The organism is Maribellus mangrovi, from assembly GCF_037646455.1.
Taxonomy (GTDB): domain Bacteria; phylum Bacteroidota; class Bacteroidia; order Bacteroidales; family Prolixibacteraceae; genus Draconibacterium; species Draconibacterium mangrovi_A.
In genome coordinates this window covers 143,063-253,596 of record NZ_JBBIXN010000002.1, presented here as the reverse complement: position 1 = coordinate 253,596, position 110,534 = coordinate 143,063, and the positions used below count along the sequence as shown (strand labels likewise).

Sequence of the window (110,534 nt, the reverse complement as noted above, 5' to 3'; positions counted from 1 at the left end):
TTTGCTCTTCGTACTTCATCTTCACAAAGCCTAAGTTCGGACGGGTGATCTCCTCATATCTTCGGAGCTTCCCGCTCTCACCAGGGCTTTGTTTTGATTCAGCACTTGATCAAAAAAGGCCAAAAGTTTTGCTTATTCTTAATGAGTTAATCATAGTTCATCAATTGCTTGGTGTGTTGGCCCCCTTTAGGGGATAGAGGGGGCTGAAGGCTCTCGGCTCTTAGCTCCATGCCCTTTGCTCATAGCTCAAAGCTAAAACTCCAAATCAACGGTATCAGCCAGATACTAAGCAGAAAGGTGAGTAGCTGCAGCGGAAAACCTATGCGAAAAAAGTCACCTTTCGAATAGTGTCCGATACCTTTAATGATCAGGTTGGCACGGTATCCGCGGGCTGTCATGAAACTGGCGGCTCCCGCAATGGCAATTCCCACAAAAAAGGGTCTGGGATCGACCTGCAACATCTGGCTGGCCACAATGGCAACCGGAAACACCAGTGCCACAGCGGCGTTGTTGGTAATTATTTCGGATAACAATACGGTAAAAACATAAAGTAATGCCAGGACGCCCAGCGGACCCAGATCGTGCACGGTCTGGATAAATTCGCGGGCCAATGCATCGGCAATACCGGTATTTTTTATGGCGTTGCTGACGGCAAAAGCCGAAGCGATCATGATCAGGAGGTCCCAACTGATGTTTTTGGTGTAGTTCTGCCAGGGCAGCACGCCCAGCCAGATCATCAGCATGGCGGCAATGGCTACCATCACAAAAATATTCAAGCGGATACCAAAACCATACGAGACCATCTCGTTGATCAGTATACCGGCCACCATTCCCGTGAGGATAAAAAAAGCAATCCATTTTTTTCGACTGGTCTTTTCAACGGGCATGTCCTGCACATGATTCACAAGGTAGAACATATGACGGTCGCCCCAGTTTTTTTCAAACTGATCGGTGGACAACAACACCAGGTTGTCGCCTACCTTGAGTTCAAGGGAATTGAGGTTGGCTGTAATGCGTTCACCATTGCGGTGGATGGCCATTACCACGGCATTAAAGTGCTCGTAAAAATGATAATCCTTAAGCGTCATTCCCAGTCCCGCGAAGCGCGGAGAAAGTACCACTTCGTATTTTTTGAGTTCACCCGGCGGTACATCCCGCAGGGCTTCAATGCCTTTTAGCGTAACTTCTTTGTGCCCCAAAATATAATTCAGGCGGTCGGACCTTCCGGTCAGGAGCAGTTCATCATCCTGCTGGATCTTTATGCTGCCGGTACCCGGATGGATGACCTTGCCTTGGCGTTCGATTGCAATAACCATGAGGCCTGCCAATCCTTCAACGGTGTTGTTATTCACTTCCACACCGATCAGGGCACTTCCGGGCTTTAGCAAAACATTATAATGATAATCTTTTACCTCGGTTTTCTTCCTGCGCAACAGGATGCGTTCACCGGGGAGTAGCCAGTTACCGAGGAAAGCCATGTAAACAAAGCCAAAGCCGCCAACAATAAGTCCCAGTTTGGCAAGTTCAAAGAGATGAAGCCCTCTGTAACCGTTTTCGAGCATAAGCCCGTGCACCACCAGATTAGAAGAGGTGCCGATAAGCGTACACATCCCTCCAAAGATAGCAGCATAGGAAAGGGGGATCAGAAATTTTTTGTATGACAGGTTCATCATACTGGCCCATTTTATTAGGATCGGTGCTACGTTCACCACGATGGGCAGGTTGTTTAGAAAGGCCGATAAGAGCGATACCGGCACCATAATACGCGGCAAAAGAAAGGGCATTTTGTTCTTTTTGCGTGGCAAATAAGCTTTGGCCAGCCGGGTGATCAACCCCGATTGTTTGATCCCCTCGTTAACCAGGAACAGCACCCCGATGGTGATTACCCCGGTGTTGGAGAAGCCTTTGATCATTTCCTCAGCCGAAATAATCCCGGTGGCTAAAAAGATCACCGCAGCGCTAAAAAGTATTAGTCCGGGCCGAAGCAGTTCAAAAATAAATGCAACCAGGATATAAATAATCACTGCAATGGCTATGATAATGTCGATGGACATGTTTTAGTTTAAAGTTCAGAGTTAAAAATTGAAATTAGTAATTTAACGTGACTTATTGAATATTAAAAAGCTTATATCTGCCTTACTTTTTATTGATTTTGTTTCCAGAGAAATAAACTTGTGGATGCAACTCTTAGCCTGAAACAGATTCCTCACTGCGTTCGGAATGACAAAGGTAAATATGGCTCTGCGGCGTTACTTAATTTTTAGTTTTAGGCAATTTGTATTTACGCCGCGGAAAATACACCATCACATGTCATTCCGAAGGACGTAGGACTGAGGAATCTTTTTTTTATAGGATTACCTGATGTCCATTAAACCAAATTTTCTAACCATATTCGAGGCTTGATGCTTACAGCACAAGGCTCACTTCACCACAAAATACGGATTCAACAGGTTTTCCTTATTGTACCGGAGTTCCCGGCTGAAATCAGTCAGCCAGAGTTTTTTGCCGGCTGCATTGGCAATGGCATGACCGGCTGCTGTATCCCATTCCATGGTAGGACCAAAGCGTGGATACTCATCGGCACTGCCTTCAGCAACCATACATATTTTTAAAGAACTTCCCCGGGATACGATCTCAATTTGTGAGTGATCCGGCCGGAGTTTATCGATATATTCTTGGGTTTCGACACTCATGTGCGAACGGCTGCCTACAATTTTAAAAGTCGTTTCATCGCTTCCGGAAACAGGAAGTTTTATGCCGGATGTTGTCAAGGTCTCTAAAGTACAATCTTCATCTGCTTTTTCGAGTTTCCGGGCACCGGTTTTTGGGGCCCCATAGTAAAGAATACCCGTAACAGGAACATAAATGATTCCCAGCACCGGAACCTGATCTTCCACCAAGGCGATATTGACTGTAAACTCACCGTTCTTTTTAATAAATTCCTTGGTGCCGTCCAGCGGATCGATGAGCCAGAATCGTTTCCAGTCTTTTCTTTCCTCATAAGAAATGGCTTTTCCTTCTTCACTTAGAATCGGGATGCCGGTGTCTGCTAAAAGATCTGCAATGACCCTGTGACTGGTCTTGTCGGCGATCGTCAGCGGTGAATTGTCGGCTTTGCGCTCGATAGAGAAATCAGAATCCGGATCATTATAAATATTTAAAATTTCTTTCCCGGCTTTAATAGCTGCGTTAATGGCAGTGTTTATTGTATTTGTGCTGATCGTGTTCATTCAAAATTTTTATACCTGAAAACTGATGTTTGTGGTTGGCGGTGCAAAAGGTCTTTGTTTTGATAGTGCTACTCAATGCGATGTGAAATACCAATTATTGGATCGTCATTCCGAAGGAGGTATGCTGCTACGTTTTTTAAGCCTTTTGTATATCCTTTTGTGACAGCGATTTGACATCATTATTTTTCACATGCGGTGTTACAGCTATGTCAATAATGAACAAACAGCTTATCAAGGTAATTTATTTTAATAGTGTTGATTTCCCAGCACCGACATGAATCTTGAAATAAGCTGAAATCTTTAACTTACACAGATCCGGACTCCTGCATCAGGCTTTCCAGATGAGCAGTGATTCATTATTCTCAAGATATGCGTCTTTTTCATCCGGATTAAGAACAAGGTAGCGTAATCTTCTTTCGATGTGCTTTTCAGCTTTTTGCACCAGTTCGGATAAATACGTCCGGTTAATGTTTTGCCCAATCAGTAGTAGGTCTACTACCTTCGACTCTTTACCGATGGCAAGATCACCGATCAGGTAGGCTTCATCCAAATCGCCGACATTGGAAACCACCTGTTCAACGATCCGGTCTATACCAATGGTTTTCTTTACAATGTTATGAATGTCGGCATACAACGGATGCTCGGTATTCGCCTGAAAAAACTTTTTATTGCCTTCCGTTTGAGCATTGAGCAGACCGGCCGATTCCAGCCGGTTCAATTCCATTCTGATGGCATTGGTCGATTCTCCGAATTCCGTCTCCAGGTTGCGCAGGTAGCTCCGGGTATCCTTGTTCAAAAAGAATTTCAACAAAAGTTTCAACCTCGTCTTGCTGGTAATAAGCGATTGAAGCATGGATTATTTTCTCTGGGATGAAATGAATATCATTTGGAGTTCGTATGATAAAAGAAATCTGGGTTTTTCACAGCTCCGCCTCCTCACTTACAGGAAGCTGTACGAGTTGAAGTAAATGTTGAGTAACAAATATACTCATTCTTGCAAAATGTGATTTCAATTTAGCTAATTGCTTACAAAAAGAAAACATTTTAATACTCGTTAAAAAAATGGAATCGTTGTATGCTTTCGGTTCTTATATAAAAAGATTTGTTAACAGCGAATTTATCTCGAAAATGGAAGATTAGGAGCTAAATTGCTTTTGGAGGATCTGCCTCTTTTCCTTTTTCCTGATGATTGGTAAAATAAACCTATTTTAAGTTCTGAATATAATCCACCAAATCCCAGACGTTGTTCATTCGTATCGAAATTAAAAACGGCATCCAGGTAATCATAATTTGTATAATTACAGGTGAAGGTAATGTTCATGAAAAAATTGGGCGAGATGTAACTTTTAACACCTGCTGTGGCGAAGAATATGGTCGAAGACATACTAAGATCGGGATAGTTTTCAGTACCCTTTCCGGATGTGGACTGACCGTTTTGGAACAATTCTACTCCGTAAGAAATGTAACCCGCGCCTAAACGAACAAAAGGCTCGGGTTTCATTGTCTCGCTAATGTTGCTGAATGAGCGAAAATAGTATCCGACAAAAAACTTGTTCTGGATAAGACGGTTGTTGTATTCTAAGGGGCTTTCCAGGTCACGGATAAAGAATTGATTTCCCTGTAATTTGTATTTGTTATTCGAACCGGACGGATCTTTAAGTGTACCCCCCAGATGACTTATTCCAAATGAAGTACCCACTTCAAAATGATTATAGAGCAGTTTTGCAATTTCAAGGTCGCCGGCAAAACCTGATTTCTGGTCAAATTCGGTATAATGTTGTTTGAAATCAGAACTGACTTCGGTGATCATTTTTGAGGTACCGGCATTTCCTCCAATAATTATTCCAGATACCGGATTTTGTGCTAAAACAGAAGTTGATAAAAGCACAACTGCAACAGATAGCAGTAGATTTAGAATAGGTATCGGCGCGTTTATTTTCATGGTGTACAAGACCACATTTCTGCAGATTATCGCCTGCTGTTTGATCTTTTTTTTTGACAAATTGTTAAAAAATGATAGTACTACAAATCGGATTTTGCTTACTGTTTAATCCACGAATTCTCACAACCGGATTTTAACACGGTTCAGGTTAATAAATTTTGTTCGGGGCTGGCACTTAGAATTTCAGCCGGAACCTCCACCATTATGGATTTATCGATTTGTTCAATCCGAAGCAGGAACTTGTTTTTCCCACGTATTTCGCTCAATTCACCTTTTAGTCCCATAAGTGCGCCCTCAAGGATTTCAACTTTTTTGCCGATCTCGAAGCTTTCGTGTGTAATTTCCACGTTAAACTCATTTTGCTGGAGCAGCTTTTTTAAGGCTTGAATCTGGTCTTCACGAATAAGGGCTGCTTTGCCTTCAAAGGTAATGTAACAGACTACATGATCGGTCTGCAGTACATTGTCGTATTCTTTTCGATCAACGTACACAAAACAATATCCCGGAAGCAGGGGGGCATCTATCCATTTTTTACGGTCTTTCCACTGGCGCTGTTTTTTTTGTAATGGTAAAAAACATTCTATGCCTTTTCTTTCCAGTTCGGATTGAACCTTTTTTTCGGCTCTTGACCGGGTATAAACGGCATACCATTGTTTTGATCCTTGTCTGAAATTCATGCAGTATTTAGTCTGTTATAACGCTGCAAGTAAATAAAATCCTTACAGAATGCAAACAGGATAATGGATGATTTTTGTCGGGTGTTTTTGCGAAAAAGTTTAAAGGAATGATTGTTATAGATACTACGTATCCGTTTAAAACAAAACAATCATGATTACCGGGAATCATCAGCAGGAATGAAAATGAATTTAATTGCAACTTCTTTACCCACTCTCCTGTCTCTCCCTTAAGGAATGGAGAGACGATTAGTCTCCATTCACAGCAAAGATTGAGCTGATTAATTGATCTGACGGAGCAAAGATTCTAGTCGCCAATCGTCCTTCCTTGCTTGCAGGGAAGGATCAGAGGATGGGTACAAAAGAACCAAGATAGGATAGACTTCCAGAAAACAAAAAGGGCTGTCCGTACTGAACAGCCCAATTAATATTGCATTGGATGGTTGTCGATTTAAACGTCCAGGTCCTTTTTGGCCAGGTAGAAATCGACCATTTCGTAATCGCTTTTTTCGCGTTCTTCCATATCGGCCACGGTCTTAGGCGGAGGAACAATAACTTTTTGTCCGGGTGTCCAGTCCAGTGGTACAGCTACGCTGTATTTATCGGTTACCTGCAATCCTTTTAATACTCGGAGAATCTCATCCATGTTACGCCCTACATTCAGCGGGTAGTACATGATCAGACGGATCTTTCCTGTAGGATCGATAAAGAATACCGCACGCACAGCAGCAGTTTCACTTTCGTTAGGCTGCAACATACCGTACAGTTGTGATACTTTCATATCGATATCGGCAATGATCGGGAAATCGAACAATACGCCGGTGTTCTTTTTAACATTATTTACCCAGGCAACATGAGCATGGATGCTGTCGATACTTAAACCGATCAGCTTGGTGTTCAGTGCACGGAACTCATCGCCACGCACCGCAAAACCACTCATTTCGGTGGTGCAAACCGGTGTAAAATCAGCAGGGTGTGAAAATAAAATAGTCCAGCTGTCTTTGATGTATTCTGAAAATTGCAGCGGACCGTGAGTTGTGTTTGCTTTAAAGTCGGGTGCCATATCGCCTATGCGTGGCATTTGTGTAACTTTCTGTTGTTCTTCCATGATTTTTAATTTTTATTTAGAATCAATCAAATTTACGAAATTAAGAACGTCCGACCTGCATGAATAGACGTTTTTTTGATTGTTATTTTTGATAGTTATTTGGAAATATCTATCAGGAATTTTTTTGGGTTAATTTGGAGATATTCAAGTTTAGGTTTTTGCATGAAACCTGCCTCGCAACTGATGTTTTGACTAAATACTCTTTATGTTTGACTTTTAGAGCTGCTTTCTGATTTGTAGCATTTGCATTTTAAATACTTTATGAAGTTGTCTATCATTATTGAACAAATGATTATTAAATGCTATTCCGTTGAATGCAAAGCATCCTCCAAAAAAGGGACAATGAATTTGGAAGCAGCTGTTGCCCCAGAATCGTTAAAATGAGTGGCATCTTTCCAGTTGGCGCTATCGTTAATAAGTTCTTCAGGAAGTATGATCACGGGGGCTATAAGTTCGTAGTAGGTTTCCAGCAGGGGCTCTTTCAAGTTTGAGCCTGATTCGGGTAAGTAAACAAAAAGCAAGGTGCACTGATTTTTATTTGCTAGTTGAGCAATTCTCTTAAGGTAATGTTTTGAATAATTCAGCTCTATATCTCGAACAAGCTGTAACTTTTGCTTGTTTAAGCGGCGGTGCCATCTTGCTGAATTTTCTTTTATAACTGCTTCATCTACAACATTCGAGGAAGGGCGATGGCCGAAATCCGGGTATTGATTATCAGCGATGACTCGATTTCCACCGGTAATCTTATTGCGCAACGCTTCAAATCTTACCGCGATTCCCTTCCAGATAGATGTGAAATAACGCTGGTTAAAAAATATCAGAGCACCAAAAAGGTCTTTGCTTTCTGCGAGATACGGAAAAACAGGATGACTTTTTTTAGGTTCGTCTTCTGCCACTTCAACAACCAAAATTTTCGGATGTTTCTGATCTAAAAGGTCTTTCAGCATCACATACTGGATATCTCGTCCACGACGGCAGTAACCGTAATTCACTACCTCGATGTTTTGGTCGGTTATAGAATTGAGTTCTTCTGAAATAAACTGATCCATAAAAGCACTACCGGTTTGTGAAGCCCCCGAAAAAACTATGTCGACAGGCCGTTCGTCTTCAAAAATGCGATGGTACATCCAGCTGGCTTTGTTGTCGCATTCGCCTTTTACAAAATGATAAGCGAAATCTTTATCAAGCGGAAATGAAAACAAAACAACAATACCTGTGATGAAGGGCAGGGAAAAGAGGACGCTATTTTTAATTAATTTCTTCACCTTTTAAAATTGAAAGTAGATAAATTGTGGCGCCGAGTTCAATACTCCGAAGACCAGGATCACAATAATAATAATATAAAAAACGCTCCATTGAACAGGACGCGACAGGCCCGAAAGTAATTCATCGAATGACTTTTCTTTCATAAGGTATTCAACGAGAAGAAACACAGGAAAGATAAAAAATAAAATCCTGCCCACATTTGTAAAATTTCCACTGTTGAATAAAAGCGAAACGAAATCGCCCAATTCAGGGTTTCGGAAAATATCTGTAAATAGTATCGAAATGTGCTGCCAAGATTCGGCCCTGAAAAATATCCAGCTAACATTGACCAATATAAAGGTGATCGCCCAGCCACTTAACTGTTTCAGCTTTTTTGAATTTTTATTTCGGGAAGTAATAAAATGTTCTGCGATTAAAAGTATTCCGTGGAATGCGCCCCAAATCAGAAAAGTAACATTTGCACCGTGCCACAATCCTGAAACCACAAATGTGATAAAGATGTTTCGTATCCAAAAAAATGAACTCCCCCGATTGCCGCCCAAAGGAATGTACACGTAATCGCGAAACCAGGTTGAAAGCGAAATGTGCCAGCGGTGCCAGAATTCGCGAAACGAAGCTGCCAGGTAGGGGGTTTTAAAGTTGGTCATTAGTTCAATACCAAATAAACGTGCCGTGCCAATGGCAATGTCGGAATAGCCCGAAAAATCGCAGTAGATCTGATAGCCAAAGAGAAAGGTTGCAAAAACGATCGCCCAGCCGCCAAACTGATCCGGTTGTGCGTAAACTGGATCCACAATATTTGCCAGTTGGTCGGCGATCACCATTTTCTTGAAAAAGCCCCAGAGCATCAGTTTTAAACCTGAAGTAGCCTGGTCGTATTTGAACAATGGACGTTTTTCGAACTGAGGAATCAAACGCGCAGCACGTTCAATAGGACCGGCAACCAGCTGCGGGAAGAAAGCAACAAATGTAAAAAAGGTGAGTATCGACCGGGTTGGTTTTATTTTGTTCCGATAAATGTCGATGGTGTAGCTGAGAGTTTGAAAAGTGTAAAAACTAATGCCGACTGGAAGTATAATATTTAAGGTGCTCCAGCTTTTATTGATATCGATTCTGGTTAACGTATGAAAAGAATCGATAAAGAAATTGAAGTATTTAAAAAAGAACAGGATGCCGATATTGACCACTAAGCTGGCCGAGAGTAATAATTTTCGGGTCGTTTTTTTAGTATTGCGAAAAAGATATTGTCCTATAATAAAATCGGTGAGCGAACTGATGACGATCAAAATTAAAAAACGCCAGTCCCACCAACCGTAAAAAATATAACTAGCAACCAATAATATAAGCTTGCCGGCCTTAGCATTTAAAGTTGTTGCTTTCCAGTATGTTGCAAATGTGATGAGCAGAAAAACAAAGAAGACAGAGGTATTGAAAAGCATTATTTGTGTATCTTTGGCCTGAAATTAAAACTTATTCAAACAGTAGTTTTTTATCGGGCCATAAATAGCTAACAATTTAATGTTAATTGTTTTTGCAAAAATTGCAGGAACTATTTGATTCTTTTCCAAAAAAGTATTTTCTTTGCACTCCGTTTTGAATGACGTGTTAGGTTGAACATCAAGAAATTATAATAAAAATGTCACGAGTTTGTCAAATAACAGGGAAGAGAGCAATGGTGGGAAACAGTGTTTCACACTCTAAAAGAAGAACGAAAAGACGTTTCAATGTGAATCTCTTCAAAAAGAAATTTTACCTGCCTGGCGAAGATCGTTGGGTACAGTTAACGGTTTCTGCTGCGGGAATGCGCACAATAAACAAAAAAGGTTTAAAGACTGCATTGGCCGAAGCACAGGAAAAAGGTTTTGTAGATAAAATTTAAAGATCTGAGAGATGGCTAAAAAAGGAAACAGAGTACAGGTAATACTTGAATGCACAGAGCATAAGGATAGTGGCATGCCGGGAACTTCACGGTACATTACCACTAAGAACAGAAAGAATTCTCCGGATCGTATGGAGTTGAAAAAATACAACCCGATCCTGAAGAAAATGACAGTTCATAAAGAAATTAAATAAGTGTAGACATGGCAAAGAAGGCAGTAGCAACATTACAGAAAGGTGCCGGTAAAGGTTATTCCAAGGTTATTAAAATGGTAAAATCGGAAAAAACCGGAGCGTACGCTTTTAAAGAAGAAGTTGTACCGAACGACGACGTTAAAACTTATTTCAAGAAATAAGAACATATAATGTATAACAGGGGAAGCTTTCATTTTAATGAAAGCTTTTTTTGTGCATGTAAACGTATCGTTTCTGCAAGCAGGATGGGCCTTGAACGGTCGATGTTATCAATCTAAATAAAAGTATTATTTTAGCCCGTAAATCAAATAACTATGGCCTTATTCGGTAATTGGAACAAGAAGAAAAAGGAAAGCCTTGATGAAGGCCTTTCGAAGACCAAGGAAAGCGTATTCAAAAAACTGAGTCGCGCGGTAGTTGGGAAATCGAAAGTGGATGATGAAGTTCTGGATAACCTTGAAGAGGTGCTGATTACTTCAGATGTTGGGGTGGATACTACCTTAAAGATCATTGAACGGATTGAGGAACGTGTGTCGCGTGATAAATACATGGGAGTTAACGAACTCAATGATATCTTAAAGGAAGAAATTGCAGTATTGCTAGAGGAAAACAATTCGGGCGATGAATCGGATTTCGACCTTCCAGCAACCGAAGGTCCTTATGTTATTATGGTGGTTGGCGTAAATGGTGTTGGAAAAACCACCACCATTGGGAAACTCGCGTACAATTTTAAACAGGCCGGTAAATCTGTTGTTTTGGGTGCCGCCGATACTTTTCGGGCTGCAGCCATCGAGCAGCTTGAAATTTGGGCACAACGTGTTGATGTTCCTATTGTTAAACAAAAAATGGGATCCGATCCGGCATCGGTAGCCTACGATACCCTGGCATCGGCCATTGCCAGTAAAGCTGATGTAGTGATCATCGATACGGCTGGGCGTTTGCACAATAAAGTGGGTTTGATGAACGAGCTGTCGAAAATTAAAAAGGTAATGCAAAAACTGGTGCCTGATGCACCCCAGGAAGTTTTGCTGATTTTGGATGGCTCGACCGGACAAAATGCCTTTGAGCAGGCCAAGCAATTTACCAAGGCCACCGAAGTTACCGCTATGGCCCTTACTAAACTTGACGGAACAGCTAAAGGCGGAGTGGTGATTGGTATTTCCGATCAATTTAAAATTCCGGTGAAATACATCGGTATCGGCGAAAAACTCGAACACCTGCAGATCTTTCGCCGTCGCGAATTTGTTGATTCATTATTTTCATAGAAATGGCTGAAATCAACCGTGCTGAAATACGGAAAAAGATCGAGGCTGAAATTGACAAGACTCAAAAGTTGGTTGAGGAATATACCGAACTTACCAGGCCCATTGAACCCGAAAATGCCATTGGACGAATTTCCCGGATGGATGCTATTCAAAATAAGAGTGTGACCGAGTCCGCTCTTCGAAAAACAAAAGAAAAACTCGAAAAGCTGAAGTTTGCTCTGACAAAGGTTGACGAAGATGACTTCGGGCTTTGTGCAAACTGTAAAAAGCCCATTCCGTTGGGGCGTATTTTGATCATGCCACAATCGAGAACCTGCGTGGCCTGTTCCCGTTGATTCATTTTATTTTTCTAAAGTCCCCGGATTTCTGATTTCATAAATTACTTCTTATCTTTCAGTAATACTCATTCTGTAACCAGCAAGATTTATGACTTCTGAAATCGTAATTCGTGATGTGGAACAAAAGATGACCGAAACATTTGGCGAGCAGGTAAAGGTCTTATCGTCAAATACACTTGGCGGAGGATGTATCAATCATGCATCGAAACTGGACACAAATGTTGGCACTTACTTCTTAAAGTGGAATGCTAATTGTCCCGCTGACATGTTCCAGCGCGAAGCAGAAGGGCTCATCGAGCTCGAAAAGGCCGCATCCGGTGCTTTGAAGATTCCAAAAGTAATTTGTTACCGCGAAGTGGGAGAGCATCCCGGTTTTTTGGTGATGGACTATTTTGCCCCGGGATCGACCGGTGATGCGGATGAAAAACTCGGCAGGGGGCTGGCCATGATCCATCGGTATAAAAACGATACATTTGGTTTTGAGCGCAACAATTATTGTGGCGATACTCCCCAAAGCAATCAGCAGGAAGAGGATTGGATCACTTTTTTTCGCGAACAGCGGCTCAATTACATCCTTAGCCTGATCAGGCAACAGCGTTCGTTATCGGTCGAAGAACGAAAAGTATACGAAAAACTTTCCAGACGCTTATCGGAGTTGATTCCGGCAGGAGAGCACCCTTCACTGATACACGGTGATTTATGGTCGGGCAACTATATGCTGACATCTGACGGACCGGCCCTGATCGATCCGGCCGCCTATTACGCGAACCGGGAAATGGAATTTGGCATCGTAACCATGTTTGGAGGTTTCTCATCCCGTTTCTTTGCCGCCTACAACGAAGTATATCCGCTGGATAAGGATTGGCAAAACCGAAATAAACTTTACCAGTTGTACCACATTTTAAATCATTATTACCTTTTTGGGGGCGGCTATGGTGCACAGGCATTGCGGGTGGCCAAAGCTTATTTATAAAAACAAAATTAAATCTCATTTGCACGTTTAAGATGCTTTTTCGTAACTTGAAGAAACATTGAACCTGGGGGACAGTATATGTTTAAAAAAGAGATCTACGAAATTCCTTATCGTACAGAGCTTTGTTATCAGAAAAATAAAGGATTGATTTTGCCTGAAGATCTTCCGTACATCGGTATGGGGGCATCCTACATTGCCACAAAAGCCTTTCGTTATCTTGGCATAAATATTTTCCCCGAGAAAGCTGCTGAATACTACGCCTACCAGATTAGGAACAGAAAACTGAACAACGGAGTACTCATTTCACAGTCAGGCCAAAGTTCCGAAACGAATTGGTGTGCCGATCATTTTACCTCGTTTATCGGCATTGTTAACGACGAAGATAGTCCGCTGGTTAAGCACGAAAACTGCAGCAAAAAAGTTTTTTTGTATTCAGGCGAAGAAAAGCACATTCCCTCAAAGACTTATTTGAATACTTTGATGGTTTTGTACCTCGGGTTTGGTTTCGATCCAAGAGAAGCACTGCAGTTCTTCAAGCACAACCTGAACCATTACGAGCAGGTGGGCAACGATATGGGTGAACTGATCCGGAAAACCAGGAAAGGATGGCGAAAAAGAGCCATATATGTGCTTGGTAACGGTCCGAATATTGCCACAGCAGATCTGGCGGCGCTGGTGCTGAGCGAAGTGCTGAAAACTCCTGTTATATCCATGTCGGCATCGCAATACGATCATGGTTTTAAGGAGACTTCGAAAAATGTGCTGGTGATCGCTATCAACCACAAAGGTCCGGAATACAAACGGACGAAGCATCTGCTAAAATTGATTAAAAAAGCAGGAGCAGAAGTTTTTGAATTGAAAGATTCGATCAATAATGCGATATACAGTCCGCTGATCTATCCCATGTATTTCTTTTTTGCCGCTGAATACCTCAACAGCAGTTTAAAAGTCAAATCAATTTTTCAGGTTGGTAACAAAGTTACCCGCGTAGAAACGAAATCTGAAAAAGATAACCAATAACATGTTTTGACTACGGCTGAATAATTACCTTTAAACACAAAAATCAGAATCAGCTACATGACCACACAAAAGGCTAAAGATATCAAGCCCTTTATTGTTATGGAAGTGCTTGAAAAAGCAGCAGAAATGGAACGACAGGGCATAAAAGTGATTCACCTCGAAGTTGGTGAACCCGATTTTAGCGTGCCCAAAGGAGTGGCAAGCGCTATCCAAAAAGCATTTGACGAAGGCCGGACACATTACACCCACAGTCTTGGCGATCCGGAATTGCGCGAAGAAATTTCCCGTAAGTATAAAAAGGAATACGGTGTTGACGTTTCTCCTGATCAGATCATCATCACCTCTGGAAGTTCTCCGGCAATACTTTTAACTTTAAGTGTGTTGTGCGAGCCCAACGACGAAGTCATTATTTCCGATCCGGGTTATGCCTGCTATCCAAATTTTCTGAGGTTTCTGGATACAACCGCCATTCGGGTTCCGGTGTACGAAGAAGATGGATTTCAGTACCGGCCCGAAATCATTCGAAAGCACATCACTGAACGCACTAAAGCAATATTTATCAACAGTCCGATGAATCCAACGGGTAACTTGCTGTCGCTTCATTCGATGCAAGAGCTGGCACAGTTTAATATTCCCATTCTTTCCGATGAAATTTATCACGGGCTGGTTTATAAAAACCGGGCCCACTCGATTTTGGAGGTGACAGACAATGCCTTTGTATTAAGCGGTTTTTCAAAGCTTTATGCCATGACCGGTTTGCGGCTTGGCTATGTTATCGCACCTCCGGAATATGTGCGTTGTATGCAGAAGATTCAACAAAATCTGTTTATTTGCGCCAGTTCAACGGCTCAGCGTGCGGGCATCGAAGCACTGCGTTCTGCCCACGACGACGTTGAAACCATGCGCCAAACTTACAACAAACGACGTGCTTACATTATTGAACGCTTAAAAGGAATGGGATTTTCCATCCAGGTGGAACCTACCGGTGCATTTTATGTGTTTGTAAATGTGAAACACTTAACCAACGACAGCTATAAACTGGCATTCGATATACTGGAGAAAGCCCATGTCGGTGTTACTCCCGGAATTGATTTTGGCGAAAACGGCGAAGGATTTATCCGTTTTTCTTATGCCAATTCCATCGAAAACATTGCCTTGGGAATGGATCGTTTACAAAAGTATTTAAACGAGAATTTTAACTAAAAGCTGTTCCAAATTCATTGGTATAAACAATATCGCTAAGTGATTTACGCTCTTTTACAGGAACACTTTCGTTGGGATAACCTAGTGGAAGTAAAACCACCGGTTCGATGTTTCTCGGGAGTTTGAGTATCTGGCTGCATTCATTCGAATCGAAATTGCAAACCCAACACGTTCCTAGTCCCAATTCGGTCGCCATCAGCGTCATGTGATCTACGGCGATAGCAACATCTATATCTGCTGAATCTTTTCCGTCTGTTCTGCGATTCCACGACTGTGAATGATCTGAACACGCAACAATGATTAGTGGAGCTTCCTGTATCCATTGTCCCTTGTAACACCGGTAAATTTTGTTCAGCATTTCTACATCACTGATCACGATAAAAATCCAGGGCTGGTAATTTACGGCTGAGGGAGCCATTCTTCCGGCGTTCAATACCTGCAATAGTTTTTGATGTTCCACCTTTTTTGGCTGATAACTTCGTACCGAAAAGCGTTGATTTATAATTTTTTTAAGCTCCATTGCAATTTTTTTTGAAATAAATGCAGTTATGAAAAATAAGAAAAATCTTATAAAAACAAAGACACCGGTTTCAGGGAACTTACAAATTGTAATTGGGAGGATTAAAAAAATTCCCGTTTGTAACAAGCAATATGCTGCAACAAATTGAAACTGTGTTATAAAACAGAAATAAAAGTGTAACGAGTATGTAATTCAAGCGTCATTTTGGTACACATAAAGCGAAAACAGAAACATTGTTAAACATTAAACTTTAAGTCATGAAAAAATTAAATTTATTAGCAGTACTTGTAATTGTATTCTTTTTAGCCACTTCAGTTTCTAATGCCACAGGTGTACGCTCGGCCTTAAACGAGTACGAAATTGCGCCCGTTGAGGACCTTCACATGGGAAAACAGGTTAAAGCCATCTGGACCATTAGTTACAGTAAAGAAGAAGTTCCGGTTACCGTAGTTAAACGCAACACTATTGAAGGAACTGAATATGTGGTTCAGTCGGACTATTTTGTAGTGAGTTACTATTCAAATGCAGCAGGATTTGGCGTAAAAGAAACACGCAGATCCTGGAGCGAAGTTCCTAAAAAAGTGAACAAAGCCGTTTTAAATCAGGAAGAAATGCAGAATCAACGCATTATTTCACCAAACAAGATGGAAGATGAAAAGGCACTTGGCCTGATCGCCAGTTACCTGCCTGACCTGATCAACGATGGATACACTCACATCCTGAATTAGTAGAAACAAGAAAACAGCATAAAAAAAACCGCGGGCAACCGCGGTTTTTTTTATGCTGTTAATAGTTGCTTTTGTAAGCCATTAGTTTTTTGGTTTATTGAAAAGCCTGTTAGCAGTCGATATTTCAATAAATGATGCTCCGGCATCCTCGCCAAATCTTCCTCCAACATAAATAACCAGATCGTCCAGCTCAACAATTCCCTTTTCAACAAGTTCAATAATTGCCGCCTTTTGAATCTTCATCTTGTTCTTTTTAATTTCAAGATACGAAGGATGAATTCCAAACGAAAGGGCCATTTCACGCATCACGCGCCTGGAGTGACACATCACATAAACAGGGAAAAAGGATCGGTGGGCTGCCAGGTAGCGTCCGGTCTTTCCCGTAGTCGTTGATGTAACAATGGCATCGGGTTTAAGCTCTCGTGCCGCCCTAATAGCCGATTGTGCCAAATAAGCAGGGATATCGGCTTTAAGCGGAACCATCAATTCACGACGATCGCGGTCCGGTTCTACTTTTTCGGCAATGTTGTTCATTACTTTCACGGCTTCAACAGGATATTTCCCGTAAGCGGTTTCACCACTCAGCATAATGGCGTCGGTACCCATGTAAATGGCACTGGCAACGTCGCTCACTTCGGCCCTGGTTGGGCGCGGATGCTCGATCATGGAGTGCAACATTTGTGTCGCAATAATCACGGGCTTTTGGTGAATCATGGCTTTTCGCACCAGATTTCGTTGCACCGACGGAATATTTTCTTCGGGAAGTTCGATACCAAGGTCGCCTCTGGCTACCATAATTCCATAGGCATAGTCAAGAATCTCCTCAATGTTTTTAACGCCTTCCAGGTTCTCGATCTTTGCAATAATTTTTATTTTACTACCTGATTCATTCAGTATTTTCTGAACTTCAAGTACGTCTTCCTTATTCCGTACAAAAGAGTGGGCGATAAAGTCGATTTCGTTTTCTATGGCAAATTGAATAAACTCTTTGTCGCGATCGGAGAGGGAAGGAAGCTTTATTTCAACACCCGGAACATTTATGCTTTTACGTTTTTTTACAACACCCGAGTTTTCAACTTTACACAACAAATATTTTATGTGCTTTTCAACCACCTCCAAACCAATATCACCGTCGTCGATAAGAACTTTGTTCCCAACTTTTAAATCGTTCACAAATCCTTTATAATTCACGCAAATGTTTTTCACATTATCCAGAATACCGGTAGAATAAGAAAGGGTAACCTGTTCACCTTCTTCTAACGTGGTGTCGGAAAGTGTTTGGCAGGTTCTAACTTCCGGTCCTTTGGTATCAACAAGAATGGCGATCTTCTCCGACACTTCCCGGATGTTTTCTATCATCATTTTTCCGGTTTCAGGCGAGATGTGTGCCGTATTCAACCGGGCCACATTCATACCGGCTGAATAAAGTGCGCGCATAAAGTCCACATCACAACGCTGATCGGAAATTGTTGCTACTATTTTTGTTTGTCTCATGTTTCAAAATTTTAAGGCTGCAAAAATATAATAAATGCTGTTCTGAAGGTTAATTTAATCGGTATATGAAGTTAAGTTTAATGTCGTCAAATTGTTCATTAATTTACAAAACTTTTCACTGCCAGACTATACGACTGGAGTCCAAATCCCATGATGCACCCTTTGCAAACCGGCCCGATTAATGATTTATGCCTAAAGTCTTCGCGAGTCAGCGTATTCGAAATATGGACTTCTACCACCGTTGTATTTATTCCTGCAATGGCATCGCGTATAGCAACCGAGGTATGTGTGTAGGCACCTGCATTAATGATGATGCCATCAGCACTAAATCCGTATTCGTGCAGTTTGTCAACGATCTCGCCTTCAACATTCGACTGATAATATGTAAACTCCACAGCAGGGAATTCCGCTTTTAAACGCTCAAAATATTCCTCAAAACTTTGAGATCCGTAAACCGATTTCTCGCGAACGCCTAAAAGATTTAAATTGGGACCGTTGATTATCAATATATTCATTTATTTCGATTTTAATATTTTTTATAGTAACTTTATAGAAAGCAGATCGTAATCTCTTTCGTGTAGCAGTGTTTAATAGCACTGAAATTATGACAAAAAGATAAATAAAACAGACAATAAAAATAACTTTAATTTGGTAGATTATGAAATGGGAGGAGAGTAAAAAAGGCTACGAGAATTATCTAAAATTAGAGAAATCGTTATCGCAAAATTCCATATCAGCTTATATTAACGATGTCAACAAGCTGGCTAATTTTTTAGATCGAAAGCATAAAGGGGTTGCACCCGATAAGGTAAAACTGGATCACTTAAAAGCCTTTGTAGAGTTTTTAAATGAAAGAGGCGTTAGTCCGAGGACACAGGCACGCACCATATCAGGAATAAAATCCTTTTATAAGTACTTGTTAATTGAAGGAGATATTGAAAATGATCCGACTTCCTTGTTGGAATCTCCTAAAATTGGACGGAAGCTTCCTGATATTTTAACGATGGAGGAAATTGATTCGCTGATAAACGCTATTGACTTAAACAAAGCTGAAGGTCAACGAAACAAGGCAATGCTCGAAACTTTATACAGTTGCGGGCTCAGAGTTTCGGAGCTTGTCAACTTGAAAATAACAAACCTGTTTTTTGAGCAAGGGTTTATAAAGGTTGAAGGGAAAGGCGAGAAAGAAAGGTTGGTGCCAGCCAGTAAAAGCGCCATCGAAGAAATAAACAAATACCTGAATACGTATCGAAAAAAACTGCGTGTAAGCAAGGATAGTGAGAATATTCTGTTTTTGAACCGCAGAGGTCGTAAACTTAGTCGTGTAATGATTTTTACGATTATTAAAAATTTGTCTGAAAAAGTGGGTATGGACAAAAAAATCAGTCCTCATACATTCCGACATTCGTTTGCAACACATTTAATCAATGGTGGGGCCGATCTTCGGGCTGTTCAGGAAATGCTTGGGCACGAATCGATTCTTACAACAGAAATTTATACGCACCTCGACAGGGATTATCTGAAAGATACTATTCAACAGTATCATCCAAGATCATAAATTATTTATAATATACAATAAGAAAAGATGCAGGAATGGTCACCTTGCATTTTTTTTGTGTGCAAAATAACACCTATGAGTCTTAATATCTGTTATTTAGCAATGTTAAATAAGTGTTTAATTGCGGCTTGAAATGGAATACAGGTAGAGTGGAATAGGTGCCTATTGGAAAATAAAGTTATTTTTGTTAGCCGATTTTATAAAACCAATTTTTTATTAATAAGTTAATTGCTAGGTAGTTATGAAAAGTCTAGATTTAAGCAAGTACGGTATCGTCGATGTACAAGAGATCGTATACAATCCATCTTATGAACAGTTATTCGAAGAAGAAATGAAACCTGAACTGGAAGGTTTCGAAAAAGGTCAGTTAACAGAATTGGATGCTGTTAACGTAATGACCGGTATTTTCACAGGTCGTTCCCCAAAGGATAAATTCATCGTTAAAGATGATACGACAAAAGATACTATTTGGTGGACAACTCCGGAATCTCCAAATGACAATAAACCAACAACTCCAGAGGTTTGGGCAGAGCTAAAAGCAAATACTGTCAAACAACTTTCGGGTAAAAAATTGTTTGTTGTTGATACTTTCTGTGGTGCGAACGAAGACACACGTTTGAAAGTTCGGTTTATCATGGAAGTAGCTTGGCAGGCACACTTTGTAAAAAACATGTTTATCCGTCCTTCTGAAGAAGAGTTGGAAAATTATGGTGAGCCGGATTTTGTTGTAATGAACGGTTCAAAAACAACCAACGAAAAATGGGAAGAGCACGGATTGAACTCTGAAGTATATACTGTTTTCAACCTGACCGAGAAGATGCAGGTAATTGGTGGAAGTTGGTATGGTGGTGAAATGAAAAAAGGTATGTTCGCTATGATGAACTACTATTTGCCACTCAGAGGAATGGCTTCTATGCACTGCTCTGCAAATGTTGGAAAAGAAGGTGATGTGGCTATTTTCTTTGGTCTTTCAGGGACAGGAAAAACCACTTTGTCTACTGACCCGAACCGTCAGTTGATTGGAGACGATGAGCATGGTTGGGATGATGAAGGAGTTTTCAACTTCGAAGGTGGTTGCTATGCAAAAACCATCAACCTGGATAAAGAAGCAGAACCCGAAATTTACGGAGCTATCAAACGTAATGCCTTGTTGGAAAACGTAACTGTTGACGCCGACGGAAAAATCGATTTCAACGATGGTTCAACAACTCAAAATACACGTGTTTCTTACCCGATTTATCACATTGACAACATTGTAAAACCGGTTTCAAAAGCTGGTCATGCTAAAAAAGTAATTTTCCTGACTGCTGATGCATTTGGAGTACTTCCTCCGGTTGCTAAACTGACTCCGGAACAAACAAAATATCACTTCTTATCTGGATTTACTGCAAAATTAGCAGGTACTGAGCGAGGGGTTACAGCACCACAACCTACTTTTTCTGCCTGTTTTGGTGCAGCTTTCCTTTCACTTCACCCTACAAAATACGGTGAAGAATTGGTTAAAAAAATGGAAGAGCATGGTGCAGAAGCATACCTGGTAAACACGGGGTGGAACGGAACCGGAAAACGTATCTCGATTAAAGATACCCGTGGTATTATTACTGCTATCCTTGATGGTTCTATTGAAGTTGCACCCATGAAAAACCTTCCGGTTTTCAACCTCGAAATTCCTACTGAATTGAAAGGTGTAGCTACAGAAATTCTTGATCCGCGCGATACTTATGCTGATGCGGCAGAGTGGGATAAGAAAGCTCAGGATCTTGGTGGTCGCTTCATCAAAAACTTTGAAAAATATACCGATAACGAAGAAGGAAAAGCATTGGTTGCTGCCGGTCCACAGATTGACTAAACTTAGTTCAATTTATATATTCAAAAACCTTCTGTCTGAAAACGACAGAAGGTTTTTTATGCAGTAATCTTTCAAAGCAATTTTGCTAGGAATGCAGGACAGTGCTTGTTTTCTTCAATTCGTACATCATTTTCTCGGTAGTTCCGGCAATGTTGTACAAAAGCCTCAATTGTTGTTTTTTTAATCCTGAATCGGTGGTAACAATTTGGGTTTTTAATTCGAGTAGCAGAGGGGACAGATCATTTAAAGCTTGTTGTGAACTGTTGGTGAATTGCTTCCCTGCTTCGTTAATAGCACGACTGATCTGTTTGATTATTTCATTAAAGTTCTCGAGGATAGGTATGTTGGTTTCCCGGTGAGCCCCAAAAGCCGAAATATGCGAAAGTAAGGCATGGTTCAGGTAAGTGAGCCTGAAAGCATGCTCCATGAGTTTCTGCTTGCTTTTCGGTTCCTGTCGCATACTGTTCCAGGCAACAGCAAGTTCGTTATCTGCCAAATGCGCTTCACGCCGTGCAATGCGGTAGTCCAGGTCGTCGGTGCTGCTATCCCTGTATTCACTGGCTATAGCTTCAAGGTACCCCCTGTTTTTTTCCAAGGCTTTTGTAATCAACTCCGGCATGCGCTTGTATTGCCAGCCGGGCCATAAAAAGCGAATAACAATAAACGATAGTGTTGCTCCCAACGCTGTATCAACCAGGCGCGGAACCATAATGTTCCAGCCGGTATCGTTCGAAATGATGCTGAAAGCGCTAAGTACAAAGGTTGTAATAAAAATAACAGCTATCGAATAGCGTTTTCTTAGCCAGTAGAAAAAGGCAAATGCGGATCCCATCATTAAAATTAACTGTGCCGCGGTATTTGTAAAAATGTTGAGTAAAAGCGCCCCCAGAACAACACCTGAAATAGTTCCCATTACACGCTGAAACAAACGTCGACGTGTGTCGCTGTACGTGATCTGGCTTACAAACAAACTGGTTAACATTACCCAGGCACCTTTATCGAGTTCGAGTATATTCATTAGGACGAAGCCGATCAGAAAAGTCAGACTTAATCTGATGGCGTAACGCATCCGTGGATGTTTAAAGGAGAGCAGCGTTCGGAAGCGTTCAAGCGGATTGCGTTCATCCTTTCGTAAACGCGGAATGGCGGTTCCTTCCTCCAGGTCATCAAGATATTTTAATGAAATATGCGATCGATGAAGGTTGTGATGTAATAATACAAATGGTTGAGCTGTGTTTTCATCCAAATTTTTTAGTTTATCTTCGACGGCTGCTGAAATCCAGGCCAAAGCCGGTGGATGGTGGTAACTGGATCCTGTTAGCATGTTTTCAGCTACTTGCTTTGTGGCGTACGATAATTGCCGGAGCATTTCACCAAAACCTTCCATTACTTCCAGGTTTTCATTATCGTTGCTTAGCTTGTCGTGACGTTCGTGACTTGATGCCGCACGTTCGTGAAGACTTTGAAGCAACATAAAACGCTGTAAATAGGGGCGTAGAGGTTCGGGATTGTTCATTTCCCGGTCGTAGTTATTGAGTACTTCTTTAATCTTTTCAAGTGAGTTGACTTCCTTGATGTTTAACTGTGCCAGGTCTTTGTTAATCGTTGCCTGATCCTCCTTTCGGCTCGGAAACAGCATGGCTTTTTTCTCCAGATAATTTGAGAGCTGAATAAATCCATCGGCCATTTGTTCATCGAGTAAACGCCATGGATTCAAGTACATCAGAATCAGGGTTAATACACCATGAAATAATGCTCCTGCCGGAAGCAGAACAGCCTGCCAGTACCAGGCGGGACTGATTTCGATACCAAGTATGGCATAAATACCCACCAGTACCGAACCAAATGTTATGGCACGGTAGCGTTCTCCAATTCCGCCTATCAGAATAAATAAAATGGTAGACAGAATAAAGCCGGTACCGAGTAACCAGGGAAAATGGTATAACAATCCCACTGATAAACTGGAAACGAAGAAACTAAGTACAGTAATGGAAAGCGCTTTAATCCTTCCTTTTGGATGATCGTCAGTTTCGGAAAGCGATCCTGCCAGTGCTCCCAGGGCGAGAGTTACACCATAAAAGGCTTGTCCTGCAACAATAAACGGAAGCGCCAGGATTCCCATTGAGATGGTCGATCGCAATGCCCACAAACGATCAGGATGCCTCCAAAAAATAGTTCTGAAATGCCTGAAATTTTCCTGGAAATATGTGTTACCGTGTTTTATCATTGCGATTTTTACATCGTATTAATACAAAGCTAAGGAATGCAGCTGACATAGATTTCATTATTTTAAGCTGAAGCTAAAAATGATGGTGAAGAATTGTTTGATTGTCGTTTTAAAAAGTCAATCCACTATTTCGGTCAAAGCCGAATCAATGTTGGGATAGTCAAACTTAAAACCTGCCTTTAAAAGTTTATCGGCAGAAACTTCGGGCGATTGGATCAGCATTTCAGCGGCTTGCCCAAACATGAGTTTCAGTGCAAAGCCCGGAATAAACAAAAACGCCGGGCGTTTCAATTTTTTAGCCAAAGTTTTTGTAAATGCTTTGTTGGTTGGCGTTTCAGGTGCTACCAGGTTATAAGTTCCATTAGGTAATTCATTTTCTATTGCCCAAACAAATGCTCTTGTCAAGTCTTTTGAATGAATAAAAGGGAAAGCTTGCTTCCCGTTTCCAATGGTTGCGCCAAGGCCCAGTTTAAAAGGCAAAAGCAGCCTTTTTATCATTTGCGATTTTTTTCCGATAACCGGACCAATCCTGAAAATGGTCTGCTGTACATCAAGGGGTAATTCTCCTGTTGGAGCTTCCCAATCCCGAACCACTTTGCCCACAAAACCGGTATCGAAATTCATGCTGGACTCATCGTGCGAAAAGCCGGCTTTGTATATTCCAATGGCAGAGGCAGAAATGAATTTCCGTGGGCGTTCATTAAGAGGAAGATCTTCCACTACCTTCACCAGGTTTTTTGTCGTTTGCACGCGGCTATCATAAATGATCTTGCGGTTTTCGCTGGTCCATCGCTGTAAAATAGGTGCTCCTGCCAGGTTAATGATCGCATAAGCCGAACGCAGTTGTTTCCTCAGTTCATCGGCAATGTTGAGTCTGTTGCGGGGAATCCCTTCAACCCTAAATCCGTTTTTTTCAAGCCGCTTTGTTATCAGGCTTCCAATGTATCCGCTTTGGCCGCTAATCACAATTTTTTTTACTGAATTTTGGGCTTTCATAAATCTTGTGGTTTCTTTTTGTTAAACTAACAATTGCTGTCCCAATTTAGTTCTGAAAATTCATTAACTGAAGTATCGAATTGTTACTTTTGTGTTTCGTAAAATGAAGAGAAACTTACATATCTGGAAACGTTTTCATAGATGGCGCCTGAAGAACCTGAGCGAGAGAGGATTTCTTACTATTTTAAGTATTGTAGTCGGCATACTTTCGGGGATAGCGGCCGTCATTATTAAAAATACAGTTAGATTAACGCAGAAGGCCGTTCATTCAGTTGTGACTACCGACGTCGAGAACTACATCTATTTTGCCCTGCCCATTATTGGTATTCTCATTGCTATTTTGTTTATCAAGTATGTAGTGCGTTCCGAAGTAAGACACGGAATCCCAACCGTTTTGCACAGCATTTCAAAAACCCGCGGACGGATTAAATCACACAACCTGTATTCATCGGTGGTTTCAAGTTCACTCACCGTAGGATTTGGTGGTTCGGTAGGGCTGGAAGGGCCAACAGTTGCCACGGGAACGGCATGGGGCTCTTGGCTGGCAACAACTTTCCGACTCAATTACAAAAATACCATACTTATGCTGGCCTGTGCCTGCGCAGGAGCTATGGCGGCAATTTTTAAGGCACCCATCGCAGCTATTGTGTTTGCAGTCGAGGTAATTATGATCGACCTGACAGTTTTTTCTCTGGTTCCTTTACTGCTGGCTTCGGCCACCGGTGTTGTAACCTCATATTTCTTCCTTGGTCAGGATGTATTGTATCCTTTTAAAGTCGTTCAGGCATTTAATTTAAACGATCTTCCATATTACATTTTATTGGGTATTGTTGCCGGTTTTGTTTCAGTATATTTTACCAAAATGTATCTTTTTATTGCCGGCATATTCGAAAAGCTTAAAAATAACCGCACACGCCTTGTAGCTGGAGGAGCAAGCCTGGGTGTGCTGATCTTCCTGTTCCCATCGCTTTATGGCGAGGGCTACGAAGCGATAAATGACTGCCTGGCAGGCAATCTTGAATATTTGTTCGATAACAGTATGTTTTACGGTTTCAGGGAAGAACTTTGGATGGCCATCATTCTTTTGGCTGTGGTCATTCTGCTTAAAATTGTGGCTACATCCCTGACTTTTGGAGCCGGTGGTGTTGGCGGAATTTTTGCTCCCACACTGTTTATGGGTGTGAACACCGGCATGTTGTTCGCTTTGATTATCAGGAAAACCGGAATTCATAATATTAACTCCAGTAACTTTGCTTTAATCGGTATGGCCGGATTGATCGCAGGGGTGTTGCATGCTCCGCTGACCGGTATCTTTTTGATTGCGGATATTTCGGGCGGTTACCAGTTGTTTGTGCCACTGATGATTACTGCGACATTTTCGTACCTGATTGTTAGGGCATTTACACCAAACTCGGTGTATCACATTCAGTTAGCGCAACGTAAAGAATTGCTGACACACGATAAAGATGCCAATGTGTTGCAAATGATGGAAGTTCGTGAGCTGATTGAAACTGACTTTCAAATACTAAAACCGGATGCCACTTTACGCGACCTGACCACTGCCATAACTCATGCTCACCGCGACCTTTTTCCAGTGGTGGATGACGAAGGAATAATGGTAGGTATGGTGAAGATGGATGATGTTCGCGATATGATTTTTAAGCACGATATGTACGATACAGTAAAAATCAGTGATCTGATGTATATGCCTGAATATTCTATCGATCCGAATGACAATATGGAATTGGTCACTCAAAAATTTGAAGTGTCGGGCCGATACAATCTGGCTGTTATTGAAGATGGAAAATACATAGGTTTTATTTCAAGAGCACGAGTTTTTACGCATTACAGAAAACAGATAATTAACGTTTCGCATGTCTAGAAAATATAAGTTCAAACGACTACTAACCAAACTGGTTGCCTGGAGGATTGCCAGAGTAAGCGAGAAGAACTTCCTTTATATATTAAGTTTGGTGGTGGGCTTGTTAAGTGGTACGGCAGCTTTGATTTTAAAACGAAGTATTCACTTTGTTGCCGAAGAACTAACATCGTACATTGCTTTGGAGGGATTTCATTACCTCTACCTGTTCTTTCCACTGTTTGGAATTTTTCTCACCGTATTATTTATTCGCTTTTTTATTAAAGACGACATCAGTCATGGTGTTTCAAAAATCCTGTATTCGATATCGCGTAAAAGCAGTAAGCTGAAACCGCATAAAATGTATTCATCGATGGTAGCCAGTTCGCTGACCATTGGATTTGGCGGATCAGTAGGGTCGGAGGCACCGATTGTACTGACTGGTGCTTCAATCGGTTCGAACCTTGCCCGCATGTTTAAACTTCGGTACAAGTACATTACGCTAATGGTAGGGTGTGGAGCTGCCGGAGCCATCGCTGGGATCTTTAATGCCCCAATGGCCGGAATCGTTTTTACGCTCGAGGTTCTTATGCTCGATCTGAATATGGCCTTTCTTATCCCGCTATTGATTTCTTCGGTGTCGGCAGCTGTTTTGTCGTACTTCTTTATGGGCGACGCCGTATTGTTAAAATTTACTCAGAATGCGCCTTTCGAAGTCAGTACCATCTGGATCTTTATTCTGATCGGTGTTTTTACCGGCTTTCTTGGCCTTTACTTTACGAGGGCCACTTTGTATTTCGAAAGTCGGTTTAAAGGCATTCAAAACTGGATTCTTCGATTATTAGCTGGTGGATTTATTCTTGGCATGCTGGTTTTCCTGTTTCCTCCGCTTTGGGGCGAAGGTTATACAAGTATCAGTACAATATTTGCCAACAATGGCCCTAATCTGCTGAATGCTTCGTTATTTGAACCCTGGAAAGATAATCCTTATGTTCTGTTGCTGGTACTGGCAGGCATCCTCATTTTTAAAGTGCTGGCTATGTCAGCTACAACAGGTGGTGGTGGAAATGGGGGGATTTTTGCACCTACTTTGTTTGCGGGAGCTGTGGCCGGTTATTTTGTGGTGAAATTGCTCAATGTAGTATTTGACCTGGGAGTAACAGAGAATAATTTTGCGCTGGCGGGAATGGCCGGAATGATGGCAGCGGTGATGCATGCACCGCTAACAGGGATTTTCCTAACAGCTGAAATAACAGGAGGTTATGGCATGTTTATACCTTTGCTGATTACTGCAACCGTTGCTTACGTAACCATTATGGCTTTTGAGCCCCACTCGATATATACTAAACGTTTGGCCCGGGCCGGAGAGTTGATTACTCACAATAAAGACAAAGCGGTCTTGAGATCGATGGAAGTGAAAAAGCTCATTGAAAACGATTTTGAAGTACTTGCACCCGAGGCCACATTGAGGGATCTTGTAAAAGCCATTTCAAAATCGAACCGGAACCTGTTTCCGGTAGTCGATAAGGACGGTTATTTAAAAGGAATGATTAAGTTGTCGAAGATCAAAAACCTGATTTTTGAACCGGATTTATACGACCAGGTTAAAATCAAGGATCTGATGTTTATGCCCGAATACTACATTTCATCGCAGGATAGTATGGAAACTGTGGCCGAGAAATTTGAGACCTCGAACCGTTATAATCTGGCCGTTATTGACAATGGAAAATATCTTGGATTCATTTCCCGAGCTATGGTATTTTCAAACTACAGAAAGACACTTGAATATTTCTCTCACGATTAGACTTCCGACGCTTTCAAATTGAAGTTAATTCGGATTGTCATTTCTTGTGGTATTCTTTTTGCTTAATTTGCGATTTTAAACCAACAATTTGTTTATATGGTATCAAGAAGATCATTTCTGGCGAAAAGCACGATGGCACTGGCCGGAATCGGAATGGTAAAGCATGGATTTGCCGCTACATCGTTTGCCGAAGAAGGAAAGTTTCCTGTAGTAATTTCAACCTGGAACCATGGTTTGCCTGCTAACGAGGCAGCCTGGAAAATACTGGCCGAAGGCGGACACTCGCTTGATGCGGTTGAGGCCGGTGTTCGTGTTCCTGAAGGCGATCCGGATGTTATTACTGTTGGAAAAGGCGGAATACCTGATGCCAGTGGTAAAGTCACGCTCGATGCCTGTATTATGGATGAAAAAGGCAGAGCAGGAAGTGTTACTTATCTTCAGCATATCGTACACCCCGTATCAGTGGCACGTTTGGTGATGGAAAAAACTCCCCATGTGATGCTGAGTGGAAAAGGTGCCCTGGAGTTTGCCCTTGATAATGGATTCAAAAAAGAAAAATTACTTACAAAGGCTCGAAAAGAATCGTGGAAGAAGTGGAAAAAAGAGAACGCCAAATTCAGCAATAAGATCAACATTGAGAATGTAACGGAAGACAACCACGATACGATCGGTATGCTGGCGCTGGATAAAGATGGCCGTATTTCGGGAGCTTGTACCACAAGCGGAATGGGCTACAAAATGCCGGGAAGGGTAGGTGACTCACCAATCATTGGCGCCGGTCTGTTTGTTGACGGTGAAGTGGGTGGAGCCACAGCAACCGGTTCGGGCGAACTGGTCATGAAAACCGTTGGATCCTTTTTGGTGGTTGAATTAATGCGTCAGGGCATGTCGCCATCAAAAGCATGCGAGGAAGCCGTAAAACGAATTGCCAAAAAAATCCCGGATTACGAGAAACACCAGATTGGTTACATTGCTTTAAATACAAAAGGCGAATACGGATCATTCTGTATTCAACCGGGTTTTAACTATGCACTTAAAACCGAGGACAAAACCGAACTAATCGATGCTGAAGCATGGCTGAAGAAATTGTAAAAAGGAGTTTAAAATCCATAAAAAAAGGTGCTTCAAAATTTTGAAGCACCTTTTTTAACCGTTCGTTTTTTTCTTTACCACCTGTCTTCGCGGTTTCTGTCGTAACCACCGCCACCGCCTCTGCGGTCGCCGCCACGGTTGTAACCACCACCGCCTCTGCGGTCGCCACCACGATTGTAGCCACCACCGCGGTTATAACCACCACCACCGCCTCTGAAATCTCGGCGTGGGCGCTCCTGTGGAGGATTTGCTTCCTTAACAACAATGTTGTTACCTTCTACTTCCGTGTCATTCAATCCGGCAATGGCAGCATTTGCTTCTTCGTCGTTAGGCATTTCAACAAAACCATAACCTTTCGAATTGCCGGTTTCCCGGTCCATAATTACTTTAGCTGATGTTACTTCTCCGAATACAGAGAAAAGTTCTTGTAGGTTATCGCCTGTTATGGTAGGCTTTAACTTTGCAACAAATAAATTCATAAATTAAATAGAAAATTAAATTAAAATGTAAATGTTTTGGCGTTTTACACGCCGATAAAATAAATGGTTGAAGAACGTTTAGAAAATTATACGGCATCACAACCGCTTGAAAGTGAAGTACGTTTAAAATTCTATTTACAAATAAACGCCATATTTATCAGAAATGCACAACGAAAGCACAGGTTTTTTTGAAAATAAAAAGGCCTTTCCGAAAAAAGGCCTCTGTAAGGTGAGATTTAAGTATTTGTATCTCCATTTATGGAGATGATTAATTCATGTTTTCCAAATGTACAATTTTTTACCCATTAGTCATCGTTGGGCGAAGCAATAATTCTTTTGTTCTTAAGAATGTTGATTACTGCATCTACAATCTGATCGTCTTCGAGCGAAGCATAATTAAAGATGACATCGAAATCGTTGTTTTCAGCCTTTCTGCCAATGATCTTTTCGATAAAGGAATCCCTTTTTTCATCGGCCTGTTTAATGTAAGCCTGCGCTTCGGCCCGACTAAAGTCTTTTAATTGCATTACCCGGTGTATACGCCAGTCGGTAGGTGCTTCAAGTCGAATGTTAAGTTTATTGGGAACATCTTTTAAAATAACACCTGCCGATCTTCCTACAATAATTGTTCGTCCCTGGTCGGCCAGCCGGCAAATAATACCTTTCAAAGTATTTATTAGGTTCTTGTCCGAAATATCGTATATAGTTTCATCGGAAAATGCCCTGGACACTTCCTTTAAAAAGCGAATAGCTTCCTCAGCATCATCATATTCACCGGCTTTTACTTCACCGATCATTTCATCAACCACTTCAGAAAATACGGTTTTGTCCACCCATTTCCATTCGGCATCGGTTTTGGTTTCCGACATGTAACTGTAGCCCGTTAAAATCTTCGAAAGCTTAATGGCAATCCGTTGCGCCGAACATCCTGCCTGTCGTGAAATCGTCAGGAAAGGCCCGGGAAATTCACCAGTTTCAAGGTTAACGCACTTGAGCTCTTTGAGATAACTGTTAATAAATGTCTGCATAGTTTAACTTGACGTTCCGGTTTATCTTACTCGAAGTTACAATCATTTCTTTGCTTTTGGTAATGAATGTGTTATACAATAGCGAAATGTAGAGATGTTTTTCAGCAAGTTTTAGCGACTTGCACTAAATTCATTACATTTAAAATTCAAAAAAATAAATGATATGAATTCTCCGATAAAAACTGCACTGGCATCCTTTGGTATGTCGGGTAAAGTGTTTCACGGGCCGCTATTGAAAGTAAATCCGGGGTTCGAGGTAGTAGCTGTTCTCGAACGTTCAAAAGAACTTTCAAAAGGGTTGTTTCCGGCAGTGAAAATTGTAAGGTCATATGATGCGATCCTAAATGACAACGAAATAGAATTGATTGTTGTAAATACGCCCGACAAACTGCATTACGAAATGGCTAAAGCGGCTATGTTAAAGGGGAAGCATGTTGTTGTAGAAAAGCCGGTTACTTTGAATAGTGACGAAGCTGCCGACCTTATTGAACTGGCACAGGAAAAAGGTGTGGTTTTCTCGGTATTTCAGAATAGGCGATGGGATGCCGATTTCAGAACCGTTAGAAAGGTGTTGGAGGAGGCTAAGTTTGGTCGCTTGATTGAATTTGAATCGCATTTCGATCGCTATCGCACCTACATAGCTCCCGATACCTGGAAGGAGGAAGGCGATGAGTATTCCGGCGTTCTCTACAACCTTGGTTCGCACATGGTGGATCAGGCCTTTGTTTTATTTGGCCAGCCTAACGCAGTTACTGCCCATTTAAAGATCGTGAGAGCACTAGGCGTAGTAACGGATTACTACGACATTCGGCTTGAATACAAAGCTTTTGCAGCTTTGTTAAAATGTTCCTACCTGGTTAAAGATCCGGGGCCGCGTTACACGATTCATGGTGAACACGGCACTTTTCACAAATATGGAATTGATGCACAGGAAGAATTGATGAAGGCGGGTAATTTACCCCTTGGTGACGACTGGGGCAGGGAAGAGCCGGAAGATTGGGGAACGCTGGTTTATGAAGAGGTCGGAGAAGAAGTGGAAGAATTGATCGAATCGATCCCCGGCGATTACAACCAGTTTTACAAAAACATATACGAGGCCATCAGAAATGGGGCTGAATTATTGGTTAAACCTGAAGAAGCACTCGCGGTGCTTAAAATTCTGGAGGCTTGTTTAAAAAGTAATCGTGAGAAAAAAACAGTGTTTTTGTAATGCGAAAATGTGCTTTTACGACCTGTTGATTTCAGCCAACGTTTTTTCCATTCTCGACAGGTAGTTATCGATTTGATCCTTGGTTTCAAATCCGACGATCATCATGTTAACACTACCCAGTCCCAGCACAAATTTCAGTGAATTGTTAATTTTCTCGCTGTCGTCGCGAAACTTTCCGTCGCCAACCAGTTTCATGCCTATAACACCTTTGCCCGAGTTATGCAACTGGTGAATAACCTCAACTACTTCTTCCGGATCAGGTTTATCCATGGCAATTCCGTAAGGATTTATCCGAACATGAATAACATCAACCCAGGGACTTTGTAAGGCATCTTTCATCGCATCCAAGGAATGAACTGAAACACCATGGGCACGAATAATACCTTTTGCTTTTAGCGTTTCCATGATCTCCATTTGAGGAGCCAGCATTTCTGTCCAGTTTTCTTCAACCATGCAATGAATTTGCACCAGATCGATGTAATCGGTCTTTAATTCTTTTCTGAACCTGTCAATAACCACATCGGCATCCGGACGTTCTTTTTCCGGGATTCCACCTCCACGAAACCAGATTTTTGAGGTCAGTGTCAGATCTTCGCGGTTCATTTTTTTTAAGGCTTCAGCCATTAGTGGATGTGTTCCATAAGTATCTGCCAGATCGAAATTACGAATACCCTTGTCGTAAGCGAATTCTATGGTTTCAATACTTTTCAGCTTATCCTGCCGGGTGAGGTAACTGGTTCGATTGGTAGCGTGCACACCGGTTCCCATTCCTATCAGGGTGGTTTCGATCCCTGAATTTCCGAGTTTTACGCGCTGCACAGGGCTCATCCCCAAAGATTGAGAATTGCCTGCATGTAGCGGATTAGAAAACATAAGATGAGCGGTTCCCAGTCCGAGGGCACCTATAAATTTGCGCCGATTCATATTTGATTTAGCCATAGTATTCAAATTAAGACTTTATAATATAACACTTTAGCTGCATTTTGGTTGATAATGGCGTTTAAGCCAATCAGCCAGACCGTCTAATCCTGGGAAAAGAACACGCTCAGTAATGTTTGCCTGATCGAGTTTGTCCCTGATTTCCCATTTCAGTTTCGCCGGAATGATTATTCGGCGGTAAAAATCCGGATGTTTGATTAACCAGTCATCCAAAATGGATGTGGCACTGGTCATTACCGAAAATAAGGCAAACTGGTTAACAATGCGGTCGTCGAGCGAAGGCGGTTCAAAGAACAGTGCATGTCCCGATCCGATCGTTCGATCGAGTTGATGTATGGTCGAAAATTTCGATTCCAGGATTTCAACAGTAAATGCATTGCATTTTTCTTCGTCTATCAGCACCTTTAAGGGCTCCGGTATCTGGTCATTCACTTTTACAAAATCTACCTGCCAAATTACTCCGTCGATGTCGTATTTTTCGGTATTGGCCGTGGCAAAATGCATGGCAGTAAAAGGCGAATAAGTCCAGTCGAGCAAACGAGTTGGCAGGCCATGGTGTTGGGCCAGCACCAGCGAGCGAAGCTGGGTTTCAGTTTGTCCTCGCTCTGTTGTTCGTGCGTATTTACGGAAGTTTCTGAGCAGGTGATATTCCAGTTCGGGGTGATTTCCGCAATTGCGCAAAAAACTGTTCTCAAGTTGGTAACGGCAATCCGATAATCCACGAAAAGCATAATCGCTTCTGAACCTTCCCAGACCGGGTTTCCACGAATCGTAATACACTTCTTCTACCAGTTGGTTCCAGCTTTCAATCCGAATATCGTTCGTTGTGATTTTACAGTTCATGCCCGGTCGATTTTCTGATTTTTGTTTAGTGTAAGTTAAAAGAAAAAGGGAAATCATGAACCATGATTTCCCTTAAAACAACATTATTTTTATCCGTCTATGTTAACTTCTTTATTATTGCAGCACCTCTTCGGAGCCGGTGTCGCCGCACTTAACCGAATCAGGTTTGGCGGTGAGCTCTTTAGCACCCTCAAAATCAATTGATTTTTCTGTTTTTACGGGTGCTGTTTCCTGCATAGTAACTCGTTCAACTCTGGGCTTTATTTTGATGACATCTATGGTATGACTGAGTTTAAGACCAAGGATGTAAAAAATGGAGGATAAAAGAATAATTACTTTCATGGTTTTTTGTTTTCAGTGCAAAATTTCGATATGAAATTATGTAAACGACCTGAATTTGTAAAACATTATCTGTGAAAGGCTCAATAATTTCGGCGAACGACTAGTATCGGTCTGCAAAGAAGGCTTGAGGTAAAGGCAGTTTTTGGGTGGTGATTACTGATAAAATTATTTCAAGGTAAGTTTGGCCAGGTAATCAAAGTGATCGCCTTTGCTTAGCAATTGAAAATGATAACCCGCTTCTGATGCGATTTTCCGGAGTTTGTCAGCATCTACAAATAACCAGTTAAAAGATGCTTTGTGGTTTTTATAACTCAGTTCATATTGCATTTCGCCATAATAATTGCTGTTGTTCAGGTCGACCCAAAAAGAGCCATCTTCCTCCTGAAACAAATATTTAATGTCGGAAGAATCAATCAGTATTTGAGCGTTCGTATTCAAAAGCGTTCTTAAATGATCCAGCAATTGCTTTAAACCCGCAACGGTTCCACCTATTCCGGCACCATTCATCAACAACAGAAGCGTATCGTATTGTGTGTCCGAGTAACTGTAAATGTCGGATTGTACCACATTATGAATACCTCTTCTTTCCATTATTTTTACTGCACGTGCAGAACTGTCCAGTGCAGTAACTTGTAATCCTCTTTCCTGCAATAGAAGCGAATGACAACCGGCCGCGGCTCCAACATCCAGGACTTTCCCTTTGCAATGGTTTAGTGCCGTTTTTTCGATTTCAGGCATTTCTTTTTCAGTTCGAAATAAATAGGAAACCGTGATACTTTCATCTTCGGTATAATTTGTATTAACCAGAATATCCGGTGCTTTGCCGTGTTCAAAATAATCGGAGATGGCCGCTCCAAACGGATCGTTCATACTATTCAGTTAAAATCTGTAATCATTCTCACCGCGAAGATACTAATCGTAGAAAATATTCCTATTTTCGTGTTTTCCAGTTTAAACCAAAAATTATGAGATCGACTATCATCATTTCTTTTTTTGCTATTCTTTTTTTAGGGGCTTGTCAGCAACCCAAACAACAATTTTCGGATTGGCGTGGCCCGAACCGCGACGGTATTTACAACGAGACCGATTTGTTGAAAGAATGGCCTGAATCCGGTCCCGAAATGTTGTGGTCGTTTGAAGGACTCGGATACGGGCACAGTTCGGTTGCAGCAGTCAATAATAAAATTTTTGTAACCGGAGTAAAAGATACTCTTGAGTCGATGGGAACTTTGTTTGCTTTCGACGCAAATGGTGAGCTGCTTTATGAAAGGGATTATGGCAAGGATTTTAGTTTGCTCTACCACGGGACACGCTCTACACCGGTTGTGTCGGATGATATTATTTACATTGAAAGTGGAATGGGAGCTGTTTATGCGTTGGATGCCAACTCGGGTGAGGAGATCTGGTCGAAAGATTTTCAGGTGGATTTTGATGAAGATTCGGTGATCCAGTTTGGCCATTCAGAATCGGTGCTTCTTGACGGAGATCGCTTGATCTGTGTCGCCGGTGGAAAAGAATTTAATGTAGTGGCCCTAAACCGTTTTACCGGCGAGTTGCTGTGGAGTTGCGAAGGAGAAGGAGAGATTGCTACCTACAATTCGCCCATTTTAGTTGATCACAATGGACAAAAACTGGTCATTGCCATGACTTCAAACTCCATAATGGGTATAGACGCTGATACGGGTGAAAAATACTGGCGTGTGGAGCAAACCCAGGGGAATAAAATTCATGCCAACACACCGGTTTATGTTGATGGCAAAATACTGATGGTCAGTGCCGGCCGTGAAAAGACTTCAGGAATGGTTCAGTTGCAGTTATCCGACGACGGTAAAAGTGTGGAGGAAATGTGGAGAAATAACCGCTACATGAATTTGATGGGAGGAGTGGTAAAAGTCGACAGCTGTTTTTATGGCTCGTCGTACCTGAAAAACGACTGGCGCGTTATGAGTTGGAAAACCGGCGAAACATTAACCCAGAATAAAGATTTTGGCGGCGGTGCGGTAATTTATGCCGACAATATGTTTTATTGTTATGCTGAACGCGATGGTGAAATAGCTCTGGCAAAAGCCACACCCGAGAGTTTTGAAATAGTTAGCAAATTTGAAGTGCCGCTTGGAACCAAAGAACACTGGGCACATCCTGTAATAAACAACGGTATTTTATATGTTCGTCATGGCGATGCGCTAATGGCGTACGACGTCAGTGCTAAACCGTGATTTCGCCTTGCATATAAGTCACAGCTTTTCCGCCAATTTCTACGCGGTCGTCGAGGTATTTACAGTATAAAATTCCTCCGCGTTTCGACACTTGTTTAGCTTTCATGTTGGTCTTTTTCAGTTGCCTGGCCCAATAGGGAATAAGCATGGTGTGTGCCGATCCGGTGACCGGATCTTCATTAATTCCAACCGATGGCGCAAAAAATCGCGAAACAAAATCGTATTCATCAGACTTGGCGGTACAAATTAATCCGCGTTTGGTCGCACCTGCAATGCTCATAAAGTCAGGATTCAGTTTCAGTATATCTTTTTCGCTGTTAAACACCAGTAACAGATCTTCCCGCCCCACGTAACACTTTACCGGATGAACATTGAAAGCGGTTTTTAAAACAGGTGGGATGTATTTAGCTTCCACTTTCGAAGATGGAAAATTCATCACCATGTGGTCTTCTTCTTTACTTACTTTCAGAATTCCGCTTCGGGATTCAAACTGTATTTCATCCTTTTCGTAATTCATATGCTGAAACAGCACATGTGATGCAGCCAAAGTTGCATGTCCGCACAAATCCACTTCAGCAAGTGGTGTAAACCATCGAATTTTATAGCCGTTTTCAGCAGGAATAAAGAAAGCTGTTTCAGAAAGGTTGTTTTCCAGGGCAATGTTTTGCATCACTTCGTCAGGCAGCCAATCCTCTAAAGGTACAACAGCAGCCGGATTTCCTTCAAAAACTTGTTCTGCAAATGCATCAATCTGGTAAATGGTAAGTTTCATCCTCAAATATTGTATGTGTGGTAATCGATTTTAGAACTTCAAAGTTAATACTTTATCAACAGGGTGTTCGGGTAATAAGTTTTGAAAATGAAGAATTAAACTAATCTTCTCATGCAGCAGTTTAAAAGACCGATCGAATTTAGAATTTTACGGTAAGTTTCAAATTGATTTTTCTGCCGGTGAGGTAATTGGGAACAGCAAACTGATCGCCGTAAATGCTCGATACCCAAAAATAAGAAATGGTGTTGTTGATGTCGAGAAGATTAAATACTTCGAGGCTTACCATTAAATCAGTGATATCTTTTAACAGCCAGGCATTGCTGGTGTTTGCCGGACTGATAAACACTTTTGAAAAGCCAAGATCGATCCTTCGGTAGGCCGGCATCCTGTAAACGTCCTGGTAACGCTCGCCGTTAGGCGGTCCGGTGGGTAAACGTGAACCATAAAAGGCTGAAAGTTGCATCCGGTAAGTTGGATTTCCAGGAAAATAGTCCTGGAAGAACAAGCTGAAGTTTACGGTCTGATCCGTTGGACGTGGAATAAAACCGTGTCCGTCGCCCTTAACGTTTTCCTCTGTTTGCAGGAAAGACAAACTGGCCCATGACTGTAAGCCACTCACAAATTCACCGTTTACTTTCATATCGATCCCTGTGGCATAACCGGTAGCTTCCTGTTCACCCAGGTAACGAATTCGAACATTATCGATCTGATAAGGAATTAGTCGATTCATGTGTTTGTAATAAGCTTCTGATGTAAAGCGGAAGGGACGTCCCCAGGCCGTAAACAGCAGGTCTGTTCCTCCAACCACCTGCACCGATCGTTGTGCTTTTGCATCGTAGTTAATACTGCCGTCGCTGTTTTTAATTTCTTTGAAAAAAGGCGATTGATGGTACATTCCGGCCGATAAACGAAACGACATTTTCTTTTCCCACTCCGGGAAGTAGGTTAGTGTGGCACGCGGACTGATCAGCAGTTCTTTGTTAAAATCCCAGTAATTAAAGCGCAGCCCTCCGTTCAGGTATAAATCGCCTACACTTAATGGAAAACTCCATGTATCCTGGATATAACCTGTAATTCTGTTTGAGCTGATACTGTTGTTAGCATTAAGTGTATAGTACAAAAGAACTTCACTATCAGAATAGGGAATGGAATAACCCGCTGAATCACGGTAGATCCATTCATTGAGCTGGTCTTCAATTTCTTCGTGCTGAAACTTGATCCCCCAGTTTAACAGATGTTTATCTGAATTATAAGCTCCTTTATGGTAGAAGCTGAATACGTTTGCTTTCAGGTAGTTTCGTGCATGATTCAGGAAACTACCAACCCCGAGGTTCAACGTGCTGTCGCCAAATTCATCCGATCCCAGATTACGTTCCAGCTGATTCAGGTAATATTCACCCAGAATATCGTAGGTTTCCTGTTCTTTGGTATGGTAGGCCGAACCTATAAATTTCAGGTTCAAATTTCGGTTGGGGTGGTAATTAAGTGTAAATGCCCCAAGGTAGGTTTCGAAATTATCCACTTCCTGTCCGCTAAAATAAATTTTTGTATTCAGCGGATTTTGCCAGGTACCAAAACTGGTTTGACGGGTTTCGGGAATAAATTTGTACTTGTTTTGAGCAATGTTTCCTAAAAATGAAAGATCGAATTTTTCAGAAAGTTGATATGAAATATACGTTTGAACATCGAGGAAACGCGGATCATATTCACCGGTTTCATCAAGGCTACCAAGGATGTATTTGCTGGTTTTGTAACGAACACCGGTAATGTGCGAGAGTTTTCCTTTTAGGGCCACATCTTCGAAATGCGCTGAAGCACCCAGAAGGCTCATTGTTGCAGAGCCCTTAAAATCGCTGGGTTTTCTGTATTTTATATCGAGTACCGACGACATTTTATCGCCATACTTGGCGTTAAAACCACCGGCCGAAAAATCGATGGTGGAAACCATGTCGCTGTTAACAAAGCTCAATCCTTCCTGCTGCCCCGAGCGAATCAAAAAAGGTCGGTAGACTTCTACATCATTTACGTACACCAGGTTTTCATCGAAATTACCACCACGAACGGTGTATTGCGAACTCAGTTCGTTATTGGATGAAACTCCCGGCAGTGTTTTCAGCATCGTTTCAAGAGCTCCTGAAGCATTGGGTATGGCCGTCACAATTTTCGGATCGAGGCTGGTAAGGTTACCACCGCTGCGCCTTTGCTCCCGAACCACGATCTCTGCCAGTTCCAGATTTTGCTCCGGCATTTCAATATTCTTTATAATGGTTTCTTCGGGTTTTGCAAACACCGAATCCTGGAAGGTTTTATAACCCAAGGAAGAATATACAACCGTGAGTTGCTTTTTTGCCGGAATACGAAGCGAAAATTCTCCTCTTGCATTGGTGGTCGTTCCAAGAGTCGGGAATTCTTTCAGTACAACATTTACCATGTCGAGCGGTACTCCCTTTGTGTCTTTCAGAACACCTTTTAAAGTTGCATTGCTGCTTTGTCCAAAACTAAGTGTGGCTGTTAGCAGGAGAATAATAAGAGTGTAAAATTGCTTCATTGGCGCAAAACTAATCAACTGGTTTTATTATCAACTTCTTATTGATAAATAAATTGTGCTTTTGAAACAAATTTATCCACAATACTTATTTCGTAATTCCCGGCCAGTCATCGGTCCGGAACGGATTGGCAGGAAGCTCCTCCAAGTTATACAAGTTCAGATCATCGGGATTATCTGCCCAGCCAAAGCGCACTGCCACGGGATCTTTTACGGCATATGACTGAACTACCACTGTTGTCGGATTGATTATTTCGGCTTTAGCCCAATGAAACTCACGGTCTTCTCCGGCAATGGCAAATGCTTTCACATAACCATACTTGTCTTTTACTGCCAGTCCGTCACCGGTGTTAGAGAACGTAATAAAAGCCTTTCCGTCTTTAAATTCCACCGACTTATAAGTGGGGCCGGTGTACACAATGTCTTTATCGTATGCCACTTTTAAAGCATTTAATGCCAGCCGTTTCCCCACATCCTGTTTGTTTCGCGGATGAATATCGTTGGCTTCGCCAATGTCAATAGCAGATGCCATTCCCGTATTGGGCAAGTCGAGTGTCATGGTTTGTGCTTCGCGGAGCTCTGCCCAGGCACTTTCTGCAGGTTTTTGCGTTGGCTTCATGTAATTGGCCAGTTGTACAAACAAAAACGGAAAATCGCCCTGTTTCCAGTGCGCGCGCCAATCCCTGATCATGTTCGGGAAAATACGCTGGTACTGTTTGGCTCTACCGGCGTTCGACTCGCCCTGGTACCAGATGGCTCCCTTAATTCCATAAGGAACAATAGGATTGATCATTCCATTAAATAGTAGGGTAGGGTATGAATTCGGTCCCAAATCGATAGCTTGTACCACTGCTTTGGAGACTTTGAATTTCCAATCGCCAGAAATATCAATTCTTTCATTTCCAATGGCGACGTATTGATCTTCCGGAGCTCCCCAAATTCCGCCACCGCCGCCAGTATCGTTGACCCGAACAACGATCATGTTTTTGCCCGGTTTTAAATACTTTTTATCGATGGTGTATACCCGTTCTTCATCATAAGCATTGGTTTTTCCTACCTCAATGCCGTTTACAAAAGTGATGTCAGCGTCGTCGATTTTACCCAGATGAAGATTTACATTGGTTTGTGTCTGGTCATCTGTAAGATCCAGTTCTTTGCGGTACCAGGCAATCCCGTCAATATCGAAGTAGCCTTGTTCTTCCCACAATCCCGGAGTTTTTATGCTGCTCCAGTCTTTGTCGTTCATATCCGGATCTGACCAAACGGCTTTTCCATCCTGCATGCCTTTGTCTTCTGTCGGAATTTCGCCACCCAGCATTTTTCTTACCTGGGCTTCCTTCTCCTTTTTGTAGGTTTCCACATCCATTTGCTGAAGTTCGATCATCGGATCGCTGAAATCCGGATCATCTTCAATGGTTTCGGCGCTGGTCCAGGTTTCGGCTACTGTTCCTCCCCATGATGTATGAATCAAACCGATTGGTACATCCAACTCTTCGAGCAAAGAGCGACCGAAAAAATAACCAACAGCTGAAAATACAGGTGCCGTTTCCGGTGAACATTCCACCCATTCACCTTCTTCAAGATCGTCTTGCGGAAATTGAGATACTCGTTTCGAAACCGTAAATAATCGCATATTTGGATAGTTAGCAGCAGCCACTTCATTTTCACCATTTTTGGCATTTATCAGCGGCCATTCCATATTCGATTGCCCTGAACACACCCACACTTCGCCAATCATTACGTTATCGTATGATAACGTATTCTTGCCTTTTACTCTAAGCGTAAATGGCCCGCCATATTTTTGTGCCGGCAGTTTTACCATCCATTTTCCACCTTCATCGGCAATCGCTTTTGCCGAGGCTGTCATTATGGTTAGTTTTTCCCCCTCATTTGTGTTCTCATTCAAGTGAACGACAGTTTTCGTCAGCATTACTGAGATTTCTTCGCCGGCATCAGCCCAGCCCCAAACCGGAATTTCCATTCCTTGTTGAAGGACCATGTTTGAACTAAAAATCTTAGGCATCTTTACTTCAGCCTGAACAGTTATTGATAATATGAAAAGGAGGAGGATTAGCAGGTTTCTATTTGTATTCATTACAATAAGTTTGACGTTTCCACAAAGCTAATGATTTGGACGAATAAAATTGAATTTTTAGTGTGATTTGCAAGGAAAATTCTATCGGATTTTTATTATCGCTGCGTGCGAACTGTTGTATTTGTCGAAGATCTGCAATTGATAAGTTCCTGCAGGCAGGTCGGAAAAGTTGATGTTGAATGGTAACTTTTGGATTTTAAACTGCAACACTAAATTGCCCGATTGATCGAAGAGGTGGCACTGCCAGTGAGCTGCCGAAGTATGTATTGTTTCAAGAAAAGAAACAGTGCAGGTATTTTTTACGGGATTCGGATAAACCAGAAGGTTGTTAAGAATTCTGGCTGCTTTTGGTTCCAGTTGTTCTGTTTTGTTATTCTCATCGCGCCAGTTACGCACATTGTCTTTGTTGTTGTCGGGCAGAGCAACATTACTCAATACTGTGCAGACTTGATCCGAACAACAATTTATCGTGTCGAATGCATCATCCAGTCCATCCATATCTTCGTCATGGTGCAATAAACAGATATCGGCAACCAAGTCATTATTTAAATCGCTTGCTTCTATATGGTCGCTAAGCCCGTCATTATCTGAATCTTCATCAATAAAATCGGGTAACCCATCCAGGTCGGTATCAACCGGCTCATAATAATTGCCACCATAAATAGCATCAAAAGCATCATCCCAACCGTCATGATTTTCGTCGTTTAAACCGGGCTGTATATATTGTCCTTCAATCTGCCATTCAATAAGATCTGTAATTCCGTCGTTATCCGAGTCAATGTCAAAACAATCCGCAATGCCGTCGTTATCAGAATCCATTTCTGAATTAGTTCCTTCGTGAATATCCAGAATTCCGTCATTATCATTATCGATATCTTCTGAATCGATTACATTGTCGCAGTCGCTGTCGGGTTCTACAGTTATAAAAACGTTGGCTTCCGTGTGCAGGTTTCGCTTGTAAGCATTGCAGATGCAGTAGCTAATTTTTATTGTGCCGGAGAATCCTTCTTCAGCGGAGTAAACGAAATTTCCTTTCGGATCGCAGGTAAATCTTCCTGTATCGGAAGCCACAAAATAAGCAAGCTGTGCAACAACTGCGGAATCAATCAAATCGTTGTCAAAAAGATTTCCACTTAGAAAGTCGTTGTTGCAGTTAACCATTAATGTGTAATGATCTTCAATCGCTACAGGCGTGTTATTTTTACCGGATGAGTTAGAAGGAGTGTTTGAGTTTAAAAATATCAGTGGTGCGTATAAAAGAACATATACATTCACCAATGCATACAATGCCCCCCTCATTTGTTGATCTTTTGTTTTTTGCTGCTACAAAACTATAATTCATTCACGTAGTGCAGCTAAATATTTTTTAAACTTATCAACACTATGTGGGTGATTACTAACAAGAAAACGGCTATAAATAGCCTACAACTTCCCTGATATTTTGAAATATTCTGAGATCGATTCAATATATCGTTCGTATGCGTCGATACCTTTAGTTGTAATTTTTAAAGTAGTGAGCGGATAATTTTTTCTAAACGATTTTTTTACCTCAATGTAACCCGCATCTTTCAGCTTTGAAATCTGAAAGCTGAGATTCCCTTTTGTGGTTTCGATATTCTCCAGCAAGTAGGAAAACTCCGCCGATTTTAAAGGCAGCAGAATGGTCATGATCGAAAGCCTGACCTGCGAATGAAGAATCGGATCAAGATCTTTAAACATCTGCAGGCTTTTTATTTTGCATGTACATTAAAATACCCGGAATGACAAAACAGATAAAATCGGCGATGGCACGGAGAAGGTACTGATCTGACAATTCCAGCCCTGAACCAATCCAGGCGGCGACCCAGTAAATGACACCAAAGGCCGATAACAGATAATACCTGTAAATTCCACCGGTCACAAATAGTGCAAAACCGATTAAAACCATTTGCAGAGGATGCAACAAAGCAAAATTAACATCGTGTAAAAATCCTTTTGTTATTATTACATTCAGATTGTGGGCGAGTATAATTCCGATCCATACAAAACGCGTGGAAATAGCAGTATAAGTTCGAATTGTTTTCTTGCGAAAGAAGATAAAATAGATGGTAATACCAATTACAACAATTCCACCAAGTATATGAATCGTGTCAATAATGTTACGTTCCCACCATACTACTAAATAAGTCGATTTGTAATAGTTCAGAAGGAAACCTATAGTAAACATACCGCCCCATAGCATTAAAAGGATTCCGTCATCAAATAGCGATCGTTTTGAGGTGGCTACCGCTGTCTTGAGCGTTTTGAGCAATTCGCTGTCACTCATTTCAGGATGGGATGCAGTTGAATTCATATTGGTTATTTTTTTGTTTATAAAATTAAACAAGTTTGTAATACAAACCAAATTTTAGCTTGTTTATTTTGTTGGAAATTAAACAGATGGTGTTTTGTAATTAAACAATAGATGACAGTCAGAAAGAAACAGAAATAGTGCGTTCTATCAAGCCTCCAAGAAACGCATAATATTAAAAAATTGTTTTTGCCAGTCCCCCCAGAAGTTAGAATTAGGATTTAGTTTCCAGATAGAGTATGTTTTGAAATTATATAGGGAAATCCATATTTTTATGATTGGTTTTGTCTATTTATTTGGAGAGAATTCAATTGCTCACTAAATTCTTGTATGTTGTCGCCGAGAAAGATAACTAAAGAAATTTCTTAGTATACAGAAAATAGTAATGCATTTAAGCGCTGAACTATCATTGTAATAATTAAAAATAAAAACCATTGCTACTAAATTTACATCAAATAAAACAAAGAGAATTAGTAATGCTTCGTTGATTAAAATGTGGCTGACCATATATTTCTTTTTGGCTATTTTTCGACACCTTTTTAAACTTTATAAAACTAATACAGGGAATGAAAGAACGTTTATTTTTTACGCTTATAGGACTCATCTCGTTGATGCCTGTCTTTGCTCAACAGGATATTACGGACACATTTCTCACCAATGCAGGGTTTAACTCGAACTTTAACTATCCCATAGGTTATACAGGATCTGTGACATCAACGAATCCCGGAACGATGAGGAGTGTAACCGGATGGACCTCCGGGCCGGTTATCGACTGGAGTGTTACGGGTACTTATGAATACGGGTGGACAGGCCGGTTTAATGATGCTGCTGTGCCAACTTCGGGCTACGACGAAGCTACCGGGCCGGGAGAGGGCGCTTTAGGGCTTTCCGTAGGCTGGGGAAATAGCTTATATTATACCCAGAACGTAACTTTGCCCGCAGGTATTTACGCTATAGAGTTTGCAATGTGCTTACGAGGCGGAAACAGCATTCAAAATAATTTAACGGGCTGGGTGCCGAATAGTGGAACTGCCGTTCTTTCTCCAATACGGACTGTTGATACAGACGATTGGGTAATTGGCACTGTGGAATTTACGCTTTCTGAAGAAACTGTGGGGAAAATCCGGATAGGAATGCAAGCTAACGGGGGTGCCACATCTACAGCAATGGCAAGGATGTTTATCGACGATGTTAAGCTTATTTATTATGACGATTTGGATGTTCTTCTAATAGAACTTAAAGAACAAAAAGCCTTGGCTCAAACAAATGTTTCAATTGATGGTCCGGGGGTTTACAATACGGATGAATTAAACACAGCCATAGCCAATGCGGATGCCATAGATCTTGAAAATACAACTGAAAGCGAACTGGTTTTAGCTATTGATATGTTGAAAGCAGCCAATGAAAATGCTGCAGCTGTTATGCAAGTATATGCTCCGCTAAAAGAAGCGCTCAATAACGCCACATTATACGCCGAAACAACTTATTATCCGGGAAGAAGTGATTTAGAGGAGGCAATTGCTGCAGCGCGGGTGGTGTACGATAGCGCTGATGACCAAAGCAGTAATATATCCTCAACGATAGAGGCGCTCAGCCAGGCAGTTAGCATTTATCAAAGTACTGGCAGTGTTGAAATCACTGAAGATTATCTTACAAATCCTGGTTTTAACCAGAATTGCAACTACAAGACCGGTGGTACGCAAACGGTGGGTACAACCAATCCGGGAACGCTGGGTAACGTAACCGGATGGACATACGACAGTGCCCCTGCCTGGAGTGTTGCCGGAACCTTTGAATACGGTTGGGCTGGTGACTTTAACGGCGTTTCTGCTCCTGCTGCCGGCTCAGACGGAGCTACAGGTTCAGGCCAGGGAGCCATGGGGATTTCTGTCGGTTGGGGCGGGAGTATAGTCTATACCCAGGCCGTAACTTTGGAAGCGGGTAAATACTCCATCGAATTTGCCGTAAATTTCCAGGGAGCTGATAACATCAACAATAACCTAATTGGCTGGGTTCCCAGCGAAGGAGCGGCTGTATTATCGGATATGACAACCGCCTCAACAGGAGAATGGACAATAGGCGAAGTTACGTTTACTGCTACCGAACAAACAACCGGAGACATACAGGTTGGAATGCAGGCTTATGGTTCAACTTCGTCGTCAAATTCCCGGTTATTTATCGACTACGTTAAACTGTTAAAATACAGTAACGACAAAACAAATTTGGAGGCACTGGTAGATTCTGCTGCAATGATGCTGGCCAGTCAGGAAAATGTTCCTGAGGGCTCCACCGCCTATACCGATTTAGAAACAGAGCATGCCTCTGCTCAAATAGTTTTGGATAATAGCCGTGCAAGCGATGAAGAAATTCTTAGTGCCGAAAATGCGATGAAGATGGCTATCGTAAATGTTCATGCAGCCATTTTGGCCTATAACGTTGCCGGTGCAACTGTCGATAACCCGATAGATCTTAGTTATAAAATTTTTAATCCTGATTTCGAATTGAACGGCGGCTCTACCGATGGATGGATCACAACACTGGGAATATTCAACGGACCAAATGCCTCCTTCGATGGTGCTCCTGTTCCAAACCACGTGTTGGATGGAGTTGGTTTTGCAACAACTGTCGGTTATCAAACCGTAAGCGGTTTGCCGGCAGGTGTTTACCGCGTAAAAGCCATTGCGAGGGGAAGGGTAGAAACCAATGCTCATATGTTTCTTGGCGCAGAAGCGGGCAAAACTTTTGGTTCGCCGGAGGCACACCGGGTAAGTACGCAAATTGATCGTATTGGGGACATCGGCGGAGAACTCAATTATGGTTTTAATCAGTACGAAACCCCGCTTCTGGTCCTTGAAGAAGGTGAGATTGCAGTGACTCTGGGTATATATTTTGACAACGACTGCGGATGGTCAAGTGCTGATAATTTTGAGCTTTATTATTATGGAACCACTGAGAAGGTAGTCAATTCGCTTAAAAATAATCTTATAGCCTTAAAGGACTCTACTAACATACCAACAGGGTATGATTTAACGGAAGCAAATGCTCTTGTAAATACTGTTCTTACCGATGAGAATGCAATTACCCTGATTGCTGGCCTTGAGGAAACTATTGCCTCTTTAGAAAAGGATATTGCAGCGAACATTGATGCTTCATTGTCGGATTTGAAAGTCAACGGGAAAAGCATCAAAAATTTCTCTCCATCGGTGTATGAATACCTTTACAACATTCATACGACTTCGCCTGACATGCCGACAACTCCTGCCGTAACGGCTATTAAGAACAGTTCGTATGCAGAAGAACCGGAAATTAGCGATGCTGAAGAAATACCTGGAACAACAAGCATAACCGTAACAGCAGGTAATGGTCAAACGCAAACCTACACCATTAATTTCGATGCTGTTTTACTCACCGAGCTTGAAAATAATACGGTTACACTTGAGACTTTGGAAAATGTATTTTATGAGCTAAGTGGAGTTGGCCAGCTTACCATTACCGGTTCCGATGATCCTCTGAATGGCAGTCTTCTCGACCTGAAATCCATCGACACGTGGATTTACTTTCCGAATATAAAGCCTTCGCAGGTGGTTAGTAATCAATTATCCAGCATTAAAGTCAATGGCGAGGATGCTGTTGAAAGCGTTAATATCAGGGTAACTCAATACCTGAATGGTGCGATGGTCATTCCTCATTCAAGTACTTACCAACCCCTAACCGTATATTCCGGGAAAAACCTTGGCGGCGAATCCAGGAGCCTTGGTATTAATAACTACTACAAAACCAGCCAGTTAGGGGATATGAACGATGATATTGAATCGTTTAAACTAAAAAAAGGGTACATGGCAACTTTTGCAAGTAATCAAAATGGGACAGGGACCAGCCGTGTATATATTGCCGACAAAAACGACATTACTGTAAAAACAATGCCGTCAGGCCTTTCAAACAGCGTTTCGTTCATCATAGTAAGAAAATGGCGATGGACAACTAAAAAGGCATGGAGAGGAAGCGCTGCCGGTGCAGACAGGTTTGGGGCAACATCACATTATGATTACAATAATGCCGCACGTTCAACCCTCGATGTTGAATACATTCCGATGCGTCATAATCCGGGTTGGAATGCTTACAGCAACTTTTTAAATCAGTTTGAGAGTACCCATGCTTTAGGCTACAACGAGCCCGATAACTCTGTTGACGATGGTTACAGCACTGTGGCAGATGCGATAGCCAACTGGCCCCGGATGATGGAGTCGGGTTTACGCCTGGGAACTCCGGCCACAACCGACGGCGGTTTGTGGTGGTTGTACGATTTCCTCGATCAGTGTAAAGCCCGAAACTACCGGGTAGACTTCATCGCATGGCACTATTACAGAAGGGGGAATTCAACAACGAATTATTATAATGCGCTTCGCGACATTCATAATAGAACCGGGATGCCAATTTGGATTACAGAGTTTAATAATGGTTGTAACTGGACTTATGATAATAGTAACCCGGTGCCGAGTATTGAAAGGAATGGAGAAGTGATAGAGTCATTTATCCACATGCTTGATACGGCGCATTTTGTGGAAAGATATTTTGTTTGGGATGGTTGTAACGAGAATCTCAGGATGACAAATTCCGCCACAGGAGAATTATACCCTGCCGGTATTGCATACCGCGACCAGGTATCTACGATGGCATATACCGAGGACTTTTACAATAGTAATTCGCTCGGCGGAACCATCATACAGGAAAATTCTGAGGGCTTCTGTAATATTGACGGAACAATTGACAACAACCACGACGGCTATACCGGTTCAGGTTTTGCCAATGCGGATAATGCCGAGGGTTCAGGCATTGAATGGAAAGTTGTTTTCCCTGCTGACGGGGCCAAAACATTTACCTTCCGTTATGCGATGCATAACGACAGGGCTGTCAACTTATACATTAATGATGAATTGGTCGCCGATAGTATTATATTCCCTGCAACTCCTTCATTGTCTCAATGGGTAAAACTACCTGTTATGGCTTATGCCAACGCAGGTATTGCTGCTGTGCGCCTGGAAGGCGCTACCGGAGAGGGATTACCCAATATAGACTACATGCAGGTAACAGAAGTAAGCGCAACCGATTGCGATGCTTCTATACATACCGTTACGCTAACGGTTAAAGATGGAGAGGAATTAATAGAAGGCGCAACAGTTAGTATCAATTCGAATGAATTTGTTACAGATGCTAACGGTACGGTAACTATTGAGTATGTGAACAACGGCGATTATGGTTTTACAGTGACTGCAGATGGCTTTAAGGACTATAATGGAAACATAACAGTAAATGAGGCAGATGTAACCAAGGATGTTGCCATGACTAATACCGTTGGAATAAACGATAACTTTGTCACTGAGCTTAAGATATATCCTAACCCGGCATCTAAGTTTGTGACTGTTGACGCCAACAGCGAAATATCGGATATAAAAGTGTATGATAATTACGGAAGATTAGTATTGATGCACAGTAACGGGAAAAGAAATAATCAGGAACAGATTGATATTAGCCGCCTTGTACCAGGGATGTACCACCTTCAGTGTATTGTGGATAATACGCTGCATACCGAGAAATTGATTATTAAATAGTCGTAATCTGGCCATTAAAAAGAGACATCTTTGAAGATTTATAAATTATAATGAGATGAAGACCAAATTCTTACTAATCGTATTATTGTTCTGCAATGCTTTATTTGTAACGGCGCAGACCAATCTCCTGGCAGGCTGGGATGGTAACGGGGATACCAATCAAAGCACTTCTTATCCGGATCAATACGGATGGGCGGTTTCTTCCGGTGAGTTTAATTATGCCAATTCAGGGAGCGGGGTGAGGTACATGGATATCACATCCGGCCATACCTTAAACGGTTCAACTTACACCGGACGCCTTATGATGATTCGCTGGGATGGTTCCGGCGCAACAACTTCAGGTTCTGTTTTTAGTTTTCCGGTAGAACTGGAACAGAATAAACGCTATAATTTCTCCTGGATTTATGAATGGTGGAACAATGGCGCTTCGCCTGTTTTAACTGTTGGAATCAGTACAGACCGTTTGGCAGAGAATAATATCGTAACGCAGGACTTTGCATGTGGCACCAGACAACAACTTTTAGAAGGTGAAATGGAATTTGCTGCTACAGAAACAGGCTCATTTTATCTTACCATAAAAGGGGGAAGCGGAACCCTTTGTGCCCTGGGAGAACTATCGTTAACAGAAATACCACCGGCACTGAGAAGTAGCGTATCTTCCATTGAGTTTAATCATTTTTTAAATGAAACGGAAATTTATGTTTACCCTAATGGCTCTTCCGACCCGATCTCCATTACTGCCCCGGCTGATGTGAATGTTTCCCCGGCAGAACTTCCGGCAGAAGGCGGCACTCTTATGGTTTCGGCAATAAACAATACTGATTTTTCAGGGAACATTGTTATTGTGCAGGGGAGCGAGCAACTCACCATTCCGGTTACTGGAACTTTTGCAGAAAACCAACAGCCAATTGAAATAAATGAGGTAACAGAAGAAGGAGCCTGGTGCTGGTTTGCCGACCCACGTGCACTGCATTACGAAAATGAAAGTGGTACAATCAATAACACTTATATTGGCTACATTGATGTGCATGGGGCTATTAAGGCAACACAAATTGACCACATCAATAATGTGACAAATGAGGTGTTGGTTCGTTCTTATTTTCAGCCGGATGACCACAATAATCCAACTTTTTTGGTGCTTCCTGATGAGCGAATCATGATATTTTATTCGCGCCATACCGATGAAGCGTGTTTTTATTACCGGATTTCACAAAAGCCGGGCGATATTACCACTTTGGGAAAAGAAGTTCGTTTGGTAACCTCGCATAATACGACTTATCCTTCGCCTTTTATTTTGTCGGACGACCCAGATCATATTTATTTGTGTTGGAGAGGTATTAACTGGCATCCGACTATCGGGCGTTTGACGAAGCCTGACGAAAATGACGATTGTAGTTTTGATTGGGGACCAAAACAAATTGTACAGTCCACAGCCGCGCGCCCTTATGCCAAGTATGTTTCCAACGGAAAAGACAAAATCTACATGACTTACACCACTGGTCATCCGGACAATGAAGCAACCAACTATGTTTATTTCAATTATATTGATGTTAATGATATGACTTTGCGCGATATAAAAGGGAAACAATTATCATCCATCGCAAACGAGGTACACAATATCGCGGCTACCTCTACATATTACAATAATAATCCTGATGCAGTGGTAGATAACTCTTCTTATCGAAATTGGGTGTGGGAAGTATCAATGGACGAAAATGGAAACCCTGTAATTGCGATGGTGCGCATCAATGGCAGTAAAACATCACACGATTACTATTACGCTAAATGGACAGGAAGCGAGTGGCGTAAAACATTCCTTGAAAACGGGGGAGGGCATTTTCACCAAACAGCCGGACTGGAACTTTGTTACAGCGGTGGTATGGCAATCGACGACACCGATCCCAATGTGATATATTGCTCTGTTCCTGTTGCGGGAAGCAACGGCGATGTTTATGAATTAAAAAAATACAGCATTGCTCAGGATGGGACACTGGCTTCCACTGTGCAGCTTACAGGAGCTTCAGAAAAAAATAATGTACGTCCATATTCCATTCCGAATGGTGGCGATAAATTGGTTTGGATGTATGGCGACTATTACGACTGGATAGTAAGCGCAACCCATCCGGAAGGCTTTGCTACGGGAGTTCGTGCTAATTTTGAATTGCCGGAAAGCGCTGTTGATTTGAATAACGGACTCGTAAAATATGAGGCCTTTGATACTACTGATGGCTTTACCGGGGAAGCCAACGTTTACGACAGTATGTTATTTATTTCAGGAAACCAAAATGCCACGATTGCTGTGCCCGAAGAAAACAGTTTTACCATTTCCATTTCTCTTTTTGTAGACAATAACAGTTATTACGGTGAACTGCTGAAATTTGGTAATTTTATTTACGGATTAAGTGAGAATGACAACACCTTTCCTTATGTGAAAACCGGGGATGTAATTTTTAACAGCAGCAATTTACTTGGCAATTCGGATGTCTGGAAAACAGAAGGCAGGGGAACCGGAGGCAACTGGCCGTCGCCAACAAAATACCGCTTTTTCAACATGGCGATGAGCTATGAAAACGGTGTATTAAAAACCTACATTAACGGTTTGCTCGACCAGTATATCGAAGTGGGCGATTTAACTTTGTCGGATATTACAATTGGCGGGTTCAAAGGTGCCGCTGAAGAATTACGTGTCTATAGCCGTGTTTTGTCGCAGGATGAGATAAAAAGTATTTCGGCGGTTACAGCAGAATCCACAGCCGGTAAAACAACAGCCACGGAATTTGGCTTGTTATCCCTGCCCAAAGATGTGCATAGCGACATTGTTTTACCCGATTTGGGCACTAGCCTTACCTGGAGTTCTTCCAATACAGGAATCATTTCCAATACAGGATTGGTAACCTTGCCCGCTACAGAAACGACAGTTACGCTTACCGCCACCTTAAATGAAGATGGCATTGATCCCCGCGTGTTCAATGTAACGGTTTATCCCCGCGATATTGATAATAACAAATTGTTGTACTACTCGTTTGAAGCTAAGGATGTATATACCGACGACGGGATAACATATGTTACCGATAAATCGGGAAACGGAAACGATGCTGCGGTTTACGGCAATGCATCGGTTAATGGCGTACTGGATTTATCATCCAACACCAACACCGGGTTTTCTGCCAATGGTTATGCCATAGCCCCGGGCGGTTTGTTAAGCGACTTAAGGAGTTACAGCTTCGTAATGAAGGTGAACCCGGTCAGGCTTACCAATCAACCCCGTATTTATGATTTTGGGACAGCCGCATCAAACAGTGTGTTTGGGCGATTAAATACATTCTCAGCTGGATTGAAATACAATGGTGCTACAACTATATTAATCAACTCTTCGACACCTCTTGCTCCCGGTGAAGAAACATTTTTGGCTTTCACTTTTGATGCCAAATCTAAAACAACGAAAATATACCTCAACGGAGAAGAGACTGCAAGCGCCACAAGTATAATGCACGAACCATATGAAATTGCTTTATTAGGTTCAGATAACCGCAATTATATAGGGCGTACTCAGTGGTGGGATTCGGGTGTAGCAAATGATAATGCCGATTTTTGTGGTACTATTGATGATTTTTACCTGTTTGATATTGCATTAACTTCGGAAGAACTGCATGCCCTTGGGAAAATATCTTCAGTATTAACAGTGTCTCAAAAAAAACTTGTTTCAATATATCCAAACCCGGTATCGAAAGGGCAAAATATAACCATAAGTTATGCTCCGGAAAAATATAAAAATGGTCTTACAGTTCAGGTGATAAATTTAGATGGGAAGGTACTGCAATCCATACAGGCAGAGAATTTTCCTTTTGAATTAAAGAATGAATTTACAAGCGGACTTTATTTTGTGAAAATAATCAATAATATAAATCAAATCCTGCATGGGAGGTTTATCGTACAATAACTTAACTTGTTCGTAAAATGGTAAAATATATTTTAAATATTCAACTGCTTTTTATTCTGGGGGCGTTGCTACTATTAAAGCCGGCTAAAGCCGAAGAATTGCAAAATCCTGTAAAAGCTGAAATTATTTCTAAAATCAGGAAGGCAAATGATTACTGGCAAAATGCAAACACACCGCAGGTGAGGTCTTTTTGGGATAACGCTGCTTATCATACCGGGAATATGGAGGCTTATTTCATAACAGGTAAGGAGAAATACCTTGATTATTCGATCCTTTGGGCAGAACATAATAACTGGCAGGGGGCCACATCAAACGACACCGCCAATTGGAAATACAATTACGGCGAAAGTTCGCAGTACGTTTTGTTCGGCGACTGGCAAATTTGTTTCCAAACCTACATCGACATCTACAATATCAAGCACGAAGAACAAATGGTGGAACGCGCCAAAGGCGTAATGGAATACCAAATGAGTACGCCAAACTCTGATTATTGGTGGTGGGCCGATGGTTTGTATATGGTAATGCCAGTGATGACCAAACTATACAAATTAACCGGCAACGAATTATACCTGGATAAACTGTACGAGTACTTTAAGTTTGCCAAAGGTGTGATGTGGGACGAAGAAGAAGGACTCTTTTACAGAGATGGTAGCTATGTTTATCCGGGGCACACCACCCTGGCGGGAGGTAAGGATTTTTGGGCCCGTGGTGATGGATGGGTTTTTGCCGGGCTTGCAAAAGTGTTGCAGGATTTGCCGGAAGACAGTGAATACCGCAATGAATTTCTCAGTATTTATGAATCGATGGCAGAAGCTTTGGCAGCCTGTCAGTTTGAGGAGGGATACTGGACGAGAAGTTTGTTGGATGAAGCGCAATGCCCCGGTTACGAAACCAGTGGTACGGCCTTTTTTACTTATGGATTCTTCTGGGGGATCAACAATGGCATTTTAGATTCTGCAAGCTACATCCCGGTAGCATTAAAGGGCTACGAGTACCTGACTAACATTGCATTACAACCCGACGGAAGGGTAGGCTATGTACAACCCATTGGTTCTGCAGCAATTCCGGGGCAGATATTATACCCTACATCAACGTCAAATTTTGGTGTCGGGGCATTTCTTCTGGCGCTTAGTGAAGCCTCAAGATGGGCAAAGGGCGAAATGCCACTTATTCCGGAATCCATAACCTTAGTGGATGAAAATAACCTGCGGGTTACATTTACAGAAGAACTGGATGAAACAACGGCAACCGTCCCTGCAAATTATTTTATTGAAAGTATAACTATTCAAAGCGTAACTTTGGAAGAGGACAAAAAAAGCGTGCAGATAAACTGCTCCGAATTACCGTTTGGGGCGCATATTTTGCGTTTGTATAATATCGAAAGCATTTCGGGCAGCAAAATTGCCGAGAGCGATTCGCTTTCGTTTACCCGTGTAAGTAAATTGGAAGTTACGGCCAGTGCTTACCAGGAAGGTAATCCGCCTGAAAATACGCTTGATTACAATTTTGGCACCCGCTGGTCGGCAGAAAGTAGCAGAATATGGGGATCACCCACCCAATATGAAGAGCAATGGATACAGTTTGACCTGCATGATATTGAAACAGTTGAATCAGTGGATATTGCTTTTTACTCGGGTGATCAGCGTACAAATACCTTTAAAATTTCCTTATCGGAAGATGGGGAAACATTTACTGAAGTTTTTGACGGTGTTTCAAGTGGTTCAACTTCCAGACTTGAAAATTTCGATTTTGATGATACCATTGCCAGATATGTTAAACTTTCTTGTTATGGCAATTCTCAAAGTGGATGGAACAGCATCACTGAAGTTAGGATAAATACAAAATCAACGGCTACTTCTGTACCTTCTATTAATAAAGCGAAGTCCTTTGATAATTTATTATTATGGCCCAATCCGTATTCAGGGGAAGAACTGTCTGTTCTTAGCAAGCTGACGGGGGCCGACGCTTCAATAGCAATTGCTGATATAAGCGGTAAAATACGATATACTCAATCCGTTAAATTACCCGGGGAAAAAAGTATCGCCTTCAAAATTCAACCTTTGGATTTATCGCCCGGTATTTATACAGTTGTCGTTTACAATAATTCGGGTTTAAAAAGCAGTACCTTACTGGTAAATAATTGAAATAATAAGCTGACTGTTTTTACTGATTTGTCCTCTAAAAAAAATAATGAAAGTATTCAACTATGAACAAACCGTTATTCAAGTTGCTATTGGGTGTTTTTATGCTAACCAATCTTAATGTATTAAACGCACAGCGCAACGTTATCGACTTTAATGTATCCTGGAAATTTGGGAATACCTCTCTTCATAACGCCATCTCGGCTGGTTTTGACGATTCCGGATGGGAGACACTTAACCTGCCCCACACTTGGAATGGCCTGGACGGGCAGGATGGAGGGAACAACCTTTTCAGGGGGGCACGTTGGTACAGGAAATCTTTTGTTGCCGAAACATCCTGGCAAGGTAAAAAAGTATTTCTGAGGTTTGGCGCTGCCAATATGAAAACAGACGTGTATATCAACGGGCAGACCGTGGGAACACATATTGGTGCTTATGCCGCTTTTATATTTGATATTTCAGAATTCCTGGAATTTGGTGAAGACAATATTATTGCTGTGAGGGTTGATAATTCGTCGGGTATAGATGCAGCCCCGCTTTCCGGCGACTTTTCTTTTTTTGGCGGAATAACCCGCAATGTGGAATTAATTGTTACCGATCCCCTTTTTATTTCCCCTCTTGACTATGCTTCGCCCGGTGTTTACCTCACCCCGCACAATATTTCCGAAGCTCAGGCAGACCTGAACATTAAGGTCTTGGTAGGTAATCATTACGAAGAAAGCAAAGATGTTGAGGTGGAGGCTTTCATCAAAGATAAGATGGGAAATACCATTAAAACCGTGAAAACGAATGTAACCGTTGATCCAAATACAGTCATCAATACTTCTATGGATACAGATATTCAGTCGCCAACTCTGTGGAATGGAGTACATAATCCATATTTATACAGTGTTGTGGTAACCCTGCGAACAAACGACAATGTTACAGACAAGGTCGAACAGCCACTTGGTTTCCGTACTTTTGCTGTTGATCTTAATTCCGGTTTTATATTAAACGGTAGTAATTACAACCTTCACGGGGTATGCTTGCACGAAGACCGTCCGGACATTGGCCGTGCGATCAGCAATGAACAGCGCAAAGAAGATTTAGGCATTCTTCAGGATTTAGGATGCACCTACATACGTTTGGTACATTCGCAACATGGCAAATTTAACTACGAATATTGCGACAGCATAGGTATGGTACTGAGTACCGAAGTACCCCTGGTAAATAGAATAAATTCAAGCGCTGCATTTACTGAAAACTCAAAAAACCAACTCAGGGAATTGATCAAGCAGAACTACAACCACCCATCTGTTATGTTTTGGGGCTTATATAACGAGGTTAATTTTCATGACGGGCCAAGCCCGGCATCACTTATTGACGAACTAAATACGCTGGCCCACGAACTTGATTCAACGCGTTTTACCACCGGGGCAGCTCAGAAAGACGAAGCCGAAACCCACTGGATAGTGGATGTGTGTGGTTGGAACAAATATATGGGCTGGTACGATGGTTCTTTTGACGATTACGCCTCGTGGGCTGATTGGTTGCGTTCTGCCCATCCGAGCACAAAAATTGGCATGAGTGAATATGGAGCCGGGGCCAGCATCCATCACCATCAGGAAGTGTCCATCCGGCCCAATCCGGGCGGGCCATTCCACCCAGAAGAATACCAGGCGAATTATCACGAAGCTTATTATCAAGCAATGCTGGAAAGACCTTTTATCTGGTCAACAGCAGTGTGGGTCGCATTTGACTTTGCTTCTGATTACCGTGCCGAAGGCGATGCTCTGGGTATTAATGACAAAGGATTGGTTACCCGCGACAGAAAAGTAAAAAAGGATGCCTTCTATTTCTATAAAGCGCATTGGACCAAAGAGCCATTTGCTTATATCTCAAGCCGCCGTTTTACAGAGCACACCAGCAAGTATACTAAAGTAAAAGTATATTCCAATTGCGATTCTGTGGCATTGTTTGTTAACGGTAATCCTTTTGATGTTTTAACAAGCGACAATCATATTTATACCTGGCCAGACATTAAATTATCCGAAGGCGAGAATAAAATTGAGGTAAAAGGCTTTTTTGAGAATAGTACTTTTATGGATTCATGCTTTTGGAATTATACGAAAGTCGGGAACGATACTTTGCTTGCCGGAGACCTGCAAATTAATTTTCAGACAAGCGGTGCTGCTACTCCCGTGGGTTATTTGCCCGATGTTGGCGCTGCATTCGGAAACAGGGGAAATGGCTATTCATACGGTTGGACTCCTGTCAATACCGTCAATACGCGGGAAAGGAATTTTTCGCCAGACCAGCGTTTCAATACATTTAACCACATGCAGAGAAACGATGTAAACTATACATGGGAAATTACTGTTGATAACGGGGTCTATCTATTGGGTATCGGGTGCGGCGATCCTGACTATACCGATAGTTACCATAAAATATCGGCTGAGGGGAAATTGGTTCTGGAAGGTTTCCATACAAATACCTCCATGAAAGTTTCGACCGATACAGTTACAGTAAGAGATGGCAGACTAACCATAAGCCCGGCACCGGGAGCCTCAAATACAAAAATCAATCTTATCCATATCACTAAACTTGATAGCATTCTTCCTGCAAAACTCGAAATCCAAAATGGCAGTTTTGAGCTGCCCACGGATGATGTGAAATTCCGTGCCGATGGAGTGGGAGGCGCAATGGTATTTAATGGCAATGTGCCGGGCTGGTGGGCCGATCCGGGAGCGACTGATTGTGGTCGCCAAAATACAAGCAAGCCCGCCCATGATGGGAATTATACGGCCTTTGCATATAATAACGATGGTGGATCAATATGGGCTATTGCAGGCACTGTGCCTGAAAATATGAGAGATTTGGTTTTGTCGTTTTATGCCTGGGAAAGCTTTCCGCAAGAGCAAACCGGAGTTGATATTGTCGCTAAATTTGCCGTGTATGAGGGTTCCGATCCTGAGAATTTTACCCTACTGGAAACCTTAACAATACCTTTTAGTTCGACTAGTTTGGATAATAATGGCTGGGGTAACTTTATATATTCCTATACGCTGCCCAAATCTACTGTAGGTAAAAACCTGTTAATTGGTTTCGATATAGTTACTCAAAGTAATGCTGATTCTTGGTTTAGCTTTGATAATTTTACACTGTCAGTCTCCCCGGTAACAGCAGTAATCGATAATGCTTCAACCCTGCAAGTCATTAATGTATTTCCCAATCCGGCACGCGATTATTTGACTATACTGATGGATCCCAACACTTTTGCCAAGTACACGTTCTATGATGTGTCAGGCAGGCCAGTTCTTTCGGGGAGTATAGCAGACAGAAACCATACTATAAATCTTAATTCATTAAATAAAGGAATTTATTTTTTAAAAGTTGAGAATCCACTTGGGACAAAGGTGATAAAAACCATAGTTAAATGGTAATGTACATCCTGGAAAATCAAACTTCTTTCTTAAGGTATATTTTAGAATTTTATGTAAAAGTTGTTATTTTTACGATGGTTAGTTCATAACGCGTTATATTGCAAGAAATCATTTAAATTGCTATTTCCAATAGATTTTTTAAAATAAACTGTTACAAATAAATCTTTAAAGTTAAACCGCATGAAAAAAATTTTACTTAATTCTTTTACGATTATTGTCCTGCTTTTTACCTCATATTTTGTAAATGGCCAGGATTTGGTGGATGCTAATATTGCGCCGAATGCATCTTTAGTAGAAGCACATTACACTTCTGCATGGAATAATCTGAGTGCGATAAATAATGGCGTTGTAGGTTATGGAATTATCGCCGCAGAAAATGGGTTACCAAATGATGAAACCTGGGGGTGCTGGCGAGGCGATGCAGATCGTACACCTACAGGTTGGCTCTCCTATGAATGGGAAGATGAATACGATATAGATAAGGTTACCATTTATTTTTGGATCGATGTTGAAGACGAAAACGCAGGTAACGGTGTTGCCCTGCCGCAAAGTTATGTAATACAATATTGGGACAGTGAAATCGAAGACTGGGTTGATGTTACTTTGCTCGATGAGACAACATATCCCAGAAATGCTTATGAACCTAATGAAGTTGTATTTAACTCGGTTACGACCAGTAGAATGAGACTGTTTATGAATGCTACTACCGACGGTAATACATATGCGGCTTTAGGAGTAACCGAATGGGAGGTTTACGCACAAATAACCCCATCGGCATCCTTAGATTCATTGTCAAGTAATGTTGGGGAATTGACACGCGAGGGCGAAGATTATATTTTGGTCGTTCCATACGGAACAACTTCTGTTCAACTAACTCCGGTGTTAAGCGGGATTGGAGCAACGGTTAACATGTATTATGGAGCAGGTATCGAAGCGGTTGACGGCGTTATCCCATTTGATGGCGATGGAATTGATGTTGAGATCGTTGTAACTGCACTTGATGGCGCGCAATTTTCATATTATGTTGCAATTGATTACGGCGACGGACAAATATCTGCCGACCTTTCCGGCATTTCGCTATCTGCTGGAGAGGTAAGCGATTTCGATGTCAATACGTTGAATTATTCAGTTCTGCTTCCTTACGGGACAACATCGGTTGAAGTTACTGCGACTCCTGCATGGGGAGGTGCAACCGTAAGTGGTGAAGGTACCATTGATATTATCGATGGTACAGGTAGTGCAACCATTGAGGTTGTTTCAGAAAACGGGGAAAACAGCAAAGAATATACCATCGAGTTCGCTGTTTCTCATGTTGATTATGGAGAAGGAAACTTCTACTATTTTGTTCAGGAAGTGTCAGGCTATGTAATAGGTGAAAGTCCTGAAGAGGATCCGGAAGGAAGTTTTCTCACCCGCTTATATGCACCGGTCTATAATAAGGAAGACCAGTTGTTTGAGCTTATTCCAAGTGGAGTAGATAACCAATTCTTTATTCGAAACAAAGAGGGGAAATACCTTTCACACGTACCCACCAGCAACTGGCTTATGATGATGATTGATGATCTGACAATCGATCTTGATAGTTGCCGTTTCCAGGTCAACGAGTTTGAACCGGGTAGATTTAGAATAGAATCTGTAATACGACTTGGACAGAATTCACGTTTTTGGGGTACAACAGCACCTCAAAGTGGTATAATTGTCGTTGGTGACAGACCTTTGAGTGACGGTCCCCGTTTGGTATGGAACATTTTAACTTCAGATGAAGTGGTGGACCCTGTTGATAATTCCCTCTCGGAACTGTCGGTTGATGTAGCCGGCATGAAACCTGAATTTGATGGTTTTATAAAAGATTACAATGTTACGTTACCTGTCGGTACAACTACGTTTACAGTTACGGCGCAAGCCAATGATCCGGCAGCAACAGTTACTGGAGGTGGCGAGATTACCGTATCAGGAGATGGAGGTTCTGTGATGGTTACAATCAGCAATGTCGATCCGGAAACATCTACTTCTTATTCACGCGAATATACGATACATTACAGGGTAGATAAACCCCTTACTTTAAAACACTCTTATACCTTTGCTGACGGCACGGCTAAAGATAGCGAGGGAAGTGCTGACGGTGTTGTAAATGCAGGAACTTTTGCTGATGGTGCGTTTATTGCCTCAGCAGAGGGCGATTATATCACCCTGCCCGCAGATGAAATTGCACTGAAAAACTATACTTCAATCACACTCGAAGCTTATGTTTTGACAGGATTTAATCCCGGATGGACCATGTTTGCTTATTTTGGTGAATTGGAAGGTGACAGTACGTATTGGATGTCCATAGCCAGAGCAGATGATGTTAGTAAAACGGCAATTAATCTAGGCAATAGCATGGAAACCGGACCTACCGGGTTTGAACCGGCAGAAGGTGAAGAACATCATTATGTAAGTGTACTTTCTTATGACTCTCTTGCCTTGTATATTGATGGCACATTAGCCAATAAAGTGGCTGTACCTTCAAGATTTGATATTTCGGATATTAGCGACGCTAATGCCTGGATATGTAAAGGTGGTTATGGTGCTGACCCTTCATGGATAGGTAGCGTTTATGAGTTTAATATTTATGAAGGAAAGATGGATTCAGCAATGGTTGCAGAAAGAGCTGCTACCATCCCGACTTCTGTTATTGAAAATCATATTGAAGCAGATGCGGCTATTTATCCAACCATATCGTCTGACGGGACGTTTCAATTTGTAACCGGAGGAAATTCAGGTATGCTTACCGTTTATAACCTAACCGGAGCGGTGGTAAAACAAATGTCGGTCAACACTGGAACAACAACATTCTCTTTGCGTAAATCGCAAATGTACATTGTAAGAGCAGAGGTTGACAGCAAACTTAAAATATTCAAAATAATAAGGAAATAATAAGGCTGTTGGTCTTTAAATTAAGAGGTAAGTCTGTTCTCTTTTCGAGGATAGACTTACCTCTTTTTTTATACAAAAGTTTAGAACATACCATTTTGGTTGTGATTTCAGCGCTGACTTTTAACGAATAATGCCTTTTCAACAGTCATTATTATCAATTAACAATTGGAAACTTCTTTTTTACAGATTCCCAAGCGCTTGTCAATTAAACTGTACATAATAACAAAATTCCCATTACAGTTTTATTGCGATTGTCAAGCTCTTTACATGCTCAAATTTTAGACGAATACTGCGAATAGTTTTATCTTTGATGTAATTATTCATTAAACCGTTTCTATAATGTCAGAATTTAAATACCAAAAACCATTTCCCATTTTAAAAGACGATACAGAATACCGTTTACTCACCAAAGATTATGTTTCAACGGTTGAGCTCGACGGACGTAAAATATTAAAAGTCGATCCGAAAGGCCTGGAATACCTTGCCAACGAAGCCATTAGCGATGTTTCGTTCTACTTACGTTCGGCTCACCTCGAAAAACTTGCAAAGATTCTGGAAGATCCGGAAGCAACCGATAACGACCGTTTTGTGGCGCATACCATGCTGATGAATCAGGCTGTTTCTGCCGAGGGTGAATTGCCAACCTGCCAGGACACCGGAACGGCGATTGTGATCGGCAAAAAAGGAGAGAATGTGTTTACAGGAGCAAATGATGCCGAATACCTTTCGAAAGGCGTTTACACCACTTACGACGAGAGAAATCTTCGTTACTCGCAGGTGGTCCCGTTTAGCATGTTCGAGGAAAAAAATACAGGATCCAATCTTCCGGCTCAAATCGATATTTACGCTGAAGAAGGGAACAAATACGAGTTTCTGTTTATAACCAAAGGCGGTGGTTCAGGAAATAAAACTTTCTTGTATCAGCAAACCAAGTCGCTGTTGACCGAAGAAAATCTCGCTAAATTTGTACAGGAAAAGATTATGGACCTTGGAACTTCGGCTTGTCCGCCGTATCACCTGGCACTTGTAATTGGTGGTACTTCAGCAGAAGCTACACTGGCTACGGTTAAAAAAGCTTCGGCAGGTTACTACGATAATTTACCAACTGAAGGAAATGATGGAGGACAGGCTTTCCGCGATTTGGAATGGGAAGAAAAAGTGACCAAGATATGTCAGGAAAGCGGAGTAGGAGCGCAATTCGGTGGTAAATATTTTGTACACGATGTGAAAGTGATCCGCTTGCCGCGTCACGCTGCTTCGTGTCCGGTTGGACTCGGAGTTAGTTGTAGTGCTGACCGAAACATCAAGGCTAAAATTACCGAAGACGGAATTTACCTGGAGCAGCTGGAGAAAAATCCGGCTCGTTTTCTGCCTTCAAAAGCACCTTCGATGCAACCGGCAGTTGATATCGATCTGGATCAACCAATGGAAGATGTATTAAAAGAACTCACAAAATACCCGATAAAAACCCGCCTGAATTTGAGCGGAACTTTGATTGTTGCCCGCGACATTGCGCACGCACAGATCAAGAAAATGCTGGACAATGGCCAACCAATGCCGGAATACTTTAAAAATCACCCGGTGTATTACGCCGGACCGGCAAAAACACCAAAAGGAATGGCTTCGGGTAGTTTCGGTCCAACCACAGCCGGACGTATGGATCCGTATGTCGATGTATTTCAGGAGCATGGCGGTTCAATGATCATGCTGGCCAAAGGAAACCGTTCGCAGGCAGTGACTGATGCTTGTAAAAAGCATGGTGGTTTTTATCTCGGTTCTATTGGCGGACCGGCAGCAATTCTTGCCAAAAACAGCATTAAATCGGTTGAAGTGATCGATTTCCCGGAATTGGGAATGGAAGCCGTTCGCAAAATTAAAGTGGAGAATTTCCCGGCATTTATTATTGTCGATGATAAAGGAAACGATTTCTTTAAAGCGTTGTAAAAGAAATATTTATATGCAAAGAAAGAACTGTTCTTTTTCCATAGAATGGTTCTTTTTTTATTTGCGCAAGGCAAACAATACGTCGAGTATTTCAATATCAGGCTCTTCGATTAACTGATACGACTGCGGAATTGTAGCAGCCAATTCCGATTGACGAAATTCCTGCAAAGCTTCTTCCGTTTCCCAAATATAACCCCCACCATATTCTCCATTGGCTCCGGTTTTTACATAGTATTTTTGTACCAACCCGGGGATGGCTCTGAATTTCGGGCTGCGTTCATGCGCTTTTTCTAAAAGCTCTTGCTCTGTTAAAGCGCTTTTCAGTTTAATAATTTGAATGATCATTGCACCAGATTTTTGTTGAACAAAATTGTATTTGTTTAACGGTTAAGCAATGATATTAGTTCAGCTTGAAAAGTCTGTCAATTTAGTTGATACCCGATATTTAGCTTCCTCAGCATGTCGAAACACTTCACCTGATCTGCAGTTTTTACAAATGGTTTATTTGTGGGTAAATGGTGCAGATTATCTAAGCGATATTAGCCCAATTCAACTACAGTAATTTCAGGAGGCATTCCAATGCGCCCCGGGAATCCAATATAGCCAAAACCACGGTTTACATAAAGATATTGTTTTTGTTCTTTGTATAAACCTCCCCAACGCGGGTATTTGTACTGCACCGGGCTCCACTTTATTCCGGCACGTTCGATGCCAAACTGCATACCGTGTGTGTGGCCTGCGAAGGTCAGCTCAATGTCTGTTTTATCCATTACTTCGGCATCCCAGTGCGATGGATCGTGGCTCAGCAACAATTTGAATGAATCCGGATCGATTCCTTCCATGGCTTTCTTCAGGTCACCGTGTTGCGGGAAGGGCGGTTTGCCCCAATTCTCCACACCGATCAGACTGATCTCGTCATCATTAATGCGGATGGTTTCCGTTTCATTCAGTAGCAACTGAAAGCCCATTCTTTTATGAAATCCTTTTATCTCAGCCAGGTTTTTGGCTTTTGCCTCGGGTGTTTTCCACTCCGAGTAATCGCCGTAATCGTGATTTCCCAGGATGGAATATTTGCCAATTTTGGCCTTCATTTTCTTTAATATGGGTGCCCAGCCTTCAGTTTCCTCAGCGAAATTATTCACCAGGTCGCCCGTGAAAAAAATCAGGTCGGGTTCCTGCTCATTAATGAGTTCAACTGCTTTTTCAATAGGCTCGTATCGTTTATTAAAACTGCCCAGGTGCATGTCCGATATTTGAACGATCTTTAATCCTTTAAACGATTCGGGCAGGCGATTAAAACTTAAACGCTCGCGCATTACCCGAAATTTGAATTTTCCTTTGGTTACCCCATAAAGAATTGATGCAAACGGAATGGCCGCCAAAAACAGCCCCATTTGATACAAGAATTCTGCTCTCTCCATTTTTCTTTCCGACTTAACTTTTTGTTCCTTACTCTTTTTATTCTTTTTTAACCACCTGATCAGTCCGCTAATGCCCAGTTGTATATCTTTTATCAGCACAAAAATTATAAACACAAATTTAGGCAGATAAAACAGGGCAAACCCTGCTACTAACCAGCCGGCAAATATATAAGCTTCAGCTTGTTTTACATGTTTTATTCTAAAAACAAAGAGGGTAAATGCAGCAAAAATTAATATTGAAATTCCCCAGAAAAGAAAACGTAGAAATTGACGAACCGGTAGGTATTTGATTCTGGCCACCAGCGGTTTAATTCCGCGCCAGGTATAAATATCTACCAGCAGCATAAACAATATTAGAGGAATCAATAAAAAAGCACTTGCTCTCATACCAGCTTAAACGCGTTGTTGTGGTTCTGGCAATACAACAGTTTTTTAGGTAAAATGTTGTTTCGTTTAACTTTTATTAGATGTTGGAACCGTGATAAACATTATAAAACTATAATCATTACATTTGAGAGACAAGAATGTAAATAATGAAAGCCGTTTATTACGAAGAATTTCAGGGGAAAGTGGATGTTCGGGAAGTTCCCGATCCAACGGTTTCTGCTGATAGCGTGATCGTTAAAGTAGGGGCCACCGGGCTTTGCCGCAGCGACTGGCATGGCTGGATGGGCCACGATCCGGATATTATTTTGCCACACGTGCCGGGTCACGAACTGGCCGGAACTATTGTTGAAACCGGCAGTAACATCAAAAACTTTAAGGTTGGCGACCGCATAACCGTTCCTTTTGTAAGCGGCTGCGGCCACTGCCCCGAATGCCGAAGCGGCAATCAGCAGGTTTGTGATAACCAGTTTCAGCCGGGTTTTACGGCCTGGGGATCGTTTGCCGAGTACGTTGAAATAAAATATGCCGATGGCAACCTCATTCACGTTCCCATTGAAATCGACTTTGTTACAGCTGCCAGTTTGGGCTGCCGCTTTATCACATCATTTCGCGCGATAATTGATCAGGGAAAAGTAAGTGCCGGACAGTGGGTAGCTATTCATGGTTGTGGTGGTGTTGGATTATCAGCCATTAACATTGCTGCCGGCGCTGGTGCCAAAGTAATTGCCGTTGATATTGATGATGATAAGCTGAAGCTGGCTCTTACGCTGGGAGCTAATGAGGTTATTAATGCACGATCGGTGAAAGATGTACCGACAGAAATTATTCGTTTGAGCGGGAGAGGAGCACATGTTTCAATCGATGCATTGGGCAGCCAGGAAACCTGTTTTAATTCGGTTGCTTGTTTGCGAAAACGAGGCAAACACATTCAGGTGGGGCTAATGACCGGCGACCATCAACACCCGGCAGTGCCGATGGACAGGGTAGTGGCACAAGAACTGGAAATGATCGGGAGTCATGGTATGCAGGCTTTTCGTTACGAAGCTGTTTTCGAAATGATAAAGAGCGGAAAAGTACAGCCTGACAAGATGCTCGGACGCACCATTTCGCTGGAAGAAGCACCCGAAGCACTGGTGAATTTGGATAAGTTTGAAAACCTTGGTGTTACTGTAATTGATAAATTTTAATTGGTATGCAAAACCTGAAAATCACCATCATTCAACCCAATATTTTTTGGGAAGACATACAAGCGAACCTGGACAAATACAAAACCATAATCTCCGGTATTCATGAAACTGATGTAATTGTACTGCCCGAGATGTTTACCACCGGATTTTCAATGAAAATCGACAAATTGAAAGAATCGATGGACGGCCCGGGCGTAAGTTGGATGAAACAGCTGGCCAAAGAAAAACAGGCTGCGGTGGTTGGAAGTTTGATTATCGATGAGAATGAAAAGGTGTATAACCGTGCAGTTTGGGCATTCCCGAACGGAAGTCTTAGTGTTTACGATAAACATCATTTGTACACGATGGGGCAGGAAGCCGACCATTACACGGCCGGAACTACAAAAACAATAATCGAATATAAAGGCTGGAAATTCTGTCCGCTGATCTGTTACGACCTGCGCTTCCCGGTATGGGCGCGCAATGCCGAAGATTACGATGTACTCATTTACATGGCCAACTGGCCATCACCCCGTCATCATGTTTGGAAAAATTTGCTGACGGCACGTGCGATCGAAAACCAGAGTTATTGCATCGGCTGCAACCGCACCGATTCTGATGGAACGGGACTAAGTTATTTGGGTGACTCAGCATTGGTTTCACCAAAGGGATTTGCTGAATTTATGGGAGAACAGGAATTAGTTCAAACCTTTGAAATTTCATACAGCGAGCTCCACGATTTCCGAAAATCTTTTCCGCTTTTAAACGACCGCGATCAATTCAAAATCCTGTAAAAGTTCAAAAAGCTACATTAAAGAACCTACTTTTTAACCGTTTCAATTTTTATTTTTTGTTGATCATAACGTTCATCGCCAGGCGTTTAGCGTAATATTTTAGTCTAATTCAACTAAAATATTAGTTCTTGCAACTTCCTTTTAATGAGTTTGGTATGAACTTTGTTCTGAAATAAACTAAAGAGTTAGTTTGTAAACTAATTATTTAGTTATACGTTTGTAAGGAACATGGATTAAAATGAAATTCGCGCGAATTAAAGCTTTGAACATCTGAACGGTAAAAAAAGGATTGTTGAACTTAAAATTAAAAATTCATGGAAAAGAAAAAATCGCGTAAAGCCGATCTTGAAGTAAAAAGAAACACCTTCTTTTTGATTGGTCTTGTACTGGCATTAGGTACTACACTGTTAGCTTTTGAGTGGAAAAGTAAACCGCCAAAAGTTGATTCGCTCGGTGATCTGCAATCGGTTGAAGTAGAGGAGGAGATCATTCCTGTGACACGTGAAAAACAAGTGCCGCCACCACCTCCGCCGCCACCACCTAAAGTTGTTGAAGTGCTGAATATTGTGGATGATGAAGTGGAAATTGAAGAAGAATTGGAAATTCTTGACTCAGAAGCCGATGACAACACCTTTGTTGATGTGGCTCCGATAATAGAAACTACCGATGAAGAAACGGATTCGAATGATCCGGTTCCTTTCTTTATTCTTGAACAACAGCCGGAGTTTCCCGGGGGGATAGATGCCCTGAAACCGTTTCTGGTGAGGCAGATAAATTATCCTATTATTGCTCAGGAGAATGGAATTCAAGGGAAAGTCTATTATTCTTTTACGATTGAGAAAGATGGCTCTGTTACAGACATTAAAATTATAAGAGGAGTAGACAATGCTATAGACAATGAAGCGAAACGAGTTTTGAGAACTATGCCTAAATGGAAACCTGGCATGCAAAGGGGGAAAGCTGTACGTGTTTCATTTAGCGGAGTTATCAATTTCCAATTGCAGTAATATTTGTGTAACAATTAAAATTTTGAGATGATGAAAAAAACTTTAATTCTAATTCTGATGATTTTTGCGGTAGCGTTTACCGCAAGTGCTCAGGACACCGAAAAAGAGAAAGTGTATACCGAAGTAGATGTTATGCCTGAATATCCCGGTGGTCAGGATGCTTTTTTGAAATTTATCAGCGAAAATGTAAAGTATCCCGAAAATGCCAAAAAGAACGAAATCCAGGGAAAAGTTTTTGTCAATTTTGTAGTTGATGAAACCGGTGCAGTTACCAAAGTTAAAGTGGTTCGGGGAGTTGATCCTGAATTGGATAAGGAGGCCGTTCGTGTAATAAAGTTGTTGGAAAAGTTTACGCCCGGCACAAAAGACGGAAAAGCGGTGAAAGTAAAGTACACCGTACCGATCAATTTTGCCCTGAGTTAATTTTTTTCAGTAAAATACCTAAGATTTTAGTTGTTCGACTAACATCTTAGGTATAGTTTTTGTTATTTGCAGGTAGTCAATATTCAAAATTATGAAGGAACTAACCAAGGCAGAAGAGCAGGTAATGCAGTTGCTCTGGAAGCTTGAAAAAGCTTTTGTAAAAGACGTGATCGAAAAAATGCCCGAACCAAAACCCGCCTATAACACGGTTTCTACCATTGTTCGCATTCTGGAGAAGAAAGGTTTTGTGGGGCACAATGCTTACGGAAAAACACACGAATATTTTCCGCTCATCGGCCGAAAGGAGTACACACGCATGTTTATGAAAAATTTCATGCGCAATTATTTCAGCGGATCATTCCAGGAAATGGTATCATTCTTCGCTAAAGAAGACAACATGAGCATTTCGGAACTGGATGAACTGATGGAAGATGTAAAACGTGACCTGGAAACTGAAAAACCGGAAGACGATGAATCACGCAATTAATTTTCTGGTAGAATCGGGGATAAGCCTGGCTGTTTTCTCCCTGATTTACATCCTGTTTCTGAGAAAAGAAACCTTCTTCAGGCTGAACCGGATATTCCTGTTGGTATCGGTAGCTTTTTCCTTGTTGCTGCCGTTTCTGCATTTAAAAGTATACGAACCCAAATCCATACTGCTTTCAGAAGTTACCGTAACTCCTTACCGAAATTTGATTGAAGCAGTTACTATTTACGGGCAGGATCTTTCGGGAAATGTGGTGCACCAGATCAGTTCCAGCCGGCTTATAGTATTTGTTTATTTGCTTGGTTTACTGTTTTTTATGCTGAAGTTTGTCATGCGAATTGCACAAATTCGAAAACTGGTTCTAAAGAATAAAATCAGGCGGGTGGGCAATGTGAAATTTGTGCTCATCCACAGCGAGTTTAGTCCGTTTTCTTTTTTGAATTACATTTTTATTAATCCTGAAAACCGGAATAACGAAGGCTATGAGAAGATCATCGAACACGAGTTGGAGCACATTCGCCAGGGACATACTTACGATGTGGTTATTCTTGAGATTCTGACCATTTTGCAGTGGTTCAATCCCTTTATGTGGATTTTGAAAAAAGTCATTCGCGAAAACCACGAATTCCTGGCCGATAAAGCTGTCCTTGATTCAGGAGTTACAACAACGCAATACAAAAAATTATTGCTGAATCAGGTTGTTGGCTTCGATGTACAACTGGCCAATAACTTCAATTCGTCGCTGGTGAAGAAGCGCATTAAGATGTTTTCGAAAATGAAATCGTCGAAACTGGCTAATTTCAAATATGTTGCTGGAGCACTCAGTTTTGTTCTGCTGGTTGTGATTTTTGCCTGCGAGCAGAAGGAGGGGATAGAACCTACTCCAACCAATAACAAGCAGGTAGTATTAAATATTGAAGGAAAGCAACTTACAATTACCGGCGACGATATAATGGATATCTTAAAAGATTTGCTGAGCGCAAAAGACTATACCATCGATACGATGAAAGAAGACGGGATCACTTATGTTTCAGCCGAGAAAAATGCCGAGACCGATGTTATGGTCAGTCGGGTACTACCCGATAAGGCTGAGGTCTTTATTGTGGTGGAAGAGATGCCGGAATTTCCCGGGGGTGATGCTGCATTGCGACAATTCATTGTTAACGAGGTTAAATACCCGGAACTGGCACACGAGAATGGAATACAGGGAAAAGTATTCGTGAATTTTGTTGTGACCAAAAGCGGCAGTATTGCCAATGCACGGATTGTGCGAGGTGTAGATCCGATATTGGATAAAGAAGCCTTACGCGTGATTAACACTTTGCCAGCCTGGAAACCCGGAAAACAAAAAGGACAGGCGGTGAATGTAAGTTACACTGTACCCATAAATTTTGCACTGAATTAAATTCGTACAGTTCAAAGTGGGATTCATAAAGCGAGTAAAAACATAAAACAATAATCAGAAACCTTCAAAAAAATGCCCGGTAAAATCTACTATATTCTATTGCTGCTCATGTTTCCGTTTGTAGTTCAATCTCAAAACCGGATTGATCAACTCATTCTGAACAAAAATTATGATAAAGCTTTGGTGGAGATCAACAAAGAAGTCACAAGAAATCCATCAGCCGCTCTGTTTCTGAAAAAAGGATTGGTTTACAAAAATCTTCAGGATTATCAGAATGCTGTGGCTGCCTTCGCCGAAGGGCTTACTTACGAGCCGAACAACATAAGTTTGCTGGAAGAAACAGCCGAGAGCTTTTCAGTTTTGGGGAACAACCAGGATGCGATTTCTTTTTATAAAAAGGCGGTTGATCTGGATACCACCAACCTGAAACTGGCCGGTAATCTGGGACGAGTGTACATTAAATTAAAGCAATACAAGCCGGCATATCAGGTATTTTCATCGGTTTATGCCAAAGATTCGAGCAATGTATATTGGAACAAACAACTGGCTTTTTGTGCCTTTCGTACCTTTCATCGTGAGCAGGCTGTGGATCTTTACGAGAAAGTACTGGAAGCAAATCCGCGTGATCATACTTCGTATGTTAACCTGATAAATTGTTACAACTGGAAGAAAGAAGGAAACCAGATAATGGCTGTGATACATAAAGGCTTGCAGGAATTTCCTTCCGATCCGGATTTGCTGTTCGAAGAAGCTACCTACCTGTACAGGACAAAGCGTTACGGACCGGCTATGGTACGGTTTGAAAAATACTTCGAGGTTGAAAAACAGCCGGATTATCAGACGATGATGGATTACGGAATTGCCACTTATTTTGCGGGTTTCGAAGAAAAAGCGCTTGATATTTTTGGCGAATTATTCAACCAAAATCCTAATGATCCACTGGTGATGTATTACCAGAGTTTATGCTATAAAAAATTAAAGGATTTCGAAAAATCTGAAAAGTTGATGAAATGGGCCATTGAGGGATCGACACCCGATTATGTGGCCGAAATGTATCATCACCTGGGACAAATTTACGGGCAACAGCGAAAATTCAAGGAGTCGGTTAAAGCTCTGGAAAAAGCTTTTGAGATGAATCCGGATAAAGTAGAAGTTTTGTTTGAGATTGCTACAACTTACGAGGAATTCAATTCGAATAAAACGCTGGCACTGAATTATTACCGTATTTACCTGGAAGAGGCCGGTGAGGCAGGCAAAAACACTACCTATGCACTCGAGAGAATCGAAAAATTAAAAGAGGATTTGTTTTTTGAGGAATAGATCTTTATTGTTTCCGACCCGTTTTTTCGCGAACCAGGTTACTGAGCTGAACACGGCTTTTTACGCCCGTTTTTGTAAAAATACGATGGTTATGGTCTTTCACAGTTTGCAGCGTGATAAACAATTTTTCGGCAATGGCTTTGTTGCTTTTACCCGAGCAGATCTCCCGGATAATTTCAGCTTCCCGCTTGGAAATTTCATAGGTGCCACAAAAAGCTTCAAAATCCATGTTCTGTTTTTCATCCGAAAATTTATTCCTGAAATTGATCGTGAGGGGTATAAATATTCCGGCAGCAAATATCAGCGCAATGGCAATGCAGGTCGAAATAAATCCAAAGAAATTGAAAAAACTCATGGCTGCCGAGTACACAATAACAGCTCCAAAAAACAGGATGGCGTGTTTTCGTGAAAAACCGGTTTCTTTGATTTCCGTGGACTGCTTTCGGTTCCTCAGGAAAATGAGCAGAAATAACAGGTGAATCAACAGGTTTAATCCACTCAAAATACGTATAACAAACAAGTCGGCATTGCCCGGAGTGGGTATAATTTCGCGCTGATAAAGAACAGCAAATATGGTAACCAATGCAACTAAAGTTGGAAAGAATACGAATCCGAAGGTTTTTGTGGAGTCGACACCATTGAGTTTAAGTGCAAATTTTAGCAACATGAACCAGCTAACCACCATAAACGGAATTCCGATAATGGGGATGAAAAATGCCAGCTTTGACGATATTTCTTCGCTCAGTTGAATGTCGCTGATTAAAATTCGCAAAGTAATGTTTCCCCAAATGCTGTAGATCAGAAACGAGAAAAGAAAGATTTGCTGGTAGAGCAAAACCGCAAGTACCGGCTTTTTGTGGCGTTGATACAGTTGAACCGAAACAAGAATACCGAGTGCCGACATTCCGGCCGACAAAATAAACGTAACAACGTATGAAAGATTCTCAATCCACATAGGTATCAACTAAAGTAGTGTACCACAAGTTTACAAACTCCCTGTGTTTACTGCTAACTACGAAAGTAGTGATTTTACGAAATCCAACTTTGGTAGGAAGGAAATTTTTATTGTTCAGCGTACATTTGAACTATCGAAAACAAAAAACAATGTTCAGTTTAACTTAAAAAATTTACATCATGGAAAGCAACAATTTCAGGAATTTGGTGCCATCGGTTGGAGGGAGTTTCAGCCATGGTTGGAGCAAAATATTCGGTAAGGCATTTTTACCACTCTTGCTCACGGTAATTATAATAGGATTATTAAGCGGACCGGCATACAGTGTGAAAATGGATGAGCACAATTGGGGACCAATGTTGTTTTTATTGCCCCTGGCTTTATTTGGCCTGGCCTATCTGTTTTTATTCTACCCGGTACTGGAGTTTGGCAAAGACTTCATCTTTGTAAAAGCTATGCGCGACGATGAAGTCGATCTGAAAACACTTTTTGAAGGATTTAAAACCAAGTACCTCAATATTATTCTGGCCAACCTGATTGTAAGTGCGCTCGTCATTCTGGGGACGATGATGTTGATTATTCCGGGAATTATCGTAGCCTGCCGACTTGTATTTGTATCGTACCTTGTAATGGATAAAGATATGGATGCGATGAAAGCCGTTGAAAAAAGCTGGCAAATGACCCGTGGTCATGGTTGGAAAGTTTTCGGAATGGCCATTCTTTCATTCTTTATTTTCATTGGTGGTTTGATCGTATTTTTTGTCGGATCAATAATCGCACTGATGTGGATACATTCAGCTTTTGCAAGCCTTTATCTGGCTGTCCTTAATGAAAACGATGACGACAATCCGATACCTATTTTGGGAGTTAACGAAGTAGACTAACAAATAAAAAAACAAAAAACAAGCAAACACAGAGGCCCGGAATTTTTCCGGGCTTTTTGTTTTTTATTAAAATGGTTTGTGTATTTTGGATTTTCAATTTTTTAAAGATGAAGAAGCTTGTTGTTGTATCTGTTTTGCTCTTATTTGTGCTAATTTCCAAGGCTCAGTATTTTCAAACAGGACAAGACCCGGCTTCGATCAAATGGCGTCAGATTAATACCAATAATTTCCAGCTTATTTATCCCGATTATTACGAAGAACAGGCACAGGTTTTGGCACAAAAACTGGAGAAAGTTTATGATTACGCCAGCTACACCTTACAACACAAACCTCACAAAATTTCTATTCTATTGCACACGCAAACGGTAAAATCAAACGGCCTTGTTGCCTATGCTCCAAAGCGTTCTGAGTTTTATACCACACCAAATCAAAGTATTTATCCACTCGACTGGCTGGAGCAACTTGCTGTCCACGAATTTCGGCACGTGGTGCAAATCGATAAAATCAATACCGAAATGCCTGCAATCATTAAAATTCTCTTGGGAGAACAGGGAACTGCGCTTGTGTTTGGCGCCTATCTTCCCTGGTGGTTTATCGAAGGTGATGCAGTGGCTACTGAAACGGGATTGAGCAATTTTGGCCGCGGACGTTTGCCTTCTTTTCTGATGGAGCATCGGGCACAGGTTGTCGAAAAAGGAAAGTATACTTACGACAAAGCTTACCTCGGTTCTTACAAAGATTTTGTTCCGAACCATTACCGGCTGGGTTATTATTTGGTTGGGAATACACGCTGGCGTTACGGTGACGACGTCTGGGAAAAGGTATTAACGCGGGTGGGAGAGAAACCATTTTCATTTACTCCTTTCAATACGGCCCTTAGAAAAACTACGGGCTTGGGCAAAGTTGAATTGTACAATTCGATATTTGACAGTCTCGCCAATGTTTGGACAAATACAGATCTTGTACCGAATAATAAAATTAAACCAATATCAAAACCGGAAAAAGTTTACTCGAACTACACCTTTAATCATTGGCTTGAAGACGGCGAAATTGTGTCATTCAGAACCAGCTTAAATAAAATTCCGGCCTTTGTGAAGGTCGATTCAAATGGAAATGAAGAGATCATTCATCAGCCCGGAACTATTTTTGACGAGTCGGTGAATTATCGGGGAGAATGGATAGTGTGGTCCGAGCAGGTTCCGGATCTTCGCTGGTCGCACAGTGGCCATTCAGCAATTCGGTTGTTTAATATCGAAACGAAGCAGAAATTGATGATTCGGCCCGAATTCAAAGCTTTTGCACCGACTATTTCACCGGATTTAAACCGGGTAGCCATGGTTGAAGCCGACTTCTCGAGCAATTATTATTTGTCAGTTTACGATTTGTTTTCCGACCAGGTTGCTAGCAGGATTCAAACACCCGACAACGATTATATCCTGTCACCCGAATGGCTAAACAACGATGAATTGGTGGCAATAATACTTACCAAACAAGGAAAACGGCTGGCCAAATTCGATTTAAAAACCGGACGACATGAGCTACTCTATCAGCGCGACCTGGGAAATATAAAACAGTTGAAAGTTGACAGAACCAATGTTTATTTTATTTCGGGATTCTCAGGAGTTGATGCCTTGTATAAATTCGATCTGAAAAGTGGTGAGACGGTGCAGTTGTTTGAGCCGCGATTTGGTGCAGCTTATCCGGCCATCAATGCCGAAGGTAAAATTGCATTCAGCGATTACACTTCCGACGGTTATCGCCTGGTAGTTTTGGACGAAATTTCACAACAAAATATAGAAGATATAAGAGTTGCGAAATATCCTTTGGCCACAGCAATTGCTAAACAGGAAATGGGCGTTCCCGATTTGGATGTATCCGATACCATTGTCTTTTCCTCAAAGAAGTATAACAAGACCAAGCATTTATTGAATTTTCATAGTTGGGCTCCTTTGTTTGTCGATGCATACATCTACGAATTTACTCCAGGTGTAAGTGTAATGTCACAGAATATTCTTGGAACCGCCGAAACCGTTTTGGGCTACAAATGGAATACATCAGAAAGGACCGGACAGGTTTATGGACGCTATGTTTACAAGGGGTGGTATCCCGTTCTCGATTTTGAAGTAAGCAAAGGAAAACGCGCATCGCAATACAACCAGGTTACAGAATATATTGATGACGATGGCCAGGTAATAGCCCGCGACACCACAACAAACCGCTTTACCTGGAACGAAACCGGTTTGTCAGTCTCGGGGAAATTGCCTTTTAATTTGACATCAGGTAAGTATTCTCGACTTCTTCAACCACAAATTAAATATGAATATACGCTGAATAAAAAAGACGATTCAACTCCCGACGGATTTTCCGAAGGCAATTTTTCTTCCTTATCGTATCGACTGTATTTTCACCAACTGCTCCGGCGAAGCTATCAGGACGTGCAAACCAACTTTGGTTTTATTCTTGATGGCAGTTATTATCATTCCGTTTTTGGTTCCGGCAATATGGGATCGATATCCGGCGTTCAAAGTATTCTTTATCTTCCCGGAATAATGCCCAACCACGGCACTACCATTTATGGAGGAGTGCAACAACGCTCAAATGGTTATCACTATAGTTTTTCGGATGTCATTCGTTTTCCAAGGGGATGGGCAAGTGTTTCTACCAAAGAATTGTCAGTTTTTCAGATGGATTATGAGTTGCCGCTATTAAATCCTGATTGGAGTGTCGGCGGACTAACCTATATTCGGCGCATTACGGCCAACTTGTTTTATGATTACGGATACTTAATGCGTTACCAATATCAGAACAATGCAGCCGTGAGCACATTTACGCAGAGCATTTCTTCTTATGGGGTGGAGTTGATTGGCGACTTAAATTTTCTTCGTTTTTATGCGCCTGTTAAAATTGGCTGGCGAACATCGTATTTACCCGAGATCCAGGATTTTAGTTTCGACTTTCTTTTATCTGTCGATTTTAATGCTTTGTAAGAACAATCATCCATTAATCGGTCGTATTTGCCATCAGTTGAGCTCGAATATTCTAATTGAAGCGAATTTCAATAACATCCTATCGCGATGAGTTATTGTGTAATAATCTTAATTCCTGATTTTTACGATAAAAACTATTAAAATTTAAGCGCTTGAGAATAGGATATTTTTACTGAATTAGGCATTAGTACATAAATAGAACAGTTCTGTTTACTGAAAAAGGTGAAATAGGGTAAAAGTGCGATTGATGTAAAATCTAATTCATCAGAAGAAGGGGATACCATAGCTAAACATCAGTTAATACAAAAGTAAAGTTATCCAATAACAATTCTATAAATATGTATCAGAAGCTTAATATACACATGTTATAGGTAGTCTTCAAAATTGTTACATATGTACTTATAAAGTTTTCATGATGCCGAATACAAATTTTGCGACTTATTGCAGAAATAAATGTGAATTACAGCATCGTATTCTTTTGTATAGTATTATTATCAATGTAAATACATCACTTAAAATGTATTTATTATTCAATATACCAGTGCATTACAGTAATTATTTAAATTACTTTATACGTATTTGTGTAAAAATGTAGAAAAATGTCTAAAAAAATAAATATTATTTTATTTAATTATTGTATTCCAGTATTTTATAATCTTTATATAAAGTATTTAATAGCTTGAATTTATTATTATTGAATTACATATGAGATAATTTTAAAAGTGATAGGATTGCTAATATTAAAATAATTGTTACATTTGTATTGTATGTAGGTTAACAGTTTAGATATACAACTTAATTGCTTTTAATAATTGTATAGCTAATAAAACAAGTATGAAGGATCGAATACAGGAGTACATGGACTATAAAAGCATTAATGCTGGTGAATTAGCACACAGCCTCGAAGTGCAGCGTTCAAATATCTCTCATATATTGAACGGTAGAAATAAGCCTAGTGCTGCATTTATTGAAAAGATGTTAAATGTATATCCTGATCTTAATGCCAGGTGGCTATTAACCGGACAGGGTAGCATGCTTGAAGGCAGTCAAAGCGGAAATAAGGAACTCAATGTACAGATACCAAGTACTACTGAAAAAGCTCCAAAGCAAACGAAAGACATTCCGCAAGAAATAAAGCAATCCCAAACAGACTTGGAATCCAGTAAAAAGAATGTAAAAGACACTAAGTATACCGATGAAGATGTAAACAAGGTAGTGCTGCTATTCAACGACGGTACTTTTACTACGTACAGGAAGAAATAATCTGTCGAAAACCAATCATAGATTTAGAGTAACATTTAAAGGACTTTCATTTTGGAAGTCCTTTTTGCATTTGTAAATTTAATAGTTTATATTTGTAATGTTGTTGTAGATATAAATGTATCGATCATTGATCGAACCTCCATCAAAATAAATAAAAGATGGAATAGAATAGGAAGACCGGCTGTGATAGCTGGTCTTCCTGTTTTATTATATCTGATCAACCTCCGGATTTATGCGCAAGCAAATACTACTTATAGGTATGATTGATTCCAGGTAGCAATAATAATGTCTCATTTGTAACGACAGAAACATCTCTATTTACAAGTCAATAATTATCCACCCAAAAATAATTTACAAATAAATAGAAATAATCCATTAAAAAGTTTGCATATGTAAATTATGCGTATTACATTTGTATCGTAAGATTTTTATAAAAGTTATTAGACAAGATGATCACAAGAATATAGATCAATTTACAAACCCAATTTTTTTTAAGTAGATAAATCCAGAAGTCGCTTTAGGCCACTAGAAATAGTGGCCTTTCTGGTTTTTAAGTGGGTAGGTCATAACGTAGAAAATATTTTATTTTTATTTGCATATGTAAAAACTGTTAATTACATTTGTATCTAACTATTAACAAATGACCCTTATTTTTTATCAATCAATAAATTTCACAATAAAAATAGACCGTTCTACGCGGTCTTTTTTTTTGTATTTCTATTATCTTTGGCGTCAAATTAAAAACAGATGCCAAAAAAGTTTGTTGCAGAATTTCAAGTGGTAGAAAATATTGCACTAAATACCACCAATTTTCTAATCAAAGTAAAAGCACCATCTGATCTTCCTGAGATAAAACCCGGCCAGTTCGTCAACGTTGAAATTCCTGAAGCTCAGGATGTATTTCTACGGCGACCTTTTTCTGTATTTGAAGTCGATTATAAAGCCAATACGCTTTCGATGATCGTTAAAATACTAGGAAAAGGTTCGAAGAGACTTACCGAAATCGAAGTTGGAAGTAAGCTAAGCCTGGTTTACCCCTTAGGTAAAAGCTTCAGTTATCCACAAAAAAATGAAAAGATACTTCTCGTTGGAGGAGGTAGTGGTGTTGCTCCGATGTTGTTCCTTGCTAAAGAATCGGGGTTGCCTGCAGCACAGGTCGATCTGATACTGGGAGCAAGGTCGCAGGAAGATCATGTGAAAGTAGATGAATATGCAGAATATGCCACTCTGCATTATGCATCAGAAGATGGTTCGTTGGGTGAAAAAGGTTTTGTTACGCAGCACTCGGTGTTTACAACTAAGCTCAATGCTTACGATAAAATATATGCCTGTGGTCCTGATGGAATGATGCGTGCCCTAGCAAAAGAAGCTAAAGCTGCCGGTGTTTTCTGCGAGGTCTCGCTAGAAAATCTGATGGCTTGCGGATTTGGGGTTTGTCTCTGCTGCATTGAGCCCACCAATAAAGGAAATTTATGTGTTTGTACCGATGGCCCGGTATTTAATGTTAACGAATTGAAATGGTAGATTTAAAGGTTAAAGTACACGATTTAGAGTTCAAGAATCCGATAGCGCTGGCTTCCGGAACTTGTGGATTTGCGCGTGAAATGGCCGATTTCTTCGATCCCGGATTGCTGGGAGGATATTTCCTGAAAGGTACTACCCTTAGAAACAGGGATGGAAATGACTATCCGCGGATGGCTGAAACTCCCTCGGGTATGCTAAATGCAGTTGGCTTGCAAAACAAAGGGATCGATTATTTTATCGAAAATATATATCCTGAGATCAAAGATTACAACACACAACTTATTATAAATGTAAACGGATCGACGGTTGAAGATTACATTGCTCTGGCCGAAAAAGTAAACGAACTCGACAAGATCAAAGGCATCGAGTTAAATATTTCCTGTCCGAATGTAAAGGAAGGTGGAATGGCCTTCGGTGTGAGTTGTCCCGGTGCCGAAATGGTAACCCGCGAAGTGCGCAAGGTCTATGATAAAACTTTGATCGTGAAATTGTCGCCAAATGTAACAAGTATTGTTGATATTGCCCAGGCAGTAGAAGGGCAGGGCGCCGATGCTGTTTCGCTGGTCAACACTTTCCTTGGAATGGCGATTGATGCTGAAACCCGTCAACCAAAGCTTTCAACAATAACAGGAGGCTTGTCAGGCCCGGCCATAAAACCTATTGCACTTCGCATGGTGTGGCAGGTAGCTAACGCCGTTAAAATTCCGGTTGTCGGCATGGGAGGAATTATGAACGCCGTCGACGCCATTGAATTTATGTTGGCCGGAGCATCTGTTGTTCAGGTCGGAACAGCGGTCTTTAAAGATCCCTTAATTGCCGTACAGATTGTTAACGATTTAGAGGACTACATGCAACGGCATCAGTTAAGTTCAGTAACAGAAATTATTGGTGCGTTACAAGTGTAACAAGATCTGTCTCAGAGAATCATAACTTATTAACCTTTTCCAACAAGCCCTGATTTTTAGTTGCTGCGAATGGATGCTTCCATAATCGAGTTTATCTATCGTAGATAAATACTTTTTAGTGTTTTTTAACGCTCTCACGCACAGTTAATATTCCTTTAAGACTATATTTGCGCAAAATTAAGATTGCAATGTGAACATTTCAATTTTGGTTTCGTTATATAAACTGCAAATAGCAAAATAGACAATTAAAGAATTAATATTATGGCAAGTTTTAACATTGTTATGCCCAAATTAGGTGAGAGTATCCAGGAAGGTACTATTACCAAATGGTTTGTAAAAGAGGGAGATACAGTAGAAGAAGATGACATGCTGTTCGAAGTTGCTACCGATAAGGTAGATTCGGAGATTCCCTCGCCGGTTGACGGAGTTATTACCAAAATTTTATACGAGGAAGATAGCCTGGTTGCTGTAGGTGAAGTACTTGCGGTTGTTAGTCTTGATGGCGAAGAGGAAGTGTCGGCTGAGGCTGAAGAATCGGCGTCAGAAGAGAAATCCGAAGCCAAGGCTGAAACAACCAGTGAGAGTAAGGAAAGCGATGTGGATGAGAGCAGAAAGCTTTCGAATCGTTTTTATTCGCCCTTGGTAAAAACCATTGCAAAAGAAGAAAATGTTTCGCTGGAAGAACTGGAAAGCATTGAAGGTTCGGGTGCCGGTGGACGTGTTCAAAAGAAAGATATCCTTGAATATCTGGAAAACAGGGGAAGTACCCAGCCAGCTGCCAAAGTTGCTCCTCAAAAACAATCTGCGCCGTCAGCACCATCGGTTGAGAAAAAAGCACCGATGCCTGTATCGGTAGGCGAAGGCGACACTGTGGTTGAAATGGATCGCGTGCGTAAGCTGATTGCCGACCACATGGTCATGTCTAAGCAGGTTTCACCGCACGTTACCTCTGTAGTTGAAGCTGATGTTACCGAATTGGTGCAATGGAGAAATAAGAATAAAAATGCATTCCAGGAGAAATACGGCGACAAAATCACTTTCATGCCGATCTTCACGGAAGCAGTTGCCACCGCACTTGCTGAGTTTCCATTAGTGAACTCTTCGGTTGATGGCGATAAAATAGTAATGAAAAAGGACATCAACGTAGGTATTGCTGTGGCAAAACCCGATGGAAACCTAATTGTACCGGTAATTCGGAATGCAGAGCAGAAAAACCTGGTTGGGTTAACAAAAGACCTTAACCGACTGGCCAATGCTGCCCGAAACAATCAACTCGATCCGGCCGCTATTCAAGGAGGTACTTTTACGATTACCAATTTCGGATCATTCGGAAATATTATAGGAACACCAATTATTAACCAACCTCAGGTTGCTATTCTGGCTACCGGTATTATCGAAAAGAAACCCGCAGTGCTGGAAACTCCGAGCGGAGATGTAATTGCCATCCGTCATAAGATGTATTTGTCGTTATCTTACGACCACCGTATTATTGATGGTGCACTGGGTGGTGCATTCCTGCGCAGAATTGCAGACATACTGGAAAATTTTGATACGAACCGCACAATATAATTTGATATGAAGGATTTGAAAATACCAAAAATATACACGATCAAGAAAACCTCTAAAGACGTTTTGGAGAACTGGTATCGTTTGATGACCATTGGGCGAGCCATCGATGAAAAAGCTCCAAATTACCTGAAACAGGCTATCGGCTGGTCATATCATGCACCATATGCCGGTCACGACGGAATACAGCTGGCCATCGGACAAAATTTCGAGAAAAAGAAAGACCATGTATTTCCATATTACCGCGATATGCTGACTGCACTTTCATGCGGAATGACTGCGGAAGAAGTAATTCTTAACGGTATCTCGAAAGCCACTGATCCATCGAGCGGAGGACGCCACATGTCGAATCACCTGGCAAAACCCGAATGGAACATTCACAGCGTTTCCTCGGCAACAGGTAACCACACGCTTCATGCAGTGGGTGTGGCTCGGGCCATAAAATACTACAACGAAAAAGTGGTATCTATCAGCAGCCAGGGTGAATCTTCGGTAAGCGAAGGGTATGTTTACGAAGCCATCACCGGAGCTGACAAAGAAGAATTGCCTGTAGTTTTTGTATTTCAGGATAACGGATACGGAATTTCGGTTCCGAAAAAGGACCAAACCGCGCAACGTAAAGTGGCCAATAACTTTATCGGTTTTAAAAACACCCGGATCATTCACTGTAACGGAAAAGATGTTTTTGATTCGATGAATGCCATGGCCGAAGCAAAGCGTTATGCTATTGAAGAGAGCAAACCTGTTATTGTGCAGGCCAACTGCGTGCGAATGGGGTCTCACTCGAATTCCGATGATCACCTTCTCTATCGTTCTGATTCAGAAAGAAACTATGTAGTGGATTACGATCCGCTTGCAAAATACAGAAGACTCTTGTTGCGTTATGAGCGTTTTACTGAAGAGGAATTGCAAGCCATTGAGGCCGAAACAAAGGCAACCATTAAGGCCGCACACAAAGCGGCCATGGCAGCTCCCGATCCGGACCCGGCATCCATTTACGACTTTGTTTTTGCTGAGCCCTATGTATCGGAAAAATATCCGGAAGGTTTGCAGAACGAGGAAGGTGAAAAGAAGAAATTTATTACTGCATTGAATGAAACGCTGAAGGCCGAATTCAGGCATAATCCGGATACATTTATCTGGGGACAGGATATGGCCAACAAGGATAAAGGTGGAATTTTCAACGTATCGAAAGGTATGCAACAGGAATTTGGTGATAAACGTGTCTTTAACGGACCGATTGCCGAAGATTTTATTCTGGGTACCGCCAACGGTATGTCGCGTTTCGATGAGAAAATTCGTGTTGTTGTTGAAGGTGCCGAGTTTGCCGATTATTTCTGGCCGGCGATGGAGCAATACGTCGATATCAGCCACGACTATTGGAGATCGAACGGGAAGTTTGCTCCAAACGTAACCATTCGTCTGGCATCCGGTGGTTATATCGGAGGCGGTATGTACCACTCTCAAAACATTGAAGGATCATTGGCAGCCATTCCGGGAGTACGCATTGTTTATCCGTCGTTTGCCGACGATGCAGCCGGTTTGTTACGCACATCTATTCGTTCGAAGGGGCTGACGATGTTTATGGAACCTAAAGCTTTGTACCAGGATCCTAAGGCAGCAACCGTTGTTCCCAACGATTTTGAGGTACCTTTTGGAAAGGCTCGCGTGCGTCGAGAAGGAAAAGACCTGACCATTCTTACTTATGGTAACGCCACGCATTTTAGCCTTAAAGCTGCTGATAAGCTGGCGGAAGAAGGAGTTGGAAATATCGAAGTAATCGATTTGCGTTCGCTGGTGCCATTGGATGAAGAAAGCATTTTAGAATCAATCAGGAAAACAAATAAAGTATTGATAGTACACGAGGATAAAGTGTTTGGTGGGTTTGGCGGCGAATTAAGTGCCATCATTTCTGAAAAAGCTTTTGAATTCCTCGATGCACCAGTTAAGCGTGTTGGCTCTCCGTTTACACCGGTTGGTTTTAACCGAATTCTGGAGAAAGCCATCTTACCCGATATGGAAAAAGTCTACAATGCAGCAAAAGAAATTATCGAATTTTAAACCGTAAGTCATGAGTAAAAACGCTATTATATACAGCTTTCACACGCAAAAGTCGAAAAAGGTTGCTGAAAAAGTAATCGACGCTATTGGAAAAGATAAGATCGATGTGATCAATGCCGAAGAACTAACAACAGAAAGCATTGAAAAGTATGACAATTTCATTATAAGTGCTCCAACCTGGTTCGACGGAGAACTACCCAATTACTGGGATGAATTTCTTCCTGACCTGGAAGAGATGGATCTTTCAAAGAAAACCTTTGCCATATTTGGGCTGGGGGATCAAAAAGGATATCCGGAGAATTTCTGCGATGCCATTGGTTTAATGGCCGAAATTCTTGAAGGTTGCGGTGCTAAAATTGTTGGAGAAACATCAATCGAGGGATACAACTACGAATCATCGAAAGCACAGCGTGGTAATGTATTTGTAGGTTTAGCTATTGATCAGGAAAACCAGGCAAGACTAACAAAAAAGAGAGTTAGCGACTGGGTTGAAAAAATAAAAGAAGAATTCTTTAATTAGTTAAGGTTTTCTATTTGCAATAAGTTAAGGCTGTCCGTCTTCAGATGGATGGCCTTCTTTTTTTTAAACTGATCATCAAAAGATTAGCCAATTCCTCAGTTTCATTTATTACTCCTTTTAAAACCTTCAATCATAATTTTGCAGAGCGAAAAAACATTATTAGATACCCTGTTGCGCGTAGTTACAAAAGTAAAATATGCGTGCAACATAATGGAAGCAGCCTAATAAAAAGTATTTTTTAATACTCAATGGCGCTGTAATCTACATATAATCAGACGCTAAAAGCGAATGCATGAGTATAGTTAAAATTTACATATGTAATCACATGTGTAAACTGGACTAACGAATACATTTTAATCATTTCTTTTTTTTTGTTGGTTCTTTGATGATTAAAGCTATAAAATCTAAAAAGTCAATATTTAACCTCCTGTAGATCTCATTAAAAAATATTTAAAGGAAATGCATTTAATTATTGTTAAGTAAATAGAAGTTGTCAAAAGGCCGTTGTTGTTAACTATTCACAATCTCGGGTATTTTAATAAACGTATAGTTCATGGTTCAGCAGATTTGATTAATTTTGTGGCTTCAAATTCATAAAGATTTTTGACGTGCCTGAAACAAGATACATATTCGTTACCGGTGGAGTTACTTCATCGTTGGGAAAAGGTATTTTGGCTGCATCTTTAGCCAAACTATTACAAGCCCGTGGCTACAATGTCACCATTCAAAAACTCGATCCGTACATTAATGTGGATCCCGGTACTCTGAATCCCTATGAACACGGGGAATGCTTCGTTACTGAAGACGGAGCGGAGACTGACCTCGATCTTGGGCATTACGAGCGTTTTCTGAACGAAACGACATCGCAAGCCAATAATGTAACAACAGGTAGAATTTACCAATCAGTTATTGATAAGGAACGACGTGGCGATTATCTGGGTAAAACGGTTCAGATCATTCCGCATATCACGGATGAAATTAAGAGACGAGTCAAAATTCTGGGCGGCAAAGGAAAATATGATATTGTAATTACCGAAATTGGTGGTACTGTGGGCGACATTGAGTCGTTACCATATATCGAGGCAGTTAGGCAATTAAAATGGGAGTTGGGAAATAAAGCCATGGTTATTCACTTAACACTGGTGCCGTATCTTTCGGCTACAGGCGAGTTAAAAACCAAGCCTACCCAACACTCGGTTAAAATGCTCCTCGAAACCGGAGTTCAACCGGATATTCTGGTACTTCGGACCGAGCACGACATAGATCTTTCGATACGTAAAAAAGTAGCACTGTTCTGCAATGTTAGCCTCGACGCCGTCATTCAGTCGGTTAATGTGCCGACTATTTACGAGGTACCTCTAAAAATGCTCGAAGAGAAACTCGACATTACTGTACTGAAAAAACTTGATCTGGCGATTAATGAAGAGATTGACCTCGACGCCTGGAACAATTTCCTCAACAAGCAAAAAAATCCGACAACTACTGTTGAAATCGGTTTAGTTGGCAAATATGTTGAACTGCATGATGCCTATAAATCAATTGCCGAATCGATTACCCATGCCGGGGCTGTTAACAGGTGTAAAGTAAACCTGCATTGGATCCACTCCGAAGAAATTACTACCGACAATGTGGAGGAAAAGCTTTCGAAGTTGAACGGTATAATTATAGCGCCGGGATTTGGTCATCGGGGAATGAAAGGAAAAATACTGGCAGCGAAATTTGCCCGCGAGAATAACATTGCCTTCCTCGGTATTTGCCTGGGAATGCAGGTGGCGGTAATCGAATTTGCACGAAATGTATTGAACCTGGAAGGTGCCGATTCGTCGGAAATGAATCCGAAAACTCCGCATCCGGTTATCGACTTGATGGAAGAGCAAAAAGGCATTACCAACTATGGTGGCACCATGAGACTGGGAGCCTATGAATGTCGCATCATCGAAAAGGAATCGAACGTTTGTAAAGCATATAATAAATTAACCGTACACGAGAGACACCGTCATCGCTACGAATTTAACGAGATGTACCGCGATCAGTTTGTCGAAAACGGAATGGTACCGGTTGGAATCAATCCGGATACTGATCTGGTTGAAATTATGGAAATTCCTTCGAATAAGTGGTTTGTTGGAGTACAATTTCACCCCGAATACCGCAGTACGGTGCTTAATCCTCACCCGCTTTTTGTTGATTTTATTAAAAACTCAATTGTTGAAAAATAAGAAATGGATAAAAGATCGATTATAGGAATCGTACTGATTTTTGTGATTTTGATGGTATTTTCATACCTCAATAAGCCGTCGAAAGAAGAGATTGCAGCCGCAAAAATTCGTCAGGATTCCATAGAAAGAGTAGAAGCACAGCGAGCACTCGAACAGCAAGAATTGCTTGAACAGCAGGCTGCTGAGGAAGAGACCATGGAGGTAGGAGATACTGCCCAGCAAAGAGAACTGGAGCAGGAAAAGCAGAACGAACTTGGTGTTTTCGGAAAAACTTCAATTGGAAAAGAAGAATTCTCGACGCTTGAGAACGATCGGATGATCATCACTTTCTCCAATAAGGGAGGACGAATTTATTCGGTACAATTAAAAGATTACAAACGTTACGATTCAACTGCTCTGGTTTTATTTGATGGACCGGAAACCCTGTTTGGATTGAATTTTTTCGCTCAGAATCGCAGCATCGAAACCGACCAGCTCTTTTTTAAACAAGTTGGCGGACGAAAAAATGTGGTTGTAAGCGGGCCTCCGGTTAAAACCGGCGACGAAGGAAAAATAAAGGTTAATCGCGAAAATCCGGGTGGAAAGGAAACGGTTACATTTCGTTTAGAGCCCGAACCCGGCAAATACATTGAATACGTATACACGCTTTCGCACAACTCTTTTATGGTTGATTTTAGCGTGAATATGCAGGGAATGAACGATTACATCGCAAGAAACCAGTCGTACCTGAATTTTACTTTGGCATACGATGTGCCTCGGCAGGAACACTATTCGCGTTTTGGTGAGGACAGGTACACCAATATTACTTATAAGTTTTTTGAAGACGAAGTAGACAATCTGAGTAAAGGAAAATCTGATGAAGAGGACCTCACTACAAAAATAAAGTGGATTGGTTTTAAACAGCTTTTCTTTAGTTCAACAATTATTGCCGACGAATCGTTTCCTAATGCATCTGTAAGTCAGGAAAAATACGAATACGAAAATAATCCGAATTACCTGGCCTATTTTAAAGCCGACATTGCAGTACCATACAATGGCGACGCAAAAGAGAATGTTGGTATGCAATTCTATTTTGGCCCGAACCATTACCAGATCCTAAAGCAGTATGATCTGGATATGGAGCGCCAAATCGACCTGGGATATGCCATTGTCCGCCCGGTAAATAAATACGTGATTATTCCGGTATTTAACTTCCTGAGAAGATACATCGACAACTTCGGTATTATCATTTTGATCCTGACACTGTTGATTAAATCGGTATTGTTCCCGTTTACTTATAAGTCGTATATGTCGCAGGCTAAAATGCGTGCGTTAAAACCGGAAGTCGACGAGATCAATGCTAAATACGGCAGCGAAAAAGCCATGGAGAAACAACAGGCGACGATGAATCTGTACAAGAAGGCGGGTGTTAACCCGATGGGGGGATGTTTGCCAATGCTTCTGCAAATGCCGATTCTGTTTGCCATGTTCTTTTTCTTTCCAACTTCAATCGAATTGCGTGGAGAAAGCTTTTTATGGGCCAAAGACCTGTCGACTTACGATTCGATCATTAGCTGGAATTTTGATATCCCGCTGATTGGAAGTTTTATGGGGAATCACCTGAGTTTATTCACCATATTAATGACGATCACGACCATTATTTCAACTCAGTTGAGTCAATCGTCGGCGAGTACGCAGGGAATGCCGGGAATGAAAACCATGATGTACATTATGCCTGTTATGTTCTTTTTCCTGTTGAACAGTTATCCATCAGGTTTGAGTTACTATTACTTCTTGGCCAACCTGATCACTATCGGACAAACTTATGCCATCAGGCAGTTTGTTGATGACGATAAAATAAGGGCGCAGTTGCAGGCCAATAAAAAGAAACCGACAAAGAAATCGGGCTTTCAGAAACGACTGGAGGATATGGCCAAGCAACAGCAGCAAGTACAGAAAAAGAAGAAAAAATAATCTACAGCGAGATATGGAAAAACAGCGGCAGAAAATTCTACCGCTGTTTTTTTATGCTGTTTTCGAGACAAAGCATAAAAAAACCGTTCCGGAATAACAGAACGGTTTTATCAAATCTTATTTATAAGTTGAATTGCTTAATCGTAACGATGTTCATCGGCGGTAGGCAGTAAATCCTCTCCACATTCGCAATCTTTGTGCAGGCCTTTTTCGTATTGCTCCAGTGCTCTCAGGCTCATTCCCATATTCGAGAAACCTCCATCGTTAAACAGGTTTTGCATGGTTACCTTTTTAGTAAGATCCGAGAACAGGGTGATGCAGTAATCGGCACATTCGTCGGCTGAGGCATTTCCCAAAGGCGACATTCTTTCAGCAAAATCCAGCAGGCGGTCGAAACCTTTTACGCCGCTACCGGCAGTAGTAACTGTAGGCGATTGCGAAACAGTGTTTACGCGTACCCGGCGTTCGCGACCGTATATGTAACCAAAGCTACGTGCAAACGATTCGAGCAATGCTTTGGCATCCGCCATGTCGTTGTAACCATAAAACGTACGCTGTGCAGCCACATATGATAAAGCTACTACAGATCCCCATTCGTTAATGGCATCAAGCTTTCGTGCAGTTTGCATAACCTTGTGAAACGAAATAGCTGAAACATCAAGTGTTTTATCGAGATAACTATAATTTAAATCGCTGTAATGTCTTTCTTTTCGTACATTTGGCGACATTCCGATGGAGTGAAGTACAAAGTCAATTTTACCTCCCATGAAATCTATGGCTTCCTTAAAAAGATTTTCCAGATCTTTTACATCGGTAGCATCGGCGCCAATTACTTTGGTTTTTAACTTCTCGGCCAATGCATTGGTTTCGCCCATACGAATGGCCACAGTAGTATTTGTTAATACCAGTTGTGCACCTTCTTCGTATGCTCTTTCGGCTACTTTCCAGGCAATTGAATCAGGATTCAAAGCCCCGAAAACAATTCCTCTTTTTCCTTTCAGTAAATTATTACTCATTGGTTTGTTTTTATAAATAACTTAAGCTGCAAATTTAATTGAGTTTAAATAAATAGAACGAAAACTGTAATGTTTCCTTTTAAAACTTCAGCTTTATTAACCGTTTAAGCCGAATATTGTTCGCTTATGTTCAAAAATTAAGTAATTGCATTAATTGTATAGAAATCCTTAAAATTGAGTATTTATAATTCTGATACTGTTACTTTTAGGTACAAAATATATTAGCATGAAACTGAAATTACTTCTATTTGTTTTGATCGCGAGCCGGCTAACAACATATGCACAATACGATAAAGGAATGATCAAACAATTTTTCGATGCGGCATTAACCGACCGAACCGCCTACGAAAACCTGCGGGTTTTGTGTAAAGAGCACAAAGGCAGGATCACCGGTTCGCCGGAAGCAGAAAAAGCGGTTGAATACACGTACAATCTGATGAAAGAAATGGAACTGGACAATGTATTTAAACAGTCGGTTCAAGTTCCGCGGTGGGTGAGAGGAGAGACCGAACGAGCTCACATAAATTCCTCAAAATACGGACAAACTGAAGTGCCTGTTACTGCCCTTGGAACAAGCATTGGTACTGGTAATGAGGGTTTGCTGGCGTCAGTTATTGAGCTCAGAAGTTTCGCCGAAATGGAAAAAGTCGGCGAAGCGTCGATCAAAGGAAAGATCGTATTTTTTAATGAACCGATGGATCCTACGCTTATCAATACTTTTGCGGCTTATGGCGCGGTGGGTGCTTACCGGACAACCGGAGCTGCACGCGCTGCAAAATACGGTGCTGTGGGAGTTGTGGTTCGTTCATTAACCACCGCCCTCGACGATTATCCGCATACCGGAGTTATGCACTACGATCAGGAAGTGAAAAAAATACCGGCTGTAGCCATAAGTACCAATGGAGCGGACATATTGCATAAACTACTTCAGGATGATCCGGAGCTTAAGTTTTATTTCCGAACTACCTGCCAAAATCTCCCGGATGTTGTGTCACACAATGTGATTGGGGAGTTGCGTGGCAGTGAATACCCCGACGAGATCATTACCGTTGGAGGGCACCTCGATGCCTGGGAGACTGGAGAAGGTGCGCATGACGATGGGGTGGGTTGTATGCAAAGCATTGAAGTCCTTCGCCTTTTTAAACAGTTGGGTATACATCCGAAGAGAACAATTCGCGCGGTGATGTTCATGGACGAAGAAATTGCCCAAAGTGGTGGTAAAGTTTATGCCAACGAAGCAGACGAAAAAGGAGAACAGCATTATTTTGCACTTGAGGCTGATCGGGGAGCTTTGGTACCAAGAGGGTTTGGAGTAAGCGGACCAGAAGAACGTGTAGAGAATATACTGGCACTAAAAAAGTATTTCGAGCCTTATGGAATAAGCGAATTCAAAAGAGGCGGCGGTGGTGTCGATATCAGTCCCTTGCAACGCTTTGGAACGCCCCTGAGTTCATGCATACCTGACGATCAGCGGTATTTCGATTTTCATCATTCTGGTTCTGACACCTTTGAACAGGTGAATTTTCGCGAATTTCAGATGGGAAGCGCGGCAATAGCATCGTTTATCTACTTAATCGACAAATACGATTTGTAACCTTTAAAGTCCGCCATAAAATATTGAATGATAGCCTGTAAATCCCCGTATTAAACAATGTATAAAGTACCGTTTTATTGTACTTGTTTTCATGTGTTTTAATTGTGTAGCCCTGATAAAATTTCACTGAAAAAAACCACTCCCGCTCTTGAAGTTCATACTCCGTTATTGAATAATTGATTGATATTTAGTAAATTGTAAATATCAGTTTATTGTCAAACCAGATTATTATTTCAACGATTCAACTAAATACAATTTCAAAATGGGCACCGTTAAAGATTATATTGATAAGGGGATTGAGCATCATAACAAGGGAGAACTGGTAAAGGCGACGGAGCTGTATCAAAAAGCTTTGGAGACTGAACCTGAGAACTTTGTTGCACTCCAAAACCTTGGCAACGTTCTAGTCAAGCAGGGAAAGAATAAGGATGCAATACCGGTATTTGAAAAGGCCTATAAAATAAATCAAAATTCAAGCTACTTACTTAACGGTTGGGGAAATGCACTAATGAATTTGGACGAGAATGAAAAGGCTATAGAAAAGTATGAAATGTGCCTGAAAATAGATCCGAATTACAAATGGGCCTTTTACAACTGGGGCGATGCACTTCGAAATCTGGGAAAAAATGAGGAGGCAATAAAAAAATATAACAAATGTCTTGAAATCGATCCGGAGTATAAAGAGGCTTATAATAGTTGGGGAAATGCACTAAAAGACTTGCGAAGATTTGAAGAGGCCATTGATAAATATGAAAAATGTATTGAAATTGATCCCGAATATAAATATCTATACTATAATTATGGCAATACCCTGATTGAACTGGTAAGAGATAAAGAGGCAATTGAAAAGTTCAAAAGACATATCGAGATCGATCCTGATGACAAAAATGGCTATAAAGGATGGGGAAACGCTCTGAAAAATTTAGGCAGGAACAAGGAGGCCATCAAAAAATATAAAAATTGTCTTGACATTGATCCTGAGAATAAGGCAGTTTTTAGCAACTGGGGCTATGCGCTATTCAATCAGGGTAAGTTCGATGAAGCAATTGAAAAATTCAACAAGAGTCTTGAGATCGATCCAGGCTATTATTATGCTCATAATGGCATAGGAATCTCCTTGATGAAACTTGGTAAGTATGCCGATGCCATTGAGGAATTCGAGAAGAGTATTGAAATCGATCGGAATTATTTATGGGCCTATATTTATTGGGGAAATGTGCTGGAAGAGCAGGGAAAACCCAATGAAGCCATTGAAAAGTACAACGAATGCATCAAAATTTCTCCCGATGATCAGTGGGGGTATTATTATTTGGGAAAAGTACATTTGAAAGAGTCGCCGGTTAAAGCAATTGACTATTTTACCGAAAGCCTTAAACGTGACAAAAAATTGCAGGACGCCTATTACTCGGTTTACAGTAATTTAGGAAGGATAAAAGACAATGAAAAGATTATTGACAGCTTTGCCGAACTGGTAAAAGAAAATGATAATCCGGCAGGCTATGTCAACCTTGGCCATATCTATACTTTTATTCAAAACGATTTCAAGAAAGGATTATGGTGTTACGAAACAAGTGTTGAAAAAGGTGAGTACCCCGGACTTTGTCTCGATCTGTCGAATTATTACGATGCAGCAGCCGATCTGGAAAAAGCAATTGAGGTGCTGAATAAATCGATTATGGATGATCCGGAATATATTTATGCTTACCATAATAAAGCCCATTATCTGTTTAAAAAAGGCGAATACCGCGAATCAAGAGAATTATGGCAACAGGTCATAGAAAAATACGAAAAAGAGTTTGAAGGTGATAGTTTCTACACCTACAGCTCCGAAACCTATTATTATTGTGGGTCTGTTTATTTTGATGTACACGGCGACTTTGAAAATACCATTAAATGGTTTGAAAAAGGCTTGGAATTTGACAAGAACAATATGCAGATTTTATCTTCAATGTACCTGACATACAACGAAATGGATAAGCGGGTAATAAATCCTGATCTGAGCCAGTTCTGGAAGAAAAACTCTTTTCTGAAAGCATTGGAAAAATGCTTTCAGCGAATCCCGCATAAGGAAGAGGAACTCTGTGTGATGGCAGAAGTTTATATTGCGGAGGGTGAATATGACCGGGCAGAGGAATTATTGAATGAGTGTTTGGGAATGTACCAGTTAAAATCGAAAGCCTACCATTTGCTCGGACAACTCTATTCCGAAACCGGTGAATACAGGAAGGCGGTGAATGCGCTCAAAAAAGCATTGCAGCATGAACCGCACAATTTAAAAATACGTGTCAATCTTGGTAATGCCTATTTCAGCGATAAAAAATATACCAACGCCGAACAGGTTTTTAATAAAGTACTGCAAACCGACCCGAACAATGTTGAAGCCCGAATCGGGCTGGCGGATATTTTCTTAAATCGGGTTGAAGAACGTAATGAAACAGAATATTTCGAACAGGCCGAGAGAAACCTGAACAAGGCTTTAAGTTTGGGTTTATCGGACAAAGGATCTAAAAAGCTGAATTTGTATAGCCCCAAAACTGCTGCCAACGGGAAAAATGCCGGTGACAGAAAATACAAAGATCTCAAGTTTTCAGAAATCTATTACTCGATGGGCTATATAAAGGCCAAAAAGATGGAACAAAATCTGCTCGATTACAATACCAATTCGTTACAGGAAAGTTTAATCTGTTTTAAAAATTCTGCAGAATGTAATCCCGATAATATAAAAGCAACTACTGCAATTACAAAAATTACCAATAACATTAATAGCAGGAAAAGTGCAAATAAACGCGAGCATGCCGGAACTTTGCTCATTACCGGCCTGGCGATCGTTCTCTTTATATTTGCCCAGTATTTTTTCTTCTTCAATACCGGTTCAGAGCGATACGAGTTACAACCCGATCACATTGCTTATGTTGCTGCTCAATTCCCAAACGAAATTTCTGCTGAACTGGAACCTGAACTTAAAAAGATAGCCGGATTTTCTTTTTCAAACAAAGCCGAATTTCTGAAGGCTCTGAATAATAGTATCGGAGAAAATATTGTTATGCAGGATCCGAAAATATTAGAGCAAATGGATCTGACATCCATGTTAAAATCAGACGAGAAGGAACTTCTTTCAGTTGGTTACTATGTTTTAATTTCATTCGGCTCAATACTATTTATGATTGCCGGCCTGTATCTGCCTCAACTACTTAAGATTAAGGTAGGGGTTGTTGAAATTGAAAAAAGCACCCTGGCCGAGATAAGTGCAGAACCTTCATTCGGAATTTCCAGGTGATAAAGCATGGTGGGTTAATCAGCTGTTTTTTATCCTATTATTTTATAGTTTTGGCCTAATTTCAAATCTACCTAAAATGAAGAAGTATTTTATTCTGGTACTGGCCTCAATGATGGCATTTTCATGTACAACAAAAACAAACAAAGAAAGCAACAGCGCGAAAATGGAAAACGAAGAGATCAAACAAAAAGCTGAGGAATTTGCATCGTTTAAACTCACCACTGATTTAAGTGTGCTTTCGGCAAAAGAAAAACAAATGCTGCCACTTTTGTTCGAAGCGGCCAATATAATGGAAAACATATACTGGGAGGAAGCTTTCGGCAATAAAGAAGAATTGCTTTCGAAAAACTGGGATGAGTACACCAAAAAATTCATTCGCATTAATTACGGTCCCTGGGAACGTTTAAACAATAATGAACCATTTCTTCCCGGTTACGGTCCCAAACCCGAAGGGGCAAATTTCTATCCCGTGAACATGACAAGGGAAGAATTTGAAGCCTGGGACGATCCGACAAAAACAAGCCTGTATACTTTGATACGCCGCCACGAAGACGGTAAGCTGCAGTCTATTCCGTATCACATCGCATTTAAGAAGCAGGTTGAAAAAGCGGCCGATCTTTTGTTACAGGCTTCCGAACTGGCCCAAGATCCGGGATTGAAGAATTACCTTGAGAAACGATCGGAGGCACTGCGCACCGATGAATATTACGAAAGCGATGTAGCCTGGATGGAAATGAAGAACAACACCATTGAATTTATTATCGGCCCCATCGAAAATTACGAAGATCAATTGTACGGATACAAAGCTGCTCACGAATCGTTTATACTGATCAAAGATAAAGGCTGGAGCAAGCGACTTGAAAAATATGCTGCTTTATTGCCGGGCCTGCAACAAGCCCTGCCGTGCGAACAAAAGTATAAGAACGAAACGCCGGGAGTTGATTCGGATATGAATGTGTACGATGCCATTTATTATGCCGGAGACTGCAATGCCGGAAGTAAAACCATTGCAATTAATCTGCCCAACGACGAGAAAGTTCGTGAAACAAAAGGAAGCCGTAAACTACAGCTGAAAAATTCGATGCAGGCCAAATTTGATAAGATTCTGGTTCCGATTGCCGACTTGTTGATCGCCGAAGACCAGCGTGAACGCGTAAAGTTTGATGCTTTTTTCGAAAATACTATGTTTCATGAAGTAGCGCACGGATTGGGGCTGGGGAACACCGTTGATCAGACTACCACTGTTCGCGAAGCTTTAAAAGATGCTTATACTTCAATTGAAGAAGGCAAAGCCGATATTCTGGGATTGTGGTGCGTTTACCAACTCAACGAAATGGGCGAACTTGGTGAAAAAGATATGATGGACAACTTTGTAACTTTTATGGCCGGTATTTTCCGTTCGGTGCGTTTTGGGGCAGCCAGTGCCCACGGAAAAGCCAACATGATGCGTTTCTATTATTTTCAGGAAGCTGGCGCGTTCACACGCGACGAAGCCACCGGAACTTATCGTGTTGATTACGATAAAATGAAACAAGCAATGTTCGATCTCTCGGAAACTATCCTGAAATTGCAGGGAGACGGAGATTATGAAACAGCTGATAAAATGATCGAAGAAAAGGGCGTAATTCGTGAAGCACTTCAAAACGACCTCGACCGAATTGGGCAAGCCGGTATTCCTGTTGATATTGTTTTTGAACAGGGACCCGAAGTGTTGGGATTGTAAACTCAAAAATAACAGGCAAAAATGAGAGGAGAGAAGTTAATTTTCTCCTCTTTTTTTGCTGAAACAGTGCCTATTGAGTTTCTAACATTGAAGGTTTAGATATGAATCTGCTCTTTTTAACAACCCATTAACAACCAAAAACTCTTTTTCCCTTTATATTTGTATTATGAGACTTCTGCAAAACATGACTTTACTGCTGATCGGGGCAATATTTCTGTTGTCGTCGTCGGGATATGTGTTGTACAAAAGCAGTTGTTTGTGTACCGGCGAAGAACAAACCACTGTATTTATTAAGCCGGAGACTTGCGAAACCAACTTTCACGAACACCATCAACATCGTGCGGATGGAAGAGAGCAATCCTGCTCGGCTAGTACTTGCCACGATTGCTCGGGGCATGCTGAAGATTGTGGTTGCAACGAGCCCACCGTATTCTTTTTTAAACTGTTGGATGAAGTTACCAACGAGAGTGCGAAATTCATAAAAACGCCTCCGATAGTTATCGAAGTGGCCAAACTGGAGGTGTTCGAACGATTAGCTTTGGAAATTCACGATGATCACGGGGAGGTTGTATATCCCGATCCGCCACCGGTAAAAAATAAATCACTCGACTTTCTGGTCGAGATCCAGCAACTTAAAATTCCCGTTTTTAAAGCTTAAGATTTTGGTTTCCCTGCAAGGGCAGGGAAACGATGAAGTGATATTGTGTTTGATGAATGACTGATGATGTGATCAGACGATCAGGTTAACAATCTTAAGCAATGCAACGATTTATATTTTTATTACTTATAATGCTTCCTTTTTTCTCGTTTGCCGATGAGATTAGAGGTTTTGTGTTCGTCCTTGAAGAAGGTGAAAAACAGCCCCTGCCCGGAGTAAATATCTACTGGGAGGGGACAACAATGGGAACGGCCTCGCAAATCGATGGCAGTTTCAATATTCAACAAAACGACGGCCAGCATATGCTGGTGTTCAGCTTTGTAGGCTACAAGCAACGGGTGATTCACGTTAGCGAAACAAATGCTTTGGAAGTGCTTTTAGAACCTAACCTGGAGTTGGAAGAAGTCACTGTTGTCAAAAAAGACCGTGGAACTTATCTTTCGGTAATTAATCCAATACAAACCGAAAGTATTAGCGGGGCAGAGCTTCACAAGGCAGCTTGTTGCAACCTCGCCGAAAGTTTTGAAACAAATCCTTCAGTTGACATGAGTTACAGCGATGCGGTGACCGGTGCCAAGCAAATACGGTTGCTGGGACTCGACGGGACTTACTCGCTGATGCAGGTGGAAAACATGCCTAACTTGCGTGGTCTGGCAACTACCTTCGGTTTGACTTACATTCCGGGACCATGGATGGAATCGATACAGGTATCGAAAGGGGCAGCATCGGTACTGAACGGTTACGATGCCATTGCCGGGCAGATTAATGCTGAGATAAAAAAGCCCGACAGCAGAGAGAAACTCTTTTTGAACACTTTTGCAAATATGGAAGGTCGTTATGAGTTCAACGGCAATACAAACATCCGTTTACAAGGCGATACGCTTAGCACCGGTATTTTTGTGCATGCCAGCCAGCTTAATAAAAAGAACGACCATAACAATGATGGTTTTCTGGATTCTCCCTTGTCGAAAACGTATCATCTCAGCAATCGCTGGAAATACAACAATCACCGTGGATACATGTCTCAGTTAGGTATTTCATACCTGCAGGATGATCGTTTGGGTGGACAAACCGTTGCTGACTGGGACATGACACCAACTGTTAACGAACCTTATGGAGTGAGTATTGCCAACAAGCGATTTGAAGCTTTCTATAAATCCGGCTACGTATCGCAAGACGGCAAGCGCGCGTTCGCCTGGTTGTCAAACTTTTCCCGACACGAAACTGAGTCGTTTTACGGATTGACCGATTATAAAGGCGATGAAACCCGGTTTTACGGTAGTGGAATTTATACCAAATACATGGGGCCGATAGAAGAACACACCTTAAACGTTGGAGTAAGCTTTATTTACGACGATTTTAATGAAATGCTTTATGGCGATGATATACAGCGCACAGAGAAGGTGCCAGGTGTATTTGCTGAATACACATTTAAGCCCAACGATAACCTGACATTGATGACAGGGCTGCGTGCTGATTTCCACAATATTTTCGGAACCTTTGTTACGCCGCGTATGCATTTCCGTTATCATTTTGCTGAACACTTTACCATTCGGGCCAATGCCGGGAAAGGTTACCGCACAGCGAATGTATTATCAGAAAACACCTATTTACTGGCTGCTTCGCGGGCCTTGCAATACACAAGCGATGTAATGCAGGAAGAAGCATGGAACTATGGGTTTTCGTTGATTCAGAATTATACGTTTCTGGGGCGCGATCTGACATTGAACACTGAATTCTTCCGCACCAATTTCAAAACACAGTTGGTGGTCGATCGCGAAACGTCGGCCTATTATGTGATCCTGGCTCCGCTCGACGGCACTTCGTACGCCAACAGCCTGCAATTCGATGTGCGCTGGCAGCCCATCGAACGACTCGACTTGTTGCTGGCCTACCGAATGAACGATATTAAACAGACCATAGGAGGGGAGTTGCGCGACAAGCCCCTGCAAAGCGATTACAAAGGCCTAATTAACCTGAACTACACCACTAACCTAAAAAAGTGGATGTTCGATTATACCATTCAGTTTAACGGGGGAGGGCGTATTCCTTATGTTTATGAAGACTGGATGAGTCGCGTGGATATGTCGTCTGATTACGGTCATTTTTCTCCATATACGATCATGAATGCACAGTTGACCAAGTATTTCCGCTATTGGAGTATTTATGTGGGAGCTGAGAATTTAACCGACTTTACCCAGCCCAATCCCGTAGCAGGTGCAAACGATCCATTCGGGCCCGATTTTAATGCCACGAACATCTGGGGGCCGGTGATGGGAAGGAAAATTTATTTGGGATTACGATTTAATTTGAATTATGAATAACAAGCTGAAAGCATTTAGCCGCAAGTTACAAGTTGAAAATACTTGCAGCTTGTGGCTCGAAGCTTAAAGCTAAAACTAAAATGAAATGAAAAAATTATTGATTATTACTATAGCATTGCTGGTTGGTTTTGCTGCCAATCCGCTATATGCACAAAAAAAAGAAAACAAAGTGGTATGTTTTAAAAGCAATATGGATTGTGCCAATTGCGAACAAACCATTAACGAGTACCTCAAATTCGAAAAAGGGGTGAAAGACCTGAAGGTAGACCACGCAACAAACACGATTAAAGTGGAATACAAAGAAGGAAAGAACAACGATGATGATCTGGCTAAAGCCATTGAGAAAAAAGGATATAAAGCCGAAAAGATCAGCCTCGAAGACTACAAGAAAATTGTTGAAAAGTCGGCTCACCAGGGGCATGATCACGACAACGAAAAGCATCGCGACCGATCGCAGAATTAAGGCATCTTTAAAAAATAAGGTTGCCCGGTCATGTTTGTTTCTGAATATAACAACTTTCAATGCAAATTTCGGATGAGCAAGGATGACATTCTGGTACTTCGAAAGGCTTAAATTTCTCCTCGGCGATTTGAGGGGTTTGACTGAAATTAAAAAAACAAAAAAGGCACCCAACTGGGTGCCTTTCCGGGAATGTGTAATCCTGTCATTCTTTCATCGAAACAACAGGGCTGTCCTCTTCCACTAAGTTTTTATTTAATTGCAAAAGACCTTCTGCAAATTGTCAATGTCTCTCTGTTCTTAATGTTCATGCGATAATTGTGTCTTTTATGTTATTCTTAAACGGGCTTCTGTTTGGGAATTCAGAAACGTGTTATCAGATTATTTTTTTGATAAATAAAATTATGCTTTTCCTGAATAAAAGTCAAGTTTGAAAATATGTTACTGAACAAATATCTGATGGCAAACAATCAGCCAAACTTCAGCAAATTGTATAGATCATTTTATTTATTCATCTCAGAATGCAAAACCATTTTTATACTCAAGTGTTTCTAGTTCCGAAACTGAAAAAATAATGAATCCAACAGTTGATGCGTACCTGGCTGATGGTTGCGGTCGATGTGCGTTTTATGCCACTACCAATTGCAAAGTCAATAACTGGCAGGAAGAACTAAAGTTATTGCGAAGGATAGTTCTTGACTGTGGCCTTAACGAAGAGTTGAAATGGAAACAACCCTGTTACACCTGGAACAACAAAAATATTCTGTTGGTAACAGCTTTTAAAGAATTTGCTGCTGTTGCCTTTTTTAAGGGGAGTTTATTAAAAGATCCCAGGAATCTGCTCACAAAACCTGGCGATAATTCACAGGCCACGCACCAGTTCCGATTCACGGATATAGCTGAAATCAAGAAACTGGAAGCCGATATAAAGGCGTACATTTATGAAGCTATTGAGGTAGAAAAAGCAGGATTAAAAATTGCTTTTAAAAAAGAACAGGAGCCCGTTCCCGATGAATTACAGAAAAAGTTTGATGAAATGCCCGAGTTTAAAATAGCTTTCGAAGCCCTTACTCCCGGAAGGCAGCGTGGATATATTCTTTATTTTTCGGCAGCTAAACAAACTCAGACACGCGAATCGCGCATTGAAAAGTATATGCAGTACATTTTCAATGGAAAAGGCATTCACGATCACTAAATAAATGAATAATTGATGAGTAACAATATAACAACCTCGGGAATATGGAATGTCGTCAGTTGGGTATTTGGCTTAGCAGTATTCATAAATGGCATTCTGAATATGTTTTTGGGCAATGATTTTGCCTTAGGGGTAACTTTTGTTTTATTGTCGGTGGTATATTTTCCTCCGGCAAATCGCTACCTGAAAAAGCGCTTTGGCTTTTCCTTTTCTCCGTTTCTGAAGATATTGGTTGCCGCGCTTCTTTTGTGGATTACCGGGGCCGTTGGTGCCATTGCTGAAGGATATGTTTTTTAGCGTTTCTTGTGGAAGTAGCGACTTTATAACTACTTTTACGTTGAACATAAATTTTAGATCAACATGGACATTGAAAACTCCGAAAACATTCAACCGGAAGAAAATAACAATCAAACAGTACCCCAAAAGCTTGAAGTGAACGACCAAATTATAGAACAGTTGATCAGTGCAGGCAAGTGGGCTAAATTTTTAGCTATCCTGGGTTTTGTTTTTATTGGTTTTATGGTGCTGATGGGATTTATGATCAGCGTTATTATGAGTTTTATGCCTTCCGGGCCGTTTCGGCATATGCCAATTCCGGGATTCTTATTTGGTTTTGTTTACCTGGTAATAGGAATCGTGTACTTTTTTCCGATCCTTTATCTTTTGCGTTTCTCAACAAACATTCAACAGGCCATCTCAACAAACAATACACTAAAAATGCTAAAAGCATTTGAAAACCTAAAATCACATTACCGATACATCGGAATTGTGATGATCGTGATGTTGGGCTTGTACCTGCTGACCTTTGTTTTTATGGTATTTGCCGGAATGCTGGCCGGATTTTCCGGTTTTACAGGTATGCAGGCATAAAACCTCATTTTTTATTGTCTTTACAATAACCTCACTAGTGGTAGTTAAAAGATGCAAAAAACTAAAAGCTCTTTCATTCCTAATAAATCGTTACCAATCGATTTGATATTGTAAATTCATCGTTAAGGAGGAAGGTAATACTTAGCTTTGCACAAACATTTCGCCCATGCAGATCAAAAAACGGCTGAATAAATTTCCATTCGATCCTGCCAAAGTACCATTTTTTTACGGCTGGATAATTCTGTTTGCAGCCACCATTGGCGTGTTGGGCAGCGCCCCCGGACAAACCACAGGCGTATCCACATTCACCGATTACCTGATCGAGAACATCGGCATCAACCGCGATCAGATCAGTATGGCTTATATGTTCGGAACCATTGGCAGCTCGCTGATTTTAACCTACGCCGGAAACCTGTACGATAAATACGGAGCCCGCTGGGTAGGAATGGCAGCGTCACTTGCACTGGCGGCGGTGCTGATTTTGCTCAGTCAGTCCGACAGGTTGATAAAAGCCATTGTACCGCAGCATTCGAACCTTTATGTTGGAGTGGCCATTGCCAGCACCATCATCTTTTTCTTTATGTTGCGCTTTTCCGGGCAAGGTGTACTTACCATGGTTTCGCGAAATATGCTGATGAAATGGTTTATCGCTCGTCGTGGACTAGCAAACGGTATTTCTTCGGTTTTTATTTCGCTGGGATTTTCAATTGCACCTCTATCGTTCGATCTGCTGATCCAGGGAACAACATGGAGAATGGCCTGGTTGCTGATGGCACTCGGAATCGGAATCGGCCTTTTTGTGTTTATTTTCCTGTTCTTTCGCGATAATCCCGAAGATTGTGGACTAATCCCTGACGGTGAAAAACATGCCAACAAAGAACATGATGTGATTATTAGACCTTTTAAGCAATTCACATTAAAAGAAGCCCGCAGCGGTCTCACATTCTGGTTGTTTGTTCTGCCTTCAGCCATTTATGCGCTGTTTATTACCGGTTATGTATTCCACCTGATCTCATTATTTGGTGAGGCGGGAATCGATGAAGACCGGGCTTTGTCCATTTTTATTCCTATTTCATTTATTTCGGTAGTATTGGCTTTTGTTGGCGGATGGATCAGTGATAAAATCAAGTTGCAATACCTGTTGTTTCTTATGCTGGCCGGTGAAGTAGTGGCGTTAATCTCGCTGGCCAATATCAACGATGGCTTCTTCTATTATGCTTTTATCATCGGAAGTGCTGTTCCAAGTGGTATTTACAATGTTTTACTAACCGTTACCTGGCCACGTTTCTACGGGCGCGAACACCTTGGGAGAATTACAGGCTTTGTTATGGCCATCATTGTTTTTGCCAGTGCTTTGGGGCCTATACTTTTTAGCCTCTCGCATTCGCATTTTGGCACCTATTCTTACGCCAGTTACTTGTTGCTTTTATTGGTAATCAATATCTCAGTCTTTGCTTTTAAAGCCCATAATCCTCAGGATAAGTACGAAGTTGATACCGGGGATGAATAAAGACCTGAATGGCTTTTGTTTTTCCATGTTTCGCTTAACTTTGTGTAGTTCCAAATAAATTCATGATTATGAAGAAGACTTTTGCTCTCGTTTTGCTGATTTCGCAGGTATTAATGTTCGGTTGTGCTCCAAAAGAAAAGACGCTGCCACGGGTGGCCATTGCTGGTTTAGCCATCGAATCGAGTACTTTTTCGCCGGCACAATCAGGCATCGATGCATTTCAGGCACGCAGGGGAGAAGAGATTTTTTCGTATTATCCGTTTATGTCTGAAGATGCGCCAACACGACAGCGTGCTAAATGGTTTCCAACTTTGCGTGGCCATGCTCTGCCCGGTGGTATTGTAACACGCGAAGCCTACGAAACACTGGTGAACGAAACCCTTGATCGCCTGCGTAATAACCTGCCATACGACGGTTTGTTTTTTGATATTCACGGCGCCATGAGTGTGGTTGGACTCGACGATCCGGAAGGCGATTTTATCACCCGTATCCGTGAAGTTGTCGGCCCGGAAACAATGATTTCCACCTCAATGGATTTGCACGGAAACGTGAGCAAAACACTGGCACATCAGTCTGATTTGATCACCTGTTACCGACTGGCACCACATGAAGATGCACTGGAATCGAAGCAAAGAGCATTGGAGAATCTGCTTGATCGTCTGGAAAGCGGCAAAGGTAAACCCGAATACAAGGCCTGGATTCCGGTTCCGATCCTGTTGCCCGGAGAAAAAACAAGTACACGTATCGAACCCGGAAAAAGTCTTTACGCACAGGTACAGCCATTGACTGAGCAAGAGGGAGTGATTGATGCCGCCATCTGGATTGGCTATGCATGGGCCGACGAACCCCGAAACCGAGGAGTAGTTATGGCCTATGGCGACAATGAAGACGCTGTGGCTTCGGCAGCAGAACAACTGGCAAACAGCTTTTGGAACGTACGTAATGATTTTGAGTTTGTAGCCCCGGTTGCCACTCTCGAAGAATGTCTCGATACGGCTATTGCTTTCGATGGACAACCCTTTATCATCAGCGATATGGGCGATAATCCTACAGCAGGAGGTGCCGGAGATGTCACATGGACCTTAACAGAAATACTTAAGCGTAAAGAGTTTCAGCGTGCCGACAGACCGTCGCTGATCTATGCTTCCATCCCGGGGCCCGACCTGGTAAAAAAAGCAGTTGAAGCCGGAGTTGGAAATGAAGTAAACGGACTTGCAGGAGCGATTGTTGATAATCGATACGCACCACCAATAGAACTTACAGGAATCGTACGAGCCATAAAACAAGGCGATAAACATGCCGAAACAGAAGTGGTTGTTCAGGTGGGCAGTGTACAGGTAATCGTTACTAAAAAACGTAAGCCGTATCACTACGAAAAAGATTTTACCGATCTGGATCTGAATCCACGGAAAACCGATATCGTGGTCGTAAAAATAGGCTACCTGGTTCCCGAATTGTATAATATGCGGGCCGGCTGGCTGATGGCACTTACCCCGGGTGGTGTCGATCAGGATCTCGAAAGACTGCCGTATAAACGTATTATTCGCCCGATGTTCCCATTTGATAAGGATATGCCGGATCCCGACCTGAGTGCCCGGTTTATTCCACTGGCCGATAAAGACTTAAACCAATAAATCATAACCGAATTAAAACTAAACCAATATGAACCTTAAGAAATCTTTTTTAGGACTAATAACCGTTCTCGTACTTAGCGGATGCAGCACTAATACGCCTGTAGGACAATGGCAAAGTATGTTCGATGGAGAATCGTTAACGGGCTGGAAGAAAGCTGCTGAAAACCCGGAAAGTATCAGTGTTGAAGATGGAATGTTAAAATGTTCAGGTGAACGCTCACACCTGTTTTACAAGGGCGATTTTAAGAATTTTGAGTTTGAAGCGGAAATAAAAGCTAAGGAACATTCCAATTCAGGAGTTTTTATTCACACCGAATACCAGGATGAAGGCTGGCCCGCAAAAGGCTACGAAATTCAGGTAAATAACTCATACCGTGGCTCGGCAGATCATCCGGAAAGAAGAAAGACGGCAAGTATTTATAACATCCGAAACATTTATTTCCCGCTGGCAGAAGACAATGAATGGTTTACCATGCGTATAAAAGTGGTGGAAAATTTCGTTGAGATTTTTGTAAACGATGTGAAGGTTAATGAATATACCGAGCCTGAAAATCCCTGGCGATGGGAAGGTGGCGAAAACACAAAACTCAGTCGCGGTACAATTGCCTTACAGGCACACGATCCGGGCAGTACAGTCTACTTTCGGAACCTGCGCATCAAATCTTTACCCGGGGGCGGGGGCGAACGTAAAAAAGTAGAAGATCAGACGTGGGATAATAAAGTTACAAAATTAATGCGGGCCGGATTTCCGCTGGTGGATTATCATGTGCATTTGAAAGGTGGTTTAACGCTGGAAGATTGTGTCGCCAATTCGCAAAAAGCAGGAATTAATTACGGCATAGCCCCGAATTGCGGACTGCATTTTCCGGTAACCGACGACGAGTCGTTGTACGCTTATATGAAAGAAGTTCAGGGCAGTCCAACTTTTAAAGGCATGCAGGCTGAAGGTCGGGAATGGATCACACTGTTCTCGCCGGAAGCAGTAGCAAGGTTCGATTACGTGTTTACCGACGCCATGACTTTTACTGATAGAAAAGGACGGCGCAACCGTATCTGGATCCCTGAAGAAGTTTGGGTGGATGATAAACAACTATTCATGGATGATCTGGTGGCCAAAATCGAAGCCATATTTTCGCAGGAGCCGGTTGATATTTATGTAAATCCAACCGTTTTACCAACCGAATTAATGTCTGAATACGAAGAGTTGTGGACAACAGAACGTATGAAACGCGTGGTAAAAGTTCTGGCAGAAAACAACATTGCATTAGAGATCAACGCACGTTACAAAACACCAAATGCTGAGATGATTAAAATGGCGAAAGCAGCGGGTGTGAAGTTTACCTTTGGAACAAATAACGTAACCCGCGATTTGGGAAAACTCGATTATTGCCTGCTAATGCTGGAAGAATGCCAATTGACCCCCAACGATATGTTCGAAATTAAACCGGATTCATTGAAATCCGTTCTGATAAAAGGGTTGCCTGATAAAATCACTGGATGATAGGGGAGTTCGGCAGCATTAAAAGAACTCTATTTTTTGTTTGTAATCGGCCAGTATTTTTTTCTTTTCGATCGCATATAGTATCAGATCAACGCAATCCTCGGTATTAAAAGTAGCTCGGTTAATCGTCATATCAAAATTGTCTTCGATCTGAGGATCTGCTTTCAAGGCTTTTCGAAACGAAATACGTTCTTTTTCTACCTTGTTGATAAAGTCTATAGCATCATTACGGTTCAATTTGTTGTTTACCATAATCGTATCAATGCGGTAATCCATTGGTGCGGTCAAACGTATATGAAAGGCATTTTTAATATCGTGTGCAATAATATGACTTGCTCTTCCAACAATAATGTTATACCCGTCAACCGAAAGCGAATGAATGACGTCGCGAACTGTTTTTGATATCTTCGCTTCGCTTTTATAGCGTTTTTCACCAAAGGCAGTTAGGATTTGTTCAAAAATATAGTTATCCGCTTTTTTAAACATTTTTCTTATTTGTTCAGGCTCCAGGTTTAACTCACGGGCACTCCAGAAAAATACTTCTTTACTGAGCACCTTCCATTCGGTGAGCATCTTTTGCTGATTTAATTTAGCAGCCAGTGCACGCGCCAATGGTATGCCGTTGCACCCCACCTGACGAGAGATGGTGATCACAGGTCCGGCCGGACCTAATCCGGACTTACGAAAAGGCTTTGATTCTTCCAGGCGCTTGTTCAAATAGTTTAACAATGCATTTCCCATAATTCAGGTTTTTGTTCCTTGATATATAATTTACGTAGTATTCTGAATTTTTGTTATGTTTTATAGAAGATATTTTTTAGACCTTCTTTTACAATCCCACAAAAACAGTCAGTTCAGTGTTAATAACACATAAATTCATTGATGAATGATATGCGTCATCGAAAAATCCGGAAGATATTTCTAATTTCACGACTTGGTTTTTGAGCATCTAAAAAAGATCAAGCATTATTTTAATTAGAATTATCATAAAAAAACTCAGGATATGTTTAACAAAGAAACGTACATAAAACGACGTAAATCATTAAAAGAAAAAGGATTAAATGGAATAGGCATTATTCCGGGAAATGGTGAGTCGCCAATGAATTACCTAGATAATACCTATCATTATCGTCAGGACAGCAATTTTCTGTATTTCTTCGGTCTCGATTTCCCCGGATTGATTGGTGTTATTGATTTCGACAGCGGAGAAGACTATTTGTTTGGCGACGATTTTGATATTGATGACATTATCTGGATGGGGCCACAAGCGAGTCTGAAAGAAAATGCGGCAAAAGCGGGTATTGAAAATACCGCGCCTTTTGCTAAAGTTTTTGACCTGGTTCGCGATGCGCAGCAAAAAAACCGAAAAGTTCATATTCTTCCACCATATCGTGGCGACAATAAAATCCTGCTCGAAAAACTGACCGGATTATCGGCATTGTCAATAAACGAGCAAGCTTCATTAGATTTCGTAAAAGCAGTTATTTCCATTCGCGAAATTAAGGAAGCAGCTGAGATTGTTGAAATTGAAAAAGCATGTGCTACTGGATATGATATGCATGTTACAGCCATGAAAATGGCCCATCCGGGAACCTGGGAACAAAAGATTGCCGGTACAATTGAAGGCATTGCGGTCGCAGGTGGTTCGATGGCAGCATTCCCGATTATTTTATCGCAAAACGGAGAAACACTGCATAATCATAATCATTCGCAATACCTCGAAAAAGGACGCCTGATCATCACTGATGCCGGGGCTGAATCACCAATGCATTATGCCAGCGATTTTACACGGACAACTCCGGTTGGAGGTAAATTCACGCAAAAACAACGCGACGTATACAATATTGTACTGGCTGCGAATAACAAAGCTACGGAACTCACAAAACCTGGAGTAACTTATTTATCCGTTCACCTGGCTGCAGCCGAAGTAATTGCATCAGGTTTAAAAGATCTCGGGCTGATGAAAGGTGACGTAAAAGAAGCGGTTCAAAATGGCGCTCACGCCCTGTTTTTCCCGCACGGATTGGGACATATGATGGGACTCGATGTGCATGACATGGAAGATTTGGGCCAGATTTATGTGGGCTACGACGATGAAATTCGTCCGGTTGATCAGTTCGGAACAGCAGCATTAAGACTGGGAAAACGCTTAAAACCGGGCTATGTAATAACCAATGAACCGGGATGTTATTTTATTCCTGCCCTGATCGATAAATGGCAGGCTGAAGGAATTAATAAAGATTTCATCAATTTTGATAAAGTAAACGAATACCGCGGATTTGGTGGAGTTCGTTTAGAAGATGACATACTCGTAACAGATACGGGCAGTAAGATCATTGGAAAGCGAATCCCGATAACTCCTGAAGAAGTTGAGTCAACAGTCAACAATCAATAAAAAATAACAGAGCGTTTAACAGACGCTCTTTTTTATTATCCTGGTGTAGAAATAATCCAGTTCATGCACCAGTTCGTCGCGCACTTCGCGGCATTTTTGCCGGATTTCGTCGTGTGATTTCGAATTTCGGTACGGACTTCTGAAACCCAGGTGTAGCTTTCTCCTGAATTCGATATTTGGAATTTCAAATTCGTCGCGCGTATTTTCGCTTACAACTATCAAAAAATCAAAGTACTTAGGCTTGATTTCTTCCACATTTTTGGGCACTCCCTGATGTAGATCGATCCCAATTTCCTGCATAACTTCAATGGCAACAGCACTTATGTGATCGGCTGGATCGATGCCTGCGGAACAGATTTCAAGACTATTATCGAAACTTCGCAGAATGGCTTCAGCCATCTGACTTCGGCATGAATTACGTATACTTAAGAAGAAAATACTTACACTCATATTTGTCTGTAGTTACTGTTATTGAGCAACTTAATATAAGCAATATCTCATTTTCAAACCATGCGCAATGTCTTCCTTTTGGTCCTGCCAGCCATGTTTTCGAGCATAAGACATCAAGCTCCTAAAATTCTATAAAAACTTGTTTTCGAATCGAAAATATCTATTGTAATTAATTCGATTAGAGACAATTAGCAAATATTGAACAGTTGTGTTTTTCATCCAAAACTCTGAAAGTCAATAAAAAAACATTGGATCGCCTGTTTATTTCAACATAAAAATTGAGTATTCGTATGCTTTTACCTATTTTCGTACAGAAATGATTACGATGCACACCATGTTTGAATGGTAAAAATAACTACGTATGGAACCTAAAGATCTAAAAAACTCAGATGAGTTAAAAAGTCCGGAAAAGGCGGACCTTAAGAAAGAGAATGTAAACGAACCGGTTTCTGATACAAACCCAAAAAATAAACCGGTTAAATCGGAAAATGCCCCTGAATCTGAAAAAAGCGGGGAAGACAAGGCGAAATCAGCCGACACAAAAAAATCCGATAAAGAAAAGTCAAATAAAGTCCCTAAAGCTGAGAAAAAAACGAAGGACGAAAAAGATACCGAAGAAGAGGTTCCTATTGATACGGTTCCTGAATCAGTTCCGGTGATTGAAGAGACTTCAGAAAAAGAAGTACCGGCTGCCAAAG

At 41.4% G+C, this 110,534-nt stretch carries 84 protein-coding genes; 53 read left to right on the top strand and 31 right to left on the bottom strand.

Going from position 1 to position 110,534, the window contains the following annotated elements:
- Positions 1-239 precede the first annotated feature (239 nt).
- The 8 genes from WFY05_RS09035 to WFY05_RS09000 all read right to left on the bottom strand — a co-directional run bounded on the left by WFY05_RS09035 (position 240) and on the right by WFY05_RS09000 (position 9,659).
- On the bottom strand, positions 240-2,054 hold the full coding sequence (locus WFY05_RS09035) for an SLC13 family permease (RefSeq protein ID WP_340112490.1): 1,815 nt from the start codon (positions 2,052-2,054) through the stop codon (positions 240-242).
- A gap of 366 nt (positions 2,055-2,420) precedes the next feature.
- Entirely contained in the window at positions 2,421-3,230 is an 810-nt protein-coding gene (gene cysQ / locus WFY05_RS09030) for a 3'(2'),5'-bisphosphate nucleotidase CysQ (protein ID WP_340112489.1), read from the bottom strand.
- Between the two features lie 328 nt (positions 3,231-3,558).
- Positions 3,559-4,083: an ArsR family transcriptional regulator gene (locus WFY05_RS09025; protein WP_340112488.1), complete on the bottom strand. Its 525-nt coding sequence runs from the start codon at positions 4,081-4,083 to the stop codon at positions 3,559-3,561.
- Between the two features lie 264 nt (positions 4,084-4,347).
- Positions 4,348-5,172, bottom strand: coding sequence for a hypothetical protein (locus tag WFY05_RS09020; RefSeq protein ID WP_340112487.1), 825 nt, complete (start codon positions 5,170-5,172; stop codon positions 4,348-4,350).
- A 143-nt stretch (positions 5,173-5,315) separates the two neighbouring features.
- Positions 5,316-5,849, bottom strand: a complete 534-nt coding sequence (locus WFY05_RS09015; RefSeq protein ID WP_340112486.1) for a UpxY family transcription antiterminator — start codon at positions 5,847-5,849, stop codon at positions 5,316-5,318.
- A gap of 448 nt (positions 5,850-6,297) precedes the next feature.
- Positions 6,298-6,954 (bottom strand): peroxiredoxin, encoded by a 657-nt coding sequence (locus tag WFY05_RS09010; RefSeq protein WP_340112485.1) that lies wholly within the window; start codon positions 6,952-6,954, stop codon positions 6,298-6,300.
- A gap of 302 nt (positions 6,955-7,256) precedes the next feature.
- Positions 7,257-8,219 carry a hypothetical protein gene (locus WFY05_RS09005; protein ID WP_340112484.1) on the bottom strand — a complete coding sequence of 321 codons (963 nt, stop codon included), beginning with the start codon at positions 8,217-8,219 and terminating at the stop codon, positions 7,257-7,259.
- A gap of 3 nt (positions 8,220-8,222) precedes the next feature.
- The gene (locus tag WFY05_RS09000; RefSeq protein ID WP_340112483.1) at positions 8,223-9,659 is read right to left on the bottom strand and encodes an MBOAT family O-acyltransferase; all 1,437 of its coding nucleotides are present in this window, start codon (positions 9,657-9,659) and stop codon (positions 8,223-8,225) included.
- A gap of 197 nt (positions 9,660-9,856) precedes the next feature.
- Between WFY05_RS09000 and rpmB the strand changes: the two genes are divergently transcribed.
- The 8 genes from rpmB to WFY05_RS08960 all read left to right on the top strand — a co-directional run bounded on the left by rpmB (position 9,857) and on the right by WFY05_RS08960 (position 15,092).
- Positions 9,857-10,099, top strand: coding sequence for a 50S ribosomal protein L28 (gene rpmB / locus WFY05_RS08995; protein WP_340112482.1), 243 nt, complete (start codon positions 9,857-9,859; stop codon positions 10,097-10,099).
- Between the two features lie 11 nt (positions 10,100-10,110).
- Positions 10,111-10,293, top strand: coding sequence for a 50S ribosomal protein L33 (gene rpmG, locus WFY05_RS08990; RefSeq protein WP_340112481.1), 183 nt, complete (start codon positions 10,111-10,113; stop codon positions 10,291-10,293).
- An 8-nt stretch (positions 10,294-10,301) separates the two neighbouring features.
- Positions 10,302-10,454, top strand: a complete 153-nt coding sequence (locus tag WFY05_RS08985) for a DUF4295 domain-containing protein (protein ID WP_340112480.1) — start codon at positions 10,302-10,304, stop codon at positions 10,452-10,454.
- 153 nt (positions 10,455-10,607) lie between these two features.
- A complete protein-coding gene (gene ftsY / locus WFY05_RS08980; protein WP_340112479.1) occupies positions 10,608-11,558 on the top strand; it encodes a signal recognition particle-docking protein FtsY in 951 nt (316 codons plus the stop codon).
- Between the two features lie 2 nt (positions 11,559-11,560).
- The gene (locus WFY05_RS08975; RefSeq protein ID WP_340112478.1) at positions 11,561-11,893 is read left to right on the top strand and encodes a TraR/DksA family transcriptional regulator; all 333 of its coding nucleotides are present in this window, start codon (positions 11,561-11,563) and stop codon (positions 11,891-11,893) included.
- A gap of 91 nt (positions 11,894-11,984) precedes the next feature.
- Positions 11,985-12,869: a fructosamine kinase family protein gene (locus WFY05_RS08970; protein ID WP_340112477.1), complete on the top strand. Its 885-nt coding sequence runs from the start codon at positions 11,985-11,987 to the stop codon at positions 12,867-12,869.
- 78 nt (positions 12,870-12,947) lie between these two features.
- Positions 12,948-13,889 carry an SIS domain-containing protein gene (locus WFY05_RS08965; protein ID WP_340112476.1) on the top strand — a complete coding sequence of 314 codons (942 nt, stop codon included), beginning with the start codon at positions 12,948-12,950 and terminating at the stop codon, positions 13,887-13,889.
- A 57-nt stretch (positions 13,890-13,946) separates the two neighbouring features.
- Entirely contained in the window at positions 13,947-15,092 is a 1,146-nt protein-coding gene (locus WFY05_RS08960) for a pyridoxal phosphate-dependent aminotransferase (RefSeq protein ID WP_340112475.1), read from the top strand.
- On the opposite strand, the gene WFY05_RS08955 is transcribed toward WFY05_RS08960, so the two are convergent.
- Positions 15,085-15,612 (bottom strand): nitroreductase family protein, encoded by a 528-nt coding sequence (locus WFY05_RS08955; protein ID WP_340112474.1) that lies wholly within the window; start codon positions 15,610-15,612, stop codon positions 15,085-15,087. The two genes, WFY05_RS08960 and WFY05_RS08955, sit on opposite strands and share 8 nt — an antisense overlap.
- A gap of 257 nt (positions 15,613-15,869) precedes the next feature.
- Between WFY05_RS08955 and WFY05_RS08950 the strand changes: the two genes are divergently transcribed.
- Positions 15,870-16,340 carry a hypothetical protein gene (locus tag WFY05_RS08950; protein ID WP_340112472.1) on the top strand — a complete coding sequence of 157 codons (471 nt, stop codon included), beginning with the start codon at positions 15,870-15,872 and terminating at the stop codon, positions 16,338-16,340.
- An 81-nt stretch (positions 16,341-16,421) separates the two neighbouring features.
- Here the strand turns inward: WFY05_RS08950 and pyk are convergent, their stop codons facing one another.
- Together pyk and aroQ are read right to left on the bottom strand one after the other, a co-directional pair.
- On the bottom strand, positions 16,422-17,834 hold the full coding sequence (pyk, locus tag WFY05_RS08945) for a pyruvate kinase (protein WP_340112471.1): 1,413 nt from the start codon (positions 17,832-17,834) through the stop codon (positions 16,422-16,424).
- A gap of 98 nt (positions 17,835-17,932) precedes the next feature.
- Complete coding sequence (gene aroQ, locus WFY05_RS08940) at positions 17,933-18,349, bottom strand: type II 3-dehydroquinate dehydratase (protein ID WP_340112470.1); 417 nt, start codon at positions 18,347-18,349, stop codon at positions 17,933-17,935.
- Positions 18,350-18,492: 143 nt separating this feature from the next.
- Between aroQ and xerD the strand changes: the two genes are divergently transcribed.
- Positions 18,493-19,392 carry a site-specific tyrosine recombinase XerD gene (gene xerD / locus WFY05_RS08935; protein WP_340112469.1) on the top strand — a complete coding sequence of 300 codons (900 nt, stop codon included), beginning with the start codon at positions 18,493-18,495 and terminating at the stop codon, positions 19,390-19,392.
- Positions 19,393-19,633: 241 nt separating this feature from the next.
- Positions 19,634-21,241, top strand: a complete 1,608-nt coding sequence (gene pckA / locus WFY05_RS08930; RefSeq protein WP_340112468.1) for a phosphoenolpyruvate carboxykinase (ATP) — start codon at positions 19,634-19,636, stop codon at positions 21,239-21,241.
- Positions 21,242-21,326: 85 nt separating this feature from the next.
- Here the strand turns inward: pckA and WFY05_RS08925 are convergent, their stop codons facing one another.
- Both WFY05_RS08925 and WFY05_RS08920 read right to left on the bottom strand, forming a co-directional pair.
- Positions 21,327-23,468: an FUSC family membrane protein gene (locus WFY05_RS08925; RefSeq protein WP_340112467.1), complete on the bottom strand. Its 2,142-nt coding sequence runs from the start codon at positions 23,466-23,468 to the stop codon at positions 21,327-21,329.
- Positions 23,469-23,585: 117 nt separating this feature from the next.
- A complete protein-coding gene (locus WFY05_RS08920) occupies positions 23,586-24,464 on the bottom strand; it encodes a TIGR01777 family oxidoreductase (protein ID WP_340112466.1) in 879 nt (292 codons plus the stop codon).
- A gap of 103 nt (positions 24,465-24,567) precedes the next feature.
- Between WFY05_RS08920 and WFY05_RS08915 the strand changes: the two genes are divergently transcribed.
- The 3 genes from WFY05_RS08915 (at position 24,568) to WFY05_RS08905 (ending at position 29,218) form a co-directional block, all read left to right on the top strand.
- Complete coding sequence (locus WFY05_RS08915) at positions 24,568-26,346, top strand: chloride channel protein (protein WP_340112465.1); 1,779 nt, start codon at positions 24,568-24,570, stop codon at positions 26,344-26,346.
- The gene (locus tag WFY05_RS08910) at positions 26,339-28,126 is read left to right on the top strand and encodes a chloride channel protein (RefSeq protein ID WP_340112464.1); all 1,788 of its coding nucleotides are present in this window, start codon (positions 26,339-26,341) and stop codon (positions 28,124-28,126) included. The genes WFY05_RS08915 and WFY05_RS08910 overlap by 8 nt, the downstream gene beginning before the upstream one ends.
- Before the next feature lie 96 nt (positions 28,127-28,222).
- Positions 28,223-29,218, top strand: coding sequence for an isoaspartyl peptidase/L-asparaginase family protein (locus tag WFY05_RS08905; RefSeq protein ID WP_340112463.1), 996 nt, complete (start codon positions 28,223-28,225; stop codon positions 29,216-29,218).
- Between the two features lie 74 nt (positions 29,219-29,292).
- Here the strand turns inward: WFY05_RS08905 and rbp are convergent, their stop codons facing one another.
- Both rbp and WFY05_RS08895 read right to left on the bottom strand, forming a co-directional pair.
- Entirely contained in the window at positions 29,293-29,697 is a 405-nt protein-coding gene (gene rbp, locus WFY05_RS08900) for an RNA-binding regulator (protein ID WP_340112462.1), read from the bottom strand.
- Positions 29,698-30,002: 305 nt separating this feature from the next.
- Positions 30,003-30,725 (bottom strand): cytidylate kinase-like family protein, encoded by a 723-nt coding sequence (locus WFY05_RS08895; protein ID WP_340112460.1) that lies wholly within the window; start codon positions 30,723-30,725, stop codon positions 30,003-30,005.
- A 163-nt stretch (positions 30,726-30,888) separates the two neighbouring features.
- On the opposite strand from WFY05_RS08895, the gene WFY05_RS08890 reads away from it, so the two are divergent.
- Entirely contained in the window at positions 30,889-31,935 is a 1,047-nt protein-coding gene (locus WFY05_RS08890) for a Gfo/Idh/MocA family oxidoreductase (RefSeq protein WP_340112458.1), read from the top strand.
- A gap of 15 nt (positions 31,936-31,950) precedes the next feature.
- Here the strand turns inward: WFY05_RS08890 and WFY05_RS08885 are convergent, their stop codons facing one another.
- The 4 genes from WFY05_RS08885 to WFY05_RS08870 form a co-directional block, all read right to left on the bottom strand.
- Positions 31,951-32,874: an aldo/keto reductase gene (locus WFY05_RS08885; RefSeq protein ID WP_340112457.1), complete on the bottom strand. Its 924-nt coding sequence runs from the start codon at positions 32,872-32,874 to the stop codon at positions 31,951-31,953.
- 33 nt (positions 32,875-32,907) lie between these two features.
- Positions 32,908-33,717, bottom strand: coding sequence for an FRG domain-containing protein (locus WFY05_RS08880; protein ID WP_340112455.1), 810 nt, complete (start codon positions 33,715-33,717; stop codon positions 32,908-32,910).
- Positions 33,718-33,831: 114 nt separating this feature from the next.
- Positions 33,832-34,059: a hypothetical protein gene (locus WFY05_RS08875; RefSeq protein ID WP_340112454.1), complete on the bottom strand. Its 228-nt coding sequence runs from the start codon at positions 34,057-34,059 to the stop codon at positions 33,832-33,834.
- Positions 34,060-34,224: 165 nt separating this feature from the next.
- Entirely contained in the window at positions 34,225-34,929 is a 705-nt protein-coding gene (locus WFY05_RS08870) for a class I SAM-dependent methyltransferase (RefSeq protein WP_340112453.1), read from the bottom strand.
- 95 nt (positions 34,930-35,024) lie between these two features.
- On the opposite strand from WFY05_RS08870, the gene WFY05_RS08865 reads away from it, so the two are divergent.
- Positions 35,025-36,275: an outer membrane protein assembly factor BamB family protein gene (locus WFY05_RS08865; RefSeq protein WP_340112451.1), complete on the top strand. Its 1,251-nt coding sequence runs from the start codon at positions 35,025-35,027 to the stop codon at positions 36,273-36,275.
- Here WFY05_RS08865 and WFY05_RS08860 read toward each other — a convergent pair.
- The 6 genes from WFY05_RS08860 to WFY05_RS08835 all read right to left on the bottom strand — a co-directional run bounded on the left by WFY05_RS08860 (position 36,265) and on the right by WFY05_RS08835 (position 44,019).
- Positions 36,265-37,047 carry a PhzF family phenazine biosynthesis protein gene (locus WFY05_RS08860; RefSeq protein ID WP_340112449.1) on the bottom strand — a complete coding sequence of 261 codons (783 nt, stop codon included), beginning with the start codon at positions 37,045-37,047 and terminating at the stop codon, positions 36,265-36,267. The genes WFY05_RS08865 and WFY05_RS08860 overlap by 11 nt on opposite strands.
- A 139-nt stretch (positions 37,048-37,186) precedes the next feature.
- Positions 37,187-39,595 carry a TonB-dependent receptor gene (locus WFY05_RS08855; RefSeq protein ID WP_340112448.1) on the bottom strand — a complete coding sequence of 803 codons (2,409 nt, stop codon included), beginning with the start codon at positions 39,593-39,595 and terminating at the stop codon, positions 37,187-37,189.
- A gap of 85 nt (positions 39,596-39,680) precedes the next feature.
- Positions 39,681-41,687, bottom strand: coding sequence for a sialate O-acetylesterase (locus WFY05_RS08850; protein WP_340112447.1), 2,007 nt, complete (start codon positions 41,685-41,687; stop codon positions 39,681-39,683).
- Between the two features lie 81 nt (positions 41,688-41,768).
- Positions 41,769-42,986 carry a T9SS type A sorting domain-containing protein gene (locus WFY05_RS08845; RefSeq protein ID WP_340112446.1) on the bottom strand — a complete coding sequence of 406 codons (1,218 nt, stop codon included), beginning with the start codon at positions 42,984-42,986 and terminating at the stop codon, positions 41,769-41,771.
- A gap of 123 nt (positions 42,987-43,109) precedes the next feature.
- Positions 43,110-43,406: a transcriptional regulator gene (locus WFY05_RS08840; RefSeq protein WP_340112445.1), complete on the bottom strand. Its 297-nt coding sequence runs from the start codon at positions 43,404-43,406 to the stop codon at positions 43,110-43,112.
- Positions 43,399-44,019: a hypothetical protein gene (locus WFY05_RS08835; RefSeq protein ID WP_340112444.1), complete on the bottom strand. Its 621-nt coding sequence runs from the start codon at positions 44,017-44,019 to the stop codon at positions 43,399-43,401. The genes WFY05_RS08840 and WFY05_RS08835 overlap by 8 nt, the downstream gene beginning before the upstream one ends.
- 563 nt (positions 44,020-44,582) lie before the next feature.
- On the opposite strand from WFY05_RS08835, the gene WFY05_RS08830 reads away from it, so the two are divergent.
- The 6 genes from WFY05_RS08830 to WFY05_RS08805 all read left to right on the top strand — a co-directional run bounded on the left by WFY05_RS08830 (position 44,583) and on the right by WFY05_RS08805 (position 63,988).
- Entirely contained in the window at positions 44,583-49,625 is a 5,043-nt protein-coding gene (locus WFY05_RS08830; protein ID WP_340112443.1) for a glycosyl hydrolase, read from the top strand.
- A 55-nt stretch (positions 49,626-49,680) separates the two neighbouring features.
- Positions 49,681-53,565, top strand: coding sequence for a BNR-4 repeat-containing protein (locus WFY05_RS08825; RefSeq protein ID WP_340112442.1), 3,885 nt, complete (start codon positions 49,681-49,683; stop codon positions 53,563-53,565).
- 17 nt (positions 53,566-53,582) lie between these two features.
- Positions 53,583-55,709 carry a glycoside hydrolase family 88 protein gene (locus WFY05_RS08820; protein ID WP_340112441.1) on the top strand — a complete coding sequence of 709 codons (2,127 nt, stop codon included), beginning with the start codon at positions 53,583-53,585 and terminating at the stop codon, positions 55,707-55,709.
- Between the two features lie 62 nt (positions 55,710-55,771).
- Positions 55,772-59,128, top strand: coding sequence for a glycoside hydrolase family 2 TIM barrel-domain containing protein (locus tag WFY05_RS08815; RefSeq protein ID WP_340112440.1), 3,357 nt, complete (start codon positions 55,772-55,774; stop codon positions 59,126-59,128).
- A 180-nt stretch (positions 59,129-59,308) separates the two neighbouring features.
- Positions 59,309-62,044 (top strand): cadherin-like beta sandwich domain-containing protein, encoded by a 2,736-nt coding sequence (locus WFY05_RS08810; RefSeq protein ID WP_340112439.1) that lies wholly within the window; start codon positions 59,309-59,311, stop codon positions 62,042-62,044.
- A gap of 339 nt (positions 62,045-62,383) precedes the next feature.
- Positions 62,384-63,988 (top strand): fumarate hydratase, encoded by a 1,605-nt coding sequence (locus tag WFY05_RS08805; protein WP_340112438.1) that lies wholly within the window; start codon positions 62,384-62,386, stop codon positions 63,986-63,988.
- A gap of 57 nt (positions 63,989-64,045) precedes the next feature.
- Here WFY05_RS08805 and WFY05_RS08800 read toward each other — a convergent pair whose 3' ends face one another.
- On the bottom strand, positions 64,046-64,333 hold the full coding sequence (locus WFY05_RS08800; RefSeq protein ID WP_340112437.1) for a hypothetical protein: 288 nt from the start codon (positions 64,331-64,333) through the stop codon (positions 64,046-64,048).
- A 194-nt stretch (positions 64,334-64,527) separates the two neighbouring features.
- On the bottom strand, positions 64,528-65,796 hold the full coding sequence (locus tag WFY05_RS08795; protein WP_340112436.1) for a metallophosphoesterase: 1,269 nt from the start codon (positions 65,794-65,796) through the stop codon (positions 64,528-64,530).
- A 146-nt stretch (positions 65,797-65,942) separates the two neighbouring features.
- Between WFY05_RS08795 and WFY05_RS08790 the strand changes: the two genes are divergently transcribed.
- The 7 genes from WFY05_RS08790 to WFY05_RS08760 all read left to right on the top strand — a co-directional run bounded on the left by WFY05_RS08790 (position 65,943) and on the right by WFY05_RS08760 (position 72,398).
- Entirely contained in the window at positions 65,943-66,983 is a 1,041-nt protein-coding gene (locus WFY05_RS08790; RefSeq protein WP_340112435.1) for a zinc-dependent alcohol dehydrogenase family protein, read from the top strand.
- Positions 66,984-66,988: 5 nt separating this feature from the next.
- The gene (locus WFY05_RS08785) at positions 66,989-67,756 is read left to right on the top strand and encodes an amidohydrolase (protein WP_340112434.1); all 768 of its coding nucleotides are present in this window, start codon (positions 66,989-66,991) and stop codon (positions 67,754-67,756) included.
- Positions 67,757-68,070: 314 nt separating this feature from the next.
- Positions 68,071-68,763 (top strand): energy transducer TonB, encoded by a 693-nt coding sequence (locus tag WFY05_RS08780; RefSeq protein WP_340112433.1) that lies wholly within the window; start codon positions 68,071-68,073, stop codon positions 68,761-68,763.
- A gap of 30 nt (positions 68,764-68,793) precedes the next feature.
- Complete coding sequence (locus WFY05_RS08775; RefSeq protein WP_340112431.1) at positions 68,794-69,186, top strand: energy transducer TonB; 393 nt, start codon at positions 68,794-68,796, stop codon at positions 69,184-69,186.
- 91 nt (positions 69,187-69,277) lie between these two features.
- Positions 69,278-69,673 carry a BlaI/MecI/CopY family transcriptional regulator gene (locus tag WFY05_RS08770; RefSeq protein WP_340112430.1) on the top strand — a complete coding sequence of 132 codons (396 nt, stop codon included), beginning with the start codon at positions 69,278-69,280 and terminating at the stop codon, positions 69,671-69,673.
- Positions 69,657-71,078 (top strand): TonB family protein, encoded by a 1,422-nt coding sequence (locus tag WFY05_RS08765; protein ID WP_340112429.1) that lies wholly within the window; start codon positions 69,657-69,659, stop codon positions 71,076-71,078. Before WFY05_RS08770 ends, WFY05_RS08765 begins: the two co-directional genes overlap by 17 nt.
- A 72-nt stretch (positions 71,079-71,150) precedes the next feature.
- On the top strand, positions 71,151-72,398 hold the full coding sequence (locus WFY05_RS08760; RefSeq protein ID WP_340112428.1) for a tetratricopeptide repeat protein: 1,248 nt from the start codon (positions 71,151-71,153) through the stop codon (positions 72,396-72,398).
- A 4-nt stretch (positions 72,399-72,402) separates the two neighbouring features.
- On the opposite strand, the gene WFY05_RS08755 is transcribed toward WFY05_RS08760, so the two are convergent.
- On the bottom strand, positions 72,403-73,353 hold the full coding sequence (locus WFY05_RS08755) for a helix-turn-helix transcriptional regulator (protein WP_340112427.1): 951 nt from the start codon (positions 73,351-73,353) through the stop codon (positions 72,403-72,405).
- A gap of 179 nt (positions 73,354-73,532) precedes the next feature.
- Here WFY05_RS08755 and WFY05_RS08750 point away from each other — a divergent pair, with 179 nt between their 5' ends.
- The 10 genes from WFY05_RS08750 to yidC all read left to right on the top strand — a co-directional run bounded on the left by WFY05_RS08750 (position 73,533) and on the right by yidC (position 89,229).
- Positions 73,533-74,234: a DUF7847 domain-containing protein gene (locus tag WFY05_RS08750; protein WP_340112426.1), complete on the top strand. Its 702-nt coding sequence runs from the start codon at positions 73,533-73,535 to the stop codon at positions 74,232-74,234.
- 107 nt (positions 74,235-74,341) lie between these two features.
- A complete protein-coding gene (locus WFY05_RS08745) occupies positions 74,342-77,221 on the top strand; it encodes a TolB-like translocation protein (protein ID WP_340112425.1) in 2,880 nt (959 codons plus the stop codon).
- Positions 77,222-78,055: 834 nt separating this feature from the next.
- On the top strand, positions 78,056-78,484 hold the full coding sequence (locus tag WFY05_RS08740; protein ID WP_340112424.1) for a helix-turn-helix domain-containing protein: 429 nt from the start codon (positions 78,056-78,058) through the stop codon (positions 78,482-78,484).
- Between the two features lie 747 nt (positions 78,485-79,231).
- Positions 79,232-80,008, top strand: a complete 777-nt coding sequence (locus WFY05_RS08735; protein WP_340112423.1) for a dihydroorotate dehydrogenase electron transfer subunit — start codon at positions 79,232-79,234, stop codon at positions 80,006-80,008.
- Complete coding sequence (locus WFY05_RS08730; protein ID WP_340112422.1) at positions 80,002-80,913, top strand: dihydroorotate dehydrogenase; 912 nt, start codon at positions 80,002-80,004, stop codon at positions 80,911-80,913. The genes WFY05_RS08735 and WFY05_RS08730 overlap by 7 nt, the downstream gene beginning before the upstream one ends.
- 261 nt (positions 80,914-81,174) lie before the next feature.
- On the top strand, positions 81,175-82,482 hold the full coding sequence (locus tag WFY05_RS08725) for a dihydrolipoamide acetyltransferase family protein (protein ID WP_340112421.1): 1,308 nt from the start codon (positions 81,175-81,177) through the stop codon (positions 82,480-82,482).
- A gap of 6 nt (positions 82,483-82,488) precedes the next feature.
- The gene (locus WFY05_RS08720) at positions 82,489-84,540 is read left to right on the top strand and encodes an alpha-ketoacid dehydrogenase subunit alpha/beta (protein WP_340112420.1); all 2,052 of its coding nucleotides are present in this window, start codon (positions 82,489-82,491) and stop codon (positions 84,538-84,540) included.
- A gap of 10 nt (positions 84,541-84,550) precedes the next feature.
- A complete protein-coding gene (locus tag WFY05_RS08715) occupies positions 84,551-85,060 on the top strand; it encodes a flavodoxin (protein ID WP_340112419.1) in 510 nt (169 codons plus the stop codon).
- A 608-nt stretch (positions 85,061-85,668) separates the two neighbouring features.
- On the top strand, positions 85,669-87,276 hold the full coding sequence (gene pyrG / locus WFY05_RS08710) for a CTP synthase (RefSeq protein ID WP_340112418.1): 1,608 nt from the start codon (positions 85,669-85,671) through the stop codon (positions 87,274-87,276).
- Positions 87,277-87,279: 3 nt separating this feature from the next.
- Positions 87,280-89,229 (top strand): membrane protein insertase YidC, encoded by a 1,950-nt coding sequence (yidC, locus tag WFY05_RS08705; RefSeq protein ID WP_340112417.1) that lies wholly within the window; start codon positions 87,280-87,282, stop codon positions 89,227-89,229.
- Positions 89,230-89,366: 137 nt separating this feature from the next.
- Here yidC and WFY05_RS08700 read toward each other — a convergent pair whose 3' ends face one another.
- The gene (locus WFY05_RS08700; RefSeq protein ID WP_340112416.1) at positions 89,367-90,245 is read right to left on the bottom strand and encodes an enoyl-ACP reductase FabI; all 879 of its coding nucleotides are present in this window, start codon (positions 90,243-90,245) and stop codon (positions 89,367-89,369) included.
- A 226-nt stretch (positions 90,246-90,471) separates the two neighbouring features.
- On the opposite strand from WFY05_RS08700, the gene WFY05_RS08695 reads away from it, so the two are divergent.
- From WFY05_RS08695 to WFY05_RS08640, 12 genes are all read left to right on the top strand, one after another.
- On the top strand, positions 90,472-91,839 hold the full coding sequence (locus WFY05_RS08695; RefSeq protein ID WP_340112415.1) for a M20/M25/M40 family metallo-hydrolase: 1,368 nt from the start codon (positions 90,472-90,474) through the stop codon (positions 91,837-91,839).
- 262 nt (positions 91,840-92,101) lie between these two features.
- Positions 92,102-95,116, top strand: coding sequence for a tetratricopeptide repeat protein (locus WFY05_RS08690; RefSeq protein WP_340112414.1), 3,015 nt, complete (start codon positions 92,102-92,104; stop codon positions 95,114-95,116).
- A 76-nt stretch (positions 95,117-95,192) separates the two neighbouring features.
- Entirely contained in the window at positions 95,193-96,839 is a 1,647-nt protein-coding gene (locus WFY05_RS08685) for a dipeptidyl-peptidase 3 family protein (RefSeq protein WP_340112412.1), read from the top strand.
- A 166-nt stretch (positions 96,840-97,005) separates the two neighbouring features.
- Entirely contained in the window at positions 97,006-97,497 is a 492-nt protein-coding gene (locus tag WFY05_RS08680; protein WP_340112411.1) for a hypothetical protein, read from the top strand.
- A gap of 101 nt (positions 97,498-97,598) precedes the next feature.
- The gene (locus WFY05_RS08675) at positions 97,599-99,821 is read left to right on the top strand and encodes a TonB-dependent receptor (RefSeq protein ID WP_340112410.1); all 2,223 of its coding nucleotides are present in this window, start codon (positions 97,599-97,601) and stop codon (positions 99,819-99,821) included.
- An 85-nt stretch (positions 99,822-99,906) separates the two neighbouring features.
- A complete protein-coding gene (locus tag WFY05_RS08670) occupies positions 99,907-100,284 on the top strand; it encodes a heavy-metal-associated domain-containing protein (RefSeq protein WP_340112409.1) in 378 nt (125 codons plus the stop codon).
- A 571-nt stretch (positions 100,285-100,855) separates the two neighbouring features.
- Entirely contained in the window at positions 100,856-101,476 is a 621-nt protein-coding gene (locus WFY05_RS08665) for a YdeI/OmpD-associated family protein (protein ID WP_340112408.1), read from the top strand.
- A 15-nt stretch (positions 101,477-101,491) separates the two neighbouring features.
- Positions 101,492-101,773: a hypothetical protein gene (locus WFY05_RS08660; RefSeq protein WP_340112407.1), complete on the top strand. Its 282-nt coding sequence runs from the start codon at positions 101,492-101,494 to the stop codon at positions 101,771-101,773.
- Between the two features lie 63 nt (positions 101,774-101,836).
- Complete coding sequence (locus WFY05_RS08655) at positions 101,837-102,346, top strand: DUF5362 family protein (protein ID WP_340112406.1); 510 nt, start codon at positions 101,837-101,839, stop codon at positions 102,344-102,346.
- Positions 102,347-102,512: 166 nt separating this feature from the next.
- Positions 102,513-103,856: an MFS transporter gene (locus WFY05_RS08650; protein WP_340112405.1), complete on the top strand. Its 1,344-nt coding sequence runs from the start codon at positions 102,513-102,515 to the stop codon at positions 103,854-103,856.
- A gap of 68 nt (positions 103,857-103,924) precedes the next feature.
- Positions 103,925-105,490, top strand: coding sequence for a M81 family metallopeptidase (locus WFY05_RS08645; protein ID WP_340112404.1), 1,566 nt, complete (start codon positions 103,925-103,927; stop codon positions 105,488-105,490).
- Between the two features lie 28 nt (positions 105,491-105,518).
- A complete protein-coding gene (locus WFY05_RS08640) occupies positions 105,519-106,991 on the top strand; it encodes a DUF1080 domain-containing protein (protein ID WP_340112403.1) in 1,473 nt (490 codons plus the stop codon).
- Positions 106,992-107,009: 18 nt separating this feature from the next.
- On the opposite strand, the gene WFY05_RS08635 is transcribed toward WFY05_RS08640, so the two are convergent.
- Positions 107,010-107,732 (bottom strand): cytidylate kinase-like family protein, encoded by a 723-nt coding sequence (locus WFY05_RS08635; protein WP_340112402.1) that lies wholly within the window; start codon positions 107,730-107,732, stop codon positions 107,010-107,012.
- A 262-nt stretch (positions 107,733-107,994) separates the two neighbouring features.
- Here WFY05_RS08635 and WFY05_RS08630 point away from each other — a divergent pair, with 262 nt between their 5' ends.
- Complete coding sequence (locus WFY05_RS08630) at positions 107,995-109,386, top strand: aminopeptidase P family protein (RefSeq protein ID WP_340112400.1); 1,392 nt, start codon at positions 107,995-107,997, stop codon at positions 109,384-109,386.
- 15 nt (positions 109,387-109,401) lie between these two features.
- Here the strand turns inward: WFY05_RS08630 and WFY05_RS08625 are convergent, their stop codons facing one another.
- On the bottom strand, positions 109,402-109,836 hold the full coding sequence (locus WFY05_RS08625; protein WP_340112399.1) for an arsenate reductase/protein-tyrosine-phosphatase family protein: 435 nt from the start codon (positions 109,834-109,836) through the stop codon (positions 109,402-109,404).
- A 361-nt stretch (positions 109,837-110,197) separates the two neighbouring features.
- On the opposite strand from WFY05_RS08625, the gene WFY05_RS08620 reads away from it, so the two are divergent.
- Positions 110,198-110,534 (top strand): hypothetical protein (locus tag WFY05_RS08620; RefSeq protein ID WP_340112398.1); only part of this gene is annotated, 337 nt, incomplete at its 3' end.

What these genes read in the sequence shown, in the direction of transcription:
- WFY05_RS09035 (WP_340112490.1), bottom strand. Translation starts at nt 2,054, where the DNA reads ATGTCCATCGACATTATCATAGCCATTGCAGTGATTATTTATATCCTG.
- cysQ (WP_340112489.1), bottom strand. Translation starts at nt 3,230, where the DNA reads ATGAACACGATCAGCACAAATACAATAAACACTGCCATTAACGCAGCT.
- WFY05_RS09025 (WP_340112488.1), bottom strand. Translation starts at nt 4,083, where the DNA reads ATGCTTCAATCGCTTATTACCAGCAAGACGAGGTTGAAACTTTTGTTG.
- WFY05_RS09020 (WP_340112487.1), bottom strand. Translation starts at nt 5,172, where the DNA reads ATGAAAATAAACGCGCCGATACCTATTCTAAATCTACTGCTATCTGTT.
- WFY05_RS09015 (WP_340112486.1), bottom strand. Translation starts at nt 5,849, where the DNA reads ATGAATTTCAGACAAGGATCAAAACAATGGTATGCCGTTTATACCCGG.
- WFY05_RS09010 (WP_340112485.1), bottom strand. Translation starts at nt 6,954, where the DNA reads ATGGAAGAACAACAGAAAGTTACACAAATGCCACGCATAGGCGATATG.
- WFY05_RS09000 (WP_340112483.1), bottom strand. Translation starts at nt 9,659, where the DNA reads ATGCTTTTCAATACCTCTGTCTTCTTTGTTTTTCTGCTCATCACATTT.
- rpmB (WP_340112482.1), top strand. Translation starts at nt 9,857, where the DNA reads ATGTCACGAGTTTGTCAAATAACAGGGAAGAGAGCAATGGTGGGAAAC.
- rpmG (WP_340112481.1), top strand. Translation starts at nt 10,111, where the DNA reads ATGGCTAAAAAAGGAAACAGAGTACAGGTAATACTTGAATGCACAGAG.
- WFY05_RS08985 (WP_340112480.1), top strand. Translation starts at nt 10,302, where the DNA reads ATGGCAAAGAAGGCAGTAGCAACATTACAGAAAGGTGCCGGTAAAGGT.
- ftsY (WP_340112479.1), top strand. Translation starts at nt 10,608, where the DNA reads ATGGCCTTATTCGGTAATTGGAACAAGAAGAAAAAGGAAAGCCTTGAT.
- WFY05_RS08975 (WP_340112478.1), top strand. Translation starts at nt 11,561, where the DNA reads ATGGCTGAAATCAACCGTGCTGAAATACGGAAAAAGATCGAGGCTGAA.
- WFY05_RS08970 (WP_340112477.1), top strand. Translation starts at nt 11,985, where the DNA reads ATGACTTCTGAAATCGTAATTCGTGATGTGGAACAAAAGATGACCGAA.
- WFY05_RS08965 (WP_340112476.1), top strand. Translation starts at nt 12,948, where the DNA reads ATGTTTAAAAAAGAGATCTACGAAATTCCTTATCGTACAGAGCTTTGT.
- WFY05_RS08960 (WP_340112475.1), top strand. Translation starts at nt 13,947, where the DNA reads ATGACCACACAAAAGGCTAAAGATATCAAGCCCTTTATTGTTATGGAA.
- WFY05_RS08955 (WP_340112474.1), bottom strand. Translation starts at nt 15,612, where the DNA reads ATGGAGCTTAAAAAAATTATAAATCAACGCTTTTCGGTACGAAGTTAT.
- WFY05_RS08950 (WP_340112472.1), top strand. Translation starts at nt 15,870, where the DNA reads ATGAAAAAATTAAATTTATTAGCAGTACTTGTAATTGTATTCTTTTTA.
- pyk (WP_340112471.1), bottom strand. Translation starts at nt 17,834, where the DNA reads ATGAGACAAACAAAAATAGTAGCAACAATTTCCGATCAGCGTTGTGAT.
- aroQ (WP_340112470.1), bottom strand. Translation starts at nt 18,349, where the DNA reads ATGAATATATTGATAATCAACGGTCCCAATTTAAATCTTTTAGGCGTT.
- xerD (WP_340112469.1), top strand. Translation starts at nt 18,493, where the DNA reads ATGAAATGGGAGGAGAGTAAAAAAGGCTACGAGAATTATCTAAAATTA.
- pckA (WP_340112468.1), top strand. Translation starts at nt 19,634, where the DNA reads ATGAAAAGTCTAGATTTAAGCAAGTACGGTATCGTCGATGTACAAGAG.
- WFY05_RS08925 (WP_340112467.1), bottom strand. Translation starts at nt 23,468, where the DNA reads ATGATAAAACACGGTAACACATATTTCCAGGAAAATTTCAGGCATTTC.
- WFY05_RS08920 (WP_340112466.1), bottom strand. Translation starts at nt 24,464, where the DNA reads ATGAAAGCCCAAAATTCAGTAAAAAAAATTGTGATTAGCGGCCAAAGC.
- WFY05_RS08915 (WP_340112465.1), top strand. Translation starts at nt 24,568, where the DNA reads ATGAAGAGAAACTTACATATCTGGAAACGTTTTCATAGATGGCGCCTG.
- WFY05_RS08910 (WP_340112464.1), top strand. Translation starts at nt 26,339, where the DNA reads ATGTCTAGAAAATATAAGTTCAAACGACTACTAACCAAACTGGTTGCC.
- WFY05_RS08905 (WP_340112463.1), top strand. Translation starts at nt 28,223, where the DNA reads ATGGTATCAAGAAGATCATTTCTGGCGAAAAGCACGATGGCACTGGCC.
- rbp (WP_340112462.1), bottom strand. Translation starts at nt 29,697, where the DNA reads ATGAATTTATTTGTTGCAAAGTTAAAGCCTACCATAACAGGCGATAAC.
- WFY05_RS08895 (WP_340112460.1), bottom strand. Translation starts at nt 30,725, where the DNA reads ATGCAGACATTTATTAACAGTTATCTCAAAGAGCTCAAGTGCGTTAAC.
- WFY05_RS08890 (WP_340112458.1), top strand. Translation starts at nt 30,889, where the DNA reads ATGAATTCTCCGATAAAAACTGCACTGGCATCCTTTGGTATGTCGGGT.
- WFY05_RS08885 (WP_340112457.1), bottom strand. Translation starts at nt 32,874, where the DNA reads ATGGCTAAATCAAATATGAATCGGCGCAAATTTATAGGTGCCCTCGGA.
- WFY05_RS08880 (WP_340112455.1), bottom strand. Translation starts at nt 33,717, where the DNA reads ATGAACTGTAAAATCACAACGAACGATATTCGGATTGAAAGCTGGAAC.
- WFY05_RS08875 (WP_340112454.1), bottom strand. Translation starts at nt 34,059, where the DNA reads ATGAAAGTAATTATTCTTTTATCCTCCATTTTTTACATCCTTGGTCTT.
- WFY05_RS08870 (WP_340112453.1), bottom strand. Translation starts at nt 34,929, where the DNA reads ATGAACGATCCGTTTGGAGCGGCCATCTCCGATTATTTTGAACACGGC.
- WFY05_RS08865 (WP_340112451.1), top strand. Translation starts at nt 35,025, where the DNA reads ATGAGATCGACTATCATCATTTCTTTTTTTGCTATTCTTTTTTTAGGG.
- WFY05_RS08860 (WP_340112449.1), bottom strand. Translation starts at nt 37,047, where the DNA reads ATGAAACTTACCATTTACCAGATTGATGCATTTGCAGAACAAGTTTTT.
- WFY05_RS08855 (WP_340112448.1), bottom strand. Translation starts at nt 39,595, where the DNA reads ATGAAGCAATTTTACACTCTTATTATTCTCCTGCTAACAGCCACACTT.
- WFY05_RS08850 (WP_340112447.1), bottom strand. Translation starts at nt 41,687, where the DNA reads ATGAATACAAATAGAAACCTGCTAATCCTCCTCCTTTTCATATTATCA.
- WFY05_RS08845 (WP_340112446.1), bottom strand. Translation starts at nt 42,986, where the DNA reads ATGAGGGGGGCATTGTATGCATTGGTGAATGTATATGTTCTTTTATAC.
- WFY05_RS08840 (WP_340112445.1), bottom strand. Translation starts at nt 43,406, where the DNA reads ATGTTTAAAGATCTTGATCCGATTCTTCATTCGCAGGTCAGGCTTTCG.
- WFY05_RS08835 (WP_340112444.1), bottom strand. Translation starts at nt 44,019, where the DNA reads ATGAATTCAACTGCATCCCATCCTGAAATGAGTGACAGCGAATTGCTC.
- WFY05_RS08830 (WP_340112443.1), top strand. Translation starts at nt 44,583, where the DNA reads ATGAAAGAACGTTTATTTTTTACGCTTATAGGACTCATCTCGTTGATG.
- WFY05_RS08825 (WP_340112442.1), top strand. Translation starts at nt 49,681, where the DNA reads ATGAAGACCAAATTCTTACTAATCGTATTATTGTTCTGCAATGCTTTA.
- WFY05_RS08820 (WP_340112441.1), top strand. Translation starts at nt 53,583, where the DNA reads ATGGTAAAATATATTTTAAATATTCAACTGCTTTTTATTCTGGGGGCG.
- WFY05_RS08815 (WP_340112440.1), top strand. Translation starts at nt 55,772, where the DNA reads ATGAACAAACCGTTATTCAAGTTGCTATTGGGTGTTTTTATGCTAACC.
- WFY05_RS08810 (WP_340112439.1), top strand. Translation starts at nt 59,309, where the DNA reads ATGAAAAAAATTTTACTTAATTCTTTTACGATTATTGTCCTGCTTTTT.
- WFY05_RS08805 (WP_340112438.1), top strand. Translation starts at nt 62,384, where the DNA reads ATGTCAGAATTTAAATACCAAAAACCATTTCCCATTTTAAAAGACGAT.
- WFY05_RS08800 (WP_340112437.1), bottom strand. Translation starts at nt 64,333, where the DNA reads ATGATCATTCAAATTATTAAACTGAAAAGCGCTTTAACAGAGCAAGAG.
- WFY05_RS08795 (WP_340112436.1), bottom strand. Translation starts at nt 65,796, where the DNA reads ATGAGAGCAAGTGCTTTTTTATTGATTCCTCTAATATTGTTTATGCTG.
- WFY05_RS08790 (WP_340112435.1), top strand. Translation starts at nt 65,943, where the DNA reads ATGAAAGCCGTTTATTACGAAGAATTTCAGGGGAAAGTGGATGTTCGG.
- WFY05_RS08785 (WP_340112434.1), top strand. Translation starts at nt 66,989, where the DNA reads ATGCAAAACCTGAAAATCACCATCATTCAACCCAATATTTTTTGGGAA.
- WFY05_RS08780 (WP_340112433.1), top strand. Translation starts at nt 68,071, where the DNA reads ATGGAAAAGAAAAAATCGCGTAAAGCCGATCTTGAAGTAAAAAGAAAC.
- WFY05_RS08775 (WP_340112431.1), top strand. Translation starts at nt 68,794, where the DNA reads ATGAAAAAAACTTTAATTCTAATTCTGATGATTTTTGCGGTAGCGTTT.
- WFY05_RS08770 (WP_340112430.1), top strand. Translation starts at nt 69,278, where the DNA reads ATGAAGGAACTAACCAAGGCAGAAGAGCAGGTAATGCAGTTGCTCTGG.
- WFY05_RS08765 (WP_340112429.1), top strand. Translation starts at nt 69,657, where the DNA reads ATGAATCACGCAATTAATTTTCTGGTAGAATCGGGGATAAGCCTGGCT.
- WFY05_RS08760 (WP_340112428.1), top strand. Translation starts at nt 71,151, where the DNA reads ATGCCCGGTAAAATCTACTATATTCTATTGCTGCTCATGTTTCCGTTT.
- WFY05_RS08755 (WP_340112427.1), bottom strand. Translation starts at nt 73,353, where the DNA reads ATGTGGATTGAGAATCTTTCATACGTTGTTACGTTTATTTTGTCGGCC.
- WFY05_RS08750 (WP_340112426.1), top strand. Translation starts at nt 73,533, where the DNA reads ATGGAAAGCAACAATTTCAGGAATTTGGTGCCATCGGTTGGAGGGAGT.
- WFY05_RS08745 (WP_340112425.1), top strand. Translation starts at nt 74,342, where the DNA reads ATGAAGAAGCTTGTTGTTGTATCTGTTTTGCTCTTATTTGTGCTAATT.
- WFY05_RS08740 (WP_340112424.1), top strand. Translation starts at nt 78,056, where the DNA reads ATGAAGGATCGAATACAGGAGTACATGGACTATAAAAGCATTAATGCT.
- WFY05_RS08735 (WP_340112423.1), top strand. Translation starts at nt 79,232, where the DNA reads ATGCCAAAAAAGTTTGTTGCAGAATTTCAAGTGGTAGAAAATATTGCA.
- WFY05_RS08730 (WP_340112422.1), top strand. Translation starts at nt 80,002, where the DNA reads ATGGTAGATTTAAAGGTTAAAGTACACGATTTAGAGTTCAAGAATCCG.
- WFY05_RS08725 (WP_340112421.1), top strand. Translation starts at nt 81,175, where the DNA reads ATGGCAAGTTTTAACATTGTTATGCCCAAATTAGGTGAGAGTATCCAG.
- WFY05_RS08720 (WP_340112420.1), top strand. Translation starts at nt 82,489, where the DNA reads ATGAAGGATTTGAAAATACCAAAAATATACACGATCAAGAAAACCTCT.
- WFY05_RS08715 (WP_340112419.1), top strand. Translation starts at nt 84,551, where the DNA reads ATGAGTAAAAACGCTATTATATACAGCTTTCACACGCAAAAGTCGAAA.
- yidC (WP_340112417.1), top strand. Translation starts at nt 87,280, where the DNA reads ATGGATAAAAGATCGATTATAGGAATCGTACTGATTTTTGTGATTTTG.
- WFY05_RS08700 (WP_340112416.1), bottom strand. Translation starts at nt 90,245, where the DNA reads ATGAGTAATAATTTACTGAAAGGAAAAAGAGGAATTGTTTTCGGGGCT.
- WFY05_RS08695 (WP_340112415.1), top strand. Translation starts at nt 90,472, where the DNA reads ATGAAACTGAAATTACTTCTATTTGTTTTGATCGCGAGCCGGCTAACA.
- WFY05_RS08690 (WP_340112414.1), top strand. Translation starts at nt 92,102, where the DNA reads ATGGGCACCGTTAAAGATTATATTGATAAGGGGATTGAGCATCATAAC.
- WFY05_RS08685 (WP_340112412.1), top strand. Translation starts at nt 95,193, where the DNA reads ATGAAGAAGTATTTTATTCTGGTACTGGCCTCAATGATGGCATTTTCA.
- WFY05_RS08680 (WP_340112411.1), top strand. Translation starts at nt 97,006, where the DNA reads ATGAGACTTCTGCAAAACATGACTTTACTGCTGATCGGGGCAATATTT.
- WFY05_RS08675 (WP_340112410.1), top strand. Translation starts at nt 97,599, where the DNA reads ATGCAACGATTTATATTTTTATTACTTATAATGCTTCCTTTTTTCTCG.
- WFY05_RS08670 (WP_340112409.1), top strand. Translation starts at nt 99,907, where the DNA reads ATGAAAAAATTATTGATTATTACTATAGCATTGCTGGTTGGTTTTGCT.
- WFY05_RS08665 (WP_340112408.1), top strand. Translation starts at nt 100,856, where the DNA reads ATGAATCCAACAGTTGATGCGTACCTGGCTGATGGTTGCGGTCGATGT.
- WFY05_RS08660 (WP_340112407.1), top strand. Translation starts at nt 101,492, where the DNA reads ATGAGTAACAATATAACAACCTCGGGAATATGGAATGTCGTCAGTTGG.
- WFY05_RS08655 (WP_340112406.1), top strand. Translation starts at nt 101,837, where the DNA reads ATGGACATTGAAAACTCCGAAAACATTCAACCGGAAGAAAATAACAAT.
- WFY05_RS08650 (WP_340112405.1), top strand. Translation starts at nt 102,513, where the DNA reads ATGCAGATCAAAAAACGGCTGAATAAATTTCCATTCGATCCTGCCAAA.
- WFY05_RS08645 (WP_340112404.1), top strand. Translation starts at nt 103,925, where the DNA reads ATGAAGAAGACTTTTGCTCTCGTTTTGCTGATTTCGCAGGTATTAATG.
- WFY05_RS08640 (WP_340112403.1), top strand. Translation starts at nt 105,519, where the DNA reads ATGAACCTTAAGAAATCTTTTTTAGGACTAATAACCGTTCTCGTACTT.
- WFY05_RS08635 (WP_340112402.1), bottom strand. Translation starts at nt 107,732, where the DNA reads ATGGGAAATGCATTGTTAAACTATTTGAACAAGCGCCTGGAAGAATCA.
- WFY05_RS08630 (WP_340112400.1), top strand. Translation starts at nt 107,995, where the DNA reads ATGTTTAACAAAGAAACGTACATAAAACGACGTAAATCATTAAAAGAA.
- WFY05_RS08625 (WP_340112399.1), bottom strand. Translation starts at nt 109,836, where the DNA reads ATGAGTGTAAGTATTTTCTTCTTAAGTATACGTAATTCATGCCGAAGT.